This is a genomic window from Arthrobacter sp. BC5 (assembly GCF_056680255.1).
In genome coordinates this window covers 3,505,369-3,620,711 of the sequence record NZ_CM155273.1, presented here as the reverse complement: position 1 = coordinate 3,620,711, position 115,343 = coordinate 3,505,369, and the positions used below count along the sequence as shown (strand labels likewise).

The window sequence follows — 115,343 nt, the reverse complement described above, 5'->3', positions numbered from 1 at the left end:
TCGATTCCGAGGCGGACTTCGCGCAGTAGGTGCGGCGCGGTCCCGCCCTGTGACGCCGGCCTCCCGGACCACCCCTCGCACGCTCTCCGCCGAGCGGGACTGTTCGACCAGTCCCACGCGAGGAGGCCCGGAAGCGGGAGGGAGCGGTCGCGGGTGCGCGACCGGCGCCGGGGCGGCCTAGCCTCCGGCGAAGGGCGGCAGGATGTCCAGGACGTCGCCGTCGCGCAGGACGGTCGCCGGGTCGCGCAGCGCCACCTCGTTGAGCAGGAAGCTGCTGCGGTCCAGCACCTTCGCCAGCGACGGCGCGCCCGCGGCGCCAGGGCGTCCGCGCAGGTCGGCCAGCACGACCGACACCGCACGCCCGGCCGGCAGGCGTTCCTCGTCCACGCCGGATGCGGCCCTGGCCGCCCCGAAGTACCGCACCAGCACGTCAGCCACCGATGGCGCTCATCGACCGGTCGGGCTGGATGAAGTCCTCGGCGCCGAGGCCCGTGTGGTCCATGCCGTGTGCCCGGGGCTTCAGCCACATCGCCTCGCGCCAGCGCCGGGCGACGGCCTCGTCGTCCGCTTCCGAGCGCAGGAGGCCGCGCAGGTCCGTCTCCTCCCGCGAGAAGAGGCAGCTCATGACCTTGCCCTCGGCGGTGACGCGCGTGCGGCGGCAGTCGGCACAGAAGGGCTCCGTGACCGACGCGATGATCCCCACGATCCCGAGGACGACGTCGGGGGCGTCCTTCGCGCGGACCTCCCACCGTTCGGCCGGGGCGCCGTCGCGGTTGCGGGGGTCCGGGGTGAGGACGAAGCGGGTCTCGACGAGGGTGCGCATCTCGGCGGCCGTGACCATGCCCTCCTTCGTCCAGCCGTGGTCGGCGTCGAGGGGCATCTGCTCGATGAACCGCAGTTCGAAACCGCGGGCCACGGCCCATTCCACGAGGTCCGGCGCCTCGTGGTCGTTGATGCCCCGCATCAGCACCGCGTTGATCTTCACGAGTCCGAGCCCGGCGTCGGCCGCGGCCTCGATCCCTTTCAGGACACGGTCCAGGAACGGGCGCCGCGTGAGCTGGGCGAAGGTCTCGGGATGCAGCGAGTCCATGGAGACGTTGATCCGGGTGAGGCCCGCCTCCTTGAGCTGCGCGGCGCGGCGGTCGAGGCCCAGCGCGTTCGTCGTCATCGAGATGGGCAGCCCGGGGTGGTTCGTCCTGATGTCCCGGATGATGTCGAGGAGGTCGGCCCTGACGAGGGGTTCCCCACCCGTCAGCCGCAACTCCCGGATGCCGAGCCGATCGACCCCGATCCGGACCAGGCGCACGATCTCCCCGCGGGACAGCACCTGGTCCTTCTGCAGCCAGTTGAGGCCCTCTGCGGGCATGCAGTAGGTGCAGCGCAGGTTGCACTTGTCCGTGAGGGACAGGCGCATGTCCGTCGCCTGCCGGCCATGGATATCCATGAGACCGGAATCCGCGGCCCCGCGGGCAGCACTCGGCATTCCCAGTTGGATTCCCATGGAACGAGGGTACGCCCTCCGCGGTCCCGGACCCTACCCGGTGCCGGGGGCGGCCTCGGCCTTCCCAGCGGGGCTCCGGGCAGGTAGGGAGGCAGGGAGCGGGCATGCGGGAGGCAGCAGCAGGCCGTCGGGGAACGCGACGGCTGCCGCGGTCGTGTAACGGAGGATACCCCCGTCCGGCACCCGCCGTCGTCGTGGGACACGGAGGAGAGAGACCGATGGAGCGACAGCGGACGTGGGCGGCGGTCTCCGGGGTCCTCGCCGTGGGGCTCGGAGTGATCGGCGGTGAGCTCTCGGCCGCCGCCCTCAGCCCTTCGGTCACACCGGTGAGCGCGGTCGGTTCTTCGGTGGTCGACCTGCTGCCTCCCGGAGTGAAGGACTGGGCCATCGCCTGGTTCGGGACGGCGGACAAGGCCGTCCTCCTGGCGACGATCGCCGTCATCATCGCCGGTCTGGCCCTCGCAGCCGGTGTGCTCGAATACCGCCGGCCCTTCGCCGGACGGGTGGTCGTCGCGGGATTCGGCGTCGTCGGCACGTTCGCGGTCGCATCCCGCCCGCAGTCGTCCCTGGTGTCGTTCGTCGCGCCGGTCGTCGCCACAGTGGTGGCTGTCCTGGTCCTCGACGCCCTCGTGCGGGCGCTGCGGGCATGGTCCCGCAGCGCCGACGACGGCTACGCGGACCCGGCACCGGCGCGCCGCAGGTTCCTGCAGGGGGCCGGAGGCGCGGCCGTCGTCGCCGCAGCGACGGGAGCCGCCGCGACGGGCGTGCGCTCCTCCCAGTCCGCCGTGGCCGGCCGGCGGGCGTCCCTCACGCTTCCCCCGCCCGCCGAGGCCGTGCCCCCGGCCGAGGGGTCGTTCCTCCCCGGGGGAGCGGACCTGGGAATCGAGGGCATCAGCGACCTCGTGACGGCGACGCACGACTTCTACCGCATCGACACCGCCCTCGTGGTGCCCGTGGTCGACGCCGCCCGATGGTCCCTGAAGGTCACCGGACTGGTGGAGCGTGAGGTGGAGATCACCTTCGACGAACTCCTGGCCCTTCCGCTGATCGAGCGGTACGTCACGCTCGCCTGCGTCTCCAACACGGTGGGCGGGGACCTGACGGGGAACGCCCGCTGGCTCGGCTGGCCCGTCCGGGAGCTCCTCGCCCGCGCCGGTGTCCGTCCAGGAGCGGACATGGTCCTGTCGCGGAGCGTGGACGGCTTCACCGCCGGCACGCCGCTGGAGGCGCTGACGGACGGCCGGGACTCGCTGCTCGCGGTCGGCATGAACGGGCAGCCGCTGCCGGTCGAACACGGTTTCCCGGTCCGGCTCGTCGTCCCCGGTCTCTACGGATTCGTGTCGGCGACGAAATGGGTCACGGAACTCGAGGTGACCCGCTTCGCGGACGACAAGGCGTACTGGTCGACGCGCGGCTGGTCCGAGCGCGGGCCCGTCAAGACCTCCTCCCGCGTGGACGTCCCGCGATCGAATGCGACGGTCGCCGCCGGCGACGTCGTCATCGGGGGCGTGGCCTGGGCCCAGCACCGGGGGGTCGAGGCCGTCGAGGTGAGGGTCGACGGCGGCGCGTGGCAGCGTGCCGCCCTCGCCACGCCCATCTCCGCCGACACCTGGTGCCAGTACAGCGTGACGCTGCAGCTCGACGCCGGCACGCACAGCGTGCAGTCACGCGCGGTCGACCGCGACGGCGGGCTCCAGTCCGAGGCCTTCGCGGATCCCGCGCCCGACGGCGCGGAAGGACTGCACACGGTAACGTTCACCGTGTCCTAGACCACCTGCCGGTCCCCGCCCGACCGCGACGATCCCGTCCCGACGACGGCGCCGGTCGGCGCGGCCGAGACCTGCAGACGCGCGCGGAAGGCAGCCATGAGAAGAACAGTCGCCCAACACCAGGCCGCCGTCGCCGGTCTCCTGCGCTGGAGCAGCGGGTACGAGGCCGGCCCGCCCGACGTCCTCGGCCTTCCCGCGGCCCTGGGCCGGACGCTGGCGGAGGACGTCCACGCGCCGGTCAGCGTGCCGCCGTTCGACAACTCCCAGATGGACGGCTACGCGGTGCACGCTGCCGACCTCGCCGCGGCGTCCGCCCTCGTCGTCGCCGACGCCATCCCGGCAGGTTCCGTTCCGCCCGGACTGGAGGCCGGCACGGCCGCGCCGATCATGACGGGCGCCATGCTGCCCGCGGGCGCCGCCGCCGTCGTACCGATCGAACGGGCGGAACCGCCGCAGTTCTACTCCGCGGCGGACCGCCTCCACGGAGACGTGGCGGTACGGCTGCCAGGCGGCATCGAGGCGGGCCTGTTCGTCCGCCGTGCCGGCAGCGACATCGCCGCGGGCGACGTCGCGCTCGAGGCAGGGACCCTGCTCGGCCCCGCCCAGCTCGGGCTCCTCGCGGCCTGCGGGGTCGGCACGGTCCCCGTGCGTCCGCGGTTCCGCGTGCTGCTCCTGTCCACCGGGGACGAGGTCGCCGAGCCAGGCGCTCCGCTCGCTCCCGGAACGATCTACGACGCCAACACGACGCTCCTCGAGGCGGCCCTGAACGACGCCGGGGCCGAGGTCCTGCGCCACCGCCTCCTCGGCGACGATCCCGCCGTCCTCCGGGAGGCCTTCGGGGCGATCGCCGCAGGCAGCACCCACCTGATCCTCAGCACCGGAGGCATCAGCCAGGGCGCCTACGAGGTCGTGAAGCAGGCACTGGCCGACAGCAGCGTCGAGTTCTCCTCCGTCGCGATGCAGCCCGGTGGGCCGCAGGCCCACGGGACCATCTCGGGCATCCCGTTCCTCGGGTTCCCGGGCAACCCCGTGAGCGCCCTGGTCTCCTTCGAGATGTTCCTGCGCCCCGCCCTCCAGCAGCTCACCGGTTCGCCCGTGCCGCGCCTGGTGCTCGACGCCGTCCTGATGGACGCGGCACAGAGCCCCCCGGCCAAGCACCAGGTGCGTCGCGGTCTCTACCGCAACGGCAAGGTGGTGCTGGTGGGCGGGCCCGACTCGCACCTGCTGCACGCCCTGGCGTCGTCCAACTGCCTGGTGCACCTGCCCGAAGGGGTCGCATCGCTGCAGCAGGGGGACCACGTCGAGGTCACGCTCATCGGACCGGTGCCCGCGGATCCGTTCGCCGTCGAGGAACTGCTCGTCACGGAAGTGGCCGGCACTGATTGAATGGACTCCGCAGAAAGGACTCCATCATGAGCACACCACCACCCTCGGCGGAGGGGCTGTCCCACGTCCGTGCCGACGGCACCGCCCACATGGTCGACGTCTCCGGCAAGCAGGCGACCACGCGCCAGGCCGTCGCGGAATCGATCCTCGAGACCTCGCCCGACGTCGTCGCGCTCATCACCGAGGGGAACCTGCCCAAGGGCGACGCCCTGGCCGTCGCCCGTGTCGCGGGCATCATGGCGGCGAAGCAGACCTCCACGCTGATACCGCTGTGCCATCCGCTCCCGCTGTCCAAGGTCACCGTGGACTTCGAGCCCGACGGCGGCCGGGTCAGGATCACCGCGCTCGCGAAGACCACCGCGCTCACCGGCGTGGAGATGGAGGCACTGACGGCGGCATCCGTCGCGGCGCTGACCCTCTACGACATGATCAAGGCGGTGGACAAGCACGCGGTGATCAACGGCACGCGGGTGGTATCGAAGTCCGGCGGCAAGAGTGGAGACTGGAGCATATGACATCCCTCCGCACCGCAGCCGTCGTCATCGCCTCCACCCGTGCTGCGGCCGGCCGCTATGAGGACGAGTGCGGCCCCGCCATCGCCGACTGGCTCTACCGGCACGACTTCGCCGTGGCGGACGCGGTCGTCGTGCCCGACGGCGACGCCGTCGGCGCGGCCATCGGCGCCGCGCTCGAGGCCCGCCCCGCGGTGCTCATCACGAGCGGGGGGACCGGCCTGAGCCCTGACGACGCAACCCCTGAACAGACCGCCCCCTATCTCACACGCGCTCTTCCCGGGGTCATGGAGGCCATCCGCGCCGCCGGTGCCGGGAAGGTCCCCACCGCCGTGCTCAGCCGAGGCCTCGCCGGCACGGCGGGACCCACGTTCATCATCAACCTGCCGGGTTCGCCCGGAGGAGTGCGGGACGGGCTCGCCGTCCTCTCACCGCTCATCCACCACATCTGCTCCCAACTGGAGGGCCGCAATGACCACCGGTGACGTCGTCCACGCCGCTGTCGCAGACACCCCGATCACCCCCGAGCAGGCCCAGGCCGGTGTCGACTCCCCGCGCTGCGGAGCCATCGTGGGGTTCAGCGGCGTCGTGCGTAACCACGACGGCGGACGCGATGTCGTCTCCCTGAGCTACTCGGCGCATCCGAGTGCGGAGCGCATCATCCGCGAGGTGGCCGACGAGGTGGCCGCCCGGCACGACGGCGTGCGGATCTGGGTCGCGCACCGCATCGGGCCCCTGGCCATCGGCGACCAGGCGCTCGTCGCCGCCGTCGGGGCAGCGCATCGAGGGGAGGCCTTCACCGCCTGCTCGGAGCTCGTCGACCTCGTGAAGGAACGCGTACCCATCTGGAAGGAGCAGTTCTTCACCGACGGCAGCGTGGAATGGGTCGGCGCGGGGGCGTGACAGTAGGCTTGGCCCCATGACTGAACTCCTGCCCGTCGCCGTGCTGGGCGCCCGAGGCCGCATGGGCGCAGAGGCGGTCCGGGCCGTCGAGGCGGCTCCCGATCTGGACCTCGTCGCCGCACTGGGCAGCAGCGATCCACTCGAGTCCCTGGTGTCCGCCGGAGCCCGCGTCGTCGTGGACCTGACCGTGCCGGACGCCACGTTCGGGAACGTCCGGTTCGCCGTCGAGCACGGCATGCACGCCGTCGTCGGGACGACCGGCTGGACGGCCGAGCGCCTGGACCGGCTGCGGACGCTGCTCGCGGGCAGCCCCGGCACCGGAGTCCTGATCGCGCCGAACTTCGCGCTGGGCTCCGTGCTCGCCTCGGCCTTCGCTGCAGCGGCGGCCCGGTACTTCGAATCCGTCGAGATCGTGGAGCTGCACCACCCCGACAAGGTGGACGCCCCCTCGGGGACGGCGGTCAGGACCGCCCAGCTGGTGTCCGCCGCCCGGGCAGCGGCGGGAGTCCCCGCTGCGCCGGATGCGAGCCGCGACGTGCTCGACGGCGCGCGCGGGGCGAGCGTGGACGGTGTCCCCGTCCATTCGGTGCGGCTCCGGGGGCTCACGGCCCACCAGGAGGTGCTGTTCGGCAGCCCCGGCGAGCAACTCACCATCCGGCACGATTCCTTCGACCGGGCGTCGTTCATGCCCGGTGTGCTCCTCGGTGTCCGCTCGGTGGCGCAGCACCCCGGCCTGACCGTGGGCCTCGACGGTTACCTAGACCTGCAGACCGGCGGGAACCCACGATGAGGACCGCCGTGGGACTCTACCGGCAGCACAAGGTCAAGCTCGGTGTCCTGCTCGTCACGGCGCTCCTCGTGTTCTGGCTGGCCGTGGCCTTCCAGCGCAGTTTCCTGCTGCTCGGCGACCCGGACCCGGTGGCCAAGGCGATCGGCGCCGCGTACCTCCTCCTGCCGTGCATCGGTGCGTGGGCGCTGATCCGGGAGCTGCTCTTCGGAGCCCAGACCCAGCGCATGGCGCGGCAGCTGGAGGGCGAGGGCGGACTGCCCGTCGACGACCTGCCCAGGACGCCGGCCGGGCGCATCGTGCGCTCCGCCGCCGACGACGCCTTCCCGGCGTACCAGGCGGAGGTGGAGGCCGACCCGGAGAACTGGCGAAGCTGGTTCCGGCTCTCCTGCGCCTACGACGCCGCCGGCGACCGCAAGCGTGCCCGGAGCGCCATGCGCGACGCCGCGAAGCTGTACCGGCCGCACGGCACGTCGCGCTAACCGGACGAGCCGCGACACCGGTCGAGGTGTGGGGACGCGTCGTGGGGCCCGGACGCGGGCCTAGCGTCCGGCGTCGATCCGGCCCTCTCGTGCCGCATTCGCCGCGCCCGACGCGAGCAGTTCCAGCGGGCCACGGGACCGGACCCGGTGGAACAGGATGCCGATGCCGATCGCGATGACGACCTGCAGCCAGAAGAGCTGCAGCGGATCGGGCAGGGGAACCAGCTGGTCGGCCCAGCTCATGGCGCAGATGTGGAGGCTGTAGAGCGTCAGCGTCATGGCGCCGGGCGCCGAGAGGGGCAGCAGCGCGGAGGGGAACCGGCGTGTCAGCAGGAGGCAGGCCGCGACGGCGGCTGCCGCGCAGCCTGCGACGTGCACGAGGTCGAAGGTCGTGCCCGAGTGCGGCGCGCCGACCGCGAGCCACCACCAGGAGCCGGACTGGTCCACGCCGGTGAGCCCGACGTCGAGCATCGCCTCGAGCGGATAGCGGCTGCCGTCCGGTGTCTCGAGGAGTGCCGCGAGGCCTCCGCCCGGCCCGAGCAGCTGAGCGCTGACGAACTTCGCGGCGACCGCGGCGGTGATCCCGGCGCCGAGGAGTCCCAGCTGCACGCCGAGCCGCGAGAGGTCCAGCCGTCCGATCACCATGCCGACCAGGATGAAACCGAGCCACTGCACCACGGGGTAGTAGCCCGTCAGGAAGATGTCCGCCGCCAGCGTCCCCGGCACGAGGAAGTGCTCGAAGACGGGATTGCCGCCCAGTGACGGCGGGTCCACCGTCGCCGCGACCACCGGCCGGAGCAGGTACGCCGCGACGGGCGCGAGCAGCAGCCACCCCGCAGCCCAGGCGGCGAGCGCCCGGAGCCGGAGGCCGGTGAAGGGCAGTGCGAGGAGGAACAGCACGCCGTAGTGGAACAGGATGATCGCGATGTTCGTCTCGACGCCGCCGAGGACCAGCCCGATCAGTGCGATGATCACCGCGCGGACGGCGATGCCCCTGCGCTCCGCCGACAGCGTCCGGTCGCGGTGGGGTGACCGCCCCCCGGTGAGGAGCGCGAGGCCGATGCCGGCGACCACGGCGAACAGGCCCGATGCGCGGCCGGAGAAGAGCAGTGCGGTCCAGGTGGGATCGACGGTGCCCGGGGTGTACAGGGGCAGGATGTGCGTGCTCATCATGCCGAAGAGCGCCACTCCGCGGGCTGCGTCGATCCCGGTCAACCGCCGGGGGGCGGGCTTCGTGTGCATCCGGCCATCGTCCCACAGGCGCCCTCGCCCAGCCTGTGCACGGGACCGTCATCCACCGTGGAGTCCGGCTCCCGGGCCGGCCGGTCCCACCTGCCCCCGTGTGAACGGGTAACGTTTTACCCATGGTTGAAACCCCCTCGCGCAATCTCCCGTTCGGCTCGCTCGTCACCGCCATGGTCACGCCGTTCACCGCCGATGGCGGGGTGGATCTCGATGCGACGGCGGCCCTCGCCGCGAAGCTCGTCGACGACGGCTGCGACGGCCTGGTGGTGTCCGGCACGACGGGGGAGACCTCGACCCTCGAGGATTCGGAGAAGGAGGACCTCTTCCGCGTCGTCGCGGAGGCGGTGGGGAACCGGGCACGTGTCATCGCAGGCACGGGGACGAACCACACCTCCCACTCCGTGGAGATGGCACGGCGGGCGGAGCGGGCCGGTGCCCATGCGCAGCTCGTCGTGACGCCGTATTACAACAAGCCCACCCAGTCCGGTGTGCTCGCGCACTTCACCGCCGTCTCCGAGGCGAGCGACCTCCCGATCATGATCTACGACATCCCCGGCCGTTCCGGCATACCCATCACCACCGAGACCATGCTCCGTCTGGCCGAGAACCCGAAGATCGGTGCTTTGAAGGACGCGAAGGCGGACTTCGCCGCCATCACGCGTGTCCTCGCCGCCACCGACCTCGATGTCTACTCGGGCGACGACGGACTGACCCTGCCGTGGATGGCCGCCGGTGCCGTCGGCGTCGTGAGCGTCAGCGCGCACGTCGCGACCGCCGCGTTCCGCGCCCTCGTCGACGCCGCAGCCGCCGGGGACTTCGCCGAGGCACGCCGCATCCACTTCGAGCTCGACCCCGTGATCCGGGCCGTGATGACCCACCTCCCGGGAGCCATCTCCGCCAAGCACATCCTGCACCTGCAGGGCGTGCTCCCGCATGCCGTCGTGCGCCTGCCCCTGGTCGAGCCCGACGATCGCGAAGTGGCACCCGTCCTCGCCGACCTGGCGGAGGCGGGCTGGGACCTGGAGCCGGCCGGCGGCCGCGGGGAGATCCGGGCATGAGTGACGCGGCCGGCGTCGGACCAGCACTCCGGGCCCTTCCGCCGGCCCTCGAACCGGGAACGCTGCGGGTCGTGCCGCTCGGAGGACTCGGCGAGATCGGCCGCAACATGGCGGTCTTCGAGATCTCCGGAAAGCTCCTGATCGTGGACTGCGGGGTACTCTTCCCCGAGGAGACCCAGCCCGGGGTCGACCTCATCCTGCCCGACTTCTCGTACATCCAGGACAGGCTCGACGACGTCGTCGGGCTCGTCCTCACGCACGGCCACGAGGACCACATCGGCGCGGTACCGTACCTGCTGCGCCTCAAGGCCGACATCCCCGTCATCGGTTCGCAGCTCACCCTCGCGCTCATCGAGGCGAAGCTGCAGGAACACCGCATCCGTCCCTACACGCTCACGGTCTCGGAAGGGCAGATCGAGCAGTTCGGCCCCTTCGAGTGCGAGTTCGTCGCGGTCAACCACTCGATCCCGGACGCCCTCGCGGTCTTCATCCGCACCGAGGCCGGGAACGTCCTGCACACGGGCGACTTCAAGATGGACCAGCTGCCGCTCGACGGCCGCATCACCGACCTGCGGGCCTTCGCCCGCCTCGGCGAGGAGGGCGTCGATCTCTTCATGGTCGATTCGACCAACGCGGACGTCCCCGGCTTCACGACGGCGGAGCGCGAGATCGGCCCCGTCCTCGAGAACCTGTTCGGGCAGGTCCGCAAGCGGATCATCGTCGCGTCGTTCTCCTCGCACGTGCACCGCGTGCAGCAGGTGCTCGACGCCGCCCACGCCCACGGGCGCTTCGTGTGCTTCGCCGGACGATCCATGGTCAGGAACATGGCCATCGCCGCGAAGCTCGGGTACCTGAAGGTGCCGGACGGCATCCTCGTGGACATCAAGAACGTGGACGACCTGCCGGACGACCGCGTGGTCCTCATGTCCACCGGGTCGCAGGGCGAACCCATGGCCGCGCTGTCCCGCATGGCCAACGGCGACCACCGCATCACGGTGGGCAAGGGCGACACCGTGATCCTGGCATCCTCGCTCATCCCGGGCAACGAGAACGCGGTCTACCGCGTCATCAACGGGCTGCTGAAGCTCGGCGCCGACGTGATCCACAAGGGCAACGCCAAGGTGCACGTATCAGGACATGCGGCGGCAGGGGAGCTCCTCTACTGCTACAACATCCTGAAGCCCAGGAACGTCATGCCCGTCCACGGCGAGACGCGGCACCTCATCGCCAACGGCAAGCTCGCACAGCAGACCGGCGTCCCGGCGTCGAACGTCCTGCTCACCGACGACGGATCGGTCGTCGACCTCGTGGACGGCAGGGCGCGCGTGGTGGGAGCCGTCGAGTGCGGTTACGTGTACGTGGACGGCTCGAGCGTCGGGGAGATCACGGACGCCGATCTCAAGGACCGCCGGACCCTCGGCGAGGAGGGCTTCATCTCCATCATCACGGTCGTGAACCGCACCACCGGCAGGATCGTCTCCGGCCCGGACATCCACGCCCGGGGTTTCGCCGAGGACGATGCCGTCTTCGACGAGATCAGGCCGAGGATCAGCGAGGCCCTCGAGGAGGCGGTGATGACCAACGCGGACCACACGACCTACCAGTTGCAGCAGGTGGTGCGCCGGGTCGTGGGGACCTGGGTCAACCGGCGTCTCCGTCGGCGTCCCATGATCATCCCGGTGGTCCTCGAAGCCTGACGCAGCAGGCCCGCGCCGGCGGCGTCCTGACGGGCGTCGCCGGTGCGGCGGGCCCCCCGGCCATCGGAAATCCGACGATTCGGGGGAGCCTTCCGGTACCGTGAGGATCATGGCCACTCGAACGTCCCCTGCCCCGCGGGGCCAGCAACAGACCCGCAGCAAGGGAGCGTCCGCGGCTGCAGGACCGTCCCGGAGCAAGGCACCGGCGAAGGCGGCGGGCCGCGCCCCCGCGAAGACCCGGCAGGTCCCGGTACCCCCCGAACCGCAGCACGAGGACCACCTCGCGCTTCCGCTGAGGGCCGTCAGGGCCGTCTGGATGGGCATGGCGCGCGTCGTCGCCTCCGGCGTGCGAACCTTCGGACACGACGTCAATCCCGACCGCGACGTCCGTCGGGACGGCTCGGGCTTCTTCCTCCTCCTGCTCGCCCTGGCCGTCGCGACCGTCGAGTGGTGGGCCCTCACCGGTACCGCCGCCGATATCGTGCATGCCGCCGCGGGCGGCACCGTCGGCTGGATGGCCCTGCTCGTACCGTTCATGCTGGGCATCGGAGCGGTCCGCCTGTTCAGGTATCCCGAGCGGCACCGCGCCAACAACCGCATCGCCATCGGGCAGCTCGTCATCCTGTTCGGCGGTTCCGGCATCGCGCACCTCGTCGGCGGGCGGCCGGGCCTCGCGGACGGACTGGACGCGCTGTGGCGTGCCGGCGGCGTCGTGGGGTTCCTCGTCGCCGGGCCGCTCAGTGCCGTCCTCACGGCGTGGCCCGTCGGGATCCTGCTCGCCGTCGGGATCTTCCTGGGCCTCCTGATCGTCACGGCCACGCCCTTCCGCCACATCCCCTCGCGCCTGCGCACGCTGTACGAGCACCTCATGGGCCAGGACCCGAACGACGCCGGACACCGGCGCGACGACGGCCACGACCAGAGCTACCTCTACGAGACGCACGGTGCGGCGGCAGTGAAGCCCGAGCCCAAGCGGCGCAAGCGTCTGTTCGGCAAGGACAGGGCGGACGCGCCGTTCGACGCGGAGCAGGAGCCCGACTGGGACGGCTACGTCGGCGACGAGGCGTTCGAGCGCGCCGTGATCGAGGACGAGGAGCGCCGCGCACGCGAGGCCGAGGCAGCCGTGCCGCCGGGTGTCCGCCGTCCGACCAAGCAGGAACTCGCAGCCGAGGAGCTCAAGCGGTCGCAGGGCGCCCGGATGCCGGCGCCGGCGGAGCCCGAGCGGGTACCCGAGGGCGCCACCGAGGCGATCGACGTCGTCCCCGCCGCGAAGGCGCTGATCGTGCCCTCCACCCCGGTGCAGCCGCAGGTCCCGCCCACGCCCATCCCGCAGCGCACCGAGCAGCTCCAGCTCGCCGGCGATGTCGCCTACACCCTGCCGCCCTCGGACTACCTGCCGGCCGGCACGCCTCCGAAGGAGCGCTCGGAAGCCAACGACGCCGTCGTCGCCGCCCTGACCCACACCATGGACCAGTTCAACGTGGACGCGAAGGTCACCGGCTTCTCGCGCGGCCCGACGGTCACCCGCTACGAGATCGAACTCGCACCGGGCACCAAGGTGGAGCGGGTGACCGCCCTGTCGAAGAACATCTCCTACGCCGTCGCCAGCTCCGACGTACGCATCCTCTCGCCCATCCCCGGCAAGTCGGCCATCGGCATCGAGATCCCCAACACGGACCGCGAGACCGTCTCCCTCGGTGATGTCCTGCGCTCCGGGAACGCCCGCAAGACCGACCACCCGATGGTGATGGGCGTCGGCAAGGACGTCGAGGGCGGGTTCGTCGTCGCCAACCTCGCCAAGATGCCCCACCTCCTCGTGGCCGGTGCCACGGGCGCGGGCAAGTCGTCCTTCGTGAACTCGATGATCACGTCCATCCTGATGCGCTCGACGCCCGACGAGGTGCGCATGGTCATGGTGGACCCCAAGCGCGTGGAACTCACCGCCTACGAGGGCGTCCCGCACCTCATCACGCCCATCATCACCAACCCGAAGAAGGCCGCGGAGGCGCTGCAGTGGGTGGTCCGCGAGATGGACACGCGCTACGACGACCTCGCGAACTACGGCTACAAGCACATCGACGACTTCAACAAGGCGGTCCGGAACGGCAAGGTCGTCCCGCCCGAGGGATCCAAGCGCGTGGTGCGGCCCTACCCGTACCTCCTGGTGATCGTGGACGAGCTCGCTGACCTGATGATGGTGGCACCGCGCGACGTCGAGGACTCGATCGTGAGGATCACCCAGCTCGCGCGCGCCGCGGGCATCCACCTCGTCCTCGCGACCCAGCGGCCGTCGGTCGACGTCGTCACCGGCCTGATCAAGGCGAACGTCCCGTCCCGCATGGCATTCGCGACGTCATCGGTCACGGACTCTCGCGTGGTCCTGGACCAGCCGGGCGCCGAGAAGCTGATCGGCCAGGGCGATGCGCTGTTCCTGCCGATGGGCGCGTCCAAGCCGATGCGCGTGCAGGGCGCCTGGGTCACGGAGTCCGAGATCCATCGCGTCGTCGAGCACGTGAAGGGCCAGCTCCAGGCCGTGTACCGCGAGGACGTCGCCGTGGAGGCGCCGAAGAAGCAGATCGACGACGATATCGGGGACGACCTCGACGTGCTGCTGCAGGCCACCGAGCTCGTCGTCACGACGCAGTTCGGTTCCACCTCGATGCTGCAGCGCAAGCTGCGCGTCGGTTTCGCGAAGGCCGGGCGCCTCATGGACCTCCTCGAGTCACGCGGCGTCGTCGGCCCGTCCGAGGGATCCAAGGCCCGCGACGTCCTGGTCAAGCCCGACGACCTCGAGCCCGTCCTGGCCGCGATGCGGGGTGACGAGCCGCCCGCCCGTCCCCGTGCGGCTGCCGAGCCCATCGACCTCGTCGCCGACGACCTCGCGTCCCGGACGCAGGCCGTGGAGTACCACGACGGCGCGGACGGTTCCGGGGACGACGAGGACAACGATGCCTGGAACCTCACCGGCAGGTAGCCTGACATGGTGAGTAGCTCCCCGAGCCCGGCGGTGCCGGTCCTGAACATCGCGAACGTCCTCACGGTCGTGCGCATCCTGCTGGTGCCGTTCTTCATCTGGTTCCTCCTGCTCGACGACGGGCGTGCCGGGCTGTTCCGATGGCTCGCGGTCCTCACCTTCGTGGTCGCGATCTACACCGACAAGCTCGACGGCGACCTCGCCCGCAGCAGGGGCCTCATCACGGACTTCGGGAAGATCGCGGACCCCATCGCGGACAAGCTGCTCATCGGCTCCGCCCTGGTGCTCCTGTCCGTCCTCGGCGAGCTGTGGTGGTGGGTCACCCTCGTCATCCTGGTCCGGGAGCTGGGCATCACGCTGCTGCGCTTCGCCGTCATCCGGTACGGCGTCATGCCGGCCTCGAGGGGCGGCAAGCTGAAGACGGTCGTCCAGACCGTCGCGATCCTGCTGTTCCTCATCCCGCTGCAGTCCATCGCGGGGGAGTGGGCATGGTGGCCTGCCGCTGCCGTCATGGCGGCAGCGGTGATCATCACGGTGGTGACCGGCGTCGACTACGTCCTCCAGGCGATCCGCCTGCGGGCGGGCGCCCGCAGGTGACTGCCGCCGGTCCCGCGTCCGACGTCGTCGCACTGGCCACCCGGCTCGGCCTCACCGTGGCCACGGCCGAGTCCCTGACGGCGGGAATGGTGGCCTCCACGATCGCCGCCGTCCCCGGCGCCTCCGCCGTCCTCCAGGGCGGCATAGTCGCCTACCAGGTCCCGGTCAAGCAGAATCTCCTGAAGGTCGACGGAGATCTTCTCGCGACGGCCGGCGCCGTCGACGCGCGCGTCGCCGCGGCCATGGCGGACGGTGCCCGGTCGGCGCTGTCCGCCGACATCGGCATCTCGACCACGGGTGTGGCCGGCCCGACGTCCCATGAGGGCAAGCCCGTCGGTACCGTCTTCACGGCGATCTCGACGGCGTCCGGCACCCGGGCCTTCGAACACCACTTCACCGGCGGGCGGGAGGAGATCAGGTGCGCGTCCCGCGACGCGGTGCTCACCGAGCTCCTCGGTGAGTTGTCCAAGGGAACAAACAGCGACCGAGGGTAGTTATAAACTGTGCCGGCCGTTGATAGGGTGGGCGACTTAGGCTCAAGCAGGTCGGGCAGGTCATCATCACGTGGCGCAGCCCGATCCGGGCGGTGCCGCATACATGAGGGAGCAAGGCGATACAGATGGTAAAGCAACCCGTATCCGTAAACGGCGTGGTCCGTTGGCGTGATGTGGGGTTGGCAGAGGATGCACAACGCAAACCCAAGGAGCGCAAAATGGTAGTTCTCCGCCATGAGATCGGCGACGTCCTCCGTGACGTCCGCCAGCGCCAGGGCCGCACCCTGCGTGAGGTGTCGCACAGTGCGAGGGTTTCCCTCGGATACCTCAGCGAGGTCGAGCGCGGACAGAAGGAAGCATCCTCCGAACTCCTCTCATCAATCTGCAGTGCACTCGAGGTGCCGCTTTCCTCGATGCTGCGGGAAGTCAGCGACCGCCTCGCAGAAGCAGAGGGCGTGTCCATCCCGGACACCATCCCCCAGGACTTCTCCCGTGAATTCGGGGAAGGCCTCACCGACGAACTGAACGACGACTTCCGTCGGGGACTCGCGGCGACCAACCGCTAGGCCCCACGACAAGGAAGGCCCGTCCCCGAAGGGACGGGCCTTCCTGCTGTCTCCTACCAGTTGTCCTTGGTGTAGGTGTTGTTCAGCTGGGCGATGAGCGTGCCGAGCCGGGTCAGGTCCTCGACATCCCAGTCCTCCATGAGCTGATGGAATGCCTGTTTGCGCGCGGTCTGCGCAGCGACGAGCTGCCGTGTCCCTGCCTCCGTCAGCGAGATGGCCTGCGCCCGCCCGTCCAGGGGATCCGCTTCCTTCTGGACGAGTCCGAGCTGTTCGAGCATCGCGATCTGGCGGCTCACCGAGGGCTTTCCGACGCCCACGCTGGCGGCGATGTCCGTGAGGCGCATGGATCCCTCGCGCTGCAGGATCACGAGGAGGCCGTAGGCGGCCGGCTCCATGTCCGGGTGCACGCGGCGGGCCACCTTGTACGAGTTCGATCGGGCTCGGCGCCACAGCATGCTGAGCTGCTGCTCGAGGGCCTCGATGGCGGCGTCGGTGTCGGCATCTTCCCCGGGATAGGCTGCAAGGCCCGGGCCGGTGTCGGTTGTGCTCGGCTTCGCGTTCATGGGCCAATTGTAGGGTTCCGCAGGAGCGGTGACACCATGCAACACCGTCCGTTCCCGCGGATCGGGTTGCTTCGGGCAGGAGAGGCCGGTACAAGGCGTCCGGTACTGCGCACTCCGTCGTGCAGGACGCGGGACCGACGGCTGCGCCGGCTTCGGTACGCAGAATGGAGGGGGCGTGGCGGCACGGAAGGTGCACCGCGTCCCGATCGGACGATGAGAGCAGGGACAGGACATGCGGTTGAGCGACTTCTGGCGACTGATGGATGACGAGTTCGGCGAGGGGTACTCGCGAACCCTCGCCCGTGACCTCGTCGTGGACCAGCTGGGTGACAGGACCGCAGCCGAGGCGCTCGGTTCAGGCGTGGACCCGAAAGCCGTATGGGAAGCGGTGTGCCGCGCGCAGGACGTGCCGCGGGAGCGGTGGCTCGGTCGGGACGTGAAGCCCCGCTGAGCGGCATCCCGGGGACGTCCCGCCCGGCCGTGGGACGCGCCGGGCTCCCGAGGAATAATCGAATACCTGTTCGGATCGGGATATGATGATGGTGGAGGCGGCGCGCTCTTATGCACATAGCGGCGGACCCACCTCAAACTGTCGGCGCAGGCTACTACAGTCGAATTCGAACATACACACCGGCCCTTCGGGCCATGAACAACCGAGGTGAAGAATGGCCGCTCCAGACCGCGAGAAAGCTCTTGAAGCTGCTCTCGCCCAGATCGACAAGCAGTACGGCAAGGGTTCCATCATGCGTCTCGGTGACGAGACCCGGGCGCCGATCGAGACCATCTCCACGAGTTCCATCGCCCTGGATGCCGCTCTTGGCATCGGCGGTCTTCCGCGCGGCAGGATCGTCGAGATCTACGGACCGGAATCGTCCGGTAAGACCACCGTCGCCCTGCACGCTGTCGCCAGCGCACAGCGCAACGGAGGCATAGCAGCCTTCATCGACGCCGAGCACGCCCTCGATCCGGAGTACGCGAAGAAGCTCGGCGTGGACACGGATGCGCTCCTCGTGTCGCAGCCGGACACGGGCGAGCAGGCGCTCGAGATCATGGACATGCTGATCGGCTCCGGCTCGATCGACATCGTCGTCATCGACTCCGTCGCTGCGCTCGTACCCCGTGCCGAGATCGAGGGCGAGATGGGTGACAGCCATGTCGGCCTGCAGGCCCGCCTGATGAGCCAGGCCCTCAGGAAGATCACCGGCCGCCTGAGCCAGACCAAGACCACCGCCATCTTCATCAACCAGCTGCGCGAGAAGATCGGCGTGTTCTTCGGAAGCCCCGAGACCACCACGGGTGGCAAGGCGCTGAAGTTCTACGCGTCCGTCCGCATCGATGTGCGCCGTATCGAGACCCTGAAGGAAGGCGTGAACCCGGTCGGCAACCGGACCCGCGCCAAGATCGTCAAGAACAAGATGGCGCCGCCCTTCAAGCAGGCCGAATTCGACATCCTGTACGGCCACGGGATCTCGCGCGAAGGCGGCCTGATCGACGTCGGCGTCGAGAACGGCCTGGTCAAGAAGTCCGGTGCCTGGTTCACCTACGACGGGGACCAGCTGGGGCAGGGTAAGGAGAATGCCCGGAAGTTCCTCAAGGACAATCCTGATCTGGCCGACGAGCTGGAGCAGAAGATCAGGGTCAAGCTGGGCATCGGGGTGCAGGCTGAAGAGCCGGAAGCTCCCAAGCTCAAGGCCGTCAGCGGCGAGTAGCCCGCGTGTCATCGGATGCTGGGCCGGAGCCGGTCGAATGGGGAACCTCGTTCGGCCGGTTCGGCTCGGCCGGTTCGGCTGATGTCCCCGGCTCCGAGCAGGCTCCCCGCAGCCCTGCGACGAAGCGACAGGGGCTGACCCGGTCCGCTTCGTCATCGTTCGGCGATCCCCGGGCGGGCGGAGCAGGGTGGGGTTCTCCCCGCGCTCCTGGCCGTCGCCGGAGAACCTCGGGACGCCCCCCTGCAGATGATCCTTTCGGCCCGGTCGTCGGCTCGTCCGCCGAGGGCGCCGATGACACCGATGACGGCTCGGGCCATTCCCGCCGCCGGGCTTCCCGTCGGGAAACGACCTCGGGTGGCAGGTCCGGGGGCGGACGTTCCGCGCGCAGCAGGGCAGGTGAAGGTGCCGCGGGCGGGTCCCGCGCACGGCAGCGCAGCGTCGGGCGCAACGGGTCCGCCTCGGCGGAGTCCCCGTCCGAAGGTGCGGGGCCGGAGGCAGCGGAGCCGCACAGGAGCGATGAGGAATGGGCGTCCATGGCGCGCTCGATCCTGCTGCGGCAGCTGGCTCTCGGCGCACGGAGCAGGCATCAGCTCGACCGCAAGCTCGCCGAGCGGGATGTCCCGCCGGCGGTGGCCTCGGCATTGCTGGACCGCTTCGAGGAAGTGCAGCTGATCGACGACGCGGAGTTCGCCCGGATGTGGGTACGAACGCGCACCGCTGCGAAGTCCCTGTCGCGAACCTCCCTACGGCGCGAGCTCTCCGAGAAGGGCATCGACGCGGAGCTCGCGGAAAGCGCCCTCCTCCAGATCTCCGACGAGGACGAGCACGACCAGGCGCGCGAGGTCGTCCGCCGGAAACTCCGGAGCGGAGCCGACCTCTCGGACCGTGCAGCACGCGACAAGGAGATGCGCCGGCTCGTCGGCGTGCTCGCCCGCAAGGGATACAACCCCGGAGCCGCATTCTCCATCGTGAAGGACGTTCTCGCGGATGCCGGGAGGCCCGATGACTAGCGCCGGCGATTGTGGGCGTCCATGCCGCCGGCCGTAGGCTTGGACGCGTGAGCATGACACTTCCCGTCTCCCCGGATGAGACCACCGGCGCCGGTCCCGCCGGCCGGCGCACCTACGAGGTGCGTACCTTCGGCTGCCAGATGAACGTGCACGATTCCGAGCGCATCTCCGGACTGCTCGAGGGCGCCGGTCTCGCGCGCGTCGAGGGCGGCCAGGCGGACGTCGTCGTCTTCAACACCTGCGCGGTCCGCGAGAACGCGGACAACAAGCTGTACGGCAATCTCGGGATCCTCAAGGCGGTCAAGGAAGCACGTCCCGGGATGCAGATCGCGGTGGGCGGCTGCCTCGCGCAGAAGGACAGGGAGACCATTCTCAAGAAGGCGCCCTGGGTCGACGCCGTCTTCGGAACGCACAACATCGGCGCCCTGCCGGCCCTGCTGCAGCGGGCGCGGCACAACCAGGATGCGCAGCTCGAGATCCTCGAATCCCTCGACGTCTTCCCCTCGACCCTGCCGACCAGGCGCGAGTCCGTCTACGCCGGCTGGGTCTCCATCTCCGTCGGCTGCAACAACACCTGCACCTTCTGCATCGTGCCCTCGCTGCGCGGCAAGGAGCGGGATCGCAGGCCGGGGGAGATCCTCGCCGAGATCGAGGCACTCGTGGCCGACGGCGCCGTGGAGGTCACGCTCCTCGGACAGAATGTGAATTCGTACGGTGTGGAGTTCGGGGACCGGGGGGCCTTCGCCAAGTTGCTGCGTGCCTGCGGCTCCATCGAGGGCCTCGAACGGGTACGCTTCACGAGCCCCCACCCGGCAGCCTTCACCGATGACGTCATCGACGCGATGGCCGAGACGCCGAACGTGATGCCCCAGCTGCACATGCCCCTGCAGTCGGGTTCGGACCGTGTACTGAAGGCGATGCGCCGCTCGTACCGCTCCACCCGCTTCCTCGGGATCCTCGAGCGCGTGCGGGACCGCATGCCCCATGCGGCCATCTCGACCGACATCATCGTCGGGTTCCCCGGCGAGACCGAGGAGGACTTCCAGGCGACGCTCGACGTCGTCGCGGAGTCCCGATTCGCCACGGCCTTCACCTTCCAGTACTCCCGCCGTCCCGGAACGCCCGCTGCCGACCTGCCCGACCAGCTGCCCAAGGCCGTCGTGCAGGAGCGCTTCGAGCGGCTGACCTCCCTCCAGGACCGCATCGCACGCGAGGAGAACGCCCGCCAGGTCGGCAGGCTCGTCGAGGTCCTCGTGACCGACCAGCAGGGCCGCAAGGGCGGCGAGACCCACCGGCTGACGGGCCGCGCACGCGACCAGCGCCTCGTCCACTTCTCCGTCCCGGGCGGTGCCGATGTCCCGCGGCCGGGTGACTTCGTGTCCCTGCCCATCACGGAGGCGGCGTCGTTCCACCTCCTCTCCGATCCGGCTCCGCACGAGTACACGCTGCGTCGCTCGCGCGCGGGCGACGCCTGGGACAGGAGCCAGGCGGACTCCTGCGGCGTCCCTGCGGCGTCGGACGGTGGTCCCCGCGCCGTATCCCTCGGCATGCCGGCACTGCCCGTGCGGGGAAGCGCCCTTTGACCCTTCCTGTCGTCGCGGTCGTCGGGCCCACGGGTTCGGGCAAGTCCGAGCTCGGCATCGCGCTGGCGCATCGGCTGGACGGGGAGGTCGTCAACGCCGACGCCCTGCAGTTCTACCGGGGCATGGACATCGGCACGGCCAAGCTGTCCGTGGAGGAGCGGCAGGGCATCGAGCACCATCTCCTCGACATCCTCGACGTCACCGAGGAAGCCAGTGTCGCCGCCTACCAGGCGGAGGTCCGACGGATCATCGACGGTATCCGGGATCGAGGGCACGTCCCCATCCTGGTCGGCGGCTCCGGCCTCTACGTACGGGCGGCCCTCGACCGGCTGGAATTCCCGCCCACGGATCCGGACGTCCGGACCCGCCTCGAGTCCGAGCTCACGACCGAGGGACGCGCGGCGTTCCGGGAGCGCCTGCGCGCCGTCGATCCCGCATCGGCCGAGAGGATCGAGGACGACCGCCGGCTCGTCAGGGCGCGGGAGGTGTACGAGATCAGCGGGCGCCCCTTCAGTGCCTTCATGCCGCGCCGCGAGTACCAGCAGGCCACCGTGCAGATCGGTCTTGCCGTGGACCGCCAGATCCTGCGCGAGCGGCTCGCCGAGCGCGTGCACGCGATGGTGAGGGACGGCCTGGGGGCCGAGGTCGAGCGCCTTGCCGCCGTCGGGATCAGGGATGGCCGGACGGCGTCCCGGGCCCTCGGCTACGGGCAGTTCCTCCAGGTCCTCGACGGTTCCATGACGGAGGCGGAGGCCGTCGAGGACACGATCGCGGCGACGCGGCGCTTCGCCAAGCGCCAGCTGACCTGGTTCCGGGGCGATCCGCGCGTGGCCTGGACGGACTGGCGGGCGCCCGGGCTGGCGGATCAGGCGGTCGAGCTCGTCCGGCGGCACGGGGACATATCCTAGGACGGTGAGCGTCCTCCCAGCCGATACCGCCGTGCCCGCCGTCGAGCCCTCGGGCCTGACCTTCACGAAGGGTCACGGCACGGGCAACGACTTCGTCCTGACGCTCGATCCCGAGGGCACCGGCCCCACCGACGCCGGCTTCGTCGCCGCCCTGTGCGACCGCCACCGAGGCATCGGTGCCGACGGGTACATCCGCGCGGTGCGCTCATCGGCGCTTCCCGAGGGCCGCGCCCTCCTGCAGACCGAGCCGGCCGCCGAATGGTTCATGGACTACCGCAACGGCGACGGGTCGGTGTCGGAGATGTGCGGCAACGGCGTGCGCGTCTTCGCGCACTTCCTCCTCGCCCGGTCCGTCGCCGAGCTGCCCGACGGCGGCGAGCTGGCCATCGGTACGCGCGCAGGTGTGAAGCGCGTGACCCGGTCCGGTGACGGCTACGCCGTCGACATGGGGCCCTGGGAGTTCATCTTCCCGGAGGCCGCCGTAGCGCGTGGGATGGATTCCCTCGTCGCCATCGGGGGCCTCGACGTCGACCGCCCTGCGCTGTCCGTGAGCATGGGTAATCCGCACACCGTCGTCGCGCTTGCCGAGCACGCCGAACTCGAACGGACGGAGCTGCACCGCGCACCGGCCGTCCAGCCGGTGCCACCAGCGGGAACCAACGTCGAACTCGTGGTCCCGTCGGAACCGCTCGTGGGGGACGACGGCGTCGGGCGCCTCACGATGCGCGTGCACGAACGGGGAGTCGGGGAGACGCAGTCCTGCGGTACCGGGGCGTGTGCCGCGGCCGCGGCCACGAGATTCTGGGCGGGCCGGGACGCGCCCTCCCGGTGGCGCGTGACCGTTCCCGGTGGCGTGGTCGGAGTGACCTTCTTCGACGGACCCGAGGGCCGCGAGCACGTGCAGCTCAGCGGGCCCGCCGTCCTCGTGGCGGACGGCGTGCTGCTGCCCGCGGTCTGACGGGACGGCCCCGGCTCAGCCGGCCCGGTGCACCTCGAGGACGCGGAACGACTTGGAGGTCTCCGCCCGCCGGACGCCGAAGCCCTCCGGCAGTTCCTCCGCGAGCCAGCGCTGCAGCGAGTCGGCCCCCAGGTTCTTCTGCACCACGAGCCACGCGCGTCCACCCGGGGCGAGTCGTGGCAGCCAGCGGAGCAACAGGGCATGCAGTTCCTGCTTGCCGATGCGGATGGGCGGATTCGACCAGATGGTGTCGAACTCGAGGTCCTCGTCGACGGCGTCGGGGAGACCGGCGGTGACGTTGCCCAGCCCCAGCCGCGCCGCGTTCTCGGTCGTCAGCGCGATGCACCGCTCGTTCACGTCGACGGCGTACACCTCGGCACCGGGGGACCGCAGCGCCATCGTGAGGGCGATCGGCCCCCAGCCACAGCCGATGTCCAGCAGGCGCTGCCCCTCGGGAGGGGGGACGGTGTCGAGGAGGATCGCCGTACCCTTGTCGACGCCGTCGGGACTGAACAGTCCGGACGACGTCACGAGATCCCTGGATGCGCCGGCCAGGACGACGGAGAGTGGCCGGCGGGTGTCCGGTCCTGCCGGCTGGGCGCTGAAATAGTGCTGTGGATCCATGGAGGAAAGCCTAGTGGCACCTGCGAAGCACCCGGGCAAGGCGGTTTTCGCGCTGGGAGAATACGCCGCACCGCGTTCGTGGTCGGCCGTAGAATTGACCGACATCCACTGAGGGAGACTATGACCACGAACAACGGGCATTCCGCCGGAGCCGACATGGGCCCGGAGGAGATCCAAGCCGTCATCGACCGGATCCTCGCCAGCGACGAAGCTGCCGTGGCGAAGGCGAAGAACGGGACGAAGCCGGAGGAGACCTCCGCACCGATCGACAGGACCTGGCGGTCCCGGGCCCTCGCGCTGTCGCAGGACGAGGAGCCATCCGGGTCGGACGGCGACCAGCAGGACCTGTCCGAGCGCCGCGCGCTCCGCCGTGTCGCCGGACTGTCCACCGAGCTCGAGGACGTCACCGAGGTCGAATACCGGCAGCTGAGGCTGGAGCGGGTCGTCCTCGCCGGCCTGTGGAGCGAAGGAACCGCGCAGGACGCCGAGAACTCGCTCCAGGAACTGGCAGCCCTCGCTGAGACCGCCGGCTCCGAGGTGCTCGACGGTATCGTCCAGCGCCGACTCAAGCCGGACCCCGCGACGTTCCTCGGCTCGGGCAAGGCCCAGGAGCTCAAGGGGATCGTCCAGGCGACCGGCGCGGACACGGTGATCGTCGACAGCGAGCTGTCACCGTCCCAGCGCCGCGGGCTGGAGGACATCGTCAAGGTCAAGGTCATCGACCGCACGGCCCTGATCCTCGACATCTTCGCCCAGCATGCCAAGAGCCGTGAGGGCAAGGCCCAGGTCGAACTCGCACAGCTCGAGTACCTGCTCCCGCGCCTGAGGGGCTGGGGCGAGTCCATGTCACGCCAGGCCGGTGGCCAGGTCGGCAGCGCCGGAGCCGGTATGGGTTCCCGTGGTCCGGGTGAGACGAAGATCGAGCTCGACCGGCGCAAGATCCGTACCCGCATGGCCAAACTGCGCCGCGAGATCGCCGGCATGAAGCCCGCGCGTGAGACCAAGCGGTCCAACCGACGGCGTAACCAGGTGCCCTCGGTCGCCATCGCCGGCTACACGAACGCCGGCAAGTCCTCCCTGCTGAACCGGCTCACGGATGCCGGCGTGCTCGTCGAGAACGCCCTGTTCGCCACCCTCGATCCGACGGTCCGCAAGGCCGAGACACCGGACGGGATCGGCTACACGCTGGCGGACACGGTCGGATTCGTCCGCTCCCTGCCCACCCAGCTGGTCGAGGCGTTCCGGTCGACGCTGGAGGAAGTGGCCGACTCCGACCTGATCCTGCACGTCGTCGACGCGTCCCATCCGGATCCGGAGGGACAGATCGCGGCGGTACGCACGGTGCTTACCGAGGTGGACGCACGCAAGGTGCCCGAGATCATCGTGCTGAACAAGGCCGACGCCGCCGATCCTTTCGTCATCGAGCGCCTGAGGCAGCGCGAGCCCCGGTCGGTCGTCGTCTCCGCCCGCACGGGAGCGGGGCTGACCGAACTCCGCCAGCTGATCAGCACGAACATCCCGCGCCCCGGAGTGAAGCTGGACATCCTGGTGCCCTACGAGCGGGGCGAGGTCCTCAGCCGCCTCCATGAGGAGGACGTGGAGATTCTCGGCATGGAGCATGTCGACGACGGGACGCGCCTCGAAGTGATGGTCCGGGAGGGCCTGGCAGCCGAGCTGGAGCCGTACGTACGCAATGACTGACAGCCCGAGGTCCGGTGCCGCCGTCGCGGCGCCGGACGCGGCGCACCGCTCCGCAAAGGCCCGGCAGGCCCTCGACCTGCTCGACGCCGCCGTGGGGGCGATGGGTGGGGAGATGCGCGCCGGCCAGCACGAGATGGTGCGCCAGGTCAGCGAGGCCATCCGCTCGGGCGACCACCTCCTCGTCCAGGCCGGTACGGGAACCGGCAAGTCCCTCGCGTACCTGGTGCCCCTGATCGCCCACGCCATGGACAGCGACCGCCCGTCGGTCGTCTCGACCGCGACACTCGCGCTGCAGGCTCAGATCGTCGGCCGGGACCTGCCGCGCCTCCTCGATGCCGTCCGGCCCGCGCTGGCACGGCCTGTCGACGTCGCGCTCCTCAAGGGCCGCTCGAACTACGTCTGCCTCCACAAGACCGGAGGTGGCTTCCCCGAGGAGGACGCCCCCGACACCCTCTTCAGCCTCGGTGAGGACGCTGCACCGCATCCGGCACCCGCGTCGGGCGGTGCCCCCGCATCGGCGCTCGGCCGGGAGGTGGTGCGGCTCCGGGAGTGGGCGGAGGAGACGACGACAGGCGACCGGGACGACCTCGTCCCGGGCGTGAGCGACCGCGCGTGGCGCCAGGTGTCCGTGTCCAGCATGGAATGCCTCGGTGCTGCCCGCTGCCCCGTGGCCCAGGAGTGCTTCAGCGAGAGGGCGCGCGCCGCCGCCGCGGACGCGGACATCATCATCACCAACCACGCGATGCTCGCGATCAGTGCCTTCGAGGGCCTCGCCGTGCTGCCGGCGTACGACGTGGTCGTCATCGACGAGGCGCACGAACTCCACGACCGCGTCACGGGGGCCGTGTCGGGTCAGCTGTCGGCCTCGATGGTGAGCGCCGCGGCCACGGCGCTGCGGCGTCACGCCTCCATCGGCACCGCGGCCCTCGATACCGCCGCGGCGGCCTTCGAGTCGGCGTCCGAACTCCTGTCCTCCGGACTGCTGCCGGGCGGCCTGCCGGACGACGTCGAGCAGGCGCTGGCGCAGGTCCGTGACGCGGCGCGCGCTGCGCTCTCCGACACGAAGACGGAGGGCAAGTCCGAGGCCGACGTCGACGGCGGCCGGCAGGTCGCCCGGTCCCGCGTGGCCCTGGTCTTCGAGCTCGCGGAGCGGATCCTGGCAGCCACGGAGCTGAACGAGGTGGTCTGGGCCTCGCGCCCCAGTACCTTCACGCCCGGCGCGGGGTACGAACAGCCGGACGAGAGCTCGCCCGCGACGCTGAACGTGGCACCGCTCTCGGTCGCCGGGCGCCTGCGGGAAGGACTGTTCGAGGACCACACCGTGATCCTGACCTCGGCGACGCTCGCCATCGGCTCCGAGTTCGGACCGGTTGCGGGATCCCTGGGCCTCAGTGGTCCCGGCGCCCCCGCGTGGACCGGGGTCGACGTGGGAAGTCCGTTCGACTACCCCCGGCAGGGGGTCCTGTACGTGGCGAAGGACCTTCCGAAGCCCGAGCGGGGCACGTCCGACGCGCAGCTGGCGGAGCTCCTGACCCTGCTCACGGCCTCCCGCGGGGGAGCGCTCGGACTGTTCTCGTCGAAGCGGGCCGCCGAGGAGGCGGCGGAGGCGCTGCGCCCGAAGGTCGACTTCGAGATCCTGTGCCAGGGGGACTCGTCCCTCAGCGCGCTCGTGACCCGGTTCGCGGAGGAGCCGGACACGTGCCTGTTCGGCACCATGTCACTGTGGCAGGGGGTGGACGTGCCCGGCTCGTCCTGCCGGCTCGTGGTCATCGACCGCATCCCCTTCCCGCGGCCGGACGATCCACTGATGACGGCGCGGACCAGGGCTGTGGCCCGCAACGGCGGCAACGGATTCATGAGCGTCTCGGCGACGCATGCTGCGGTGAGACTGGCGCAGGGCGCTGGTCGCCTCATCCGCGCGGCGGGGGACAGGGGCGTGGTGGCCGTCCTGGACAGCCGGCTCGCCAACGCCCGGTACGGCGGGTTCCTCAGGGCCGCGCTCCCGCCCTTCTGGGCGACGACGGACCGCGCCACGGTCACGGGCATCCTCGAGCGGCTCTCGGGACGCTGACGCGTCCGCCCGGCGGGCAGGGAATCCGCCGGGCGCGTCGCGATCCCCGGGCGGCGCGGCCGAGAGGGCCGTCGCCCGGATCGGCTGCCAGGCCGTCGGACCGGTATGCGCTACAGGGCGCGCATCACCGAGACGACCTTGCCCATGATGCTGGCGTGGTCGCCGAGGATCGGCTCGTAGCGGGTGTTCTGCGGCAGGAGCCAGGTGTGGCCGTCGCGCTGCCGGAAGGTCTTGACGGTCGCCTCGTCATCGAGCAGCGCCGCCACGATGTCGCCGTTCTGCGCACTCTGCTGCTTGCGGACGACGACCCAGTCACCGTCGCAGATCGCGGCATCCACCATGGAATCCCCCGAGACCCTCAGCATGAACAGCTCACCGTGGCCCACGAGCTGCCGTGGCAGGGGCATGACGTCCTCGACGACCTGGTCCGCGAGGATGGGCCCGCCTGCGGCGATCCGTCCCACGAGCGGCACCAGGGCGGTGTCGACGGCGATCTGGTGCTCCGCCGGCTTCCGGGCCGGCGACGAACCGTGCGTATCCGCGGACTGCTCGGAGGCCAGTGTCAGCGGCAGCAGTACCTCCATGGCCCGGGGGCGCTTCGGATCGCGCCGAAGGTATCCGAGCCGCTCGAGCTGCGACAGCTGGTGGGTCACGCTCGACAGGCTCGCAAGCCCCACGGTGTCACCGATCTCACGCATGGAGGGCGGATACCCCTTGTCGGCGATCGAGCGCTGGATCGTCTCGAGGATCGTCAGCTGGCGGGCGGTCAGCCCTTTGGACACGGAACGGCCGCGCGGACGGCCGCGGCCCGTAGAGATGGGCACGGCATCGGCCGCAACGGCGGCGGTGTTCGATTCCTGCCGGATTGCCGGGGTTGGTTCCGCCACTGGTGTGCCTTTCGCCTGGGACGCTGATCCCGTCGTGTCCGCCGATCCGCTCCCGATGGGCCGGAAGCCGATATGTCAGTGGCGGGTGGTTGTCTGGGGTACATCGACGGTTCGCCCGCCGCTTGGGAGCAGGTTCCACCGGTGGTGCACTCTCCTGCTCACGCTAGGACAGTCCGGGGCAGTTATCAAACATATGTTCGACCGAGTCTCGACAACGGTCGTTCGTCAGTGCTAGAAATAGGCAGACACGAAATAGAACGTATGTTCGAAAAAGGCCCCGGGCCCGCATCGGATGTTCGAAGGGAAAGAGGATACGCAATGGCTGAAGCACTGCACGGCAGCACGGCGCTGCGGGCGTTCACGCCCGCCCGTTCCAGGGTGAACCTTCGGAGCGTCCGCGACCTCCCGCAGGCCGCCGTACCTTCGGACGACGGGCAGCGGGGCACCCAGCGCCCCCTGACCCTCACCCGGCGGGGCCGGCTGCTGCTGGTCGGTCTCCCGATCGCCCTGGGCGTGGCAGCACTGATCCTCCTCGGCGCATTCCTGACATCGCAGGCGCAGGCGGGCGAGTCCGCGCCGACGTCCTCGCAGACGCTGGAGGTGAACATCGCCGCGGGGGAGTCGCTGTGGGACCTCGCGGTCCAGTACGCCCCGGAGCGGGACCCGCGCGACGTCGTGGCGGAGATGGTCGAGCTCAACAACCTGGGCACCTCCGTCGTCCAGGCCGGCCAGCGTATCTCGGTGCCCTCCGAGGGCTAGGCGACAGGCGCGCCGGCCGCGGGGCCGATCCGCCGCTCGGCCCGTGATCCGCCAGGGGCCGGCGCCGGTATTAGCCGCTGAAGTCCGCATCCCTTAAACTGGAGGGGTGCCATCCTCCGTCGACGCCCTTGCGAACCTTCCCCTGCGTGATGACCTCGTCGGGCTCCACCCGTATGGTGCCCCGCAACTGGATGTGCCCATCCTGCTGAACGTGAACGAGAACACGCACGGCGTTCCTGCCGACGTGCACGCAGCCATCGTCGAGGCGGTTGCCGCTGCCACCCAGGGCCTGAACCGCTATCCGGACCGCGAGTTCACCGAGCTGCGGAAGAACCTCGCCGACTACCTCGGCCACGGCCTGACGGCGGATCAGCTGTGGGCCGCGAATGGCTCGAACGAAGTGTTGCAGCAGGTCCTGCAGGCCTTCGGCGGGCCGGGGCGCACGGCGATCGGCTTTCCGCCCACCTACTCCATGTACCCGCTGCTGGCCAGCGGAACAGGAACACGCTATGTCACGGCGGAGCGGGGAGCAGCCTATGCCATGACACCCGGGGCAACGGCCCGTGCGGTCCGCGAGTCCGCCGCGAACGTGGTGTTCCTCTGCTCGCCCAACAACCCGACCGGCACGGCGCTCGGCCTCGATGTCATCGAGGCCGCCTATGAGGCCGGAGAGGCCGCCCGCGCGATCATCATCGTCGACGAGGCCTACGGAGAGTTCGCGCAGAAGGACACGCCGAGTGCCCTGACGCTGCTGGCCGGCCGACCCCGCCTGCTGGTGTCCCGCACCATGAGCAAGGCCTTCGCCCTGGCCGGGGCGAGGATCGGCTACCTTGCGGCCGCACCGGAGGTCACGGACGCCCTCCGGCTGGTCCGCCTGCCGTATCACCTCTCCGCCATCACCCAGGCGGCGGCCAACGCAGCGCTGACCCACGCGGACACCCTGCTCTCGAACGTCGAGGCCATCAAGGTGCAGCGGGACCGCATCGTGCGGGAACTCGAGGTCCTCGGCCTCTCACCGGCGCCGTCGGACGCCAACTTCGTGTTCTTCTCGGGACTCGAGGATCCGCGCCGCGTGTGGGAGGGCCTGCTGGATGCGGGAGTACTCATCCGCGACGTCGGCATCCCGGGCTCCCTGCGGGTGACCGCGGGAACAGAGGAGGAGACGACGGCGTTCCTCTCCGCGTTGGAGAAGCTGCTCTAGCTCCCGCGGACGGTCCGCCCTCTGGAAACGTCTCCTAGAATTGAAGCGCACGACGCCTGAGGCGCCGCGCCGTGCACCACCTCCAGCCCGCCTGACACCACGTCGAACCGCGCCCGGATGACCGGCAGCGCACAGAAGGAATGCAATGACAGTTGATGCCGCCCGCGGCCGTACGGCCCGCATCGAGCGCGTCACGAGCGAGTCCAGTGTCCTCGTGGAACTCGACCTCGACGGAACCGGTGTGTCCTCGATCGACACCACGGTGCCGTTCTACGACCACATGCTCACCGCGCTGTCGAAGCACTCGCTGATCGACCTGACCATCCGGTCCTCGGGCGATACACACATCGATGTGCACCACACCGTCGAGGACACGGCCATCGCCATCGGCGAGGCGCTACGCCTCGCGCTGGGAACGAAGGCGGGCATCCGCCGTTTCGGCGAGGCGACGGTTCCCCTGGACGAGGCACTCGCGAACGCCGTCGTCGACATCTCCGGGCGCCCGTTCCTCGTGCACGGCGGCGAGCCCGCGGGGCAGGAGTACCACCTCATCGGGGGCCACTTCACGGGATCCCTCACCCGGCACGTGCTGGAGGCGCTGGCGCTGCACGCCCAGATCTGCCTGCACGTCACGGTCATCGCGGGCCGGGACCCGCACCACATCGTCGAAGCCCAGTTCAAGGCCCTTGCCCGGGCCCTGCGCGCCGCTGTCGAGCCTGATCCGCGGGTCGACGGCATTCCGTCCACCAAGGGAGCACTATGACACCGCGCACCGTCACGGTCCTGGACTACGGATCGGGCAACGTCCGTTCCGTGGTGAGAGCGCTCGAACACGTCGGCGCCGAGGTGGTGCTGAGCGCCAAGCCGGCTGACGTCCTGAACGCCGACGGCCTGCTCGTGCCCGGCGTCGGCGCCTTCGCCGCCGTGATGAAGGGGCTCAAGGATGTCGACGCCCTCCGCATGATCGGACGCCGCGTGGCCGGCGGTCGTCCCGTCCTGGGCATCTGCGTCGGACTGCAGGTCCTGTTCGACGAGGGCGTGGAGCACGGTGTGCGCACGCCGGGCATGGGCGAGTGGCCGGGGACGGTCGAACGGCTGAAGGCCGAGGTCGTGCCGCACATGGGCTGGAACAGCGTCCAGCCGCCCGAGGACACGGTGCTCTTCGACGGGATCCGCGACGAGCGCTTCTACTTCGTGCACTCGTACGGCGTCCAGGACTGGTCCTTCGATGTCACCCAACCGGCGATGAAGCCCCCGCAGGTCACCTGGTCCGATCACGGTGGTCCGTTCATCGCGGCGGTGGAGAACGGCCCCCTCAGCGCCACGCAGTTCCACCCCGAGAAGTCCGGCGATGCCGGAGCTCAGCTCCTGCGGAACTGGATCGAGGGCCTCCGGTGAGCCGATGCTGAGTGTCGTCCTCATGGGCGTCGCCGGCCTCCTGATCGGCGGGGCGTTCTCGCTCCGCAGCCAGAAGGTCCCGCGCTGGGTGTGGATCGCCTTCCTCGTGCTGGCCGGTCTGTCGCTCTTCGCCGCGTACCTGTTCACGTTCTCCGGCGGATAGCCGGACCACCCTCCCGACCGCCCCGCCATCCCGGCCTCCGCCGCCCGCAAGAAAGCAGACCATGAGTCCCTTCTCCGAATCACCCACCCTCCAGCTCCTTCCCGCCGTCGATGTCGCCGACGGACAGGCCGTCCGGCTCGTGCAGGGGGAAGCGGGCAGCGAGACCAGCTACGGCGATCCGCTCGACGCGGCCCTCGCCTGGCAGGAGGACGGCGCGGAGTGGGTGCACCTGGTGGATCTTGATGCAGCATTCGGCCGGGGCTCCAACAGGGACCTGCTCGAGCGCGTGGTCAAGCACCTCGACATCAAGGTCGAGCTCTCCGGGGGGATCCGCGACGACGCATCGCTGGACGCTGCCCTCGAACTCGGAGCAACCAGGGTGAACCTCGGCACGGCAGCGCTGGAGAATCCGGAATGGACCGAGCTGGCCATCGCCCGGTACGGCGACGCCGTCGCCGTCGGGCTCGACGTCCGCGGCACCACCCTCGCGGCACGGGGGTGGACGGAGGACGGCGGCGACCTGTGGGAAGTGCTGCAGCGCCTCGAGGACGCCGGCTGCGCGCGCTACGTCGTCACGGACGTGACGAAGGACGGCACGCTCAAGGGCCCGAACCTCGCGCTGCTCAGGGAGGTCCTGGCCAGGACCTCCCGTCCCGTCGTCGCCTCGGGCGGCATCTCCAGCCTCGACGACATCGCAGCCCTCCGCGAACTCGTGCCGAGCGGTCTCGAGGGCGCGATCGTCGGCAAGGCCCTGTATGCCGGAGCCTTCACCCTGCCCCAGGCGCTGGATGTGGCAGGACTTCCCGCCGCGGACGCGTGACCGCCAGGCAGCTGCCCGCGCACATCGCAGCGGCGCTGGCGGGCAACACCACCGACTCCGCCGGCCGGCCATGGGCGGGCCGGGACCTTACCGGTCCGGCCAACCCGCTGCACGCGTTCGACGACGACGACGGCTCGGCCGACGCGCGGCTCGCTGCGGCGGTGGCGGGGCTCCTCGGCGCGTCGGGCCAGCCGGGCCCGCACGAACGGGCCGTCTTCGCGGCGCTGACGACGGCACGGGTGTTCATCCCGATCGTCGCGCAGCTCAGCCAGGGCGGGGACGCGGCATCCGGCCTGCAGGCCGACAAGGAGGCCGACATGGCGCTCGTCACCCTCACGGCGCCGGACGGACGGAAGGCGCTGCCGGTGTTCTCGTCGACGCAGGCGCTGGCACACTGGCACCCGGACGCCCGGCCCGTCGCCGCCTACGCAGCACGGGCCGCCCTCGCCGCGGCGGCGGAGCAGGCAGAGCTCATGGTCCTCGACCCCGGTGCGGAGGTGACCTTCGTCCTCCGGCGTCCTGCCGTCTGGGCCCTCGCCCAACAGGCGAGCTGGACGCCGTCCTACGAGGACCAGGAACTGGCCGCGCTCATCGACGCGGTCGCACGCGGGCAGGAGGACATCCTGGGTGTGCTGCTGAGGCCCGGTGCGGGAGTCCTCACTCGGGCTGCCGACGGTAGCATTGCCTTCGGTGGGGGACCGGGCCCCGAGCTGCGCATGGATCTCCAGCTCCGCGGGGGACTTCCTCCGCAGGCCGTGCGGGACATCGTGTCCGCCTTGCGTGCCAGGCTCCTGGACCTCACTGAATTCGTGGAACGCGTCGATTCGCTCGACATCAAACTCACCCGCTGACGGAGCCGCCGGCGGAGAAGGACAGTCCGTGAACTTCGCCGTATACCGGGACCTCCTGCGCATCAGGTCCGTCCGGATGCTCCTGCTCGTCGGGATGATCGCCCGCTTCCCGCACTCCGCGGCAGGGGTCCTGCTGACCCTGCACGTGGTCCAGACGCTGGACCGCGGCTACGCCGAGGCCGGCGCCGTCGCCGCGGTCGTGACCATCGGGATCGCCGTCGGCGCGCCCTGGCGGGGGCGGCGGATCGACACCGCAGGACTGCGCCGTGCGCTCATCCCGTCCATCGTCGCGGAAGCGGCCATCTGGTCCGTGGCGCCGCACCTTCCGTATCAGTGGCTGCTGGTCGCCGCGCTGGTCGGTGGACTCTTCACGCTTCCGGCGTTCTCCGTCATCCGCCAGGCGCTCGGCGTCCTCGTCGAGGGCGACCGGCGGCGCACGGCCTTCACGCTCGATGCGATCTCCACGGAGGTCGTCTTCATGGCCGGGCCGGCTGTCGGCGTGGTCCTGGCGACGCAGGTCTCCACCGTGCTCGGACTGACGCTCGTGGGGCTCGCCACGGCCTCCGCCGGTCTCTTCCTGATGTGGTTCAACCCTCCGACGCGCTCGGAGCAACTGCCCGACGCCGGAACGGTCCCGGCCGCCGCGCCCGCCGGGATCGGCGAGGCCGCAGCGGACCTCATCGGGGCCCATGACGCAGGCCAGCAGGGGCGGCGGAGCAGCTCGCTGCTCCGACGGGGAGTGCGGCGCGCCTTCCCATGGCTGACGGTTCCGCTGGTGATCGTGATGATCATTGCGGCGGGAGCGGGGCTGGTGCTGTCGGGCTCGGAGGTCGGCATCGTCGCCGCGCTCGAGCACGCCGGCAACGAGGGACAGCTCGGCCTCGTGTTCGTGGCGTGGTGTGCGGCGTCCGTGGTGGGAGGCCTCCTCTACGGCGCGCTCCACCGGCCCGTCCCGCCGTCGCTCCTCCTGCTCGGCATGGCGCTGCTGACGTTGCCGATGGCCTTCGCCGACAGCACGCTCTCACTGGCACTCCTGTCGATTCCCGCGGGCCTGCTGTGCGCCCCCGTGCTCTCCGCGGCTTCCGAGAAGGTCGCCGACCTCGTCGCGGAGGATCGCCGGGGAGAGGCGATGGGCTGGTACGGATCCGCCCTGACCTCGGGTGTCGCGCTGGGGGCACCCCTTGCCGGCGTCCTCATCGACGCCACCGGTCCGTGGGGCGGCTTCACCGCGGTGGCCGTCGTCTCATCCGTCATCGGGGCGGCGGGCTTCGCCGCCCGGAACCTCGGCAGGCGCCCCGCGACGGCGGAGGCAGCCCGGGTGGCGAACCAGCCGTACTGACCGGCTGCCGGCGAACTGCCGCACCGACCCGGTGCCGTCGAGCCGCGCGGCGGCGATCGGGGACGGCGGGGCAACCGGCGAACACCCCGAAACGCGAACGAGCCGCACCGGCCGGTGCGGCTCGTCCCCGGCCCTTCGACCGAAGGGCCGGGTGTCGTCGGATCAGTTGACCGGGCCCGTGTACTTCTCGCCGGGACCCTTCCCCGGGGGGTCAGGGATGATCGAGGCTTCGCGGAACGCGAGCTGCAGGGAGCGGAGCCCGTCGCGCAGGGGCCCGGCGTGCTGCGAGCCGATCTCCGGTGCTGCTGCCGTGACGAAGCCGGCCAGGGCCGTGATCAGCTTGCGTGCCTCGTCGAGGTCCTTGAGCTGCTCGGCGTTCTCCTCGTGGCCCAGGCCGCACTTGACGGCGGCAGCACTCATGAGGTGCACCGCGGAGGTCACGATGACCTCCACGGCGGCCACCTCGGAGATATCGCGCATCTGCTGGCGGACGTCCTGCTCCGCCGTGTCGGAGGGCGCGGCGCCGTGTTCCTGCTCGTCGGCGAAGCTGCGTCGGGAGGCTGTCGTCGCTCCCTCGTCGGAGGCGTCCTGCGGATTGTCGTGTGGGGTGTTCATACTGGTAAGCTTGGCATAGACCAACCGGTCGGAGTTACTCGCTGTGCCCCTCCAGGGCAGTGCGGGAGCGATCGGTCTGCAAGCGGAGTCCTCTCCCACCCGCGTTTGCCTGGTGCGACCCACGGTCGCATTGCAGGTAGCCGGGTCACCTGGTCGGTCCTGCTGATGAGCGCGCAGGAAGCTCCCGCTTCCGCCGACCATCCGGAACCGGTTGACGAGGCCTTCGATTGCGCATGCAATGGGAGGCCTTCTTTCGTTCGCACGCGGTTCCGGTTTGAGAATCCACAGGAGTCACACATTAGCGAGCCAAGAATCAACGATCGTATCCGCGTTCCCGAGGTGCGGTTGGTCGGACCTGCCGGCGAACAGGTAGGAATCGTCCGTATCGAGGACGCGCTCCGACTTGCCGCCGAGTCCGACCTGGATCTTGTCGAGGTAGCACCGCAGGCCAAGCCTCCGGTCGCCAAGCTCATGGATTTTGGTAAGTACAAGTACGAAGCGGCCGTCAAGGCGCGCGAGGCGCGGAAGAACCAGACCAATACGGTCCTCAAGGAGATCCGGTTCCGCCTCAAGATCGACACGCACGACTACGAGACGAAGCGCGGACACGCGATGCGCTTCCTCGGTGCCGGCGACAAGGTCAAGGCCATGATCCAGTTCCGCGGCCGCGAGCAGCAGCGTCCCGAGATGGGCATCCGCCTGCTCCAGAAGTTCGCGGAGGACGTCGCCGAGGTCGGTATCGTCGAGTCCTCGCCGCGCATCGACGGCCGCAACATGGTCATGGTCATCGGTCCGACGAAGAACAAGGCCGAAGCCAAGGCTGAGGCGCGCCGGGAGACCCAGCGGGCCGAGGCGAAGGCCGCCAACGAAGCCGTGAAGGCCGGCGGTGAGGTCAAGCGTGTCGATACCTCCCGTGCGGGCACCGCGCCCCTGACGCAGTCCCTCGCGGACCTGCTGCCCGAGGGCTACTCGATCACGAGTGAGCCGGAGGCTCCCGTCGAGGCGGCACCCGCGACGGAGGCTCCGACGCAGGAGCCCCCGGCAACGGAGGCGCCTGCTGTGGAGACCGCAGCGGCTCAGGCTCCGGCCGCCCAGGCCGAGCCGAAGGCCGCGCCGGCCCGCACGTCATCGGCCCCGCGGTCGACGTCGTCGCGACCCGCCACGGAGCGCCCAGCGGCTTCCCGCCAGGCTCCGGCTGCTTCGGCACCGAGGCCTGCGACGGCAGCCCAGCCGCCACGACCGGCAGCTGCACAGGCACCGCGGCCCGCAGCGGCACCGGCTCCCCGTCCGGCAGCAGCGGCACCGGCCCCGAAGCCGGCCGTCGCCGCCAAGCCTTCGGCCATGCCGAAGCCCGGAGCGCCGAAGCCGTCGGCGACCCCCAAGCCTGCCGGCAGGACGGCGCCCAAGAGCCCGACCAGCCGTCCCCAGCCCGGAAGCACGGACTAGGGCTCCGGCCCTGTCCTTCCCGGGCACGTTCGAACACCAGCAGGCACCCTCGGGTGCCGACCTCCGGGTGCAACCGCCCCGGCTATCAAAAGGAGATCGGTTCCCATGCCGAAGATGAAGACCCACAGCGGAGCCAAGAAGCGCTTCAAGCTGACCGGTAGCGGCAAGCTCAAGCGCCAGCAGGCCAACCGCCGCCACTACCTCGAGCACAAGTCCTCGACCGTGACGCGCCGTCTCGCAAGCGACCAGATCGTCTCGAAGGCCGACACCAAGGCCATCAAGAAGATGCTGGGCATCTAACCACCAATCCACCCCTCGGGAAAGCGCGCACGTATCGTGCGGCGCTGCGGCTGCGGCCGTGACCGAAGAAGAACAAAAGGAGTACGCACGTGGCACGTGTGAAGCGGGCAGTCAATGCCCACAAGAAGCGTCGGGTCATCCTCGAGCGAGCCAAGGGCTACCGCGGCCAGCGTTCGCGCCTGTACCGCAAGGCGAAGGAGCAGCTGCTCCACTCGTTCGTCTACAGCTACGGCGACCGCCGCAAGCGCAAGGGTGACTTCCGTCGCCTGTGGATCCAGCGCATCAACGCTGCGTCCCGCGCCAATGGCCTGACCTACAACCGCCTGATCCAGGGCCTCAAGGCCGCCGAGATCCAGGTCGACCGCCGTATGCTCGCCGACCTTGCCGTGACCGACGGCGCAGCCTTCGCAGCGCTCGTCCAGATCGCCAAGAACGCCCTGCCGGCCGACACCTCGGCTCCGCTCAAGGCTTCGGCCTAGGCCCATCGGCTGCTGCGGACCTGCTGGTCCGCGCACCGGTACACGATGACTGTGAACGGACGCCCCCAGGCGCCACTGATGACCAACACCCAGGCAGACCGGGTGAAGGAGGTGGCCCGCCTGGCCGGGCGTCCTTCGCGTTTGAGGCGCCGCGAGTTCCTGGCGGAGGGCCCCCAAGCAGTGCGGGAGGCGCTGCGCCTCCATCTCGACCGACGCGGTGCCGGCAGGGACGGGGTCGTCGTCGATGTCTACGCGACAGCGGACGCGCTCGAACGGCACTCCGACGTCGCCGATCTCCTCGATCGGCCCGGGGCTCCGGGCGTTCGGGAGGTGACCCCCGAGGTACTCGCGGTTATGTCGTCGACGGTCACGCCGCAGGGCTTCGTGGCCGTCTGCGCCTTCGTCGACACGTCGCTGGAGGACGTGCTCGCTGCGCGGCCGCGACTCGTCGCCGTCCTGGTCGAGGTGCGGGACCCGGGCAATGCGGGAACGATCATCCGGGCCGCGGATTCTGCCGGAGCCGATGCCGTCATCCTGACCGGCGCCAGCGTCGATCCCTACAACCCGAAGACCGTCCGCTCGACGGTGGGCTCGTTGTTCCACCTTCCGCTCGTGATCGGAGCCGAGCTCGACGAACTGCCGGGCCGCCTGCGGGACGCGGGCATGACGGTCCTCGGGGCCGACGGCTACGGCACCACGAACCTCGACGATCTCCAGGACGCCAGCGCGGCACGGAGGTTCGGTGCGGTGCCTTCCACGGGGCGGACCGGGCAGGGAAGCGGGGACGCGCCCGCGGGGGATCCTCTCGCGGAGTCCGCCGCGCGCCCTGCTGCGCACGGGGATGCCGAGGCGACGGACGGCATCCGGCTGGAGGACGCCAGCGCCTGGCTGTTCGGCAACGAGGCACAGGGGCTTTCCGAGGACGTCACGAACGCCGCTGACGCCCGTGTCGCCGTCCCCATCTATGGCAGCGCCGAGTCACTCAACGTGGGAACCGCCGCGACGGTGTGTCTCTACGCGTCAGCCCGCGCGCAGCGCCGCCGCTGACTCCGCGCCGGCCGGTGCGGGATCCTGGCCGGCCCCGGCGCGGCGCTCCATCCGGCCGCTGACGACGGCGACACCGAGTCCGAGCACGGCGAGCCCGGCTCCGACGAGGGCGGGGGCCGTGAAGCCCCAACCCGCGGTGATCACGGCGCCTCCCACGGCCGCGCCGAGCGCATTGGCGGTGTTCAGGGCCGAGTGGTTCATCGAGGAGGCCAGGGACGGTGCGCCGGGTGAGACGTCCAGGAGCCGCGCCTGCAGGGGCGGAATGAGGGACGACCCGCTCGCGCCGACCAGGAACACGAAGAGGCATGCGGTCCATGGAACCGTCGCTGCCAGGGGGAACAGCAGGAGGACGGCCGTGATCGTCGCCATGACGCCGTAGATGCTGCCCATGACGGATGTGTCGGCCAGCCGGCCGCCCAGGATATTCCCCACCACCATGCCCACCCCGTACAGCGCGACGACCAGGGGTAGCAACGATGCTTCCAGGCCCGCGACCTCGGTCATGACGGGCGAGATGTACGAGTAGACGGCGAAGAATCCACCGAACCCCACGATCCCGATCAGCAGCGTCATCCACAGCTGCGGACGGCGCAGCGCGCCGAGCTCGCCCCGGACGCTCGCGTCGGCCCGCACCGGAACCGACGGGACGAACACCCTGATCAGCACCAGCGCCCCCGCCCCGATGAGCCCCACGAGCAGGAACATGGATCGCCAACCTAGCTGCTGGCCCAGCCACGTGGCGAAGGGAACCCCGACCACGTTGGCGATGCTGAGCCCGAGCATCACCATCGAGATGGCGCGGCCCCGCTTCGCGGGATCCGCCAGGGATGCGGCGAGAACGGCGGCGACGCCGAAGTAGGCGCCGTGCGGCACTCCGGACAGGAACCGCGAGGCCAGCATCCAGCCGAAACCCGACGCGAAGAAGGAGGAGAGGTTGGCCAGCGTGATGACCAGCATGAGGGCGAGGGCCATCGTGCGCTGGGGCTTCCTCGCTCCGATCGTCGCGAGGACCGGGGCCCCGACCACGACGCCGAGGGCATAGGCGGCGATGACGTGTCCGCCCTGCTCGTAGTCCACTCCGAGGTCGGCCCGCATCTCCTCCAGGAGCCCCATGATGGTGAACTCCGTGGTCCCGATGGCGAAGCCACCGACCGCGAGGGCGCCGATGGCCAGCGTGAGGCGGCGGCCGGCGAGGCGGAGCGGGGGTGCTGACGGGGGAGCGGAAGCGGTCATGGAGGTCCTTGCGGCGGATCATCGAAGGTGTGGGGCGATTGCTGCCGCCTCGTTCACACCGGGCGGAGGACCGCCCTGACGGCGGATGGGGACGCCGTCGTCGGGTTCAAGCCTAGGTGATCGGCAGCTCCTCGCCCGAAATGCAAGCGCGAATGGCGGTGGGGCGGATTTGCAGCGGGATCATCAGCAGACTTACCTTTGGTGGACGACATCTTGGTTGAGCAGTGGCCTGTCGATCTTTCTGCTCAGGAGATCCACCATGGAAGCTACTGTCCGGCCCGCAACGCTGCGGGCGACGACAACAACCGCCCCCGGCTCGGGGGTGACATCGTGAGGACCTTCGGCGTGGAGGAGGAGTTCCTCCTGGTCGATCCGAGCACGGGGTTTCCCGTGCCGCGGGGCCAGGAGGCTTTCGGCGAATGCCACGACGACCGGCTGACCTGTGAGATCAAGCAGGAGCAGATCGAGACCGGGACCCGCCCGCACCGCGACGTGAACGATCTCGCACTGGACATCGCCCGGTGCCGCGCCCTCGCCGATGAGACCGCCCTTCGCGTGGGAGCACGAGCGGCGGCCCTCGCGACGTCGCCGCAGCCCGCGCGTCCGCTGGCGACACCCGGCACCAGGTACGAGGAGATGCAGGACAGGTTCGCGGTGACGGCGAGTGAGCAACTGACGTGCGGGTGCCATGTCCACGTCGGCGTCGAGGACCACGACGAAGGAGTGGCGGTTCTGGACCGCATCCGTGCATGGCTTCCGGTCCTGCTGGCGCTGTCGGGCAATTCACCGTTCTGGAACGGTGCCGACACCGGCTACGCCAGCTACCGGTCACAGGCTTGGAGCCGCTGGCCCATGACGGGCCCGTGCGACCTGTTCGGCAGCGCCGAGCGCTACCATGCCACCGTCACCGGGCTGCTCGACACGGCCGTGCCGGTGGATCTCGGCCAGATCTACTTCGACGCGCGCCTCAGCCATCACCATCCCACCGTGGAGGTGCGGGTCAGCGACGTCTGCCTGTACTCGGACGATGCCGTCCTGATAGCCCTCCTGACGAGGGGACTCGTGGAGACGGCAGCGCGTGAGTGGCGCGCGGGCACCGCTCCGCTCGCGGTGCCGACCGCGACGCTGAGGATGGCTTCGTGGCGCGCCGGGAGGTTCGGTATGGACGGCAAGCTGCTGCATCCCACCGAAGCCAGGCCGCAGGACGCAGGGGCCGTGGCGTTCGCGCTGCTGCAGTACATCCGGCCGGCACTGCGGGACCAGGGCGATGCGGAGATCGCCGAGTCGCTCCTGCGCCAACTCCTCGCCCGAGGTACCGGAGCGAGGAGGCAGCGAGCCGCCCTGCTGCGCAAGGGAGAGCTCGGCGACGTCGTCTCGGAGGCCGTGCGCGTGACCAACCTCGCCCGGGGCGGGATCACCGACCACCACGAGGTGGCACCCCGTCCTGTGCGCCGCACCATCGCGGGCATCGCGGGTCGGGGCCGGGCGGCGACGCCGTGAGCGGCGACCGGGTGTGTCCGTCACGCGGCGCCGGTAGTGCACCGATCACGATCGATTGAAGGGACCGAACCATGGGCTGGACACCGCACTCGTACGAACTGCCGCAGAGCGAGCACCTGAGGGAGGACATCAACCTGCCCCAGGAGCCGGAAGCCGAGAGTGCCGCGGAGTTCTCGGAGGACACCTATACCTCCACCGAGCTCAACGCGGGGCAGCAGGTCCCCGGGCTGAGCCCCCACGGAGAGTACCGCCGGGGAGACAACCCGGAGCACCAGACGGCGCCGACGGGTGACCAGCTCGCCTCGCCCGAGGAGAGCTGACCTGCGGGAGGATCCGCCGGAGCGGCCGGGCGGTCGTGCGCGGCCCGCGGTCGATAGACTCGGGCGCGTGACACCACCAGATTCCTCCGCGCTCCGCCAGATCGTCGGCGCGGCCGTCGTCGACTCCCTCGAGCACCCGACCCGGCTCCTCGTTGCCCGACGGACGGCTCCGCCCCAGTTCGCGGGCATGTGGGAGTTCCCCGGCGGGAAGGTCGAGGAGGGGGAGACGTGCGAGTCGGCGCTGCGGCGTGAGCTCGAGGAGGAACTGGGGATCCAGGCACGCCTGGGTGCCGAGATCCCCGGGCCCGGCCCGCAGGGATGGCCGCTCACTGCGGCCGCCGCGATGCGCGTCTGGCTGGTCGAGGCGGCGGCGGGCGAGGCGGCACCGCTGCAGGACCACGACGAGCTGCGCTGGGTGCCCCTGCATCCCGCCCGGGACATCGATGCCCTGCCGTGGATCCCCGCCGATCGGCCCATCGTCGTAGCACTGCGCGCCGCAACGGTCGCGAGCCCCGCAGGCTAGAAGAGCGACACCTGGACCGGGCCCGGCGAAGGGGTGCTGCCCGCGACGGGAGGCGCATCCGGCTCCGTGCCCGGAGTCAGGTTGCGGAGGAAGCCGGCACCCGCCGTGAGGCCGTGTTTCCTGCGGAAGATGCGGATCCGCCCCGTGAGCCACTCCCTGTACTCCTTCGACGCGTAGCTGCCGCCGCGATAGAGCGCCTCGTACCGCGGCACGAGGCGGGGATGGTGGGTCGCGAGCCACTGCATGAACCACTCCCGCGAGCCGGGCCTCAGGTGGAGGGGGCCGGCGGTCACACCGGTGGCGCCTGCTGCAGCCAGCTCACCGAACAGCTGGTCGAGCGATTCGTCGCCGTCCGTGAGCCAGGGAAGGATCGGCATGGCCATCACCCCGCAGGGCAACCCTGCCTCGCGCAGCCGGGAGATGAGTGCCAGGCGAGCCTTCGGTGCGGGGGTGCCGGGCTCGATCGCCTCGGCCAGGACCGGATCCACCAGCGCGAGCGAGATGCCCATCCCGACGGTGACCGACTGAGCGGCCGCCTGCAGGAGGGGGATGTCACGGGCGAGGAGCGTGCCCTTGGTGAGGATGGAGAAGGGCGTACCCGAGTCCGCAAGGGCCGAGATGATGCCCGGCATCAGCCTGTACCGACCCTCCGCACGCTGGTACGGATCGGTATTCGTGCCCAGGGCCACGTGCTCGCGCTGCCAGGACGGGCGGGCGAGTTCGCGGGTGAGCACCTCGGCGGCGTTGATCTTGACGACGAGCTGAGCGTCGAAATCAAGTCCGGTGTCGAGGTCGAGGTAGCTGTGCGTCTTGCGGGCGAAGCAGTACACACAGGCGTGGGAGCAGCCACGGAACGGGTTGATGGTCCAGGAGAAAGGCATCGACGAGGTGGGTGGGACCTTGTTGAGGACCGACTTCGCCGTGACCTCATGGAAGGTGATCCCCGCGAAATCGGGAGTCCGCACACTCCGGACGAGGCCGGCAAGGGGCACCAGCGCCGGCTCCGTGAGCACGCTGTCGTTCGTGATCTTCTGACCTTCCCACCGCATCGGACAATTAGAACACGTGTACTAATGGATTGTCGCTGCATTCCGTCGGCGGCGTCTAGGCTGGTGGGATGATCCTGCTGACAGGCTTCGAACCCTTCGGGGGAGAGTCGACCAACCCGTCCTGGCAGGCCGCGCAGCGCGCCGCCGAGCTGCTCACCGGACAGGGCCGGGAGGCCGTCGCCGTCGAGGTGCCCTGCGTGTTCGGGCGGAGCCTCGACGTGCTCGGGGCCGCCCTCGAGCGCTTCCGGCCGCAGATCGTCCTGTGCGTCGGGCAGGCGGGCGGGCGCGAGAGCATCTCCGTGGAACGCGTGGCCATCAACGTCGACGACGCACGCATCCCCGACAATGCTGGACGCCGGCCCATCGACGAGCCCGTGGTGGCGGGCGGCCCGGCGGCGTACTTCTCCACCCTGCCGATCAAGGCCTGCCGCGAGGCCGTGGCGCGACTCGACATCCCCGTCGAGGTCTCGCAGACGGCCGGTACCTACGTGTGCAACCACATCTTCTACGGCCTCATGGACCTCCTCGCAGCCCGTCAGGGCGTGCGCGGCGGCTTCGTCCACGTCCCCTACTCCGCCGAACAGGGCCAGGCGCACGGGCAGCCAGGGGTGCCCGTCGAGGCGATGGCGGCAGCCCTCGTCGCCATCGCGACGACGACGGCGGGCACCACGACCGACGCGCGGGTCACCGCGGGAGCGGAGCACTGACGCACCCTGCCGGAGTCGGGTCGACGAGGGGCGACGGCGGGGAGTACCCACGACGGCGACCCGCCCGGCGACGGGCCGCACGGGAGACCGTGCCTACCGCGGACCCCGTGTGGCGCGGGCCGCCCTGACCGCCACCGCGATGGGCCGCAGCGGCTTCTCTGTGTAGCCGCCGTCGGACAGTCCGGCCCCGCGCTCGAACACGTTGCGGGACGCCGGATCGCCGGTCCTCAGGAGCGAATAGCCCGCGGCCAGCAGGTACGCCGGAAGGAAGGGCAGCCCCAGGCATGCTGCGTACTGCCGGGAATGGCGCGCCTCGTGCTCGAGGAGCCGGGCGAAGCCCGCAGGGGCGCCGTCGGGGATGCGGCCGCGGAGCAGCACCACGCTGCCGACCGTGAAGGCCCGGGCCTTCGGCAGGCGACGGCCGTAGCCCTCCGCGAGCAGCACCCCGGAGGGTCCGGCGGAGACGCGGCACCCGGACAGTGCGGCCACGGCCAGGCCGCACGGCGTCGACAGGTTGATCCAGTTGAGGAAGGGCACGAGCCGCGGATGCATGGGGACATGGTACCGGCGCGGCCCATCGGCAGCGGCCCCTGCCGCCAGGGGCGGATCCCGGGTGCGGCCGTCCACCCGGGTTGTCGCGCCGCTGAACGGGTCGCCTAGACTTGACACGCCGGTGCGCCTTTTGCTGCGACCCGGCGTTTTCCTGTCCACGGCGCGGCTTGCCCGCAAGCCGCCGCCGCACACCGAGACTGCAAGGTAAGCAACCCCCATGTCCGAAACACCAGAGCACGCCGGGCACGACACCCCCGACGCCCAGGTCCCCGATCCGCTGGACGCCGCCTCCGTCGCCGCCGCCGTCGACGCCGCGCTCGCGGACATCGCGGCCGCCACCGACCTCGACGGCCTGAAGACCGTCCGGATCGCGCACACCGGCGAGAAGTCACCGCTGAGCCTCGCCAACCGGGGTATCGGTGCACTGCCGAAGGATCAGAAGTCCGCAGCCGGGAAGAACATCGGCCCGGCCCGCGGCCGGATCAACCAGGCGCTCGCCGCCCGGGCAGCCGAGCTCGAGGCCGAGCGCGACGCCCGGATCCTCGTCGAGGAGGCCGTCGACGTCACGGCCGCTCCACGCCGCCGCAGGACCGGCGCCCGGCATCCGCTCTCCACCCTGCAGGAGCGCGTCAGCGATGTGTTCGTCGGCATGGGCTGGGAGATCGCGGAAGGCCCGGAGCTCGAGTCCGAGTGGTTCAACTTCGACGCCCTGAACTTCAAGCCGGACCACCCGGCCCGCGAGATGCAGGACACGTTCTTCGTCGAGCCCCCCGAGGCGCACCTCGTGCTGCGCACGCACACCTCGCCGGTCCAGGTCCGCTCCATGCTCGAACGCGACCTGCCGATCTACGTTCTGTGCCCCGGCAAGGTCTTCCGCACGGACGAGCTCGACGCGACCCACACCCCGGTGTTCCACCAGTTCGAGGGACTCGCCATCGACAAGGGCCTCACCATGGCCGACCTCGTGGGCACCCTCGAGCACTTCACGCAGCAGCTCTTCGGCGATGACGCGAAGGTCCGGCTGCGCCCCAACTACTTCCCGTTCACGGAGCCGAGCGCCGAGCTCGACATCTGGCACCCGGGCGCCAAGGGCGGGCCGCGGTGGATCGAGTGGGGTGGCTGCGGCATGGTCAACCCCAACGTGCTGCGTGCCACGGGGATCGATCCGGAGGTCTACTCCGGGTTCGCCTTCGGCATGGGGATCGAGCGGGCGCTCATGTTCCGCAACGAGGTCGTCGACATGCGGGACATGATCGAGGGCGATGTACGTTTCAGCGAACACTTCGGGATGGAGATCTAGGTGAGAGTCCCACTGTCCTGGCTGCGCGAGTACGCAGCCGTACCCGCGGATGCGACCGCGGAAGACGTGATGGCCGAGCTCGTGAAGGTGGGCCTGGAGGAGGAGGACGTGCATCGTCCCACCGACGAGCTGACCGGTCCGATCGTGGTCGGCCAGGTCCTCAGCCTGGTGAAGGAGCCGCAGTCCAACGGCAAGACCATCAACTGGTGCGAGGTCCGCGTGGTGCCCGAGGGTGCCGCGCAGACCCTCACCGGCGACGGGATCGACCCCTCGGGCGTGCAGGGCATCGTGTGCGGGGCCCACAACTTCGTCGAGGGTGACAAGGTGGTGGTCACCCTGCCCGGCGCCGTGCTGCCCGGAGACTTCCGCATCAGCCCGCGCAAGACCTACGGCCACGTGTCCGCCGGCATGATCGCCTCGGTCCGGGAACTCGGCATCGGGGACGACCACGACGGCATCCTCGTGCTCTCGACCCTCGGCCTCGACCCGGAGATCGGCACCGACGCCATGGAGCTCCTCGGCCTGTACGACGAGGCCGCGGAGATCAACGTGACACCCGACCGCGGCTACTGCTTCTCCATCCGCGGCGTGGCACGCGAGTACGCGCACGCCACGGGGACCGCCTTCACCGACCCGGCCGGCGCCGTCGTCGTCGCGGAGGCGAAGGGCGCCGGGTACCCGGTGCGCCTCGAGGACGCCGCCCCCATCTACGGCGCGCAGGGCTGCGACAGGTTCGTGGCGCGCACGGTGCGTGGCGTCGATCCGTCGCGCCCCACGCCGCCGTGGATGTCCGCGCGGCTTCGCCTCGCCGGCATCCGCTCCATCTCCCTCGTGGTCGACATCTCGAACTACGTGATGCTCGAACTGGGCCAGCCGCTGCACTTCTACGACCTCGACAAGCTCTCGGGCGACATCGTGGTGCGCCGTGCCGTGCAGGGCGAGAAGCTGCGGACCCTCGACGACAAGGAGCGCACGCTCGACGCCGAGGACCTCCTGATCACCGACGCCTCGGGCCCGATCGGCATCGCCGGTGTCATGGGCGGTGCCGCCACCGAGGTCTCCGGCGGCACACGCAACGTGCTGATCGAGTCGGCGCACTTCGACGACGTCAGCATCGGCCGGTCCCGCCGTCGCCATCGGCTGCCCTCGGAGGCCTCCAAGCGCTTCGAGCGCGGCGTGGACTGGCGGGTGGCGGACATCGCCGCGCAGCGTGCCGTCGGACTCCTCCTCGAGCTCGCCGGCGGGACCGCGGACGACACCGTCACCGACGTCGGGCAGGCGCCGGCTCCGCGCGTCATCGACCTCGCCGCGGACTTCCCCGCACGCCTGATCGGACGCGACTTCACGGACGCCCAGATCAGGGGCACGCTGACCGACCTCGGGGCCACGGTGGACACCGTCGAGGGCGGCTACCGCGTCACCGCTCCGAGCTGGCGCAGCGACCTCGAGACACGCGAGGACCTGACCGAGGAGATCATCCGCCTGCTCGGGTACGACACGATCCCCTCGTCATTGCCGGTCGCACCTCCCGGGCGCGGCCTGACGCGCGTCCAGCAGCAGCGCCGGAGGCTCCTCAACGCGCTCGCGGCCGCAGGGCTCACGGAGGTACTGTCCTACCCGTTCGTCAGCGAACGCGCCAACGCCGTCTTCGGCACGCCGGAGGAGGGAGCAGCCGCCGCGTCGGTGAAGCTCGCGAACCCGCTCAGCGCCGAGCTCGGCCACCTCCGCCGGTCGGTCCTGCCGGGCCTCGTGGAGCTGGCGAAGCGGAACTCCTCGCGGGGCTTCCGCGACCTGGCGCTGTTCGAGGCCGGTGCGGTCTTCCTGCCCGAGGGTCCCCTCGGCACGGAGTCCATCCCACCGCTGGGCATCAAGCCCGACGACGACGTCCTGGACGCGCTGTACGCCGGCATCCCGGACCAGCCGCAGGTCGTCGCCGCACTGTTCACGGGTCACGAGGTCCCACCCTCCGCCGGCGTCGTGCCGCGCGCGTGGGACTGGGCAGACGCCGTGGACACCGTGCAGCTCATGGCGCAGGTCACCGGCGTCGACGTCGTCGTGCGGCAGGGCAGCCACCAGGCGTTCCACCCCGGGCGCACCGCGGAGTTCTCGCTGCGCAGCGGCGAGGTGCTGGGTTTCGCGGGTGAGCTGCACCCGAAGCTGATCGCCGCACAGGACCTCCCCGCGCGCACGGTGGCCCTCGAGATCAACGCCGACCTCCTGTTCGAGGCCGCCGCGGACGTCATCGTCGCGCGGCCGCTGTCCACGTACCCGCCGGCTACGCAGGATGTCGCCCTCGTCGTGGAGTCCTCCGTGGTGGCGGGCGACGTGCTCGAGGCACTGCGCGAGGGGGCCGGCGAACTCCTCGAGGACGTCAGCCTGTTCGACGTCTATACGGGGCCCGGCATCGGCGAGGGGAAGAAGTCCCTGGCCTTCGCCCTGCGCTTCCGCGCACCGGACCGGACCCTGACGGCCGAGGAGGCGAGCGCGGCGCGTGATGCCGCGGTGTCCCTCGCCGCCGGACGGTTCGGCGCCGTGCAGCGCTGACCGCAGCGACCGAACGAGAAGGCCCGCCCACGCCGAGAGCGTGGGCGGGCCTTCTCGGCATGGGACATGCTCAGGGGATCAGGAGGACCTTGCCGGTGGTGCGCCGCGCCTGGAGGTCCTCGTGGGCGCGGGCCGCATCGGCGAGCGCGTACCGGGCGCCGATCCGCACGGCGAGCTGTCCCGCGACGACGGCGCCGAAGAGCTCCTCCGACCGCCAGCGCCGTTCCTCGGGGGAGAGCAGGTGGTGCGCGAGCGTGGGCCGCGTGACGAAGAGCGATCCGCTGCCGTTGAGCCGCTGCAGGTCGAAGGGCGGCACGGGGCCGGACGCCGCGCCGTAGAGCACGAGGGTGCCGCGGATCCTCAGCGAGCGCAGTGAGCCCTCGAAGGTCTCGCGGCCGACGCCGTCGAACACGGCGTCCACCCCGGTCCCCCCGGTGAGGGCGCGGACGGCGTCGGCGAAGTCCTCGTAGCGCAGCACCTCGTCGGCTCCCGCGCCGCGCGCCAGTTCCTCCTTCTCGGGCGTCGAGACCGTCGTGATCACCCGGGCGCCCTTCGCCTTGAGCAGCTGGATGAGCAGCAGTCCGACGCCGCCGGCTCCGGCGTGCACGAGGACGGCGTGTCCGGACTGCACGGGGAAGGTCGAGTTGATGAGGTAGTGGGCGGTCATGCCCTGCAGGGGGAGCGCGGCGGCGGTCTCGAGGTCCACCCCGTCGGGTACCGGGAGCGCCCTGTCCGCGTCGACGAGAGCGAACTCGCCGTAGGTGGCCGTGCCCTCCGCGAACGCCACGCGGTCCCCGGGCGCGAAGTCGGCGACGCCCTCGCCGAAGGCCTCCACCGTCCCGGCCGCTTCGGCTCCCGGCGTGAACGGGAGCCCGACGGCATATGCACCGCTGCGCTGGTAGGTCTCGATGAAGTTGACGCCGGTAGCCGCGACCTTCACCAGCAGCTGGCCCGGCCCGGGTTCGGGGCGGTCGACGTCCGCAAGGGTGAGGACGTCCGGGCCGCCCGGTTTCCTGATCACGATGGCTGAGGGCACGGTGCCGATCCTTTCGATGGGGTGTCCTCATGCTATTCCGGCCAGGACGGGCACGGCCATGCATAACTATGTGTTGCTCTGCATACCTTTGCTGTAGGCTTCCTGTATGACGTTCACCGCAGCAGTATCCGGCGCCAGCGGCTATGCCGGAGGAGAGCTCCTGCGCCTCCTCGCCAACCATCCCGACATCGAGGTCGGTGCGATCACGGCCCACAGCAATGCGGGTGCGCGGCTCGGTGAGCTGCAGCCGCACCTCCACTCGCTGGCAGACCGGGTGCTGCAGCAGACATCGCCCGAGGTGCTCGCCGGACACGACGTCGTCTTCCTCGCCCTGCCGCACGGCGCCAGTGCGGAGATCGCCGCGCAGTTGTCGCCGGACACGCTCGTGATCGACGCCGGCGCCGACCACCGCCTGCAGGACCCCGCGGCGTGGGAGAAGTTCTACGGCTCGGCCCACGCGGGCACCTGGCCCTACGGCCTGCCGGAACTGCCGGGTGCCCGAGCGGGCCTGGCAGGGGCGCGGCGCATCGCCGTCCCCGGCTGCTATCCCACCAGCGTGCTGCTGGCACTCACCCCGGGCTTCGCCGCAGGACTCCTCGAGCCCGACGACGTCGTCATCGTCTCCGCGTCCGGTACGTCCGGCGCGGGCAAGGCCGCCAGGACCAACCTCATCGGCTCCGAGGTCATGGGCGGCATGAGCCCCTACGGCGTCGGAGGCGGACACCGCCACACGCCCGAGATGGAGCAGGGCCTGAGCCTCGCCGCCGGCGAGCGCGTCTCCCTCTCCTTCACCCCGACCCTCGCTCCGATGGCGCGCGGCATCCTGACGACCGCGACCGCGAAGGTGCGGCCCGGTGTCGGCCACGCCCGGCTGCGGGAGGCCTGGGAGACGGCCTACGCACAGGAGCCCTTCGTCCGCGTGCTGCCCGAGGGCCAGTGGCCCACCACGAAATCCGTCCTCGGCTCCAACTACGCGAACCTCCAGCTCGCCTTCGACGACCACGCGGGCCGCGTGATCGTCAGCAGCGTGATCGACAACCTCACCAAGGGGACCGCCGGCGGAGCCGTGCAGTCCATGAACATCGCCCTCGGACTCGACGAGACCGCGGGCCTGACCATCCAGGGGATCGCACCGTGAGTATCACCTATCCGGGCGGGTTCCGTGCCGCGGGCGTCGCCGCCGGCCTCAAGAGCACGGGGAAGCCCGACGTCGCGCTCGTCGCCAATGACGGCCCGCTGCACAACGCTGCCGCCGTCTTCACCTCCAACCGGGTGGCCGCCGCCCCCGTGCTCTGGTCCCGCCAGGTCGTCTCGGACGGACGGGTCGACGCCGTCGTCCTGAACTCGGGCGGCGCCAATGCCTGCACCGGTCCCCAGGGATTCCAGAACACGCACCGTACCGCCGAGGTCACCGCCGGCCTCCTCGGCGTCTCCGCCACCGACGTCTTCGTCTGTTCCACGGGCCTGATCGGCGAGCAGCTTCCCATGGACGAGCTCATCGCGGGGGTGACCGACGCGGCCGGGTCCCTCGGCAGGGGAGGCGGCCCCACCGCGGCCGAGGCGATCATGACCACGGACACCGTGCCGAAGGAGGCCCGCTACCCGGCGACCGCCGACTCGGCGAGCGAAGGCTACGCGATCGGCGGCATGGCCAAGGGTGCAGGCATGCTGGCACCGGGACTCGCCACGATGCTCGTGGTCCTGACCACGGACGCCGCGCTGGATCCGGCGGCGCTCGATGCCGCCCTGCGTGAAGCGACCCGCGTCAGCTTCGACCGCACCGACGCGGACGGCTGCATGTCGACCAACGACACCGTGGTGCTGCTCGCCTCCGGCGCGGCGGGCATGGCTCCCGACCAGGTGCAGTTCACCGAGGCCCTGACGAACGTCTGCCTCGACCTCGCGGCGCAGCTCATCTCCGACGCCGAGGGCGCCAGTCACACCATCGCGGTCCGGACCGTCAACGCGGCATCCGAGCGCGACGCCGAGGTGGTCAGCCGCGCCGTCGCCCGGTCCAACCTCTTCAAGACCGCCATCTTCGGTAACGACCCGAACTGGGGCCGGGTGCTCGCCGCCGTCGGGACCACGGACGCCGTGTTCGAGCCCGATGAGCTGAACGTCTCGATGAACGGCGTGCAGATCTGCCGGAACGGGGGCATCGGGGAGCCCCGCGACCTCGTGGACCTGACGGGTCGCGACGTCACGGTGGAGATCGACCTCGCCGCCGGTTCGGCCGCCGCCACCATCTGGACCAACGACCTCACGCACGAATACGTGCACGAGAACTCCGCCTACTCGAGCTGACGGGGACGCCATGGCTGATACGACACCGAACAGGACCGGCGCGGCGACGCCGTCGGCCTCCACCCTGCGGGCCCAGGACAAGGCCGCCACCCTCATGGAGGCCCTGCCCTGGATCCAGCGGTTCGCGGGCACCACGATGGTCATCAAGTACGGCGGCAACGCCATGGTGGACGAGGACATGCGCCGGGCCTTCGCGGAGGACATCGTCTTCCTGCACCACGTCGGCATCCGCCCGGTGGTGGTGCACGGCGGCGGCCCGCAGATCAACGCGATGCTGGAGAAGCTGGGCATCGAGTCCGAGTTCAAGGGCGGCCTGCGCGTCACGACCCCCGAGGCGATGGACGTGGTCCGGATGGTCCTCACCGGGCAGGTGGGCCGGGAACTCGTGGGCCTCATCAACTCGCACGGCCCCTACGCCGTGGGACTCTCGGGAGAGGACGGCGGCCTCCTCCGCGCCGTCCGCACCGGCACCGTGGTGGACGGCGAGCAGGTGGACCTCGGCCTCGTCGGCGAGGTGACAGCGGTGCATCCGGGAGCCATCCTGGACATCCTGCAGGCGGGGCGCATCCCCGTGATCTCCACCGTGGCCCCGGAGTACGACGCCGACGGCGAGGCGACGCAGCAGGTGCTCAACGTCAACGCCGATTCCGCGGCCGCCGCGCTGGCGGCCGCCCTCGGTGCGTCGAAGCTCGTGATCCTCACCGACGTCGAGGGCCTGTACGCCTCGTGGCCGGACCGCTCGTCCCTGATCTCCTCCCTCTCGGTGGCGCAGCTCCGCGAGCTGCTGCCCAGCCTCGAGTCCGGCATGATCCCCAAGATGGCGGCGTGCCTGCAGGCCGTCGAGGCCGGCGTCGAACGCGCGCACATCGTCGACGGGCGCCTGGCCCACTCGATGCTGCTGGAGACCTTCACCACCGCGGGCATCGGCACGCAGGTGGTGCCGGATGACGCCGCAGCAGCCCCATCGACGGCAACAGCAACAACCACGGCGACAACCACGGCAACGGACACCGACACGTCAGGAGTACGGGCATGAACGAGACCGGTACGGCCACCACGGGCCGGCATGCGGGCGAGCCCAGCGGACCCGCGACGGGGGATGGTGCGGTGGAGCTCCTGACGGGCGGGGATTCCGGCGCGGCCTGGCTCGCGCGCTACAGCGGGGCGCTGATGGGTGTGTTCGGGACGCCGCAGCGCGTGCTCGTCCGCGGCTCCGGCTGCTACGTGTGGGACGCGGACGGCACGCAGTACCTCGATCTCCTCGGTGGGATCGCCGTCAACGCCCTCGGCCACGCGCACCCGTTCGTCACCTCCGTCATCACGAGCCAGCTCGCCACACTCGGCCACATCTCCAACTTCTTCACGAGCCCCACGCAGGTGGCGCTCGCGGAGAAGCTGCTCGCCCTCGCGCAGGCCCCCACCGGGTCCCGCGTGTTCTTCACCAACTCCGGCACCGAGGCCCTCGAGGCCGCCGTCAAGCTCGCGCGCCGCAACAGCTCGCCGGAGCGGCAGCGCATCCTCGCCCTCGACGGCGCCTTCCACGGACGCACCATGGGCGCGCTCGCCCTCACCGCGAAGAAGGCCTACCGGGAGCCCTTCGAACCGCTCCCGGCCGGCGTCGAGCACGTGCCCTTCGACGACATCGAGGCGCTCCGCAGCGCCATGGACGACTCCGTGGCCGCCCTGGTCCTCGAGCCGATCCAGGGAGAGGCGGGGGTGAGGCCGCTCTCGCCAGAGTACCTGCGGGCGGCGCGGGAGCTGACGCGCCGGCACGGTGCCCTGCTCATCCTCGACGAGGTCCAGTCGGGCATCGCGCGGACGGGCCGCTGGTTCGCCCACCAGGCGGTCGACGGCGTGGTCCCGGACGCCATGACACTCGCCAAGGGCCTCGGTGGAGGCTTCCCCATCGGCGCGCTCATCACCTTCGGGGAGGACGTGTCCACCCTCATCGGCGCGGGCCAGCACGGCACCACCTTCGGCGGGAACCCGGTGGCGACGGCAGCCGGGCTCGCGACGCTGCACACACTGGAAGCATCCGGCGCCCTGCAGCATGTGAGCGGGGTCGGTGCCTTTCTGCGGTCGGGGCTCGCAGCCGTCGAGGGCGTCGCCACGGTGCGCGGCGAGGGCCTGCTGATCGGCTTCGACCTCGACGGCGAGTACGCGCCGGCGGCGGTGCAGGCGGCCCTCGCGGCAGGCTTCATCATCAATGCGACCGGACCGGCGACCGTCCGGCTGGCACCACCGCTCATCCTCACCCTCGAGCAGGCCGCGACCTTCCTCGACGCCCTGCCCGCCATCCTCAGCACCGCCCTCACCACCGCCCGGGAGGCAACAGCATGACGCGCCACTTCCTCGTCGACACCGACCTCTCGCCCGCCGAGCAGGCCGAGGTGCTCGACCTCGCCGCCGAACTCAAGGCCAAGCCCTACTCCCACGCCCCCTTCGCCGGTGACGGCGCGGGCCGCAGGACGGTCGCCGTGATCTTCGACAAGACCTCGACCCGCACCAGGGTGTCCTTCGCCGCCGGCATCGCAGACCTCGGCGGCGTGCCGCTGATCATCGGCGCGGGGGATTCCCAGCTCGGACACAAGGAGTCCATCACCGACACCGCCAAGGTCCTCGAGCGCATGGTCGCGACCATCGTCTGGCGCACCTACGACCAGGCGGGCCTCGAGGAGATGGCCGCGGCGTCCGGCGTCCCCGTCATCAACGCCCTCTCCGACGACTACCACCCGTGCCAGCTGCTGGCGGACCTGCTCACCATCCGCGAGCACAAGGGCAGGCTCGCCGGTCTGACGATGACCTATCTCGGGGACAGCGCCAACAACATGGCCAACTCCTACCTCCTCGCCGGCGTGACGGCGGGGATGCACGTGCGGATCGCCGGGCCGGAGGGCTACCTCCCTGATCCGGCCGTCGTAGCGGCCGCCGAGGCGCGTGCGGCCGAGACCGGCGGGTCCGTCCTCGTGACCACGGACGCCGCCGCCGCCCTGGCCGGCGCCGACGTCGTCGCCACCGACACCTGGGTGTCGATGGGCCAGGAGGACGAGAAGGCCGCACGGCAGGACCTCTTCCGCCCGTACGCCGTCGACGCCGCCGCGATGGCGCAGGCCGCTCCCGACGCCGTCGTCCTCCACTGCCTGCCCGCCTACCGCGGCTACGAGATCGCCGCCGAGGTCATCGACGGGCCGCAGTCCCTCGTCTGGGACGAGGCGGAGAACCGGCTGCACGCGCAGAAGGCGCTGATGACGTGGCTCGTCGCACAGTCGGCGTCCGCGGCCGGACCAGGCCGCACGGAGCGCGGCTCATGACCGTGCAGCGGGATCCCGTCCGGCCCACCACGAAGACCGCGCGGCACGCCCGCATCACGGACCTGCTGACCGCGCAGTCCGTGCGCTCGCAGGGTGAACTCGCGGCACTCCTCGCCGCGGACGGCGTCCAGGTGAATCAGGGCACGCTGTCCCGGGACCTCGTGGAACTCGGCGTCGTCCGCGTCCGCGGAGCCGACGGCGCCCTGATCTACGCCGTCCCCGTGGAGGGCGGCGGCCGCCACGCGAGGAGCGGCGTCTCGCAGGAGATCCTCGACGCACGGCTCGCCAAGCTCTGCAACGAGCTGTTGGTGACCGCGGAATCCTCGGGCAACATCGTGATCCTGCGGACACCGCCCGGAGCGGCGAACTTCCTGGCCCTGGCCATCGACCACTCGGTGATTCCGTCCATCCTCGGCACCATCGCGGGGGACGACACCGTGATGCTCGTCAGCCGCGAGCCCGACGGCGGCGCCGCCGTCGCCGAACGGTTCCTCGGCCTCGCGCAGGAACCACAGGGGCCCGCCGAGCAGTCCTGACCGCCGCGCCGCTACGCTGGCATGGGTGCGGACCGACGACGCACCTTCCGGCCGGACACACAGGCTTCACCTCCCGGACTCCACGTCCGGACCACACGAACAGATGACACCACGGGCGCCCCGCCCGGACAATCGAAGGAGCAATTCCCGTGACCGAACGCATCGTCCTCGCCTACTCCGGCGGACTCGACACCTCCGTCGCCATCGGCTGGATCGCCGAAGCCACCGGGGCCGAGGTGATCGCCGTGGCCGTCGACGTCGGACAGGGCGGCGAATCGCTCGAGACCATCCGCCAGCGTGCCCTCGGCTGCGGTGCCGTGGAGGCCTACGTCGCCGACGCCCGCGAGGAGTTCGCCACCGAGTACTGCATGCCCGCCCTCAAGGCGAACGCCCTGTACATGGATGCCTACCCGCTGGTCTCGGCGCTGTCGCGTCCCGTCATCGTCAAGCACCTCGTCGCCGCGGCGCGGGAATTCGGCGCCACCACCGTCTCGCACGGCTGCACCGGCAAGGGCAACGACCAGGTGCGCTTCGAGGTCGGCATCCAGACCCTCGGCCCGGACCTGAAGTGCATCGCGCCCGTTCGCGACCTCGCGCTCACGCGTGACAAGGCCATCGCCTTCGCGGAGGAGAAGGGCCTGCCGATCGAGACCACGAAGAAGAACCCGTTCTCCATCGACCAGAACGTCTGGGGCCGCGCCGTCGAGACAGGCTTCCTCGAGGACATCTGGAACGGACCGACCAAGGACGTCTACGATTACACGGCCTCTCCCGAGTTCCCCCCGGCTTCGGACGAGGTCACCATCTCCTTCAGGGAAGGCATCCCCGTGGCGATCGACGGCAACGCCGTCACCCCGCTGCAGGCCATCGAGGAGCTCAACCGCCGCGCCGGCGCCCAGGGCATCGGCCGCATCGACATCGTCGAGGACCGCCTCGTCGGCATCAAGAGCCGCGAGATCTACGAGGCGCCCGGTGCGATGGCCCTCATCGCCGCGCACCGCGAACTGGAGAACGTCACCATCGAGCGCGAGCAGGCCCGCTTCAAGAAGACCGTGGACCAGCGCTGGACCGAGCTGGTGTACGACGGCCAGTGGTTCTCCCCGTTGAAGCGCTCGCTCGACACCTTCGTGGACGACACGCAGAAGTACGTCACCGGCGACATCCGCATGGACCTCCACGGCGGGCGTGCGACCGTGACGGGGCGCCGCTCCGACGTCGCGCTCTACGACTTCAACCTCGCGACCTACGATTCCGGGGACACCTTCGACCAGTCGATGGCCCGCGGCTTCATCGAGATCTTCGGCCTGTCCTCCAAGGTGGCATCGAGCCGGGACCAGCGGGCAGGCGCCTGATGGTGCCACAGCACGACGGCGGCCCGCGGGCGCAGGGGACGAACGAGGGATCGCTGTGGGGCGGCCGGTTCGCCGGCGGTCCCGCCGATGCCCTCGCCGCACTGAGCAAGTCGACGCACTTCGACTGGCGGCTCGCGACGTACGACATCGAGGGATCCCGTGCCCATGCGCGCGTGCTCAACCGGGCGGGACTGCTCGACGACGCCGAGCTGGCCGGCATGATCGACGCGCTGGACCGCCTCGACGCCGATGTGCGGTCGGGTGCGTACGCGCCGGCGGAGAGCGATGAGGACGTGCACGGCTCCCTGGAGCGCGGCCTGATCGAGCGCGCGGGCCCGGCCCTCGGCGGCAAGCTGCGTGCCGGCCGGTCCCGCAATGACCAGGTCGCCACGCTCGGCCGCATGTACCTGCGGGACCATGCCCGGATCATCGCGCGGGGCGTCCTCGCGACCATCGGGGCGCTCGTCGACCAGGCGGAGGCGAACCTCGAGGTGCCGATGCCCGGGCGCACGCACCTGCAGCACGCCCAGCCGGTCCTGCTGAGCCACCACCTGCTGGCCCACGCCTGGGCGCTGCTGCGCGATGTGCAGCGGCTGCAGGACTGGGACCGGCGCGCAGGCGTCTCACCCTACGGGTCCGGTGCACTCGCGGGATCGTCGCTGGGCCTCGATCCCGAGGCTGTCGCGGCGGACCTCGGGTTCTTCTCCGCGACGCACAACTCCATCGACGGCACCGCCTCACGGGACGTCTACGCGGAGTTCGCGTGGGTCGCGGCGATGATCGGCGTGGACCTCTCCCGCGTGAGCGAGGAGGTCATCATCTGGGCCACGAAGGAGTTCTCCTTCGTGACGCTCGACGATGCCTTCTCCACCGGATCCTCGATCATGCCGCAGAAGAAGAACCCGGACGTGGCGGAACTCGCGCGCGGCAAGGCCGGCCGGCTGATCGGCGACCTGACGGGCCTGCTGGCGACTCTCAAGGGGCTGCCACTGGCGTACAACCGGGACCTGCAGGAGGACAAGGAACCCGTGTTCGACGCCGTCGACACCCTCGAGGTCCTGCTGCCCGCGGTCTCCGGCATGATCGCCACACTCGTCTTCAACACCGAGCGCATGGCGGCCCTGGCTCCGCTCGGATTCGCGCTGGCGACCGACATCGCCGAATGGCTCGTCCGGCAGGGCGTGCCCTTCCGGGAGGCCCATGAGCTCTCCGGCGCCGCCGTCCGCGTCGCCGAGCAGCGCGGCGTGGAGCTGTGGGACCTGACGGACGAGGAGTTCGCGGGGATCTCCGTGCACCTGACTCCCGCGGTCCGCGAGGTCCTCACGGTCGAAGGCTCCCTGGCCAGCAGGGACGCACAGGGAGGCACGGCTCCGGCCGCCGTCCGGCGGCAGCTCGCCGCCCTGCGTGCCGAGCTCGACGGCGTCAGGGCGGACGGCGCCGCCTGACACGTCATCCAGGGACCCCGTCCTCCTTGGACAGCGTGAAGATCCCGTAGCGCATCGCGCCGGTGCGGTAGGCCAGGATCAGGCGGGGAATGCTCAGGAGGAAGCTGCGATTGCGTCCGTCGGTCGCGAGGCGACGTGTCTCGCGATCGACGAGCAGGGCCGTCACGACCCGGCGGGCGCAGATCGTCCAGGTGCGCGCGACGCGGCGGCTGACATCCTCGTAGCCGGTGACCGCAAAGCCCGCCGCTCGTGCCATCGCCTCGTACTCCTCGCGCGTGCCCATCGAGGGCAGGCGACCTTCACGGCAGATCGGCTCGAGCAGGTGGCGCACCTTCCACCTGCCGGCACCCGTCCCGGCGAGCCACGCACAGACCACCAGGCGGCCGCCGGGTGCCAGCACGCGGTGCGCCTCGGCGAAGAACCTGGACTTGTCGACCATGTGCTCGCTGGACTCGATCGCCCACGCGGCAGTGGCCGAGGCGTCGGACAATCCGTTGTCGAGCCAGTCCCGGAGCCGGACGTCCACGTCGGGCGAGGGGTGAGCGGCGGCGTAGCCGGCCTGCTGGGCGGACAGCGTGACGCCGGTGACACGGACGCCGCGGAACTCGGCGAGCCGCCGTGCGGTGGAGCCGTAGCCGCATCCGATGTCGATGCACGTCTCGCCGGGCATGAGGCGCAGCCGGTCACCGACGGTGTCGACGAGCGCCTCGACGGCTTCGGCCGGGGTCTCGCGACCCGTGGCCCACAGCCCGTGATGCACATGCTCGCCCCACACCCGGCGATAGACCGGATCGAGCTCGTCGTAGTGGTCGGCGACCGCCGCCTCGTTCTGGGAGATGTCCGGCACGATCACGCGGTCACCCTACAGCGCCGGTCCCTCCGGATACACCCCCTGCCGACGAAGGGCGCGCTCCCGGTCCGGGCCGCGACGACCCCGCTACGCCCGCCGCGAAGTGCTTTGACAGGCTGCGGAGCCCGGCGCAGTGTGTGAGCATGCAGCCCACCGTGCAGCGCGCCTCGCTCCGGGAATTCTTCCCCTACCTCAGGGGGCACGTGCGCGTCCTCCTCCTCGTCGCCGTCGTGTCCCTCGTGTCGACCGGCCTGTCGATCGCCCAGCCGCTCCTGGTCCAGCAACTCGTCAACGCCGTGTCGGCGAGCGAACCCGCAGCGCTCTTCGTCTGGTTCCTCGTGGCGATCACCCTGGGCGGCGCCGTCTTCGGGGCGGCCCAGTCCTACCTCCTGCAACGGACGGCGGAGTCGGTGGTCCTCGGCGTCCGCCGCTCGCTGGTGGGGCAACTGCTCGCGCTGCCCATCCGCGAGTTCGACCGGCGGCGCGTCGGGGACCTCATGTCCCGCGTCGGGTCCGATACGACCCTGATGCGCAGCGTGATCACCTCGGGACTCTTCGAGATCGTGTCGTCCATCCTGATGTTCTGCGCCGCCGTCGTCCTGATGGTCCTGATCGATCCGCTGCTGTTCGCCATCACGCTGTCCGCCGTCCTCCTGGGTGCGGGCGGGGTCCTGTTCCTGGGACGACTCATCCGCAGGCGCAGCCGCGACGTGCAGGACGCCGTCGGGTCGATGACCGCGGCCGTGGAACGCGGGCTCTCGGGCATCCGCACCATCAAGGCGTCCGTCGCGGAGGAGCGCGAAGCGGCGGTCATCGACGTCGAGGCGGCGAAGGCCTTCCGCGCCGGCATCGCCATGGCCAGGCTGCAGGCCGCGGTCCAGCCCATCATGTCCATCTGCGTCCAGGGCGCGTTCATCGTGGTCCTGGCCGTCGGCGGCATCCGCGTCGCAGCGGGGGAGCTCCGGCTCGGCGACCTCATCGCCTTCATCCTCTACCTCTTCCTGCTCGTGATGCCGATCGGATCCGCGATGAGCGCTTTCGTGCAGATCCAGTCGGGACTCGCCGCGCTGGACCGCATCCAGGAGATCGCCCGGCTCGAGCCGGAGCGGCGTGATGAAGGGGGCCTCGCCGGACCCCGCGCCGAACCTCCCGCCGCCCTCGGGAGCAGCACGATCGAGGTGCGCGACGTGAGTTTCCGGTACGCCGTCGCGGAGGCAGCGGCATCACCCACCGGAGGGGCCGAGGCATCGCGTGGTCCGCGGGACCAGCAGGATCCGCGGCGGCCGCCGGAATCATCGGGTTCGCCGGAGTCCCCGCGGTCGCCGGAGTCCCCGCGGGAGGCGGCAGTGCCCGACGACGACGGCCGGCTCGTCCTCGACGGTGTCAGCTTCACGGTCCCCGCGGGCAGCAGGACGGCGCTCGTCGGCCCGTCGGGCGCCGGGAAATCGACCCTGCTGGCCCTGCTCGAGCGATTCTACGAGCCGACCGGCGGCAGCATCAGCCTCGACGGCGTCCCGCTGCCCCGCATGCCGCGGTCCGTCCTCCGGTCCCGCATCGGTCTCGTGGAGCAGGAGGCGCCGGTCCTCAGCGGCACCCTTGCCGACAACCTGAGGCTGGCTGCTCCCGGCGCGACGGACGACCAGCTCCGGAGCGTCCTGGCCGCCGTCGGCCTCGACGCCCTCGGTGACAGATCCGACGACGGCCTGGACCTCGACCTCGGGGAGGACGGCATCCGCCTCTCCGGCGGCCAGAGGCAGCGCCTGGCCTGGGCGCGCGTCATCCTCGCCGACCGTCCCGTGCTGCTGATGGACGAGCCGACCTCCGCCGTGGACTCCCGGACGGAGCAGCTCCTGCAGCAGACCCTGGCGGAGGCAGCCCGCGACCGCACCGTCGTCGTCGTCGCCCACCGCCTCTCGACGGTGGCGGACTTCGACCAGATCGTCGTGCTCGACCAGGGGAGGGTCGCCGCTGTCGGGACGCACGAGGAACTCCTGGAGAGCAGCGAGCTCTACCGGGACATGGCAGCCCGCCAGCGCCTGGTGGCCCACGCCTGACGCGGTCCTCGCCCGCGTCAGGCGGGAACGGGCAGCCCGGCCTCCCGGTCGAGCAGTCGCTGCTTCACCGGCAGGCCCCAGCGGAAGCCGCCCAGCGAGCCGTCGGTCCTGATGATCCTGTGGCACGGGACGAAGAGGGCGGCGGCGTTCTTCGCGCATGCTCCGGCGGCGGCGCGGACGGCGGTGGGGTTGCCTGCCCGCTCCGCGTACTGCAGGTAGGTGACCGGCGCCCCCGGCTCCACCGTGCGCAGGACATCCCACGCGTGGGCGCGGAAGGGGCCGGATGCCTGGCGCACCGTCACGGTCCGGACGGCGCCGAAGTCGCCGTCGTAGTAGCGGGCCACGGCGTCGAGGATGGGCTGCACGGAGGAGGCCGCCGGGTCGAAGGCCGATGTCCTGATGCTCGGATGGATCTGCCCGGTCAGTTCGGAGGCGAAGGCGGTCCATCCGGACGAGAGCACGGCGCCCTCCGCCTCGATGACGGTGAAGGGACCGTCCGGAGTGTCGACGGTGGTGGTGGTAGCGCCCCGCAGGGCCGGGGAATGGGTGGGCGCCGTGGTCATGGGGATTCCGTTCGGTGAGTGGGAACAGGGTACGTGGCTGCTGCGTCACGGGAGGACATCGAGGTGCCTCCTGCCTCTCTGCGCGGTCGGTGCGCTCGCAGTCCTCCAGAGGTGCATCGTCGCGTAGGAGCGCCAGGGGCTGACGCCGGCCATCGCGGCCTCGAGCGGCCTGTCCCGATTGCGGAGGGGCGCGCCGGCGAGCAGGGACCAGCCGGTGCGGACGGCGGCATCGGAGGGGAGATGGATGTCGGGGTGGCCGAGAACGCGCATGAGCACATAGTCCGCCGCCCACGGTCCGACGCCGTCGAGTCGGAGCAGTTCCGACCGGAGCGTACCCGCGTCCGAACCGACGTCGATCCTCAGGGCGCCGGACGCGAGCGCCCTCACGACAGCGCGCAGCGCATCGTTGCGTGGGCGCGGTCCGCGGAGCAGGAGATCGGGCGCCTCCGAGAGCTCCTGCGCCGTGGGGAACAGCCGGGTCAGGGCGCTGCCGGGAGCGTCCACCGTGCTGCCCGCCCCGGCGAGGTGGTCCAGCGAACGGGTCGCCGCAGCGGCCGGTACGTGCTGACCGACGATCGCGCGGACGAGGGTCTCATGGGGATCCACCGAACCGGGCAGACGCATGCCGGGCGAGGACGCCACGAGGGCGGCGAAGGACGGATCGCGTGACAGGGCCGCATCGATGGCGACGGGATCGGCGTCGAGGTCGAACAGGCGGCGGATGCGGCCGAGGAGTGCGGGGAGGTCGCCCAGCCCGGACACGGACACCGAGACCGGCAGGGCGGCCTGTCCGACGCCGCGCGGCTCGACGGCGGCGGCTTCGAACCAGGCGGGCCCGGCCGGCAGGTCGACGAGCCGCTCGTAGCCGGCAGCGGTCCCTCGTTCGATACCGTCCACGGATCGCGCAGCAAGGAAGCCGAAGATCCCGTTGTCGTAGGGAGCACGCACGGGCAGGGCCAGTGAGATCCTGACGGTGCCACCGACGATCGCACCGGTAGCGACGGCGCCGCCGACGGCATCACGCGGCTGCCGGGCGGCCTCGCGAACCTGCCGGGGGGTGAGGTCGAAGACCTGCCGGACGGTGTCGTTGAACTGCCGGATGCTGCCGAAACCCGCCGCGAACGCCACATCGGCGAGTCGAAGCGACGAGGCGGTCAGCAGGGTCCGGGCGGTCTGGGCGCGGTGGGCGCGTGCGAGCGCGAGTGCGCCGGCACCCAGCTCCTCCCGGAGTATCCGGTTGAGGTGCCGGGGTGAGTACCCCAGGCGTGCGGCGAGACCCGCGACGCCGGCGCGGTCCACCTCGCCATCGGCGATGAGCCGCATCGCCCGGGCGGCGGCATCGCTGCGCAGGTTCCATCCCGGGTCCCCCGGGACGGCCTCCGGCAGGCACCTCCGGCAGGCACGGTAGCCTGCCTCGTGTGCGGCGGCGGACGTGCGGTAAAAGGTGACGTTGGACGCCTTGGGTGTGCGGGCCGGGCAGGACGGCCGGCAGTAGATTCCCGTGCTGGACACGGCAGTCACGAACTGCCCGTCGAAACGCACGTCGCGGGCATCGATCGCCCGGTACTGCTGCCAGAAGTCCATGCCGCAATCCTGCCACCCCGCCGCTCGAGGAACTGGCGGGTTTCGGACACGGCTGTGGGACGGAGTGGCTGCGGCGTTTGCTACGGTCGACGGGTGGACGAGCAGCCCGGGATCGACGAGGACCTTCGCACGAGGCTGGGTGGGAGCGCCCTCGACGTCGCGCCCCTGCTCCTCGGCGCGCACCTGACGCACCGCCACGGCGACGGGGACGTCACGGTGCGGATCTCGGAGGTCGAGGCCTACCTCGGCCCGGACGATCCCGGGTCCCACGCGTTCCGCGGGAAGACCGCCCGCAATGCCACGATGTTCGGTCCCCCCGGGCACCTTTACGTCTACTTCACCTACGGGATGCACTACTGCGCCAATATCGTCTGCGGCACGGACGGGTGGGCCACCGGCCTGCTCCTGCGGGCGGGCGAGATCGTCGAGGGCGTCGAGGGTGCACGGGAGCGGCGCTCCCGCCCGGCCTCCGATCTCGACCTGGCCCGGGGCCCGGCCCGGCTGGCCCAGGCCCTCGGCCTGGACCGCCGGTTCGACGGCGCCGATGCGCTCGCGGACCCGTTCCGGCTGGCCCTCCCGGACAGCCCGCCGGAGGTCATCGCGCGGGGGCCCAGGGTCGGCGTGAGCGGTGTCGCGGGGAGCGAGGAATACCCGTGGCGATTCTGGCTCCCGCAGGACCCCACGGTGTCCCGCTACCGTCCGGGGAAGCCGCGCCGAGCCCGTAAGGTTGATCCGTGAGAATCAGCGGAATGAACACCGGCAATCCAGCGGGCGCAGGAGCAGGACCATCCGGGATGTCGGCCCGGGCGGCTGAAGCGATCGACCGCCTGTGCGCCGTCGTCCCCGACTTCCCGTCACCCGGCATCATGTTCCGTGACCTCACACCGGTCTTCTCCGACGCCTCCGCCTTCCGCGCCGTGGTCGACGCCGTCGCGGAGCCCTTCGCGGGATCCTTCGACGTCGTGGCCGGGGTCGAGGCCCGTGGCTTCGTCCTCGCCGCTGCCGTCGCCTACGCGACGGGCACCGGCGTCGTGACCGTGCGGAAGGCGGGCAAGCTGCCCCGCGCCGTGTACCGGGAGTCGTACGACCTGGAGTACGGCCAGGCGGCGCTCGAGATCCACCAGTCCGATCTCCCCGCCGGAGCCCGCGTGCTGGTGCTCGACGACGTCCTCGCCACCGGCGGAACACTCGTCGCCGCATGCGCGTTGCTCGAAAGGGCAGGAGCGGCTGTCGCCGGTTGCGGAGTGGTCCTCGAGCTCGGTGCCCTCGGCGGACGCGACCGGCTGACCGGCCGGCCGGTCCACGCGCTGCAGATCGTATAGCGTCCCGCCGCGCTAGACTTGACGGTCCGCCTTTGATGGAAGGAACTCTCCGATGCACGAGACGTCGCAGGCCAACGCCGAGCTGGAACACGAGCGCGACTACGTCGACGGCCTGTACTCCCGCCTCGATGAGCTCCGCGCCGAGAAGGCCCAGCAGCTCGCAGAGGTACGGCGTACCCAGGCGGCCGGATCGCACCAGAACAGGTCGGAGCGGGATGCCTTCGCCACCATGTACGAGGACCGCCTGGCCCAGCTGAACGCCGTCGACGACCGCCTCGTGTTCGGGCGGCTCGACCTGGACGACGGCGACAAGCGGTACATCGGCCGGATCGGCCTCTCGGACGAGGAGCTCCGGCAGCTCATGGTCGACTGGCGGGCACCCGAGGCGGGCACGTTCTACCAGGCCACGGCCTTCGAGCGCATGGGCGTCCGCCGCCGCCGCCACCTGATCCTCTCCCGGCGCGACGTCGTCGCGATCGAGGACGACGTCCTCGACGCGGACCTGCTCGGCGACGACGACTCCCTGCAGGGCGAGGGCGCGCTGCTCGCAGCCCTCAACACCCGGCGCACCGGCCAGATGTCCGACATCGTGGGGACCATCCAGGCCGAGCAGGACCGCATCATCCGGGCACCGCTGCCCGGGGTGACCGTCGTCCAGGGCGGCCCCGGTACCGGCAAGACAGCGGTGGCGCTCCACCGGGCCGCCTACCTGCTCTACACGTACCGCGACCGACTGAAGTCCGCGGGTGTGCTGCTGGTCGGGCCCACGGATGCCTTCATGAAGTACATCGAGCGCGTCCTGCCGTCCCTCGGCGAGACCGGTGTCGTCATGGCGGGTATCGGCACACTGATGCCCGGCATCCACACCGTCCAGGAGGGGGACGAGAAGGCCGCCGCGGTCAAGGGCTCGCTCGACATGGTGCAGATCCTGAGGACTGCGGTTGCGAACCGTGAGCGGGTCCCGGCGGAGAACAAGCGCCTCAACGTCGAGGGGACGATGCTCACCCTGACGCCCCGGCAGGTCGCCCGCGCCCGCGACCGCGCCCGCGCCACCGGCAAGCCCCACAACGAGGCCCGCGTCACCTTCGTCAAGATCCTGCTCCGCGAGCTCACCGAGCAACTGCTGGACAAGCTCGAGGAGTCCTCCGGCGGCGGGAACAACGCCGACCGGTCGTACCTCGCCGAGGACGTCCGCAGTGCGCGCGACGTACGCATCGCCCTCAACCTCGCCTGGATGCCCCTCACGCCGCAGAAGCTGGTGTCGGAGCTGTTCGCGCGTCCCGAACTGCTGCGTGCCGCTGCTCCCGCCCTGGCCGACGACGAACTGGCCGCGCTCGCCAGGCCGGCCGACGCCCCGTGGACCGAGGCCGACGTGCCCCTGCTCGACGAGGCCGCCGAACTGCTCGGGGAGCTCGATCCATCCGCCGGCCGTGACAGTGCAGCACGTGACCAGGAACAGAAACGCGATCTCGCCAATGCCGAGCGTGCCCTGGAGAACGTCAACGCCTCGCTCGAGGACGCCGGGGTGGACGGCGTGCTCACGGCGGAGGACCTCGCGCAGCACAACGCCGTCTCCGCGACCCGCCTGACCGCCGCCGAGCGTGCGTCCGGCGACCGCACCTGGGCCTACGGGCACGTGGTGGTGGACGAGGCCCAGGAGCTGTCCCCGATGCAGTGGCGCCTGCTGATGCGCCGCTGCCCGGTGAAGTCCTTCACCATCGTCGGTGATATCGCCCAGACGAGCTCGGCGGCGGGGTCCCGGTCCTGGCAGCAGGCGCTCGAGCCGTTCGTGGGGGAGCGCTGGCAGCTGGAGGAACTGACCGTGAACTATCGCACGCCGTCCCAGATCGCCGAAGCCGCAGTACGGATGGCCAACGCCGCGGGGCTCGTGGTCTCCGCGCCCAAGGCCGTGCGGGAGGGTCGTTTCCCGCCGATCCTGGACACCGTGCAGGAGCTGGTGCCGGCGCTGGTGGACGCCCTGCCCGAGGAACTGTCGGCGATCGACGGCGGACTGCTCGCCGTCATCGCCCCCGAAGACCTCCTCCCGGCGGTCCGCGCGGCGTTGGTGCCCGTCTACGGTGACCGCATCGGCACGGGCGCCGGCGGCCCCGCCCAGGACATCGTGGTGATCAGTCCGCGTGAGTCCAAGGGACTGGAGTTCGACGGCGTCGTCATCCTCGAACCGCAGGAGATGCTCGATTCCGCGACGGCCAGGGTGGGTGACCTGTACGTCGCGATGACGCGTCCCACACAGCGCCTCCGCGTCATCTCGACCGGCAGAATTCCGGCTGGTATCGCCGACTGATAATTTGGAGGGGTGTCCCAGCAAACAGATACCCCCGTCAGTGGCCTCGCGGGCCAGCGCAACGATCCTTCGTTCTCGAACATCTACGACGAGCTGGTGTGGCGCGGGCTGGTCTATGTCTCCACGGACGAGGGTGAGCTGCGGGAACTGCTGGCCGGTCCGGCCATCACGTTCTACTGCGGGTTCGATCCGACGGCGCCGAGCCTGCACCTGGGCAACCTCGTCCAGCTCCTGACCATGCGCCGGCTCCAGCTCGCCGGGCACCGGCCGCTCGGCCTCGTCGGAGGGTCCACGGGCCTCGTGGGAGATCCGCGCCCGACGGCGGAACGGACCATGAACACCAAGGAGACCGTCGCCGAGTGGGTCGGGTACCTCCAGGGCCAGGTCCAGAGATTCCTCGACTTCGAGGGCGGCAACGCCGCCCGCATGGTGAACAATCTGGACTGGACCGGTCCGATGAGCGTCATCGACTTCCTGCGCGATGTCGGCAAGTACTTCCGCGTGGGCACGATGATCAAGAAGGAGACGGTCGCCAAACGGTTGAACTCCGACGAGGGCATCAGCTACACGGAGTTCAGCTACCAGATCCTGCAGGGCATGGATTACCTGCAGCTGTACCGCGAGTACGCGTGCGTCCTGCAGACCGGAGGTTCCGACCAGTGGGGGAACCTCACGAGCGGCACCGATCTTGTGCGCAAGGTCGAGGGCAAGGGTGTCCACGCCATCGGCACACCGCTGATCACCAACTCGGACGGCACGAAGTTCGGCAAGAGCGAGGGCAACGCCATCTGGCTGGACGCCGCGATGACGAGCCCGTACGCGATGTTCCAGTTCTGGCTCAACACCTCCGACGCCGACGTCGCCGAGCGCCTGCGGATCTTCACATTCAGAACCAGGGAAGAGATCGAGGAGCTCGAGAGGGCGACGGCGGAGCGCCCGCACGAGCGGGCGGCGCAGCGTGCGCTGGCCTTCGACGTGACCTCGCTCGTGCACGGGGTGGACGCGACGGAGAAGGTGATCGCCGCGTCTGCCGCCCTGTTCGGGCAGGGCGACCTGGAGACGCTGGAACTGACCACGCTGCAGGCCGCCACAGCGGAGCTCGAGTCGGTCTCCGTTCCGAGGGACCGGCGGGGCATCGTCGAACTCCTCGTCGCGTCGGGTCTCGCGGCGAGCAACTCCGCGGCACGCCGCACCGTCGCCGAGGGCGGAGCGTACGTGAACAACACGAAGATCACGGACCCCGACCATGCCGTCGGGGACGAGGACCTGCTGCACGGCCGCTACCTGCTCGTCCGCCGCGGCAAGCGCAACCTCGCGATGGTCGACGTCGCCTGACCGTCCGCTTTCGCTTCCGCCTCGAAACCGGCACTCTCCTCGTGGGGGTGCCGGTTTTCGCTGTCCGTGTGGGGGTCGGTCTCGTCGTGGGGTCGGTGTGGTTGTGGTTGGGGTGTGGGTGGATTTGGTGGTGGGGGTGGGGTGGTCGTATAGTTATGGAGTTGCCCCGGTGAGGGTGACGAACCCCCCTTGATGAAGTTGAAGTTGTTCCGGCGTGTGCTGTGCACGGTGCTGGGGTCGGCTTCTGGTTTGTTGTCGGTTGTGTGGGTCTGCTGGTTGGTTGTGGTGCTGGTTTTCGGACTGGTGGTGCGGCTGGGGGCGGATTTGCAAGGCCGGGTTGGAGCGGGTAAGCTTGTAAAGTTGCTTCGGAGCGAGGACACAGCGGTTTGGTTGTGTTTGGTGCCGGTAGCTCCTGTTGTTTGAGAACTCAATAGTGTGCCAAGTTTGTTGATACCGATTGTTTTTTGATTGGTTGAATTTGCTGGTTGCCGCACCCCGTGTGGTGGCTGGTTTTTTTGGCTGGTTTCGAATTTTGTGCAATGGTGTCACCCGTTTTCCCGGGTGATGTTGTTGTGTCTGTAATGCATTTACGGAGAGTTTGATCCTGGCTCAGGATGAACGCTGGCGGCGTGCTTAACACATGCAAGTCGAACGATGAACCTCACTTGTGGGGGGATTAGTGGCGAACGGGTGAGTAACACGTGAGTAACCTGCCCTTGACTCTGGGATAAGCCTGGGAAACCGGGTCTAATACTGGATACGACCTTCTGGCGCATGCCATGTTGGTGGAAAGCTTTTGTGGTTTTGGATGGACTCGCGGCCTATCAGCTTGTTGGTGGGGTAATGGCCTACCAAGGCGACGACGGGTAGCCGGCCTGAGAGGGTGACCGGCCACACTGGGACTGAGACACGGCCCAGACTCCTACGGGAGGCAGCAGTGGGGAATATTGCACAATGGGCGCAAGCCTGATGCAGCGACGCCGCGTGAGGGATGAAGGCCTTCGGGTTGTAAACCTCTTTCAGTAGGGAAGAAGCCGGCTCTTTGGGTTGGTGACGGTACCTGCAGAAGAAGCGCCGGCTAACTACGTGCCAGCAGCCGCGGTAATACGTAGGGCGCAAGCGTTATCCGGAATTATTGGGCGTAAAGAGCTCGTAGGCGGTTTGTCGCGTCTGCCGTGAAAGTCCGGGGCTTAACCCCGGATCTGCGGTGGGTACGGGCAGACTAGAGTGCAGTAGGGGAGACTGGAATTCCTGGTGTAGCGGTGAAATGCGCAGATATCAGGAGGAACACCGATGGCGAAGGCAGGTCTCTGGGCTGTAACTGACGCTGAGGAGCGAAAGCATGGGGAGCGAACAGGATTAGATACCCTGGTAGTCCATGCCGTAAACGTTGGGCACTAGGTGTGGGGGACATTCCACGTTTTCCGCGCCGTAGCTAACGCATTAAGTGCCCCGCCTGGGGAGTACGGCCGCAAGGCTAAAACTCAAAGGAATTGACGGGGGCCCGCACAAGCGGCGGAGCATGCGGATTAATTCGATGCAACGCGAAGAACCTTACCAAGGCTTGACATGAACCGGAATGATGCAGAGATGTGTCAGCCACTTGTGGCCGGTTTACAGGTGGTGCATGGTTGTCGTCAGCTCGTGTCGTGAGATGTTGGGTTAAGTCCCGCAACGAGCGCAACCCTCGTTCCATGTTGCCAGCGGGTTATGCCGGGGACTCATGGGAGACTGCCGGGGTCAACTCGGAGGAAGGTGGGGACGACGTCAAATCATCATGCCCCTTATGTCTTGGGCTTCACGCATGCTACAATGGCCGGTACAAAGGGTTGCGATACTGTGAGGTGGAGCTAATCCCAAAAAGCCGGTCTCAGTTCGGATTGAGGTCTGCAACTCGACCTCATGAAGTTGGAGTCGCTAGTAATCGCAGATCAGCAACGCTGCGGTGAATACGTTCCCGGGCCTTGTACACACCGCCCGTCAAGTCACGAAAGTTGGTAACACCCGAAGCCGGTGGCCTAACCCCTTGTGGGAGGGAGCCGTCGAAGGTGGGACCGGCGATTGGGACTAAGTCGTAACAAGGTAGCCGTACCGGAAGGTGCGGCTGGATCACCTCCTTTCTAAGGAGCGCCTCATGTTCATGTGCCCGTCCAGTGTGTCGGGTGTGTGGCGTGCAGGAGTTAGCCCATAGCGCGGGCGTTTGTTCCGCGGTGGGTGCTCATGGGTGGAATATCAATGAATAGGTGCCTGGTGGCTCCTGGCGGTTCGTGAGTACGTCTCATCGTCTGTGTCCGTGTTCCTTCCTTTCGGGGTGGGGTGCGGTTCGGTGGTGGTTCTGGAAAGCGGGTTGCCGGTGTGGTTGCCGGGTGGTGTTTGGCACACTGTTGGGTCCTGAGATAACAGGGCCTTCCTGCGTGGTTCGTGGTGGTGCGGGTGTCCGGTGTTTGCCGGGTGTCTGTGTCGGTGCGAGGTGGTGGGGGGGTTGGGTTGTTTCTGGTTTTCCTGCGCATGCTGGTCGCCGGTCCCCTTGGTTGGGGTGGTGTCCGGGTGTGTTGGGGTTGTTGGTTGAGAACTGCATAGTGGACGCGAGCATCTTAAAAAGAAGCAATTTCTAAGATAAATCTGGTTTCGGACGTATGTCCGGGCCTGGTTTTCTCGATATGTTTTTGATCTTAGTGGTCAAGTTTTTAAGGGCACACGGTGGATGCCTTGGCATCAGGAGCCGAAGAAGGACGTGGGAATCTGCGATAAGCCTGGGGGAGTTGATAACCGAACTTTGATCCCAGGATGTCCGAATGGGGAAACCCCGCCCGGCGCGCGAGTGACCGGGTGACCCGTATCTGAACACATAGGGTACGTGGAGGGAACGTGGGGAAGTGAAACATCTCAGTACCCACAGGAAGAGAAAACAATAGTGATTCCGTTAGTAGTGGCGAGCGAACGCGGAACAGGCTAAACCAGTGGTGTGTGATAGCCGGCGGGCGTTGCATCACTGGGGTTGTGGGACTTTCCGTTCCAGTTCTGCCGGACTGGTGAAATGAGTGCGTGCGTATAGGTGAACGGGTTTGAAAGCCCGGCCGGAGAGGGTGTTAGTCCCGTAACCGTAATGCGTGACGCCGTTTGGAGAGGATCCCAAGTAGCACGGGGCCCGAGAAATCCCGTGCGAATCTGCCAGGACCACCTGGTAAGCCTAAATACTCCCTGATGACCGATAGCGGACCAGTACCGTGAGGGAAAGGTGAAAAGTACCCCGGGAGGGGAGTGAAATAGTACCTGAAACCGTGTGCCTACAAACCGTCGGAGCAACCTTAGTAGTTGTGACGGCGTGCCTTTTGAAGAATGAGCCTGCGAGTTAGTGTTACGTCGCGAGGTTAACCCGTGTGGGGAAGCCGTAGCGAAAGCGAGTCTGAATAGGGCGACCAGAGTGGCGTGATCTAGACCCGAAGCGAAGTGATCTACCCATGGCCAGGTTGAAGCGACGGTAAGACGTCGTGGAGGACCGAACCCACTTCAGTTGAAAATGGAGGGGATGAGCTGTGGGTAGGGGTGAAAGGCCAATCAAACTTCGTGATAGCTGGTTCTCCCCGAAATGCATTTAGGTGCAGCGTTGCGTGTTTCTTATCGGAGGTAGAGCTACTGGATGGCTAATGGGCCCTACAAGGTTACTGACGTCAGCCAAACTCCGAATGCCGGTAAGTGAGAGCGCAGCAGTGAGACTGTGGGGGATAAGCTTCATAGTCGAGAGGGAAACAGCCCAGACCACCAACTAAGGCCCCTAAGCGTGTGCTAAGTGGGAAAGGATGTGGAGTTGCCCAGACAACCAGGAGGTTGGCTTAGAAGCAGCCACCCTTGAAAGAGTGCGTAATAGCTCACTGGTCAAGTGATTCCGCGCCGACAATGTAGCGGGGCTCAAGTACACCGCCGAAGTTGTGGCATTCACATATATCCCAAGCCGGAGACTTGTTCTCCTGGTTCAAGGGTGTGGATGGGTAGGGGAGCGTCGTGTGGGCAGTGAAGTCGCGGTGTAAACCAGCGGTGGAGCCTACACGAGTGAGAATGCAGGCATGAGTAGCGAAAGACGGGTGAGAAACCCGTCCGCCGAATGATCAAGGGTTCCAGGGTCAAGCTAATCTGCCCTGGGTAAGTCGGGACCTAAGGCGAGGCCGACAGGCGTAGTCGATGGACAACGGGTTGATATTCCCGTACCGGCGAAAAACCGCCAATACTGATCGAGGGATACTAACCGCCAGAAGCATGACCGCCCACCCTTGTGGTGACGTGGTTTTTTGTGGATCGCGGGACCTGATCTCGGGAGGTAAGCGTATTAACAGGTGTGACGCAGGAAGGTAGCCGAGCCGGGCGATGGTTGTCCCGGTCTAAGGATGTAGGGCAGAACGTAGGCAAATCCGCGTTCTTGTGTTCGATCACGAGCCTGAGATCTGATGGGACCCCCGTATGGGGGAATTCGGTGATCCTATGCTGCCGAGAAAAGCATCGGCGCGAGGTTTTAGCCGCCCGTACCCCAAACCGACACAGGTGATCAGGTAGAGAATACTAAGGCGATCGAGAGAATTATGGTTAAGGAACTCGGCAAAATGCCCCCGTAACTTCGGGAGAAGGGGGGCCCCAACTGTGATGGTGACTTGCTCACCGGAGCGGATCAGGGCCGCAGAGACCAGGGGGAAGCGACTGTTTACTAAAAACACAGGTCCGTGCGAAGTCGCAAGACGATGTATACGGACTGACTCCTGCCCGGTGCTGGAAGGTTAAGAGGACCGGTTAGTTTCACGCTTGCGTGGGACGAAGCTGGGAATTTAAGCCCCAGTAAACGGCGGTGGTAACTATAACCATCCTAAGGTAGCGAAATTCCTTGTCGGGTAAGTTCCGACCTGCACGAATGGAGTAACGACTTCCCCGCTGTCTCAACCATAAACTCGGCGAAATTGCAGTACGAGTAAAGATGCTCGTTACGCGCAGCAGGACGGAAAGACCCCGAGACCTTCACTATAGTTTGGTATTGGTGTTCGGTGTGGCTTGTGTAGGATAGGTGGGAGACTGTGAAGCGTGGACGCCAGTTCATGTGGAGTCATCGTTGAAATACCACTCTGGTCACTCTGGATATCTAACTTCGGCCCGTAATCCGGGTCAGGGACAGTGCCTGATGGGTAGTTTAACTGGGGCGGTTGCCTCCTAAAAAGTAACGGAGGCGCCCAAAGGTTCCCTCAGCCTGGTTGGCAATCAGGTGGCGAGTGTAAGTGCACAAGGGAGCTTGACTGTGAGAGAGACATCTCAAGCAGGGACGAAAGTCGGGACTAGTGATCCGGCGGCACATTGTGGAATGGCCGTCGCTCAACGGATAAAAGGTACCTCGGGGATAACAGGCTGATCTTGCCCAAGAGTCCATATCGACGGCATGGTTTGGCACCTCGATGTCGGCTCGTCGCATCCTGGGGCTGGAGTAGGTCCCAAGGGTTGGGCTGTTCGCCCATTAAAGCGGTACGCGAGCTGGGTTTAGAACGTCGTGAGACAGTTCGGTCCCTATCCGCTGCGCGCGCAGGAAATTTGAGAAGGGCTGTCCTTAGTACGAGAGGACCGGGACGGACGAACCTCTGGTGTGTCAGTTGTACTGCCAAGTGCACCGCTGATTAGCTACGTTCGGATGGGATAACCGCTGAAAGCATCTAAGCGGGAAGCCTGCTTCAAGATGAGATTTCCATACACCTCGAGTGTGAGAGGCCCCCAGCCAGACCACTGGGTTGATAGGCCGGATGTGGAAGCAGGGACGAAAGACCTGTGAAGCTGACCGGTACTAATAAGCCGATAACTTACACCACACACCACCCCCCACCGGGACCCCTGGGCAACCAGGACACCAGTGACCACGGGGGACGGTGAAGATCACATGCTACGCGTCCACTATGCGGTTCCCAACCAACAACCGGAGAACCACAACTGAATATGAGTACATCCAGCACGACGGATGTAACCCCACAGATTTACCGGCACCCCACACCCCGCACCACCAGGTACGGGACGAAACGGTGCGTCAGGTAGCAAGGGTTACGGCGGTCATAGCGTGGGGGAAACGCCCGGTCCCATTCCGAACCCGGAAGCTAAGACCCACAGCGCCGATGGTACTGCACCCGAGAGAGTGTGGGAGAGTAGGACACCGCCGGACAACACTTAACACAGGGAAGGCCCCACACCACCAGGTGCGGGGCCTTCCCCCCTTTAACGGCTCTTCACGAACGAGGGTGGGGACTGTCCGATAAACGGTGTGTGGGGTCCGGCGGTTTTCATCAGTAAGTGGTCTTCTCGAACCGGCCCGCGAAGGTAATCGCGAACGCGTTGAGCGCCGGCTTCCACCTGATCACCCAGCGTGCTTTGCCGCCGCCAGTGGGGTCAAGGGACCGGGTCACGAGATACAGGCATTTCAGCGCCGCGGCCTCGTTCGGGAAGTGGCCCCTGGCGCGCACCGCTCGGCGGTAGCGGGCGTTGATCGACTCGATCGCATTCGTCGTGCAGATGACCCGTCGGATCTCCACGTCGTATTCGAGGAACGGCACGAATTCCGCCCAGGAGGATTCCCAGAGGTTTACGATCGCCGGATACCGCTGGCCCCACTCGGCTGCGAACTCCGCGAACCGGTCCTTCGCCGCCGCTTCGGACGGCGCGGTGTAGACGGGTTTGAGGGCTTTCACGATTCCGTCCCGGTGTTGCCGGCCGGCGTAGCGGAAGCTGTTGCGGATCAGGTGCACGACGCATTGCTGCACGACGGTCCGCTCCCAGGTCGTGTTGATCGCCTCGGGCAGGCCTTTGAGCCCGTCGCAGACGGCGATGAGCACGTCCTCGACGCCTCGGTTTTTCAGCTCGGAAAGGACCTGCAGCCAGAACCTCGCTCCTTCACCTCCGTCGCCGGCCCAGATGCCCAGGATGTCGCGTTCCCCGTTCGTGGTGACGCCCATGACGACGTAGAACGGGGTGTTGCGGACCTGCCCGTCCCGGACCTTGACCACGATCGCATCAACGAAGAGGACCGGGTAGAGCGGGTCCAGCGGACGGGAAGCCCACTCGCCCAACTCGCCGGCGACCTTCTCCGTGATCCTCGAGATCGTGTCTTTGGAGACCTTGGCCCCGTAGACCTCCTCGAAATGCGCGGCTATTTCACCCGTGGTCAGTCCGCGGGCGGAGAGGGAGAGGACGATCTCGTCGATGCCGTCCAGGCGTCGTTTCCGTTTGGGTACGATCACCGGCTCGAACGAACCGTCCCGGTCCCTTGGCACTTCGATTTCGACCGGGCCGATCTCGGTCAACACCGTCTTCGGCCTCGTACCGTTGCGCATGTTCTCTGCGATCGGTGTCTGCCCGTGCTCGTGCCCGAGGTGCTCGGTCAGCTCCGCTTCCAGAGCGGTTTCCAGCACGTTCTTCGTGAGCTGGCTCAACAAGCCACCAGGGCCAACCAGGCTCACGCCCTGCTCCTTCGCCTGGGCGAGCAGGCGTTCAGCAAGGTCCTTCTGATCGATGGTTTCTCCCGTCACAGGATCGATCATCGCCTCTGATACTTCGGTCGTGAAGTCGTTCACGGCCATCTCCTCTCGGATCAGGCCGAACCCTCACACACCGTTTTTCTGACAGTCCCCGAGGGTGTAGCGCGGGTCTGAGATGTGGTGTCTTGAGAGCTCCCAGCGCTGTGGGCAGTTGCTTGATAGTGGGGTCAGTGGCGAAAGCACGTCCATCTCATGGATGGTGGATGAACGCTTGGGCGGTGTACGAGCGAGGCCGATCAGGAGAACCTAGTCAACCCTTGTGACTCTGGTCCTGGTCGTGGAGAGACAGCGTATCGGTGGGGGTTGCTGATTGTCCTTTTGCGGTCACGTCCTTGGGTCGTCCTTGGGTCGTCCGTGCGTCGGTCGAGTAGTTCGAGGGATGTATTCCAGAGCCGGGTGGCGTTGGAGGGGTCCAGGGCGTAGGCGCGGACACCATGGGTTCCGTTGATGATCTCCGGTACGACGGCGGCTTCGGTGCAGTCCTCGAGGTATCTACCTCCGATTCCGTCGAGAAGGGGGGAGATGGCGGCGAATACTGACGTCGCTGCTCCCTGTTCCGGTGTTTTCGTCGTGAAGCCGGCGGCAGCGACGTGCTTCTTCGTTGCGGCGAGGGTGTCCGGGTTCCAGTGGCGTTGCAGGTTGGTCCAGATCCCGCCGGGCATGACGGCGTTCGCGATGATTCCATCGGTAGCCCACCGTCGGGTGGCTTCGACGGCGAAGAGGACATTCGCTGTCTTTGACTGCCCGTAAGCGTGCCCTGCATCGTAGGGCCTTTGATCGAAGAACAGGTCGTCATACACGATGTCGGACATACCGTGCCCGCTGGAACTCAACGACACGATCCTGGCTCCCCCTGCTGCTGCCAGTGCACTGTGTAGTCGGTGTGCGAGAGCGAAGTGCCCGAGGTGGTTGGTGGCGAATTGCAACTCCCAACCACGAGGTGTCCGTAGCTCCGGGGTCATCATGATGCCTGCGTTGTTGATCAACAGGTGCAATGGGCCCGACCAGATATCCGCGAACCGGTTGACCGAGTCGATGTCGGCGAGATCGAGCAATGAGGCGTGGACGATCACGCCGGGCCGGGTGCCAGTGATGTCCTCGGCGACGCGGCGTCCGGCGTCGATGTCGCGGACGGCGAGCGTCACTTCGGCGCCGGCATGTGCGAGGGCGCGGGCGGTCTCGATGCCGATGCCGGAGGAAGCGCCGGTGACGATCGCGGTCCTGCCCGTAAGGTCGATGCCCTCGATGACCTCACTGGCGGTACTCGTGGCAGTGAACGGTGAGTCGATGGTGGTCATGGGTAGGTGCCCTGTCTTAGGAGTAGTCGGGTAAGTTGTCGCTGTTCGCTCAGGGCAGGGCCGGCGTCATGCCGGGACGGGTCGAAGAGATGCCATCCACGAACCGCCATTGATCACGACACCGCCACCGGTATCTGCCATGGTGGGAAGGATGGAAGCGGCCAGGACGTGTGGAGCCCGGATGTTGACCGCGAGCATTGCGTGGAGGTCGTCGTCGGTGAGGTCAGCGGTCGATGTCGCAGGGTGGATTCCCGCGTTGTTGACGAGGATGTCGATGTGTCCTCCCAGCATCGCTGTCGCCTCCGTAGCGAAGTGCCGGATCTCTGCATAAGAACCCGACAGGTCGACAGCGAGGAAGTCCGCGCGGCCACCATTTCCCTTGATGCGAGCCGTGACTTCCGCTCCTCGGGTTCGGTCGCGTCCGCTCACCACGACGTGGGCACCGGCTGCGGCCAGAGTGTCGGCGATGGCAACTCCGATGCCGCTGGTGGAACCAGTGACAAGAGCAGTTCGCCCGTCGAGGGGAGTCGCTGTGGTGGGTGTGGTGTGTGTTGTCATACCTTCAGTTGTAGATCGCGCGGATCGCCCGGACCAGACCCCGCTCAACCTGGGCATGGCAGGACCACGTTCTGACGGTCCAGGAGATCTACAGTGAGGAAATGATCGCCGATCGGACACAGCTCGGAGCATTCCTGCGCTCTCGTCGAGACGCCCTCACCCCAGCTGCGGCCGGTATCGAGGCCTTTCCCGGACCACGCCGGGTACCGGGCCTGCGCAAAGAGGAACTCGCGGTGCTGGCAGGCATGAGTTCGGACTACTGAGATTGATGACGACGCTGGACCATGCGCCGGCCCTCGTCCTGGGACGCCGCGGAGAGGTACTGGCAACCAATGCGCTTCTCACCGCAGTCCTGGAAGGCCTCCAACCGTCGACATCCCTGGCAAGGTTCATGTTCTTCCACCCGCTTGCCCGGGAACGTATCGTGAACTGGGCGCAATACGCTGCGACGTCGATCGCCGCTCTCCGTGGAGAACTAGGCCGCCATCCTGCCGACGAACGACTGACCGCCTTGATCGATGAGTTGACGTCGCGGGACGCGGATGCAGCGCGGTGGTGGAATGACCACAGCGTGCAGGACTACACCTCGGCAGCAAAACGAATCCTGCACCCCGTGGTCGGGGAACTGTCCTTCGACATCGAAACAGTCACATCACCACGAGCCGTCGATCAGGTCCTTGTGGTCTACACGGCACAACCTGACTCCCAGACAGTCCGAAAGCTACCGTTCCTCGCCAGTTGGGGGGGCAGAACAAGCAGCCTCCCATTGACACTGCACCCCACTCCTCACAAATCGACCTATCAATGATCGGGGTCGAAGGGGTTCTTCACGAACGAGGGTTTAGTGGTCGACGTGTGGTGCGCGGTCGGTAGGTGAGAAGTCGAGGTCGCCCGGAAGATGGAAGTTCTCACACTGACCATCCCGGCCGGAAGACCTCGACATGCCCCACCCAACTTTCGCGACCCCTGACCTGACCACGTTCTGCCGGCTCGACGAGCTCGGCCTCGAAGCCGTTGGCCAGCATCTCGATGCGAAGCGTGCGGTGCTGGAATGTCGTGTGATCGCGCCGGACGCGTGGTGCCGGTCCTGCGGTGCCGAAGGGGTGCCCAGAGACACGGTGGTTCGCCAGTTGGCGCATGAGCCGCTCGGGCACCGGCCCACCACGCTGCTGGTGCGGGTCCGTCGGTATCAGTGCACCGGGTGCCGACGAGTATGGCGGCAGGACACAGACCTTGCCGCCCAGCGAAGGGCGAAGATTTCCCGCCGCGGACTCCAGTGGGCATTGAAGAGTGTTGTCGTTGATCACCTCACAGTGTCCCGGGTCGCAGCCGGGCTCGGCGTGTCGTGGAGTGCCGCAAACGATGCTGTCCTCGCGGAAGGCCGACGCCGGCTCACCGATGACCCTCACCGATTCGATCGGGTCACTACGATCGGCGTGGATGAGCACGTCTGGCGGCATACCCGGCGCGGTGACCGGTTCGTCACGGTCATCATCGATCTGACACCGATCCGCGAGAAGACGGGCTCGGCACGCTTGTTGGACATGGTCGACGGACGTTCCAAGCAGGTGTTCAAGACCTGGCTCACGAACCGGCCCCAGGCATGGCGGGATGGGGTGGAAGTGGTGGCGATGGATGGGTTCACCGGATTCACAACCGCTACCACCGAGGAGCTCCCCGACGCGGTTCCGGTGATGGACCCGCTCCACGTTGTCCGTCTCGCAGGTGACGGATTGGACCGTTGCCGGCAACGCCTCCAGCAAGCCACGACCGGGCATCGAGGTCGCTCCGGGGATCCTCTCTACCGGGCCCGGCGGACGTAGCATACCGGAGCAGGTTTGCTCACCGACAAGCAGCGCACCCGCCTACATGCGGTCTTCGCATCCGAGGAGCACCTCGAGGTCGAAGCGACCTGGGGCATCTATCAGCGCATCGTCGCCGCGTACCGAGAACCCGATAAGAAGAAGGGTAAGGCGATGATGCGGGCCGTCATCGACGCGGTCACCACCAGAGTTCCGGCGGCCCCGGTCGAGGTCCGGCGGCTCGGACGGACGTTGAAACAACGTGCTGCTGAGGTTCTTGCGTTCTTCGATCGCCCCGGCACTAGCAACGGGCCCACGGAAGCGATAAACGGACGGCTCGAGCACCGTCGTGGTTCAGCTCTCGGCTTCAGGAACCTCACCAACTACATCGCCCGATCGTTGCTCGAATCAGGCGGCTTCACACCCGTTCTGCACTCTCGTTCGTGAAGACCCCCTTCAACCCACACCCCACCGCCCAACCCGATCAAGACCGAACGGCCGGATCTGATCGCTCAAAGCCAGTCGCGGCGCCGCAGGGGAGGTTCCTCTCCACCCGGGCGTTGCACCAGCACCTGATTCACGCCGTTCAGCCCCCGCTCGAACCCGAGCGCGCTCGAGGCCATGTACAACCGCCACACCCGAGCGCGTCCCTCGCTCGTCAGGCCTACCGCCTCGTCCCAGTTCTCCTCGAGGTTGTGCACCCACGCCCGCAGCGTCAGGCCGTAGTGTCGGCGCAGCGCCTCGACGTCGAGCACTTCCAGACCTGCCGATTCGAGCGCGCCGATCATGACGGTGAGGCTGAGCATCTCTCCGTCGGGAAAGACGTAGCGGGGGATGAAGGAGTCCGGGTCCGCCGGCATCTCACCTGCGTTCCAGGAGATCGCATGGTTGAGGAGGCGCCCGCCAGGACGCAGCAGGCCGCGCAGATGCGACGCGTAGGAGCCGATCTGGCACCCACCGACGTGTTCCGCCATGCCGATCGAACTGATCGCGTCGAACGCGCCGTCGTGGACATCCCGATAGTCCTGGACGCGGATCTCGATACGGTCGGCGAGGCCATCGTCGGCCACGCGCTCCCGCCCGAGGGCTGCCTGCTCCTTCGAGAGGGTGACACCCACGACGTCGACCCCATAGTTCCGTGCCGCATGCAGGGCGAAGCTGCCCCAGCCGCAGCCGACATCCAGCACCCGCATGCCCGGGCGCAGGCCCAATTTGCGGCAGACCAGGTCGAGCTTGGCTTCCTGAGCCGCATCCAGGCTCACGGTCTCCTCGTCCCAGACGGCACAGGAATAGACCATGGACGGGCCGAGCACGAGGGCATAGAACGCGTTGCCGACGTCGTAGTGATGCGAGATCGCTGCAGCGTCGCGTCTCCTGGAATGCTTCCGTCCCGATCGGCTGAGGTTCATCTCCTCGGGCGGGGGCGCCGGCGGGAGCCCGAGCGCCCCGACCCGGACGGCCGTCCGGACCAGCCGTAGCCGCTCGCCGGCCGTGGGTGGGCTGAACGCCTTCAACTCCGCGAACTTGCCCACTGAACTGAGCGCCGAGAAGCTCTCGAACAGATCTCCGGGCCCGTCGATGTCGCCGGCGACATACGCGCGGCTCAGTCCGAGCTGGTTCGGGGACCACAGCATCCGCCGCAGGCCCCGCCGGGATCGGAACTCGAGCACCGGGGCCCCGGCCGGCCCCGCTTCCGACCCGTCCCACGCCCGTAGCCTCAGCGGGATCTCCTTCGTGCCCAGGACGATCCCCAAGGCATCGGCCAGCCGTGGTGCCACTCCCTCGTTCTTCTTCATGCCGCCCTGTCTACTACGACTCGGCCCGCGGGACCAGAGGACCGAGACGATGGTCATCTCCTGTGGCCTGCCGCTCACCAGCCGGGACATATCGGAGAGGCCCTGTTCGCCGTGCTGCCGACGACCGGATATGCCTGGTCCGGGACGGACCGTGCGACCATTCCTCCACGGACGCCTGCACCGGAGCATCCTGCGACGGCAGGATCCTCCGGTTGGGCGACTGTCGTTCGGCTGCGCACGGACGGGGCCTCCGATAGCTCCGTGTGGGGTCGGTGTGGTCGTGGTGGGTGGTTGTGGTTGGGGTGTGGGTGGATTTGGTGGTGGGGGTGGGGTGGTCGTATAGTTATGGAGTTGCCCCGGTGAGGGTGACGAACCCCCCTTGATGAAGTTGAAGTTGTTCCGGCGTGTGCTGTGCACGGTGCTGGGGTTGGCTTCTGGTTTGTTGTCGGTTGTGTGGGTCTGCTGGTTGGTTGTGGTGCTGGTTTTCGGACTGGTGGTGCGGCTGGGGGCGGATTTGCAAGGCCGGGTTGGAGCGGGTAAGCTTGTAAAGTTGCTTCGGAGCGAGGACACAGCGGTTTGGTTGTGTTTGGTGCCGGTAGCTCCTGTTGTTTGAGAACTCAATAGTGTGCCAAGTTTGTTGATACCGATTGTTTTTTGATTGGTTGAATTTGCTGGTTGCCGCACCCCGTGTGGTGGCTGGTTTTTTTGGCTGGTTTCGAATTTTGTGCAATGGTGTCACCCGTTTTCCCGGGTGATGTTGTTGTGTCTGTAATGCATTTACGGAGAGTTTGATCCTGGCTCAGGATGAACGCTGGCGGCGTGCTTAACACATGCAAGTCGAACGATGAACCTCACTTGTGGGGGGATTAGTGGCGAACGGGTGAGTAACACGTGAGTAACCTGCCCTTGACTCTGGGATAAGCCTGGGAAACCGGGTCTAATACTGGATACGACCTTCTGGCGCATGCCATGTTGGTGGAAAGCTTTTGTGGTTTTGGATGGACTCGCGGCCTATCAGCTTGTTGGTGGGGTAATGGCCTACCAAGGCGACGACGGGTAGCCGGCCTGAGAGGGTGACCGGCCACACTGGGACTGAGACACGGCCCAGACTCCTACGGGAGGCAGCAGTGGGGAATATTGCACAATGGGCGCAAGCCTGATGCAGCGACGCCGCGTGAGGGATGAAGGCCTTCGGGTTGTAAACCTCTTTCAGTAGGGAAGAAGCCGGCTCTTTGGGTTGGTGACGGTACCTGCAGAAGAAGCGCCGGCTAACTACGTGCCAGCAGCCGCGGTAATACGTAGGGCGCAAGCGTTATCCGGAATTATTGGGCGTAAAGAGCTCGTAGGCGGTTTGTCGCGTCTGCCGTGAAAGTCCGGGGCTTAACCCCGGATCTGCGGTGGGTACGGGCAGACTAGAGTGCAGTAGGGGAGACTGGAATTCCTGGTGTAGCGGTGAAATGCGCAGATATCAGGAGGAACACCGATGGCGAAGGCAGGTCTCTGGGCTGTAACTGACGCTGAGGAGCGAAAGCATGGGGAGCGAACAGGATTAGATACCCTGGTAGTCCATGCCGTAAACGTTGGGCACTAGGTGTGGGGGACATTCCACGTTTTCCGCGCCGTAGCTAACGCATTAAGTGCCCCGCCTGGGGAGTACGGCCGCAAGGCTAAAACTCAAAGGAATTGACGGGGGCCCGCACAAGCGGCGGAGCATGCGGATTAATTCGATGCAACGCGAAGAACCTTACCAAGGCTTGACATGAACCGGAATGATGCAGAGATGTGTCAGCCACTTGTGGCCGGTTTACAGGTGGTGCATGGTTGTCGTCAGCTCGTGTCGTGAGATGTTGGGTTAAGTCCCGCAACGAGCGCAACCCTCGTTCCATGTTGCCAGCGGGTTATGCCGGGGACTCATGGGAGACTGCCGGGGTCAACTCGGAGGAAGGTGGGGACGACGTCAAATCATCATGCCCCTTATGTCTTGGGCTTCACGCATGCTACAATGGCCGGTACAAAGGGTTGCGATACTGTGAGGTGGAGCTAATCCCAAAAAGCCGGTCTCAGTTCGGATTGAGGTCTGCAACTCGACCTCATGAAGTTGGAGTCGCTAGTAATCGCAGATCAGCAACGCTGCGGTGAATACGTTCCCGGGCCTTGTACACACCGCCCGTCAAGTCACGAAAGTTGGTAACACCCGAAGCCGGTGGCCTAACCCCTTGTGGGAGGGAGCCGTCGAAGGTGGGACCGGCGATTGGGACTAAGTCGTAACAAGGTAGCCGTACCGGAAGGTGCGGCTGGATCACCTCCTTTCTAAGGAGCGCCTCATGTTCATGTGCCCGTCCAGTGTGTCGGGTGTGTGGCGTGCAGGAGTTAGCCCATAGCGCGGGCGTTTGTTCCGCGGTGGGTGCTCATGGGTGGAATATCAATGAATAGGTGCCTGGTGGCTCCTGGCGGTTCGTGAGTACGTCTCATCGTCTGTGTCCGTGTTCCTTCCTTTCGGGGTGGGGTGCGGTTCGGTGGTGGTTCTGGAAAGCGGGTTGCCGGTGTGGTTGCCGGGTGGTGTTTGGCACACTGTTGGGTCCTGAGATAACAGGGCCTTCCTGCGTGGTTCGTGGTGGTGCGGGTGTCCGGTGTTTGCCGGGTGTCTGTGTCGGTGCGAGGTGGTGGGGGGGGTTGGGTTGTTTCTGGTTTTCCTGCGCATGCTGGTCGCCGGTCCCCTTGGTTGGGGTGGTGTCCGGGTGTGTTGGGGTTGTTGGTTGAGAACTGCATAGTGGACGCGAGCATCTTAAAAAGAAGCAATTTCTAAGATAAATCTGGTTTCGGACGTATGTCCGGGCCTGGTTTTCTCGATATGTTTTTGATCTTAGTGGTCAAGTTTTTAAGGGCACACGGTGGATGCCTTGGCATCAGGAGCCGAAGAAGGACGTGGGAATCTGCGATAAGCCTGGGGGAGTTGATAACCGAACTTTGATCCCAGGATGTCCGAATGGGGAAACCCCGCCCGGCGCGCGAGTGACCGGGTGACCCGTATCTGAACACATAGGGTACGTGGAGGGAACGTGGGGAAGTGAAACATCTCAGTACCCACAGGAAGAGAAAACAATAGTGATTCCGTTAGTAGTGGCGAGCGAACGCGGAACAGGCTAAACCAGTGGTGTGTGATAGCCGGCGGGCGTTGCATCACTGGGGTTGTGGGACTTTCCGTTCCAGTTCTGCCGGACTGGTGAAATGAGTGCGTGCGTATAGGTGAACGGGTTTGAAAGCCCGGCCGGAGAGGGTGTTAGTCCCGTAACCGTAATGCGTGACGCCGTTTGGAGAGGATCCCAAGTAGCACGGGGCCCGAGAAATCCCGTGCGAATCTGCCAGGACCACCTGGTAAGCCTAAATACTCCCTGATGACCGATAGCGGACCAGTACCGTGAGGGAAAGGTGAAAAGTACCCCGGGAGGGGAGTGAAATAGTACCTGAAACCGTGTGCCTACAAACCGTCGGAGCAACCTTAGTAGTTGTGACGGCGTGCCTTTTGAAGAATGAGCCTGCGAGTTAGTGTTACGTCGCGAGGTTAACCCGTGTGGGGAAGCCGTAGCGAAAGCGAGTCTGAATAGGGCGACCAGAGTGGCGTGATCTAGACCCGAAGCGAAGTGATCTACCCATGGCCAGGTTGAAGCGACGGTAAGACGTCGTGGAGGACCGAACCCACTTCAGTTGAAAATGGAGGGGATGAGCTGTGGGTAGGGGTGAAAGGCCAATCAAACTTCGTGATAGCTGGTTCTCCCCGAAATGCATTTAGGTGCAGCGTTGCGTGTTTCTTATCGGAGGTAGAGCTACTGGATGGCTAATGGGCCCTACAAGGTTACTGACGTCAGCCAAACTCCGAATGCCGGTAAGTGAGAGCGCAGCAGTGAGACTGTGGGGGATAAGCTTCATAGTCGAGAGGGAAACAGCCCAGACCACCAACTAAGGCCCCTAAGCGTGTGCTAAGTGGGAAAGGATGTGGAGTTGCCCAGACAACCAGGAGGTTGGCTTAGAAGCAGCCACCCTTGAAAGAGTGCGTAATAGCTCACTGGTCAAGTGATTCCGCGCCGACAATGTAGCGGGGCTCAAGTACACCGCCGAAGTTGTGGCATTCACATATATCCCAAGCCGGAGACTTGTTCTCCTGGTTCAAGGGTGTGGATGGGTAGGGGAGCGTCGTGTGGGCAGTGAAGTCGCGGTGTAAACCAGCGGTGGAGCCTACACGAGTGAGAATGCAGGCATGAGTAGCGAAAGACGGGTGAGAAACCCGTCCGCCGAATGATCAAGGGTTCCAGGGTCAAGCTAATCTGCCCTGGGTAAGTCGGGACCTAAGGCGAGGCCGACAGGCGTAGTCGATGGACAACGGGTTGATATTCCCGTACCGGCGAAAAACCGCCAATACTGATCGAGGGATACTAACCGCCAGAAGCATGACCGCCCACCCTTGTGGTGACGTGGTTTTTTGTGGATCGCGGGACCTGATCTCGGGAGGTAAGCGTATTAACAGGTGTGACGCAGGAAGGTAGCCGAGCCGGGCGATGGTTGTCCCGGTCTAAGGATGTAGGGCAGAACGTAGGCAAATCCGCGTTCTTGTGTTCGATCACGAGCCTGAGATCTGATGGGACCCCCGTATGGGGGAATTCGGTGATCCTATGCTGCCGAGAAAAGCATCGGCGCGAGGTTTTAGCCGCCCGTACCCCAAACCGACACAGGTGATCAGGTAGAGAATACTAAGGCGATCGAGAGAATTATGGTTAAGGAACTCGGCAAAATGCCCCCGTAACTTCGGGAGAAGGGGGGCCCCAACTGTGATGGTGACTTGCTCACCGGAGCGGATCAGGGCCGCAGAGACCAGGGGGAAGCGACTGTTTACTAAAAACACAGGTCCGTGCGAAGTCGCAAGACGATGTATACGGACTGACTCCTGCCCGGTGCTGGAAGGTTAAGAGGACCGGTTAGTTTCACGCTTGCGTGGGACGAAGCTGGGAATTTAAGCCCCAGTAAACGGCGGTGGTAACTATAACCATCCTAAGGTAGCGAAATTCCTTGTCGGGTAAGTTCCGACCTGCACGAATGGAGTAACGACTTCCCCGCTGTCTCAACCATAAACTCGGCGAAATTGCAGTACGAGTAAAGATGCTCGTTACGCGCAGCAGGACGGAAAGACCCCGAGACCTTCACTATAGTTTGGTATTGGTGTTCGGTGTGGCTTGTGTAGGATAGGTGGGAGACTGTGAAGCGTGGACGCCAGTTCATGTGGAGTCATCGTTGAAATACCACTCTGGTCACTCTGGATATCTAACTTCGGCCCGTAATCCGGGTCAGGGACAGTGCCTGATGGGTAGTTTAACTGGGGCGGTTGCCTCCTAAAAAGTAACGGAGGCGCCCAAAGGTTCCCTCAGCCTGGTTGGCAATCAGGTGGCGAGTGTAAGTGCACAAGGGAGCTTGACTGTGAGAGAGACATCTCAAGCAGGGACGAAAGTCGGGACTAGTGATCCGGCGGCACATTGTGGAATGGCCGTCGCTCAACGGATAAAAGGTACCTCGGGGATAACAGGCTGATCTTGCCCAAGAGTCCATATCGACGGCATGGTTTGGCACCTCGATGTCGGCTCGTCGCATCCTGGGGCTGGAGTAGGTCCCAAGGGTTGGGCTGTTCGCCCATTAAAGCGGTACGCGAGCTGGGTTTAGAACGTCGTGAGACAGTTCGGTCCCTATCCGCTGCGCGCGCAGGAAATTTGAGAAGGGCTGTCCTTAGTACGAGAGGACCGGGACGGACGAACCTCTGGTGTGTCAGTTGTACTGCCAAGTGCACCGCTGATTAGCTACGTTCGGATGGGATAACCGCTGAAAGCATCTAAGCGGGAAGCCTGCTTCAAGATGAGATTTCCATACACCTCGAGTGTGAGAGGCCCCCAGCCAGACCACTGGGTTGATAGGCCGGATGTGGAAGCAGGGACGAAAGACCTGTGAAGCTGACCGGTACTAATAAGCCGATAACTTACACCACACACCACCCCCCACCGGGACCCCTGGGCAACCAGGACACCAGTGACCACGGGGGACGGTGAAGATCACATGCTACGCGTCCACTATGCGGTTCCCAACCAACAACCGGAGAACCACAACTGAATATGAGTACATCCAGCACGACGGATGTAACCCCACAGATTTACCGGCACCCCACACCCCGCACCACCAGGTACGGGACGAGACGGTGCGTCAGGTAGCAAGGGTTACGGCGGTCATAGCGTGGGGGAAACGCCCGGTCCCATTCCGAACCCGGAAGCTAAGACCCACAGCGCCGATGGTACTGCACCCGAGAGAGTGTGGGAGAGTAGGACACCGCCGGACAACACTTAACACAGGGAAGGCCCCACACCACCAGGTGCGGGGCCTTCCCCCCTTTAACCCACACCCCGACCACCACCCGGGGATGGTGCCCGTAAGGCCGGGACGAGAGGCATCCATCACATCCGCTCGAGGAGCCGGCACCGGTGACAACCCGGGCAGCGCTTCGTGGTTCCATAGATATGTAGTACCCACAGCAAAATAGAGACCCGCCGGTGGAATTTCTCCGGCACCTGATGAGAGGACCCCGCTGCCATGGCTGAGCAGGAGCACACCGCCGGACGAGACGGGAAGCCCGAGCACTCGAGCGCCGCGGACGGCAGTCAGGGAGCGTCCGGACAGGGGGGCCGTCGTCATTCCTGGGGTTCCAAGTCCGGCGGACAGGGCGCGCGGTCAGAGGCGCCGCGCGCCGGCGGTGACGATCGCTCCCAGGCTCGTGACGGGTCGATCCCGGAGCGGCCACAGCGCCGCGGTTCGGCGAGTGACCGCGGGGAGTCCAGCGATGACCGTCGTGGTGCTCGTCCGGAAGGTGGGTCCAGGGGCTCGAGCAGCGGTGGACGGCCTACGGGCGGTCGGCCCGCGTGGAAGGGTCAGTCCGAGGCGCGAGGCGCGGACCGCGCCGGCGGCCGTCAGGGCAGGGACGACCAGAACGGGCAGCGCGCCCGCCCGGCCCACGCACGTGATGCACGGCCGAGTCAGGAGCGTGGGGGCTCCGCGGGCCAGCGGCGCGACGATCGGGCGGGCCAGAACCAGGGCAGGCCGGACCGGCGATCCTCGGAGCGGCCCCAGAGGGGGGCGGATGACAGCCGTGGAGCGCAGCTGCGTGGCTCGGCGTCCCGAGGTGGCGCGGCATCCGGTTCGGCCAGCGACAAGCAGGCCCGATTCAGCGGACGGGGCGAGGCGCCGACGGGCCGTACCGGCGAGGGCCGGGACCGTCCCTGGCAGACGCGCACCGCGGGTGAGGGACAGGGACCTGGCGGGAGGCGTGCACCTGAGCGCAGCAGTTCCTTCCGCCGACCCGGCGACCGCCAGGAGCGGGGTAACGGCGTGGAGCGCGGGAACGACGATCGACGGTACGGCAACCGGTCGGAGGACACGGCCTCGTCGGCAGCGCGGCCTCACAATGCGCGTGATCTCCGCAGCGCCAACCGACCGGATCGTGAGCGGTCCCCCGAGATCGACGAGGATGTCAAGGGTGACGAGCTCGATCGGGTGACCCGGGCCCAGGTCCGCAACCTGGAGGAGCGCAGCGCACTCTGGGTAGCGAAGCACCTGGTGATGGCAGGCCGACTCATCGACCTCGACCCGGAGCTCGCATTCCAGCACGCGCTGGCTGCAAGCCGTCGCGGCGGGCGCCTCGCAGCAGTACGCGAAGCCGTGGGCCTCACTGCCTACGCGGCCGGCCACTACGGCGAAGCGCTTCGGGAGTTCCGTACGTTCCGGCGGATCAGTGGCTCGAACGTCCATCTGCCGGTCATGGCCGATTGCGAGCGGGGACTCGGCCGACCCGACAGGGCGCTCGATCTCGCGCGGAGCGAGGAAGCGGAGACCCTGGACGCAGCCGGGAAGGCGGAACTGGCCATGGTGATCTCCGGTGCCCGCGCCGACCTCGGACAACTCGAGGCAGCCGTCTCGGCCCTGGAGATCCCGCAGCTGGACCTGCACCGGGCTTTCTCCTTCAGCCCTCGGCTGTTCCGTGCCTACGCGGATGCACTCGATGCTGTGGGCCGCTCCAACGAGTCGGGCGCGTGGCGGCGTCAGGCAGGCGTCGCGGAGAAGGCCCTCGGACTCGACGACGACCTCGAGCCGGACATCATCGACCTCGGCGAGGACGACGACGACGCTCCCGCGCCGGTCCGCGTGCCCAGGGTGGCGGATGTATTGGGCGGTGCTGCTGCCGCTCCGGTGACGGATCCGGCCGATCCGGCCGATGATGCCGCGGAGGAGAGCGGTGCCGGTGTTGCGGACGCCGGTTCCGGCGATGCCGGTATCAGGGACGAGGAGACGGAGGCCGGCACACGTGCCGATGCCAGCGATGCTGCTGGCGCATCCGCTCCCGACATGGTGCCGGCTACCGGCTCCCTCGAGGGTGATCCTGCGACGGAAGGCGAGCGGACCACGAGCAGCACGGACGAAACGGGCACGGATCTGCCCGACGTTCCGGTGGACGCGCCCACGGAGGCAGCGGAAGCCCCGGTTGACGCAGCCGACGCACGTTCCGCTGGCGACGACACAGGCGAAGCAGGGGCAGCAGAAGGGGCAGTGGCTGCTGACGCGGTACCGGCGGGCGAGACCTCGCACCCGGTACAGGCACTCCAGACCGAGATGCTCTTCAGCATGGATGATGCGGGTTATGCGGACATCCCTGGCACCCAGGAGGAGGAAGCAGTGCAGGCGCAGGCTACCCGGAGCACCACCGTCGAGTTCTCGGAAGCCTCATCGGCCCCGCGGGCAGGAGACGTGGTGACCGACGGGCAGGATGTCGGCCCGTCCCCCACCGATGCGGGCCAGGACGGTGCCGATGCCGCGCCCCAGCGCCGGCGGGCCGTCACGTCCGCGTCGGATCAGCCGGACGCCGTCGATGACTGACCGTCTGATCGACGCATACGACGGCGTGCTCTCGGACCTGGACGGCGTCGTGTACGCCGGACCACGCGCCATCGACGGCGCGACGGAGGCTCTGGAACAGCTGGCGGGTGAGGGCAAGAGCCTGGCCTACGTCACCAACAACGCGTCGCGCTCCTCCGAGCAGGTGGCCGCCCATCTCCGGGAGCTCGGCGCGCCGGCCGGCGCCGAGCAGGTCTTCGGTTCCGCACAGGCAGGCGCCGAACTGCTGGCGGGGCAGGTAGCTGCCGGGTCGGCAGTCCTCGTGATCGGGAGCCAGACCCTCGAGGCCGCTGTGCGGGAACAGGGCTTCACGGTCGTCGGCTCGGCCGACGACGGGCCGGACGCCGTCATCCAGGGTTTCTCGCCCGCACTCGGCTGGAAGGACCTGGCGGAGGCCGCCTATGCGGTATCCGCCGGTGCCGTCTGGGTCGCCACGAACACCGACATGTCCATTCCGCAGGAGCGGGGGATCGCTCCCGGTAACGGCACCCTCGTCGCCGCCGTCACCGCTGCAACGGGGCGATCACCGATGGTCGCAGGAAAGCCGGGAGCGGCCCTCTTCGAGACTGCAGCGCGGCACTCCGGTGTCGAGCGCGCCCTGGTCATCGGCGATCGGCTCGATACGGATATCCTCGGCGGGAATCGCGCCGGGATGTCGACGGCTCTCGTCCTCACCGGGGTGGATTCGGTCCGGACGGCCCTGGCCGCGCGTGTCGACGAGCGCCCGGACTATCTCATCAGCTCGCTGGCCGAGTTGTACGAGGAGTACCCGGCGGTCACGCTCGAGGACGGCTCCTACGCCTGCGGGGACGCGTCAGCACGCGTTGCGGGGCGGACGGTGGAGGTCACCGGCCGCGAGGACGACGTCGACAGTTGGCGTGCGGCATGCGCCGCCTGGTGGGCAGCGAACCCCGATACGGCTCCTGACGGGGCGCCCGACGTCGCGTTCACGACGGCTGGTTAGTCTGGAGAACCGGAGCGACAGCCGATGGGACCTGGAAGGGAGGCGACCGTGAACGACACGACAGACAGCGGGAGCGGCGGAGGAAGCGACGTGCAGGTGGAGAGGATCCTGGCCGTCCTCGACACCTTGGGTGACGTGCCCGTCGGTGAGCACGCCGCCATCTACCTCGACGTCCACGACCGCCTGGCCGGTGCCCTGAATCCGGAGCAGAAGCTCCGCCAGGCGGGAGCCCATGGCTCGCCTTGACCAGGAACTCGTGGCACGGGGCCTCGCCCGGTCCCGCTCCCATGCGGCGCAACTGATCGCAGCAGGCAGGGTCCGCCGGGAGGGCATCGTAGCGAGCAAGGCGTCGGCATCGATCCTGCCCGCGGACGTCTTGATCGTCGACGACCACGGTGAGGATTACGTGAGCCGCGCCGGCAACAAGCTCGACGGCGCCCTCCGGGCCTTCCCCGCGGTGGTGCCGGACGGCAAGCGGTGCCTCGACGCCGGCGCCTCCACGGGAGGGTTCACGGATGTCCTGCTCAGGCGGGGTGCGCGCGAGGTCGCCGCCGTCGATGTGGGCCACGGCCAACTCGTGCAGCAGCTACGTGACGATCCGCGCGTGCTCGTCTTCGAGGGGATGAACGTGCGTCACCTCGCACCGGCCGCCATCGGCGGACAGGTCCAGCTGACCGTGGCGGATCTCTCCTTCATCTCGCTCCGCCTGGTCATCGCCGCGCTGGCGGCCGCCACGCAGGCCGGGGGCGAGATGCTCCTGATGGTGAAGCCGCAGTTCGAGGTGGGACGCAGCGGGCTCAACAGGCTGGGTGTCGTCACCTCGGCCGAGGCACGCCGCCGGGCCGTCGCCGGCGTGCTGCGCAGTGCGCTCGGGTGCGGGCTCGATATCGGCGGGATCGCGCAGAGCGAAGTGCCGGGCCAGGACGGCAACCTGGAGTACTTCGTGTGGATAAAGGTGCCGAGCAGCGGATTGATGCCTAGGATCGAGGGGGAGCTGGACCGGCTGACGGAACAGGCACTCACCCAGGGCGCACTGTTCCCGCCCCCGCCCCACCGATCAGACGGAGCTTGATGAGTAGACGAATTCTGGTGCTCGCGCACACCGGCCGCAGGAACGCGATGATCGCGGCACAGGAAGCGTGCACGCGCCTCCACGACCTCGGACTCCAGCCGGTCATGCGACCGGAGGAGCTGGCCGACATCCAGGGGGAGTACGGAGAACTCGCGGCTCCTGCCGAAGCGCTCGGTGACGGCGTGGACTTCGGCGACGTCGAACTCGTCATGGTCCTCGGCGGTGACGGAACGATCCTGCGGGCTGCCGAGCTCGTGCGGGAAGCGGACATCCCCCTCCTCGGCGTCAACCTCGGACACGTGGGTTTCCTCGCGGAAAGCGAACGCGCCGACCTCGAGGAGACCGTGCGCTGGGTCGCTGATCGTAGCTACACGGTGGAGGAGCGCACCACGATCGAGGTCCTCGTCTGGCACGGGGATGCCCTGCTCGGCAGGAGCTGGGCCCTCAACGAGGCCGCGATCGAGAAGGCCAACCGGGAGCGCATGATCGAGGTGGTCATGGAGGTCGACGGGCGCCCCGTGAGTTCCTTCGGCTGCGACGGCGTGGTCCTTGCCACGCCCACCGGCTCGACCGCCTACGCGTTCTCCGCCAGCGGCCCCATCGTCTGGCCGGAGGTGGAGGCGCTGCTCATGGTTCCGATCAGCGCTCACGCCCTGTTCGCGAAGCCGCTCGTGGTGGCGCCCACCTCGGTGCTCGCCGTCGAGCTCCTCACCCGCACCGAGGCCTCAGGCGTCCTCTGGTGCGACGGTCGGCGGAGCATCGACCTGCCGCCGGGTGCCCGCGTCGAAGTGAGGCGCTCGGAGCATCCGGTACGTCTCGCCCGGACCCGGCAGACACCGTTCTCCGAGCGGCTGGTCCGCAAGTTCGAGCTACCCATCCAGGGCTGGCGCGGCCCGGTCAAGCACCAGGACGGACCGGTTCGATGATCGAGGAGATGCGCATCCGCGACCTCGGCGTCATCACCGACGCCACGCTCGAGCTCGGTCCGGGACTGACCGTCGTCACCGGTGAGACCGGTGCGGGCAAGACCATGGTCATCACGGCCCTCGGCCTCCTCCGCGGCGCCCGCTCGGACGCCGGCGCGGTCCGGCTCGGTGCCAAGTCCGCGTCCGCGGAGGCCGTGCTGCGCCTGGACCCTGTCAGCCCGGCTGCCCTCAGGGCGGCGGAGGCGGGCGCCGCGCTCGAGGAGGACGACGGCGTCGCCGAACTCATCCTCGCGCGCACCGTGACGAGCGAGGGGCGCAGCCGTGCCTACGTCGGCGGCCGTGCAGCTCCCGTCGGTGTGCTCGCCGAACTGGGAGAGGAACTCGTCGTCGTCCACGGGCAGTCCGACCAGCTGCGGCTGAAAGGCGCCCCCGCGCAGCGGCAGGCACTGGACAAGTTCGGCGGCAGGCCCGTCGAGGAAGCGCTGCAGGCCTACGGGGATGCTTTCCGCCGATGGCGCGATGCCCTTGCCGAACGCGACCGCCTCCGGAGCGAGGCACGGGAGCGCCTGCGCGAGGCGGAGGGACTGGAAGCGGCCCTCGCCGAGATCGGGGACGTCGACCCGCAGCCGGGGGAGGACGCCGCGCTCAAGGCCGAATCGATGCGTCTCGGCAATCTCGAGGAGCTCCGGACCGCGGCCCTCGTGGCCCATCAGGCACTCGTGTCCGAGGACATCGGGGCCAGTGCCGACGCCGTGTCCCTGGTCGACGAGGCGAAGCGCCAGCTCGAGGCGGTCGCCGAGCACGACGCCGATCTCGGCAAGCTGGCCGAACGGCTCGCCGAGGTGGGGTACCTGCTGGCGGACGTGTCCGCGGAGCTGGCGGGCTACGGGGCGGCGCTCGACGGGGAGGGTGCGGGCCGGCTCGAGGAAGTCGAATCCCGCCGGGCGGCGCTCTCCGTGCTCGTGCGGAAGTATGCGCCGACGATCGACGAGGTGCTGGCCTGGCAGGAGGACGCCGTGAAGCGCCTGCTCGAACTCAGCAGCGATTCCTCGCGCGTGGAGGAGCTCGACGACGTCATCGCCGAGCTGGACCGCCGGGTGCACGCACTCGCCGAGGACCTGTCCTCGCTGCGCCGGGCCGCAGCGGGAAGCCTCGCGGCGAAGGTCAGCGACGAACTGACGGCCCTCGCGATGCCCGATGCGCAGCTGCTGATCGAGGTCACCCCGGCCGACGCACTGACGATCCACGGGGCCGACGACATCGCCTTCAACCTGCAGCCGCACCCCGGCTCGGCGCCGCGCGCCCTGGGCAAGGGTGCGTCGGGCGGTGAACTCTCGCGCGTGATGCTGGCCATCGAGGTGGTCCTCGCCGCCGTCGATCCCGTGCCCACCTTCGTGTTCGACGAGGTGGACGCGGGCGTCGGTGGCAAGGCCGCCGTCGAGATCGGGCGCCGGCTCGCCATGCTGGCCGAGCACGTCCAGGTCATCGTGGTGACCCACCTGCCGCAGGTCGCGGCCTTCGCCGCCCGGCATATCCGCGTGACGAAGAACGTCTCGCGCGACGGCGACGGTGGCGGCGTGACCGCCAGCGACGTCGAGGTCCTGCCCGAGGACGAACGCGTGCGGGAGCTCGCGAGGATGCTCGCGGGGCAGGAGGACTCGGCCTCGGCCCGCGCCCACGCCGAGGAACTCCTCGCTGATGCCGCCCGCTCCACCGCTCGGTGATAAGATTGAACTCCGTGGCGCAGCAAACAAACTCCCGGTTCCTTAAATCCGCAACGACCAAGCACATCTTCGTGACTGGCGGCGTGGCCTCCTCACTCGGCAAGGGACTGACGGCATCCAGCCTGGGTCACCTCCTGAGGGCGCGCGGTCTCTCCGTGACGATGCAGAAGCTTGATCCCTACCTGAACGTCGATCCCGGCACGATGAACCCGTTCCAGCACGGCGAGGTGTTCGTCACCGACGACGGCGCCGAGACCGACCTGGACATCGGGCACTACGAGCGGTTCCTCGACGAGAACCTCGACGGGTCGGCGAACGTCACGACGGGCCAGGTCTACTCGACCGTCATCGCGAAGGAACGCCGCGGCGAGTACCTCGGCGACACGGTCCAGGTCATCCCGCACATCACCGACGAGATCAAGCGCCGCATGCGGCTGCCGGCCGAGGCCGCTCCGGGCAAGAAGGCCCCCGACGTCATCATCACCGAGATCGGCGGCACGGTGGGCGACATCGAGTCGCAGCCCTTCCTCGAATCGGCCCGCCAGGTCCGCCAGGACATCGGCAGGAACAACGTCTTCTTCCTGCACGTCTCCCTGGTCCCCTACATCGGTCCGTCGCAGGAACTCAAGACCAAGCCCACGCAGCACTCCGTCGCGATGCTGCGCTCCATCGGTATCCAGCCGGATGCCATCGTGATCCGCTCCGACCGCGAAGTGCCGACGGCCATGAGGGAGAAGATCGGCCGGATGTGCGACGTCGACATCGACGCCGTGGTGAACGCCGCCGATGCCCCGAGCATCTACGACATCCCGAAGACGCTCCACGCCCAGGGCCTCGACGCCTACATCGTCCAGGCGCTCGACCTGCGGTTCAAGGACGTCAACTGGACCAAGTGGAACAAGCTGCTGGACGTCGTCCACAACCCGAAGCACCAGGTCGAGGTGGCCCTGGTCGGCAAGTACATCGACCTCCCGGACGCCTACCTCTCGGTCACCGAGGCGCTGCGCGCGGGCGGCTTCGCGAACAAGGCGAAGGTCACGATCAAGTGGGTGCCGTCCGACGAGTGCCAGACGCCTGAAGGCGCCAAGAAGGCGCTCGACGGAGTGGACGCCGTCTGCATCCCCGGCGGCTTCGGTATCCGCGGCCTCGAGGGGAAGCTCGGCGCCCTGACCTACGCCCGTGAGAACGGCATTCCCACCCTCGGCCTCTGCCTCGGACTGCAGTGCATGGTCATCGAGTACGCACGGAACGTCGTCGGCCTCGAGGGCGCCTCCTCCAGCGAGTTCGAGCCGGACACGGAGTACCCGGTCATCGCGACCATGGCCGAGCAGCTGCACATCGTCAGCGGCGACGGCGACATGGGCGGCACCATGCGCCTCGGCCGCTGGGAGGCCAAGCTCCAGGAAGGGTCCGTGATCGCCGGGACCTACGGCAAGACCACGGTCTTCGAACGGCACCGCCACCGCTACGAGGTCAACAACGAGTACCGCGAGCAGATCGCGGAGGCCGGCCTGGTGTTCTCGGGTACGACCACGGACGGCAAGCTCGTCGAGTTCGCCGAACTGCCGAAGGACGTGCACCCGTACTACGTCTCCACGCAGGCGCACCCCGAACTGAGCTCGCGCCCCACGCGGCCGCACCCGCTGTTCGCAGGCCTCGTCAAGGCGGCCCTCGAACGACGCGGCGCGAAGGTCTGACGGGGTGTCCGGGGACAGCACCGCCTTCAGCGACGAGCAGAGCCCGCGCCGGCTCCTGGGTGCCACCACGGTCTACGAGGGCCGCGTGTGGGACGTCGTGAGCGAGGAGTTCACCCTGACGGACGACGGTGAGAGCATCACCCGCGACTTCATCCAGCATCCCGGTGCCGTCGCCGTCCTCGTCCTGAACGACGAGGGGCAGGTGCTCCTGCTGCGCCAGTACCGCCATCCGGTACGCATGGCGCTGTGGGAGATCCCCGCCGGCCTCCTCGACGAGGAGGGCGAGGACTTCGTCGATGCGGCCGCGCGGGAACTCGCGGAGGAAGCGGACCTCACGGCGCAGCAGTGGCACGTCCTCGTCGATCTCTTCCTGTCTCCCGGTTCGTCCTCGGAGGCGCTGCGCGTGTACCTGGCGCGCGGTGTCGGCGACGTGCCCGAGGCCGATCGCCACACGCGCACGCACGAGGAAGCGGAGATCGAACTGCAGTGGGTGGACCTCGACGAGGCGGTGGCCGCGGTGCTCGGGGGCAGGATCCACAGTCCGTCGGCTGCCGCGGCCATTCTCGCGGCCCGCGTGGCCCGCGAGAACGGGTTCGTCGACCTGCGCCCCGCGACGTCGCTCTGGCCCGAGCATCCGAGCCAGCACCCGACCTGGCCGCGCGGCGCCGTACTCGAGGGCTGACCGCCGTGTCGGGCCCGGTGACCGCGGACGAGGAAGGACCCCTGGCCGTCCTCGTGCGCGACTACCTGCGGCACATGTCCGTCGAGCGGGGGCTCTCGGTCAACACACTCGCCGCCTACAGGCGCGACCTGCGGCGGTACGAGGCGTTCCTCGATTCCCGCGGGGTTCGGGATGCCGCACGGGTCTCCCGGCACGACGTCTCCGCGTTCGCTCAGGCCGTCGTCTCGGGGGACGACGGCCTGTCGCCCCTCAGCCCGCGGTCGGCGGCCCGCACCGTGGTCGCGGTGCGGGGCCTGCACCGTTTCTGGGCACTGGAGGGCATCACCGAGGGAGATCCGGCCCGTGACGTGCATCCGCCGATGATCGGGCAGCGACTGCCGAAGGCCATCCCGGTGGCCGAGGTGGTCCGCATCCTGGAAGCGGTCGACACCTCTACCCCTTCCGGTCAGCGCGACCGCGCGCTCCTCGAGTTCCTGTACTCCACCGGCGCCAGGATCAGCGAAGCGGTTGGCCTCGACGTCGACGACGTCTCCGTGGACGATGCGCTCGACGGCCCCGCCGTCGTCCGCCTGAGGGGTAAGGGGTCGAAGGAACGGCTCGTCCCCGTCGGGTCCTACGCCGCGCGGGCGGTCGACGCCTACCTGGTCCAGGGCAGGCCGGGTCTCGCCTCGAAGGGCACGGGCAGCCCAGCGCTGTTCCTCAACATGCGGGGAGGGCGCCTGAGCCGCCAGAGCGCCTGGAGCATCCTGAAGACGGCGACCGAGCGGGCCGCCGTGAAGCGGGAGGTCTCGCCCCACACGCTGCGGCACTCCTTCGCCACCCACCTGCTCGAGGGCGGTGCGGACGTACGTGTCGTGCAGGAACTACTCGGCCACGCATCGGTCACCACGACCCAGGTCTACACGCTCGTCACGGCCGAGACGCTGCGGGAGGTGTACGCGGCCGCCCATCCCCGCGCCCGTGCCTGAGCCGGCGTCCGCCCCCGGGCTGCCCGCCGGCGCGGTGCAGCCCGGTGAGTGGATGACCATCGACGGCGCGGTCTACCGCTGCGTGGTCCTGTGCTTCCTCTTCAGGGGCAGCGGCCCGAGCCGGGACGTGCTCCTCGGCCTCAAGCGCACCGGATTCGGCACCGGGAGGGTCGTGGCCCTCGGCGGGAAGATCGACGGACGGGAGTCGGCGGGGGAGGCCGCCATCCGCGAGGTGGCGGAGGAGGGCGGGATCGTCCTCGCACCGGATGACCTGCGCGAGGCCGGCCGCATCTCGTGGTCCTTTCCCGCCCGGCCGGAGTGGAACATGGTGGCCTTCTTGTTCACCGCCGATGCCGGCACCACGGCCGCCGTGGCCAGCGAGGAGATCGAGCCGCGCTGGTACGCCGTCGGCTCCATCCCCTGGCACGAGATGTGGCAGGACGCCCCCTACTGGCTCCCGTCGCTGCTGGCCGGGCACCGCATCGACGCCCACATCCTGATGGACCGGGACGGCGAGGGGGTCGCGAGCGCCGTCGTGCACTGACCCTGCCGCCAACGGCACGGCAGGACCACGCCGCCGTCGACCCCGGACGACAGGTGCCCGCCCGTCAGCTCTCCAGGGCGTGCCGCTCGTCGGGACCGTTGTAGAGGCTCAGCGGCCGAATGAGCGAGTTCGAGGCGACCTGCTCCATGATGTGGGCCGTCCATCCGGTGATACGCGCGGCGATGAACAGCGGCGTGAACATCTCGGTGTCGAAGCCCATGAGGTGGTAGGTGGGCCCGGCGGGGTAGTCGAGGTTCGGCTTGATGCCCTTGGCCTCCTCCATCGCGGTCTCCAGGCCCGTGTACAGCCCCAGGATCTCTCCGCGGCCGTAGTAGCCGATCATGGCGTCGAGCGCCGACTTCATGGTCGGGACGCGGGAGTCGCCGTTCTTGTAGACCCGGTGGCCGAATCCCATGACCTTCTTCTTCGATGCCAGCGCGTCCTCCATCCACGCCTTCGCGCGGGCGGCGGCCTCCTCGGACGTCTCGTCCTCGCGGATGCCGATCTCCTCGAAGGTGTGCATGACGGCCTCGTTCGCCCCTCCGTGCAGTGCACCCTTGAGCGCCCCGATCGCGCCGGTGACGGCCGAGTGCAGGTCGGACAGCGTCGACGTGATGACCCGCGCGGTGAAGGTCGACGCGTTGAAGGAGTGCTCGGCGTACAGGACCATCGAGACATCGAACGCGTGGACCACCTCGGCGGGGGCTTCCTCGCCGAAGGTCATCCAGAGGAAGTTGGCCGAATAGCCGAGGTCCTCCCGCGGCTCCACGAGGGCCTGGCCCCGGCGGCGTCGCTGGTCGTAGGCCACGACGGCCGGGAACACGGCGAACAGCGCCGCGGCCTTCTCCATATTCGCCTCGACCGCGTTGTCGCCCGCCTTCGGGTGGATCGCGCCCAGGACGGACACGGCCGTGCGCGCGACGTCCATGGGGTGCGCCGTCAGGGGCAGCAGGTCGATGGCCGCGACCACTTCCTCCGGCAGGGCCCGGTGCGCGCGCTCGAAGGCATCGAACCGCCGTCGTTCGGACGTGTCCGGCAGCTCGCCGTTCCACAGCAGGCAGGCCACGTCCTCCATGTCGCGGTGCCCGGCCAGCTCCTGCACGGGGTAGCCCCGGTACAGCAGGGAGTTGGTCTCGGGATTGACCTTCGAGATGGCTGTGGTGTCCACCACCACCCCGGCGAGCCCCTTGTGGATCTCTGGTTCTGTCACGGCTGGTCCTCCTGTGCGTCCGGTCCTGCTGATGTGCCCCTGCCCGTCCGGTGACCGCCCGGGACCTCGAAGTCGAAGACGGAGGAGTCGAAGCGGTTGTACCCCTCGTAGTCCACCAGCTCGTACAGCCGGCTGCGCGTCTGCATGTCCGGTACCGCCGGCTCCTGGGTCCCGTGGGCCCTGATCGAGTCCAGCGTACGCTCGGCTGCCCCCATCGCACTGCGCAGCAGCGTGACCGGGTAGATCACCATGGTGACGCCGACCTCCTGCAACTGCCCGACGGTGAAGAGCTCGCTCTTGCCGAACTCGGTCATATTGGCGAGGATCGGCACGTCCACGGCGTCCCGGATGGCCCGGAACTCGTCCAGGCTCCTCATCGCCTCCGGGAAGATGGCATCCGCGCCGGCCTCGACGAGCGCCCGGGACCGTTCCTGGGCTGCTTCCAGGGAGTCCGTGCCCCGGATGTCGGTCCGCGCCATGATGAGGAAGTCCGGGTCGCGGCGGGCGTCGGCCGCGGCGCGGATGCGCTTCACGGCCGTGTCGAGGTCGACGACGTTCTTGCCGTCGAGGTGCCCGCACCGCTTCGGGTTGAACTGGTCCTCGATGTGGCAGCCGGCAAGCCCGGCATTCTCGAGTTCCTGCACGCTGCGGGCCACGTTCATCGGCTCACCGAAGCCGGTGTCGGCGTCGACGATGCACGGCAGGTCGGTCATGCGGGCGATCTGCCCGGCCCGGTGCGCGACCTCCGTCAGGGTGGTGAGGCCGATGTCCGGCAGTCCGAGATCGGCGGCGATCACCGCGCCGGAGATGTAGACGCCATCGAAGCCCTTGTCGCCGATGAGGCGGGCCGACAGCGGGTTGAAGGCGCCGGGGAACTGCTGGATGCGCCCCGAGGACAGCCCCGCGCGGAGTGCGCGGCGCTTCTCTTCGGCGGGAACGTTCGAATACAGCATGGCGGCCCTCCTACAGGAGTCCCTGCGGCCCGGCCGCTTCGAGACCGTCGGGCGCCGCCACGATGTTGAGCCGGCCGAGTGCGCCGGCCGGGAGGTCCGGCAACTGCTCTACGGCGGCCAGGAAGCGGTCGATCTCGGTGTCGTCGACGATGCCGTCGGCCAGCATGCGCAGTTTTGCGATGTAGTCCTCGCGGACGAACGGCCGCGCCCCGAGGGGGTGGGCGTCCGCGACGGCGATCTCCTCCGTGATGACCGTCCCGTCCGTCAGGGTGATCTCCACCCGGCCGCCGAAGGCCTTCTCCGCGATGTCCAGGGAGTGGTAGCGGCGCGTCCACTCGGGGTCCTCCAGGGTGGTGACCTTGTGCCAGAGCGCGACGGTGTCCGGCCGGGCGGCGCGCGCCGGCGCGTAGGAGTCCTCGTGGTGCCACCGGCCGTCCTGCAGGGCCACGGTGAAGATGTAGGGGATCGAGTGGTCCAGGGTCTCGCGTGAGGCCGTCGGATCGTACTTCTGCGGATCGTTGGCTCCCGAGCCGATCACGTAGTGGGTGTGGTGGGAGGTGTGGATCACGACGGAGACGACGTTCTCCGGGGACGTGGCCTCGGGGTGCGATCCATGGAGGCGTCGGGCGAGGTCGATCCAGGCCTGGGCCTGGTACTCGGCGGAGTGCTCCTTGGTGTAGGTGTCGAGGATGGCGCGCTTGGGCTCGCCGGGCGCCGGCAGCGGCACCTCGTAGGCTGCCTCGGGACCGTCGAGGAGCCAGGCGATCACGCCGTCCTCGCCCTCGTAGATGGGCGTGGGGGAGGTCTGCCCCCGCATCGCCCGGTCCACCGCCTCGACGGCCATCTTGCCCGCGAACGCCGGCGCATGCGCCTTCCACGTCGAGATCTCGCCCTTGCGGGACTGGCGGGTCGCCGTCGTCGTGTGCAGTGCCTGCCCGACGGCGTGGAAGACGACGTCCGGATCCAGTCCGAGGAGGGTGCCGATGCCCGCGGCGGCGGAGGGACCGAGGTGTGCGACGTGGTCGATCTTGTGCTTGTGCAGGCAGATCGCCTTCACGAGATCGACCTGGATCTCGTAACCCGTCGCGATCGCCCGCACCAGGTCGCTGCCGGACGCCCCGGTGTGCTGCGCCGCGGCAAGGATCGGCGGGATGTTGTCGCCCGGGTGGGAGTAGTCGGCGGCGAGGAAGGTGTCGTGGTAGTCGAGCTCACGCACGGCGACACCGTTGGCCCAGGCCGCCCACTCCGCCGAGACGGGGGAGTCGACGCCGAACACCGCGGCGCCGTGTCCGTTCGAGGAGACGGGATGGCTCAGCGCCTGGGCGCGGGCAGCCACGACGGGCGCCCTGTTCAGGGAGGCGACGGCCACCGAGGCGTTGTCGATGATGCGGTTGATCACCATGTCGGTGACGTCGGCGGTGACCTCGACGGGGTCGGCGGCCACCTCGGCGATCTTCCAGGCGAGCTGCCTAGTTCGGGGGAGGTTCTCCTCGCTGCGGTGGACGCGGACGGGATGGAGCTCGACCATGGTGTTCCTCTCGGTGGTTCAGTGCTTCAGCGGTTCGCAGGTTCAGTGGTGCATCGGTGTGCCGGAGTGTGGGGCGAGCAGGTGCTGCAGGCTCAGGTGCAGGTGCACCCGCATCGATGCCTCGGCGAGGTCGGCGTTCCCCGTGCTCAGGGCACGGGCGATCTGCTCGTGCTCCCTGGCCGAGGCGAGGAGCCGGTGCGGATTGTCCCGGGCGAGCCTGCGCACCCTGGCGAGGTGCGTCCGGATCGGCTTCTGCGCCTGCAGCAGGTAGGGGTTCCGGGCCGCGTCGTCGATGTGCTGGTCCAGCCGGGCGACGAGCGCGTAGTACGCGTCCTGCCCGCCGCCGTCGTCCTCGATGAGCCGCCCCGCCGCGGCGAACTCGGCGGCGAGGGCCGCGAAGACGCCGCCGTCCCCCCGGGCGGCAGCGAGCCGGACGGCGGCGCATTCCAGGGGCAGCCGGACCTCGAACAGATCGGCGACCACCTCGAGGGAGATGGCGGAGACGACGACCCCGCGTCCGGCATGGGAGACGGCGAGACCCTCGGCGACGAGCCGCGAGAGGGCTTCGCGCAGCGGAGTCCTCGAGACGCCGAGCCTGGCGGACTGCTCGACTTCCGCCAGCACCGCGCCGGGAGCGAGCCGCCATTCGACGATGTCGGAGCGGAGGAGGGAGTAGGCGCGATCGCTGGCCCGCACACGCGCCTCCTCCCGATCATCGACGTCGGCCCTCCTGACGGGCGGACATCGGACCTCAATGTATACAGAGAACCCAGAACTTACAACAGGAAGAGGGCTCGGATGGAGTCCGAGGAACTTCCTGTATACAGCGCACTGCGCCTCCTCATGCTGCCGTAGTACCGTTCCTGACCAGCCGCGCGACGAGGGGCGATCATGGCTGCACGCGGCCCGCGCCATCGACTGGATCACACCGCCCACCACCGCCGTGCGGCAGATGGCGGCCGGTGAGGCCTGTGCGGCGCCGTCCACCATCGAGGACCCGGCGGTCCTCGAGGCCCTGGCGCCGCTGCTCCGGCCGTTGTCCGCGCCGTGACCGCCTCCGCCGTGGGGGCTTCCGCCCCGGGTGGTTCCGCACGCTAGCGGTCTGCGCTCCTCCGCGCCCAGCTGTACTCGAACTCCGGCCGCCCCCGCGTGCCGTAGCGCGGCGTGCGCAGGACGGACTGCTGGTCGGCGAGGTGCTCGAGGTAGCGTCGGGCGGTGACCCTGGACATCGACAGGGCCTCCGAGACCTCGATGGCCGAGGTGGGCGCCTGCAGCTCCTTGAGGAGCCGGGAGACCGCCCGGAGCGTCTCCGCCGAGAGACCCTTCGGGAGCGCGGCCGCGGTGACGGGCCGCAGCGAGGCGAAGGCCTGGTCCACTTCCGCCTGCGTGGTGGCGGACGCCTGCTCCACCAGGTTCCGGCGGAAGTCCTGGTAGGCCCCGAGCTTCTCGCTGAACGCCGAGTAGGTGAAGGGCTTGATCAGGTACTGCACGATGCCGGACGAGATGGCGGAGCGCACCACCTGCAGATCGCGGACCGCGGTGATGGCGATGATGTCCAGCGGCAGGCCGAGCCCCCGGACGCGACGGATGATGTCCAGTCCGTGGGCGTCCGGCAGATTCATGTCCAGCAGCATGAGGTCGGCGGCGGCCTCGGGACGGCCGGCTCCCTCTCCGGCGAGATGGAGGAAAGTGGCGAGCTCCGCACCGCTCCGGACCACCCCGGCGAGTTCGAACCCCTCGAGCCGCCGGACGTACTCCGCGTGCGCGGCGGCAGCCACGGGATCGTCCTCCACGACGAGGACGCGGATGGCGCTCACGCCCGGCCTCCGTCGTCGGCGCCCTGGTGCAGGGCCGGGCGTCCGGACATCTCCGGGCCGACCCCCGGGTTCGGGGGGAGGGGGAGGCGGACGGCGAAGCGGGCACCGCCGTCGTCCGCGTCGGTCACCTCGATGGATCCGGCGAAGCGCTGGACGGCCTGGCGGACGAGGGCGAGCCCGAAGCCGCGCCCGCCACTGTTCGGCCCGTCCGACTCCTTCGTGCTGTAGCCGAAGTCGAAGATCCTCGCCTTCTCCGAGTCGGGCAGCCCGTTCCCGCTGTCCTCCACCACGATCTCGAGTTCGGGTGCGCCGTCCTCGTCCGCCACGCGCCGTACGGTGAGCAGCACGCGGGGTTCCTCGGACGTGGCTGCCTCGTCGAACGCGTTGTCGAGGAGGTTGCCGATGACCGTCACGAGGTCCACAGGATTCAGGGCGCCCGCCTGCGCGTCGTGTGCGATGTCCGAGGTCAGCTCGATCCCTCGCTCGTTCGCCTGCGCCGCCTTCCCCACCAGGAGGGCCGCGATGAACGGTTCGTCGATGGCCTCGACCACCTCGTCCGTGAGCCGCTGCGACTGCTGCAGGTCGCGGGTCGCGAAGTCGAGGGCGTCGGCACTCCTGCCGAGTTCCACCAGCGAGACGATGGTGTGCAGGCGGTTGGCGTGCTCGTGCGTCTGCGAGCGCAATGCGTCCGTCAGGGTGCGCATCGTCTCCACCTGCCCCGTCAGGGCCTCGATCTCGGTGTGGTCGCGGAGCGTGGTGACGGTGCCGAGTGGGGCCTGGGCATGGCCTCCGCGGCGCGCGGGGGAGGGCGGGACGGCCGGCTCCTGGTTGACGACCAGCACCCGGTTCTCGGTCAGGTGCACCTCGTCGCGCGCCCGTCGGCCCGAGGCGAGAAGGTCCCGCAGCGACGGCGCGACGGCCAGACGGGACGCCTGGACCGGTTCCGGCGTCCCGTCGAGTCCCAGGAGCCGGGCCGCCTGGTCGTTGTAGAGCACGAGCCGACCGCTGGCGTCGGTCAGCAGCAACCCCTCCCGCACGGAGTGGAGGACCGAATCGTAGAACACGAAGGTACGCGAGAGCTCGGCCGGACCCATGCCCAGCGTGGCGTCCCGCAGGCGGCGGCTGAGCAGGAACGAGACCAGGGCACCCAGCGCCAGCGCGCCCAGGGCGATGAAGGCGATGAGGGGGAGCTGCGCGTTCCGGGCGATCGCGGCACGGTCGACCGTGATGCCCGCAGCGACCATCGCCCACACCGTACCGTCGTCGTCGAGCACCGGGACGATCGAGCGGATCGACGGGCCCAGGGTGCCCGCGTAGGTCTCAGTGTGCGTCTTCCCCGCCAGGGCCTCGTCGACGGACCCGATGTACGGCTTGCCGATCTCCTCGGGGTTGCGGTGCGTGAAGCGCGTGCGGTCGGTGCCCAGGATCGTGATGAAGTCGACGCCCAGCCGGTCCATCACCTCGACGGCGTAGGGCTGGAGCGTAGCGGAGGGATCCGGCCCCTGGACGGCTTCCAGGACGGCCGGTTCGAGGGCGATCGAGGTGGAGACGGCGACCATGCGCTCCGCGGTGGCCTCGTTCACGCCCTGCTCCGCGTCCGCATACAGGATCACGGACAGTGAGGCCGACAGGACGAGGATGAAGACGAGCTGGGCCAGGAAGAACTGCCGGGCGAGGCTCCCTCGACTCACGCGGTGATCCTGCTCCTTTCGGGTCCTGCCGGCCTCGGTCGTGGCCGGCACGCCCCGTCGCAACCGGCCACGACCAGTATGAACTCAATCGTGAGCCCGGTCACTCCCGGTGCCAGTATGAAGGGGAACACTCAACAGTACGCTTCCTGGTCAGACCCCCGCGGACGAAGAACGACCTTCGCCGCCGGCTCCGCCGGGCGGCTGACACCAAGGGAGAACACCATGGCTATGGCGCCATCGCGGTCCGAGAGCGGACCGGCACAACCGCGCAAGCGGGTCGACAAGACCCATTTCCTCTACATCGCGGTCATCGCGGCCGTGATCCTCGGCGCGGTCCTCGGACTCATGGCCCCCGAGTTCGCCAAATCGCTCAAGCCACTCGGCACGGGATTCATCAACCTCATCAAGATGATGATCGCGCCGATCATCTTCTGCACCATCGTGCTGGGCGTCGGCTCCATCGCCAAGGCGGCGACCGTCGGCAAGGTGGGCGGCCTCGCGCTCGGCTACTTCATGCTCATGTCGACCTTCGCGCTCGCGATCGGCCTCGTCGTCGGCAACCTCATCCAGCCGGGTGAGGGCCTCGACATCTCATCGTCGACCTACGAGGTGCCCGCCACCGCCGAGGGTGCTCCCGAGGGCACCGTCGGCTTCCTGCTCAGCATCATCCCGACGACGCTCCTGTCTGCGCTGACCGGCCCGAGCATCCTGCAGACGCTGTTCGTGGCGCTCCTCGTCGGCTTCGCGCTGCAGAAGATGGGCTCGGCCGGCAAGCCCATCCTGCGGGGCATCGGGCACATCCAGGCGCTCGTCTTCCGCATCCTGGTCATGATCATGTGGCTCGCGCCGATCGGTGCCTTCGGCGCCATCGCCGCCGTCGTGGGCGAGACGGGCGTGCAGGCGATCATCAGCATGGCCACCCTCATGGTCGCGTTCTACATCACCTGCATCCTGTTCATCGTGGTCATCCTGGGCGGCCTGCTGAAGCTCGTCACCGGCGTCAGCATCTTCAAGCTGATGAAGTACCTCGGCCGCGAGTACCTGCTGATCTTCAGCACCTCCTCCTCCGAGGCGGCCCTTCCCCGCCTCATCGCGAAGATGGAGCACCTCGGCGTCTCCAAGCCCGTGGTCGGCGTCACCGTCCCGACCGGCTACTCGTTCAACCTCGACGGCACCGCCATCTACCTCACGATGGCCGCCCTGTTCGTCGCCGAAGCCCTCGGCAAGCCCCTGGCCCTCGGTGAGCAGATCTCCCTGCTCGTCTTCATGATCATCGCCTCCAAGGGTGCAGCGGGCGTCACCGGCGCCGGCCTGGCCACCCTCGCCGGCGGCCTGCAGTCGCACCGCCCGGACCTGGTGGACGGCGTGGGCCTGATCGTCGGCATCGACCGGTTCATGTCCGAGGCGCGCGCCCTGACGAACTTCACGGGCAACGCCGTCGCCACCGTCCTCATCGGCACCTGGACGAGGGAGATCGACCGCGGCCGCGTCGACGAGGTCCTGGAGGGCCGCCAGCCCTTCGACGAGTCGACCATGAGTACCGACCACCGCTTCGAGAACGACGACGACGACGTGGAGGATGGTGCCGCGGCCCGGACCGAGGCCGCGGTACGCGGGACGTCCCGCCACTGAGTGCGGCGGAACGCCGGGCGACGGCCCGGTAGCGGAGGACGGCGATGGCCCGGAGCGGATCCGGGCCGTCGCCGTCGTCGTTCCCGGCCCGCGGGGAGCCGGCGGTCCGCACCCGGAACCCGGTTCCGGAAGCGACGTTCGACCTCAGGTCGAGCATCAAGGCTCGCTGTCGATCGGCACGGGCCGCCACGGGCGCCGCCGCAGGCGTTGTACCGTGGACTATGAGAAAAGCCCGCCCGGGTCCGACGACCGGCCGGCCTGCACCGATTCTGATGGAAGCGTGGAGAAATACGTGAGTAGTGAACAGGGTTCCACAACTCTGCCCAGCGCAGCGGACGCGGAGTTCGGCCCGACCGGCCGTCCCGTGACGGAATTCCCTGAGCCCAGGGTCCTGGAATCGCACGGCCCTGCGCGGGTCATCGCGATGGTGAACCAGAAGGGCGGGGTCGGCAAGACGACCTCCACCATCAACCTCGGCGCCGCGCTCGCGGAAGCCGGGCGCAAGGTGCTGCTGGTCGACTTCGATCCGCAGGGCGCGCTCTCCGCCGGGCTCGGCACCAACCCGCACGAGCTCGACGTGACGGTCTACAACGTGCTGATGGACCGCAAGGTGTCCATCCAGGACGCGATCCAGCACACGGCTATCGAGAACATCGACCTGTTGCCGGCGAACATCGACCTGTCCGCGGCCGAGGTCCAGCTGGTCAACGAGGTGGCACGCGAGCAGGTGCTCGACCGCGCCCTGCGCAAGGTGTCGGACGACTACGACGTCATCCTCATCGACTGCCAGCCATCCCTCGGACTGCTCACGGTCAACGCACTCACCGCCGCCCACGGCGTCATCATCCCGCTGATCTGCGAATTCTTCGCCCTGCGCGCCGTGGCACTGCTGGTGGAGACCATCGAGAAGGTGCAGGACCGTCTGAACCCGCGGCTGCAGATCGACGGCGTCCTCGCCACCATGTACGACGCGCGGACCCTGCACAGCCGCGAGGTCATCGCGCGCCTCGTCGAGGCCTTCGGCGACAAGGTCTTCGAGACCGTCATCAAGCGCACCATCAAGTTCGCCGATGCGACCGTCGCCGCCGAACCGATCACGTCCTACGCGGCGAACCACTCAGGAGCGGACGCCTACCGCAGGCTGGCCAAGGAGCTCATCAGCAGGGGCGGAGCGCCGTAGTGCCTCGGATCATCGGGTCCGCCCGGATGCACTAGGTGGTGGCCGCCCCGGTCTTCGAGGTCCAGCTGACCAACTTCACCGGTCCCTTCGACCTGCTGCTGAATCTCATCTCGCGTCGCGAACTCGACATCACGGAGGTCGCCCTCGCGCAGGTCACGGACGAGTTCATCGCCCACATCCGCCGGATCCAGGCCGCCGATGGTGAGTGGAAGCTCGACGAGGCGAGCGAGTTCCTCGTCGTCGCCGCCACGCTCCTCGACCTGAAAGCGGCCCGTCTCCTGCCCGCCGGTGCCGTCGAGGACGAGGAGGACATCGCGCTCCTCGAGGCCCGCGACCTCCTCTTCGCTCGGCTCCTGCAGTACAGGGCGTTCAAGGAGATGGCGCGCCAGCTGGCTGGCCGGCTGGAGGAGGAGGATTCCCGGCACCCGCGCAACGCGCCCCTCGAGCCGGAGTTCACCCGTCTCCTGCCCGAACTGATCTGGAAGCATTCACCGGAGGAGTTCGCCGCGCTGGCCGCGAAGGTGCTCGCCCCCCGCCGGGAGCAGCGGGCCGAAGTCAGCATCGAGCACCTGCACGCACCGCCGGTCAGCGTCCGGGACCAGGTGGTGGTGGTGGTGGACCTGCTGCGCACGGGCGGCCCGATGTCCTTCCGCCGGCTGACGGAGGACGCCGGATCTCGATTGGTGATCGTGGTGCGCTTCCTCGCCCTGCTCGAGCTGTTCCGGGACGGAGCAGTCTCCTTCGAACAGGCGGCGCCGCTGGCCGAACTGCAGGTGAGGTGGAGCGCGGAGGACGACCGGTGGACGGTGGAAGCGCCGGCGAAGAACGCCGGAGCCGGTGCGGGACCGGGGATTGTGGAAGGAGTCCAGTATGGATGAGTCGTCGGACGCCGCCCCTGGCGGGCAGGAGGTCCCCATCGAGGAGCTCCCCGGCGGGCTGCGCGCGGCGGTCGAGGCGATCCTGATGGTCGCCGAGAGGCCGGTGACGGACGAGCAGGTCGCGTCGGTCCTTGCGCGCCCGCCAGCGCAGGTGCGCGCCGTGCTCGTGGACCTGCAGCGCGAGTACGACGGCTATACTGGGTCAGGCTCCGAGAGCACCGAACCACCAGTGCCACGCGGGTTCGAACTCAGGAACATCGCCGGCGGGTGGCGCATCTTCTCCCGGAAGCACTTCGCATCCGTTGTCGCCGACTTCGTGCTCGATGGGCAGACTGCCCGGCTTTCACAGGCAGCACTCGAGACCCTGGCGGTCGTCGCCTATCGCCAGCCCGTGTCCCGTGCCCGGGTTTCCGCTATTCGGGGTGTCAACGTCGATTCCGTGGTCCGCACGCTGCTGCAACGCGGGCTGGTTATCGAGATGGAGGCCGATCCGGAGACCGGAGCAGTCCTATATGGGACCACCCCGCTGTTTCTGGAAAGATTGGGACTGGGCAGCGTCGAGGAATTGCCCCGGATCGCTCCCCATCTGCCGGGCATCGAGAGCCTCGGGGAGTATGACGAAACAACGTATTGAGCACGACCTACGACAAGGACTTTCTACATGACACAGCAGCCAGGATCCGGTTCCGGACGCAATACGCCGCGCCGCGGCGGGTCGGCCGGACGCCCATCCGATGCTGCCCGTGGCCGTGGGAAGTCCTCACCGCGCAACGGTTCGGCGCAGGGCGGCGCCGGCCGTAACAGCGAGGGCCGCAATGAGCGTACCGACGGCCGTCCGTTCCAGGGCCGCGGTGAGCGCACCGACGGCCGCTCGGGCGAGGGCCGGGCGCCCGGTGCCGGCGGCGACCGCCGTGAATCCGCCGAGGGCCGAGCCCGTTCGGCTGCCGGTCGTCCCTCCGCAGGGACTCCTGCGGGCAGGTTCGGTGCCGGGGGGCGTGCGGGCGGCAAGCCCGGCCGACCGGGCGCAGGTTCCACCCCGGGCGGACGCTCGGGCGGTCAGGGCGGCGCGGGTCGCCCGAAGCCGGCCGGTGGCAAGGCGTTCGGTAGCGAGAGGTTCGGGCAGAACCTCGGGCCCGTGCGGGTCTCGAAGCCCAAGCGTGCCAGCCGGCCCGCCGACGAGATCGACGTCCACAACCCGGAGGGTGTGCGACTGCAGAAGGTCATGGCGCTCGCCGGCGTCGCATCGCGCCGTGTCTGCGAGGAGATGATCCTGGACGGACGCGTGGAGGTCGACGGCACGATCGTGACCGAGCTCGGCGTGCGCGTCGACCCGGAGCAGGTGGCCATCCATGTGGACGGCATCCGGCTGCAGCTCAACGAGAACCTCAAGTACTACGTCTTCAACAAGCCTCGCGGTGTCGTCTCCACCATGGAGGACCCCGAGGGCCGTCGCTGCATCAGCGACTTCCTGAAGAACAAGGACAAGAACGAGAGGCTCTTCCATGTCGGCCGGCTCGACGCCGAGACCGAGGGACTGCTCCTGCTCACCAATGACGGCGAACTGACCAACCGCCTGACCCACCCGTCCTACGAGGTCCCCAAGACCTACCTCGTCCAGGTCCGCGGGCCCATGGCACAGGGCATCGGAGCCCAGATGAAGGAGGGCATCGAGCTCGAGGACGGGCTGGCGCAGGTGGATTCCTTCAAGCTCGTCGATTCGACGCCCGGGCACATCCTCGTGGAGGTGGTCCTGCACTCGGGCCGCAACCGCGTGGTCCGCCGGTTGTTCGACGCCGTCGGCCACCCCGTAGAACGCCTCGTCCGCACCCAGGTCGGTCCCATCCGCATCGGCGATCAGCGCCAGGGCAGCATCCGCGTGCTCGGGCGCCAGGAGGTCGGGCACCTGCTGGCATCGGTGGGCCTCTAGCCGATGACCATGCGCACGGAGCAGGGGACACACCTCGCCGGGCCGGTCCTGATCATCGGGGCGGGCCTGCTGGGGGCCAGCATCGGGCTGGGCCTGCGTGCCCGCGGGCTCGACGTCGTCCTGTCCGACAGTTCGCCCTCGACCGAAGCGGTTGCACGCGACATCGGCGCCGGGCGGCTCCTCGCCGAGGACCGGCACGCGGAGGAGCAGTTCGCGCCCGAGGTCGTCGTCGTGGCGACGCCGCCCGATGTCACCGCGCGCGTCGTCGCGGACGCTCTGAGGGCCTATCCGGGCGCGGTCGTCGTCGACATCTGCAGCGTGAAGGAAGCGATCCTGCTCGAACTCGCCGCCACGCCAGGTACCGCAGGGCACCTGTCCCGCTACGTCGGTACCCATCCGATGGCCGGCCGTGAGAAGTCCGGTCCCGTCGCTGCACGTGCCGAGCTGTTCTCGGGTGCGCCCTGGGTCCTCTGCGCCCACGCCGGGAGCGCGCCTGAGGCCGTCCTCCGGGCGGAGTCGCTCGCCGTCGATCTCGGTGCCGTGCCGGCGCGTATGTCCGCCGCGGAGCACGACGAGGCCGTCGCGCTGATCTCGCACCTGCCGCAGGTCGTGTCGTCGCTCGTCGCGAGCAGGTTGCAGGACTCGCCGGTGCAGGCGCTCGCGCTGGCCGGTAACGGACTGCGGGACGTCACGCGCATCGCCGCCAGCGATCCGCGCCTCTGGGTGCAGATCCTGTCGGCCAACGCCGGTCGGCTCGTCGACATCCTCTACGGCGTGCGGGAGGACCTGAACCGCCTGATCGGCACGCTCGAGGACCCGACGGCGGGCGGAGCGCGCCTCGACATGGCGCAGCTGATGTCCGAGGGGAACGCCGGCCAGGCACGCGTGCCCGGCAAGCACGGCACGCCGCCGAACTCGTTCGCGCGCCTGACCGTGCTCGTCGACGACGTACCGGGCCAGATCGCCAAGCTCCTGACGGAGATCGGGCACACCGGCATCAATGTCGAGGACTTCCGCCTCGAGCACTCACCGGGACGACAGGTGGGCCTCGCGGAGCTCTCGGTCCTGCCGGGCAAGCGACACGAATTGACGGAGTCCCTGACACAGCGGGGCTGGAAGGTAGTGCAGTGACCCAGGCATCAGCAGAGACCACGCAGGCCGCCGGCGCTCCGGGCGCGACAGGGCAGGGCAGCCCCTACTCGGGGTTCCGCCTCGGCAAATCCCTCGTCGTCGCCATCGACGGTCCCTCCGGGTCCGGCAAGTCGAGCGTCAGCCGGGAAGTGGCACGCCGTCTTCGCGCGGCGTACCTGGACACCGGTGCCATGTACCGCGCGGTGACGCTCCACTGCATCGCCGGCGGGATCGACCTGCAGGACGGAGCGGCGGTGGAGGCAGCAGCGCGCGACGTCGAGCTCTTCATCAGCACCAGCCCGGACCGTGAGTCCGTGACCCTCTCGGGCGACGACGTCACCGCCGCCATCCGCGAGCCGGAGGTATCCTCCGCCGTGAGCGCCGTCGCGACCACGATGGGCGCCCGCGCGGAGCTGATCCGCCGCCAGCGGGCGCTGATCGCGGGGGCGGGCCACCGGATCGTGGCCGAGGGGCGGGACATCACCACCGTCGTCGCCCCCGACGCCGAGGTGCGCATCCTCCTCACTGCGAGCGAGGAGGCCAGGCTCCGCCGCCGCGGGGACCAGCTCGGCGGGACGCAGTCGGAGGAGCAGCTGAAGCAGCAGGTCACCGAGCGCGACGCGAAGGATTCCGCCGTGGTCAATTTCCAGCAGGCGGCGGACGGGGTCGTCACCCTGGATTCGTCGGACCTCGATTTCGAACAGACCGTGGCAGCCGTCCTCGGCATCGTGCGCACCGTGGCGCACTAGCGGAAGACCACCGAGAAGTTTCGGGCGCGAGCCCACCAGGATCGCCGTCGGGAGACGGTGAACACCAACCGAAGGATGCAACCATGAGCGAGAACCTTTCGCCGAACGCGACGGACCAGGGTTCCGGAGCCGACGAGGACTACGAGCCGAGCGGCGAGGACCAGGTCAGCGAGCTGCTCGAGACCCTCGACGACGCCGAGGCCGAGCAGCGCGCCGCCTCGCTGCGCGCCGGCCTCGAGGACTACGAGCTCGACGACGAGGACGCCGCGCTCCTGGCCCGGCAGGACGAGGACTTCGACGACGAGTCCGAGGGCCGGCTCAATCCCGTCCTCGCGATCGTCGGGCGACCCAACGTCGGCAAGTCCACCCTGGTGAACCGGATCCTCGGCCGCCGCGAGGCCGTCGTCGAGGACACCCCCGGCGTCACCCGTGACCGCGTGTCCTACCCGGCCCAGTGGTCGGGCCGGAACTTCACCCTGGTGGACACCGGTGGCTGGGAGCAGGACGCCAAGGGCATCGCCGCGCGCGTCGCCGACCAGGCGGAGATCGCGGTCGACATGGCCGACGCCGTCCTCTTCGTCGTCGACGCGACCGTCGGTGCCACCGCGACCGACGAGGCCGTGGTGCGCATGCTGCGCCGCAAGAAGAAGCCCGTGATCCTCGTGGCCAACAAGGTCGACGACATCCAGAACGAGGCCGACGCCTCAGTGCTCTGGGGGCTCGGCTTCGGCCAGCCCTGGCCGGTCTCCGCGCTGCACGGCCGTGGCACGGCGGACATGCTCGACCAGGTCAACAAGACCCTGCCGGAGTTCTCCGAGCACGGCGGTATCGAACGGTCCGGTGGTCCGCGGCGCATCGCCCTGATCGGGCGGCCGAACGTCGGCAAGTCCTCGCTGCTCAACAAGCTCGCCGGCTCCGAGCGCGTGGTCGTCGACCCGCTGGCAGGGACCACGCGGGATCCCGTGGACGAGATGATCGAACTCGGCGGGCGCACGTGGCGCTTCGTCGACACGGCAGGCATCCGCCGCCGCGTGCACATGCAGCAGGGCGCGGACTTCTACGCCTCGCTGCGCACGCAGTCCGCGCTGGAGAAGGCGGAGGTCGCCGTCGTGCTCCTCGCCGTCGACGAGGTGCTCAGTGAGCAGGACATCCGTATCCTCAACATGGCCATCGAGTCGGGCCGCGCGATCGTGCTGGCCTTCAACAAGTGGGACCTGCTCGACGACGAACGCCGCCGCTACCTCGAACGTGAGATCGAGCAGGACCTGGCCCACGTGGACTGGGCTCCCCGCGTGAACATCTCGGCCCTGACCGGATGGCACAGGGATCGCCTGGTTCCCGCGCTCGACGTCGCGCTGGAGTCCTGGGACCGCCGAATCCCCACGGGCCGCCTGAACGCGTTCCTCGGTGAACTCGTCGCCGCCCACCCGCACCCCGTGCGCGGGGGCAAGCAGCCGCGCATCCTCTTCGGCACCCAGGCCTCGAGCCGTCCGCCGAAGTTCGTGCTGTTCACCACGGGCTTCCTGGACCCGGGCTACCGGCGCTTCATCACGCGCCGGCTGCGTGAGACCTTCGGCTTCGAGGGCACACCGATCGAGGTCAGCATGCGCGTCCGCGAGAAGCGCAGCCGCAAGCGCTGACACCTCCCGGGTGTGCGGATCCACTCGGAGAATGCTGTATTGTTATCCGAGTGGTTTGGCCTGCTGAGCAGGCTGATCGGGATGTGGCGCAGCTTGGTAGCGCACTTGACTGGGGGTCAAGGGGTCGCAGGTTCAAATCCTGTCATCCCGACACTGCAGGGCCCGTTCCCACCGGCATTTCGCCGGAGGGGACGGGCCTTCTGCATGTCCGGAGGGTACTCCACCGGGCCGCCGGCGGCCGGGGTGAGAGGCGCGTCACGCTCGCGCCCGTTATGCCTATACTCGACCAGTACCCGTACCGGGCGGCGGTCCTGGCCGCCGCTGCACC

The 115,343-nt window shown here is 68.6% G+C and carries 97 protein-coding genes, 1 tRNA gene, 6 rRNA genes and 1 pseudogene (1 of these 105 running past the window's edge); 81 read left to right on the top strand and 24 right to left on the bottom strand.

Going from position 1 to position 115,343, the window contains the following annotated elements; translation table 11 throughout:
* On the top strand, window positions 1–29 hold the 3' end of the coding sequence (locus AC1MFI_RS16940; RefSeq protein ID WP_479818396.1) for a M16 family metallopeptidase. It extends 1,342 nt beyond the left edge of the window; only the last 29 of its 1,371 coding nucleotides appear in the window; the start codon falls outside the window, past its left edge; it ends in the stop codon at window positions 27–29.
* A 148-nt stretch (window positions 30–177) separates the two neighbouring features.
* Here AC1MFI_RS16940 and AC1MFI_RS16935 read toward each other — a convergent pair whose 3' ends face one another.
* The gene (locus AC1MFI_RS16935; protein WP_479820935.1) at window positions 178–429 is read right to left on the bottom strand and encodes a MoaD/ThiS family protein; all 252 of its coding nucleotides are present in this window, start codon (window positions 427–429) and stop codon (window positions 178–180) included.
* Between the two features lies 1 nt (window position 430).
* Entirely contained in the window at window positions 431–1,501 is a 1,071-nt protein-coding gene (gene moaA / locus AC1MFI_RS16930) for a GTP 3',8-cyclase MoaA (RefSeq protein ID WP_479818394.1), read from the bottom strand.
* 218 nt (window positions 1,502–1,719) lie between these two features.
* On the opposite strand from moaA, the gene AC1MFI_RS16925 reads away from it, so the two are divergent.
* The 7 genes from AC1MFI_RS16925 (at window position 1,720) to AC1MFI_RS16895 (ending at window position 7,340) form a co-directional block, all read left to right on the top strand.
* On the top strand, window positions 1,720–3,270 hold the full coding sequence (locus AC1MFI_RS16925; protein WP_479818392.1) for a molybdopterin-dependent oxidoreductase: 1,551 nt from the start codon (window positions 1,720–1,722) through the stop codon (window positions 3,268–3,270).
* Between the two features lie 96 nt (window positions 3,271–3,366).
* Window positions 3,367–4,656: a molybdopterin molybdotransferase MoeA gene (locus AC1MFI_RS16920; RefSeq protein ID WP_479818390.1), complete on the top strand. Its 1,290-nt coding sequence runs from the start codon at window positions 3,367–3,369 to the stop codon at window positions 4,654–4,656.
* Window positions 4,657–4,682: 26 nt separating this feature from the next.
* Window positions 4,683–5,171: a cyclic pyranopterin monophosphate synthase MoaC gene (moaC, locus tag AC1MFI_RS16915; RefSeq protein ID WP_479818389.1), complete on the top strand. Its 489-nt coding sequence runs from the start codon at window positions 4,683–4,685 to the stop codon at window positions 5,169–5,171.
* Complete coding sequence (locus AC1MFI_RS16910) at window positions 5,168–5,653, top strand: MogA/MoaB family molybdenum cofactor biosynthesis protein (RefSeq protein ID WP_479818387.1); 486 nt, start codon at window positions 5,168–5,170, stop codon at window positions 5,651–5,653. The genes moaC and AC1MFI_RS16910 overlap by 4 nt, the downstream gene beginning before the upstream one ends.
* Complete coding sequence (locus AC1MFI_RS16905; protein WP_479818385.1) at window positions 5,640–6,071, top strand: molybdenum cofactor biosynthesis protein MoaE; 432 nt, start codon at window positions 5,640–5,642, stop codon at window positions 6,069–6,071. The genes AC1MFI_RS16910 and AC1MFI_RS16905 overlap by 14 nt, the downstream gene beginning before the upstream one ends.
* Window positions 6,072–6,087: 16 nt before the next feature.
* A complete protein-coding gene (gene dapB / locus AC1MFI_RS16900) occupies window positions 6,088–6,861 on the top strand; it encodes a 4-hydroxy-tetrahydrodipicolinate reductase (protein WP_479818383.1) in 774 nt (257 codons plus the stop codon).
* Window positions 6,858–7,340: a hypothetical protein gene (locus AC1MFI_RS16895; protein WP_479818381.1), complete on the top strand. Its 483-nt coding sequence runs from the start codon at window positions 6,858–6,860 to the stop codon at window positions 7,338–7,340. The genes dapB and AC1MFI_RS16895 overlap by 4 nt, the downstream gene beginning before the upstream one ends.
* Before the next feature lie 60 nt (window positions 7,341–7,400).
* Here AC1MFI_RS16895 and AC1MFI_RS16890 read toward each other — a convergent pair whose 3' ends face one another.
* Window positions 7,401–8,582, bottom strand: coding sequence for a heparan-alpha-glucosaminide N-acetyltransferase domain-containing protein (locus tag AC1MFI_RS16890; protein ID WP_479818379.1), 1,182 nt, complete (start codon window positions 8,580–8,582; stop codon window positions 7,401–7,403).
* 122 nt (window positions 8,583–8,704) lie between these two features.
* Here AC1MFI_RS16890 and dapA point away from each other — a divergent pair, with 122 nt between their 5' ends.
* From dapA to AC1MFI_RS16860, 6 genes are all read left to right on the top strand, one after another.
* Complete coding sequence (gene dapA / locus AC1MFI_RS16885; protein WP_479818377.1) at window positions 8,705–9,643, top strand: 4-hydroxy-tetrahydrodipicolinate synthase; 939 nt, start codon at window positions 8,705–8,707, stop codon at window positions 9,641–9,643.
* Window positions 9,640–11,340, top strand: coding sequence for a ribonuclease J (locus AC1MFI_RS16880; protein WP_479818375.1), 1,701 nt, complete (start codon window positions 9,640–9,642; stop codon window positions 11,338–11,340). The genes dapA and AC1MFI_RS16880 overlap by 4 nt, the downstream gene beginning before the upstream one ends.
* Window positions 11,341–11,449: 109 nt before the next feature.
* Entirely contained in the window at window positions 11,450–14,314 is a 2,865-nt protein-coding gene (locus tag AC1MFI_RS16875; RefSeq protein WP_479818373.1) for an FtsK/SpoIIIE family DNA translocase, read from the top strand.
* A 6-nt stretch (window positions 14,315–14,320) separates the two neighbouring features.
* Entirely contained in the window at window positions 14,321–14,911 is a 591-nt protein-coding gene (pgsA, locus tag AC1MFI_RS16870; protein ID WP_479818371.1) for a CDP-diacylglycerol--glycerol-3-phosphate 3-phosphatidyltransferase, read from the top strand.
* The gene (locus AC1MFI_RS16865; RefSeq protein WP_479818369.1) at window positions 14,908–15,405 is read left to right on the top strand and encodes a CinA family protein; all 498 of its coding nucleotides are present in this window, start codon (window positions 14,908–14,910) and stop codon (window positions 15,403–15,405) included. The genes pgsA and AC1MFI_RS16865 overlap by 4 nt, the downstream gene beginning before the upstream one ends.
* Before the next feature lie 125 nt (window positions 15,406–15,530).
* The gene (locus AC1MFI_RS16860) at window positions 15,531–15,971 is read left to right on the top strand and encodes a helix-turn-helix domain-containing protein (protein ID WP_479818367.1); all 441 of its coding nucleotides are present in this window, start codon (window positions 15,531–15,533) and stop codon (window positions 15,969–15,971) included.
* A 53-nt stretch (window positions 15,972–16,024) separates the two neighbouring features.
* On the opposite strand, the gene AC1MFI_RS16855 is transcribed toward AC1MFI_RS16860, so the two are convergent.
* Window positions 16,025–16,534, bottom strand: coding sequence for a MarR family winged helix-turn-helix transcriptional regulator (locus AC1MFI_RS16855; protein ID WP_479818365.1), 510 nt, complete (start codon window positions 16,532–16,534; stop codon window positions 16,025–16,027).
* A 232-nt stretch (window positions 16,535–16,766) separates the two neighbouring features.
* Between AC1MFI_RS16855 and AC1MFI_RS16850 the strand changes: the two genes are divergently transcribed.
* The 6 genes from AC1MFI_RS16850 to dapF all read left to right on the top strand — a co-directional run bounded on the left by AC1MFI_RS16850 (window position 16,767) and on the right by dapF (window position 22,702).
* On the top strand, window positions 16,767–16,985 hold the full coding sequence (locus AC1MFI_RS16850) for a DUF3046 domain-containing protein (protein ID WP_400483255.1): 219 nt from the start codon (window positions 16,767–16,769) through the stop codon (window positions 16,983–16,985).
* A 214-nt stretch (window positions 16,986–17,199) separates the two neighbouring features.
* Window positions 17,200–18,243, top strand: a complete 1,044-nt coding sequence (gene recA / locus AC1MFI_RS16845) for a recombinase RecA (RefSeq protein ID WP_400483256.1) — start codon at window positions 17,200–17,202, stop codon at window positions 18,241–18,243.
* Between the two features lie 533 nt (window positions 18,244–18,776).
* The gene (locus AC1MFI_RS16840) at window positions 18,777–19,253 is read left to right on the top strand and encodes a regulatory protein RecX (protein ID WP_479818363.1); all 477 of its coding nucleotides are present in this window, start codon (window positions 18,777–18,779) and stop codon (window positions 19,251–19,253) included.
* A gap of 53 nt (window positions 19,254–19,306) precedes the next feature.
* Window positions 19,307–20,836: a tRNA (N6-isopentenyl adenosine(37)-C2)-methylthiotransferase MiaB gene (gene miaB / locus AC1MFI_RS16835; RefSeq protein WP_479820934.1), complete on the top strand. Its 1,530-nt coding sequence runs from the start codon at window positions 19,307–19,309 to the stop codon at window positions 20,834–20,836.
* Window positions 20,833–21,744, top strand: a complete 912-nt coding sequence (miaA, locus tag AC1MFI_RS16830) for a tRNA (adenosine(37)-N6)-dimethylallyltransferase MiaA (RefSeq protein ID WP_479818361.1) — start codon at window positions 20,833–20,835, stop codon at window positions 21,742–21,744. Before miaB ends, miaA begins: the two co-directional genes overlap by 4 nt.
* Window positions 21,745–21,748: 4 nt before the next feature.
* Window positions 21,749–22,702, top strand: a complete 954-nt coding sequence (gene dapF, locus AC1MFI_RS16825; RefSeq protein WP_479818359.1) for a diaminopimelate epimerase — start codon at window positions 21,749–21,751, stop codon at window positions 22,700–22,702.
* Window positions 22,703–22,717: 15 nt separating this feature from the next.
* Here the strand turns inward: dapF and AC1MFI_RS16820 are convergent, their stop codons facing one another.
* Window positions 22,718–23,326: a class I SAM-dependent methyltransferase gene (locus AC1MFI_RS16820; RefSeq protein WP_479818357.1), complete on the bottom strand. Its 609-nt coding sequence runs from the start codon at window positions 23,324–23,326 to the stop codon at window positions 22,718–22,720.
* A 120-nt stretch (window positions 23,327–23,446) separates the two neighbouring features.
* On the opposite strand from AC1MFI_RS16820, the gene hflX reads away from it, so the two are divergent.
* Window positions 23,447–25,027, top strand: a complete 1,581-nt coding sequence (gene hflX / locus AC1MFI_RS16815; RefSeq protein WP_479818355.1) for a GTPase HflX — start codon at window positions 23,447–23,449, stop codon at window positions 25,025–25,027.
* A complete protein-coding gene (locus AC1MFI_RS16810) occupies window positions 25,020–27,098 on the top strand; it encodes an ATP-dependent DNA helicase (RefSeq protein WP_479818353.1) in 2,079 nt (692 codons plus the stop codon). Before hflX ends, AC1MFI_RS16810 begins: the two co-directional genes overlap by 8 nt.
* Window positions 27,099–27,208: 110 nt before the next feature.
* Here AC1MFI_RS16810 and lexA read toward each other — a convergent pair whose 3' ends face one another.
* Window positions 27,209–27,922 carry a transcriptional repressor LexA gene (lexA, locus tag AC1MFI_RS16805; protein WP_479820932.1) on the bottom strand — a complete coding sequence of 238 codons (714 nt, stop codon included), beginning with the start codon at window positions 27,920–27,922 and terminating at the stop codon, window positions 27,209–27,211.
* A gap of 381 nt (window positions 27,923–28,303) precedes the next feature.
* Between lexA and AC1MFI_RS16800 the strand changes: the two genes are divergently transcribed.
* The 8 genes from AC1MFI_RS16800 (at window position 28,304) to AC1MFI_RS16765 (ending at window position 34,516) form a co-directional block, all read left to right on the top strand.
* On the top strand, window positions 28,304–28,744 hold the full coding sequence (locus tag AC1MFI_RS16800) for a LysM peptidoglycan-binding domain-containing protein (protein ID WP_479818352.1): 441 nt from the start codon (window positions 28,304–28,306) through the stop codon (window positions 28,742–28,744).
* A 106-nt stretch (window positions 28,745–28,850) separates the two neighbouring features.
* Window positions 28,851–29,945, top strand: coding sequence for a histidinol-phosphate transaminase (locus AC1MFI_RS16795; protein ID WP_479818350.1), 1,095 nt, complete (start codon window positions 28,851–28,853; stop codon window positions 29,943–29,945).
* Between the two features lie 145 nt (window positions 29,946–30,090).
* Window positions 30,091–30,708, top strand: a complete 618-nt coding sequence (gene hisB, locus AC1MFI_RS16790) for an imidazoleglycerol-phosphate dehydratase HisB (RefSeq protein ID WP_479818349.1) — start codon at window positions 30,091–30,093, stop codon at window positions 30,706–30,708.
* Window positions 30,705–31,343 carry an imidazole glycerol phosphate synthase subunit HisH gene (hisH, locus tag AC1MFI_RS16785; RefSeq protein WP_479818347.1) on the top strand — a complete coding sequence of 213 codons (639 nt, stop codon included), beginning with the start codon at window positions 30,705–30,707 and terminating at the stop codon, window positions 31,341–31,343. The genes hisB and hisH overlap by 4 nt, the downstream gene beginning before the upstream one ends.
* 4 nt (window positions 31,344–31,347) lie before the next feature.
* A complete protein-coding gene (locus tag AC1MFI_RS16780) occupies window positions 31,348–31,506 on the top strand; it encodes a hypothetical protein (protein ID WP_479818346.1) in 159 nt (52 codons plus the stop codon).
* 61 nt (window positions 31,507–31,567) lie between these two features.
* On the top strand, window positions 31,568–32,326 hold the full coding sequence (priA, locus tag AC1MFI_RS16775; protein ID WP_479818344.1) for a bifunctional 1-(5-phosphoribosyl)-5-((5-phosphoribosylamino)methylideneamino)imidazole-4-carboxamide isomerase/phosphoribosylanthranilate isomerase PriA: 759 nt from the start codon (window positions 31,568–31,570) through the stop codon (window positions 32,324–32,326).
* Complete coding sequence (locus tag AC1MFI_RS16770; RefSeq protein WP_479818342.1) at window positions 32,323–33,177, top strand: SseB family protein; 855 nt, start codon at window positions 32,323–32,325, stop codon at window positions 33,175–33,177. The genes priA and AC1MFI_RS16770 overlap by 4 nt, the downstream gene beginning before the upstream one ends.
* 28 nt (window positions 33,178–33,205) lie before the next feature.
* Window positions 33,206–34,516 (top strand): MFS transporter, encoded by a 1,311-nt coding sequence (locus tag AC1MFI_RS16765; protein ID WP_479818340.1) that lies wholly within the window; start codon window positions 33,206–33,208, stop codon window positions 34,514–34,516.
* 162 nt (window positions 34,517–34,678) lie between these two features.
* On the opposite strand, the gene AC1MFI_RS16760 is transcribed toward AC1MFI_RS16765, so the two are convergent.
* A complete protein-coding gene (locus AC1MFI_RS16760; protein WP_479818338.1) occupies window positions 34,679–35,131 on the bottom strand; it encodes a DUF1844 domain-containing protein in 453 nt (150 codons plus the stop codon).
* Window positions 35,132–35,470: 339 nt separating this feature from the next.
* Here AC1MFI_RS16760 and infC point away from each other — a divergent pair, with 339 nt between their 5' ends.
* From infC to AC1MFI_RS16740, 4 genes are all read left to right on the top strand, one after another.
* The gene (infC, locus tag AC1MFI_RS16755) at window positions 35,471–36,577 is read left to right on the top strand and encodes a translation initiation factor IF-3 (RefSeq protein WP_479818337.1); all 1,107 of its coding nucleotides are present in this window, start codon (window positions 35,471–35,473) and stop codon (window positions 36,575–36,577) included.
* Between the two features lie 105 nt (window positions 36,578–36,682).
* On the top strand, window positions 36,683–36,877 hold the full coding sequence (gene rpmI / locus AC1MFI_RS16750; protein ID WP_087030491.1) for a 50S ribosomal protein L35: 195 nt from the start codon (window positions 36,683–36,685) through the stop codon (window positions 36,875–36,877).
* Between the two features lie 89 nt (window positions 36,878–36,966).
* The gene (gene rplT / locus AC1MFI_RS16745) at window positions 36,967–37,356 is read left to right on the top strand and encodes a 50S ribosomal protein L20 (RefSeq protein WP_055772447.1); all 390 of its coding nucleotides are present in this window, start codon (window positions 36,967–36,969) and stop codon (window positions 37,354–37,356) included.
* Between the two features lie 45 nt (window positions 37,357–37,401).
* Window positions 37,402–38,403 carry a TrmH family RNA methyltransferase gene (locus tag AC1MFI_RS16740; protein ID WP_479818335.1) on the top strand — a complete coding sequence of 334 codons (1,002 nt, stop codon included), beginning with the start codon at window positions 37,402–37,404 and terminating at the stop codon, window positions 38,401–38,403.
* Here AC1MFI_RS16740 and AC1MFI_RS16735 read toward each other — a convergent pair.
* The gene (locus AC1MFI_RS16735; RefSeq protein WP_479818333.1) at window positions 38,377–39,636 is read right to left on the bottom strand and encodes an MFS transporter; all 1,260 of its coding nucleotides are present in this window, start codon (window positions 39,634–39,636) and stop codon (window positions 38,377–38,379) included. The genes AC1MFI_RS16740 and AC1MFI_RS16735 overlap by 27 nt on opposite strands.
* 201 nt (window positions 39,637–39,837) lie before the next feature.
* Here AC1MFI_RS16735 and AC1MFI_RS16730 point away from each other — a divergent pair, with 201 nt between their 5' ends.
* From AC1MFI_RS16730 to AC1MFI_RS16720, 3 genes are all read left to right on the top strand, one after another.
* Complete coding sequence (locus AC1MFI_RS16730) at window positions 39,838–41,136, top strand: glutamate--cysteine ligase (RefSeq protein ID WP_479818332.1); 1,299 nt, start codon at window positions 39,838–39,840, stop codon at window positions 41,134–41,136.
* A 71-nt stretch (window positions 41,137–41,207) separates the two neighbouring features.
* Window positions 41,208–41,456 (top strand): hypothetical protein, encoded by a 249-nt coding sequence (locus tag AC1MFI_RS16725; protein ID WP_479818330.1) that lies wholly within the window; start codon window positions 41,208–41,210, stop codon window positions 41,454–41,456.
* A gap of 67 nt (window positions 41,457–41,523) precedes the next feature.
* Complete coding sequence (locus AC1MFI_RS16720; RefSeq protein ID WP_479818328.1) at window positions 41,524–41,979, top strand: (deoxy)nucleoside triphosphate pyrophosphohydrolase; 456 nt, start codon at window positions 41,524–41,526, stop codon at window positions 41,977–41,979.
* Here the strand turns inward: AC1MFI_RS16720 and AC1MFI_RS16715 are convergent.
* Window positions 41,976–43,028, bottom strand: a complete 1,053-nt coding sequence (locus AC1MFI_RS16715; RefSeq protein ID WP_479818326.1) for an Rv2578c family radical SAM protein — start codon at window positions 43,026–43,028, stop codon at window positions 41,976–41,978. The genes AC1MFI_RS16720 and AC1MFI_RS16715 overlap by 4 nt on opposite strands.
* A 68-nt stretch (window positions 43,029–43,096) precedes the next feature.
* Here AC1MFI_RS16715 and pcp point away from each other — a divergent pair, with 68 nt between their 5' ends.
* The gene (gene pcp / locus AC1MFI_RS16710; RefSeq protein ID WP_479818324.1) at window positions 43,097–43,735 is read left to right on the top strand and encodes a pyroglutamyl-peptidase I; all 639 of its coding nucleotides are present in this window, start codon (window positions 43,097–43,099) and stop codon (window positions 43,733–43,735) included.
* Window positions 43,736–43,828: 93 nt separating this feature from the next.
* Here the strand turns inward: pcp and AC1MFI_RS16705 are convergent, their stop codons facing one another.
* Entirely contained in the window at window positions 43,829–44,404 is a 576-nt protein-coding gene (locus AC1MFI_RS16705; RefSeq protein WP_479818323.1) for an eCIS core domain-containing protein, read from the bottom strand.
* Window positions 44,405–44,504: 100 nt separating this feature from the next.
* On the opposite strand from AC1MFI_RS16705, the gene pheS reads away from it, so the two are divergent.
* Complete coding sequence (gene pheS / locus AC1MFI_RS16700) at window positions 44,505–45,587, top strand: phenylalanine--tRNA ligase subunit alpha (protein ID WP_479818321.1); 1,083 nt, start codon at window positions 44,505–44,507, stop codon at window positions 45,585–45,587.
* Window positions 45,588–48,131, top strand: a complete 2,544-nt coding sequence (gene pheT, locus AC1MFI_RS16695; protein ID WP_479818319.1) for a phenylalanine--tRNA ligase subunit beta — start codon at window positions 45,588–45,590, stop codon at window positions 48,129–48,131. It abuts the gene before it with no gap.
* Window positions 48,132–48,201: 70 nt separating this feature from the next.
* Here the strand turns inward: pheT and AC1MFI_RS16690 are convergent, their stop codons facing one another.
* Window positions 48,202–49,167, bottom strand: a complete 966-nt coding sequence (locus AC1MFI_RS16690) for a quinone oxidoreductase family protein (RefSeq protein ID WP_479818317.1) — start codon at window positions 49,165–49,167, stop codon at window positions 48,202–48,204.
* A gap of 106 nt (window positions 49,168–49,273) precedes the next feature.
* On the opposite strand from AC1MFI_RS16690, the gene argC reads away from it, so the two are divergent.
* The 8 genes from argC to argH all read left to right on the top strand — a co-directional run bounded on the left by argC (window position 49,274) and on the right by argH (window position 58,115).
* Entirely contained in the window at window positions 49,274–50,305 is a 1,032-nt protein-coding gene (gene argC / locus AC1MFI_RS16685; RefSeq protein WP_479818315.1) for an N-acetyl-gamma-glutamyl-phosphate reductase, read from the top strand.
* Window positions 50,302–51,471 (top strand): bifunctional glutamate N-acetyltransferase/amino-acid acetyltransferase ArgJ, encoded by a 1,170-nt coding sequence (argJ, locus tag AC1MFI_RS16680; protein WP_479818313.1) that lies wholly within the window; start codon window positions 50,302–50,304, stop codon window positions 51,469–51,471. The genes argC and argJ overlap by 4 nt, the downstream gene beginning before the upstream one ends.
* A gap of 10 nt (window positions 51,472–51,481) precedes the next feature.
* Window positions 51,482–52,507 carry an acetylglutamate kinase gene (argB, locus tag AC1MFI_RS16675; RefSeq protein ID WP_479818311.1) on the top strand — a complete coding sequence of 342 codons (1,026 nt, stop codon included), beginning with the start codon at window positions 51,482–51,484 and terminating at the stop codon, window positions 52,505–52,507.
* Window positions 52,504–53,811, top strand: a complete 1,308-nt coding sequence (locus AC1MFI_RS16670) for an acetylornithine transaminase (protein WP_479818309.1) — start codon at window positions 52,504–52,506, stop codon at window positions 53,809–53,811. The genes argB and AC1MFI_RS16670 overlap by 4 nt, the downstream gene beginning before the upstream one ends.
* Window positions 53,808–54,782 carry an ornithine carbamoyltransferase gene (argF, locus tag AC1MFI_RS16665; protein ID WP_479818307.1) on the top strand — a complete coding sequence of 325 codons (975 nt, stop codon included), beginning with the start codon at window positions 53,808–53,810 and terminating at the stop codon, window positions 54,780–54,782. The genes AC1MFI_RS16670 and argF overlap by 4 nt, the downstream gene beginning before the upstream one ends.
* Window positions 54,779–55,318, top strand: a complete 540-nt coding sequence (locus tag AC1MFI_RS16660; protein ID WP_479818305.1) for an arginine repressor — start codon at window positions 54,779–54,781, stop codon at window positions 55,316–55,318. The genes argF and AC1MFI_RS16660 overlap by 4 nt, the downstream gene beginning before the upstream one ends.
* A 149-nt stretch (window positions 55,319–55,467) precedes the next feature.
* Window positions 55,468–56,670, top strand: a complete 1,203-nt coding sequence (locus AC1MFI_RS16655; RefSeq protein ID WP_400483293.1) for an argininosuccinate synthase — start codon at window positions 55,468–55,470, stop codon at window positions 56,668–56,670.
* Window positions 56,670–58,115, top strand: a complete 1,446-nt coding sequence (gene argH, locus AC1MFI_RS16650) for an argininosuccinate lyase (protein WP_479818303.1) — start codon at window positions 56,670–56,672, stop codon at window positions 58,113–58,115. Before AC1MFI_RS16655 ends, argH begins: the two co-directional genes overlap by 1 nt.
* Before the next feature lie 4 nt (window positions 58,116–58,119).
* Here the strand turns inward: argH and AC1MFI_RS16645 are convergent, their stop codons facing one another.
* The gene (locus AC1MFI_RS16645; protein ID WP_479818301.1) at window positions 58,120–58,968 is read right to left on the bottom strand and encodes a class I SAM-dependent methyltransferase; all 849 of its coding nucleotides are present in this window, start codon (window positions 58,966–58,968) and stop codon (window positions 58,120–58,122) included.
* 140 nt (window positions 58,969–59,108) lie between these two features.
* Here AC1MFI_RS16645 and AC1MFI_RS16640 point away from each other — a divergent pair, with 140 nt between their 5' ends.
* Window positions 59,109–61,019, top strand: a complete 1,911-nt coding sequence (locus AC1MFI_RS16640; protein WP_479818299.1) for an ABC transporter ATP-binding protein — start codon at window positions 59,109–59,111, stop codon at window positions 61,017–61,019.
* A 17-nt stretch (window positions 61,020–61,036) separates the two neighbouring features.
* Here the strand turns inward: AC1MFI_RS16640 and AC1MFI_RS16635 are convergent, their stop codons facing one another.
* Both AC1MFI_RS16635 and AC1MFI_RS16630 read right to left on the bottom strand, forming a co-directional pair.
* Entirely contained in the window at window positions 61,037–61,582 is a 546-nt protein-coding gene (locus AC1MFI_RS16635) for a methylated-DNA--[protein]-cysteine S-methyltransferase (RefSeq protein ID WP_479818297.1), read from the bottom strand.
* A 45-nt stretch (window positions 61,583–61,627) separates the two neighbouring features.
* Complete coding sequence (locus tag AC1MFI_RS16630) at window positions 61,628–63,166, bottom strand: DNA-3-methyladenine glycosylase 2 family protein (RefSeq protein WP_479818296.1); 1,539 nt, start codon at window positions 63,164–63,166, stop codon at window positions 61,628–61,630.
* A gap of 93 nt (window positions 63,167–63,259) precedes the next feature.
* Here AC1MFI_RS16630 and AC1MFI_RS16625 point away from each other — a divergent pair, with 93 nt between their 5' ends.
* From AC1MFI_RS16625 to rrf (AC1MFI_RS16595), 7 genes are all read left to right on the top strand, one after another.
* Window positions 63,260–63,904, top strand: a complete 645-nt coding sequence (locus AC1MFI_RS16625; RefSeq protein WP_479818294.1) for a DNA-3-methyladenine glycosylase — start codon at window positions 63,260–63,262, stop codon at window positions 63,902–63,904.
* Window positions 63,905–63,960: 56 nt separating this feature from the next.
* Window positions 63,961–64,488: an adenine phosphoribosyltransferase gene (locus tag AC1MFI_RS16620; protein WP_479820931.1), complete on the top strand. Its 528-nt coding sequence runs from the start codon at window positions 63,961–63,963 to the stop codon at window positions 64,486–64,488.
* A gap of 52 nt (window positions 64,489–64,540) precedes the next feature.
* Complete coding sequence (locus tag AC1MFI_RS16615) at window positions 64,541–66,793, top strand: HelD family protein (protein ID WP_479818292.1); 2,253 nt, start codon at window positions 64,541–64,543, stop codon at window positions 66,791–66,793.
* A gap of 12 nt (window positions 66,794–66,805) precedes the next feature.
* A complete protein-coding gene (gene tyrS, locus AC1MFI_RS16610) occupies window positions 66,806–68,128 on the top strand; it encodes a tyrosine--tRNA ligase (protein ID WP_479818291.1) in 1,323 nt (440 codons plus the stop codon).
* Window positions 68,129–68,714: 586 nt separating this feature from the next.
* A 16S ribosomal RNA gene (locus AC1MFI_RS16605) occupies window positions 68,715–70,248 on the top strand.
* A 557-nt stretch (window positions 70,249–70,805) separates the two neighbouring features.
* Window positions 70,806–73,962 (top strand): 23S ribosomal RNA (locus AC1MFI_RS16600).
* A gap of 227 nt (window positions 73,963–74,189) precedes the next feature.
* Window positions 74,190–74,306 (top strand): 5S ribosomal RNA (gene rrf, locus AC1MFI_RS16595).
* The 16S, 23S and 5S rRNA genes sit together here, the layout of an rRNA operon.
* 121 nt (window positions 74,307–74,427) lie before the next feature.
* Here rrf (AC1MFI_RS16595) and AC1MFI_RS16590 read toward each other — a convergent pair.
* From AC1MFI_RS16590 to AC1MFI_RS16580, 3 genes are all read right to left on the bottom strand, one after another.
* Entirely contained in the window at window positions 74,428–75,678 is a 1,251-nt protein-coding gene (locus AC1MFI_RS16590) for an IS256 family transposase (RefSeq protein WP_479820930.1), read from the bottom strand.
* Between the two features lie 233 nt (window positions 75,679–75,911).
* The gene (locus AC1MFI_RS16585) at window positions 75,912–76,973 is read right to left on the bottom strand and encodes an SDR family NAD(P)-dependent oxidoreductase (protein WP_479818289.1); all 1,062 of its coding nucleotides are present in this window, start codon (window positions 76,971–76,973) and stop codon (window positions 75,912–75,914) included.
* A 66-nt stretch (window positions 76,974–77,039) separates the two neighbouring features.
* Window positions 77,040–77,531 carry an SDR family NAD(P)-dependent oxidoreductase gene (locus AC1MFI_RS16580; protein WP_479818288.1) on the bottom strand — a complete coding sequence of 164 codons (492 nt, stop codon included), beginning with the start codon at window positions 77,529–77,531 and terminating at the stop codon, window positions 77,040–77,042.
* Window positions 77,532–77,632: 101 nt separating this feature from the next.
* Here AC1MFI_RS16580 and AC1MFI_RS16575 point away from each other — a divergent pair, with 101 nt between their 5' ends.
* The 3 genes and pseudogenes from AC1MFI_RS16575 to AC1MFI_RS16565 all read left to right on the top strand — a co-directional run bounded on the left by AC1MFI_RS16575 (window position 77,633) and on the right by AC1MFI_RS16565 (window position 79,780).
* Window positions 77,633–77,794, top strand: coding sequence for a hypothetical protein (locus tag AC1MFI_RS16575; RefSeq protein WP_479818286.1), 162 nt, complete (start codon window positions 77,633–77,635; stop codon window positions 77,792–77,794).
* 5 nt (window positions 77,795–77,799) lie between these two features.
* A complete protein-coding gene (locus tag AC1MFI_RS16570; RefSeq protein ID WP_479818284.1) occupies window positions 77,800–78,339 on the top strand; it encodes an MmyB family transcriptional regulator in 540 nt (179 codons plus the stop codon).
* Window positions 78,340–78,472: 133 nt separating this feature from the next.
* A pseudogene (locus tag AC1MFI_RS16565) lies at window positions 78,473–79,780 on the top strand (ISL3 family transposase).
* A 65-nt stretch (window positions 79,781–79,845) separates the two neighbouring features.
* Here AC1MFI_RS16565 and AC1MFI_RS16560 read toward each other — a convergent pair.
* Window positions 79,846–81,129 (bottom strand): class I SAM-dependent methyltransferase, encoded by a 1,284-nt coding sequence (locus AC1MFI_RS16560; protein ID WP_479818283.1) that lies wholly within the window; start codon window positions 81,127–81,129, stop codon window positions 79,846–79,848.
* A 776-nt stretch (window positions 81,130–81,905) separates the two neighbouring features.
* Between AC1MFI_RS16560 and AC1MFI_RS16555 the strand changes: the two genes are divergently transcribed.
* From AC1MFI_RS16555 to AC1MFI_RS16495, 13 genes are all read left to right on the top strand, one after another.
* Window positions 81,906–83,439 (top strand): 16S ribosomal RNA (locus AC1MFI_RS16555).
* Window positions 83,440–83,997: 558 nt separating this feature from the next.
* Window positions 83,998–87,154 (top strand): 23S ribosomal RNA (locus AC1MFI_RS16550).
* A 227-nt stretch (window positions 87,155–87,381) separates the two neighbouring features.
* A 5S ribosomal RNA gene (rrf, locus tag AC1MFI_RS16545) occupies window positions 87,382–87,498 on the top strand.
* Window positions 87,499–88,542: 1,044 nt separating this feature from the next.
* Window positions 88,543–90,084: a hypothetical protein gene (locus tag AC1MFI_RS16540; protein ID WP_479818281.1), complete on the top strand. Its 1,542-nt coding sequence runs from the start codon at window positions 88,543–88,545 to the stop codon at window positions 90,082–90,084.
* Window positions 90,077–91,066, top strand: a complete 990-nt coding sequence (locus tag AC1MFI_RS16535; RefSeq protein WP_479818279.1) for an HAD-IIA family hydrolase — start codon at window positions 90,077–90,079, stop codon at window positions 91,064–91,066. The genes AC1MFI_RS16540 and AC1MFI_RS16535 overlap by 8 nt, the downstream gene beginning before the upstream one ends.
* A gap of 48 nt (window positions 91,067–91,114) precedes the next feature.
* Entirely contained in the window at window positions 91,115–91,312 is a 198-nt protein-coding gene (locus AC1MFI_RS16530) for a hypothetical protein (RefSeq protein WP_479818278.1), read from the top strand.
* Window positions 91,299–92,138 carry a TlyA family RNA methyltransferase gene (locus tag AC1MFI_RS16525; protein WP_479818276.1) on the top strand — a complete coding sequence of 280 codons (840 nt, stop codon included), beginning with the start codon at window positions 91,299–91,301 and terminating at the stop codon, window positions 92,136–92,138. Before AC1MFI_RS16530 ends, AC1MFI_RS16525 begins: the two co-directional genes overlap by 14 nt.
* Window positions 92,138–93,064, top strand: a complete 927-nt coding sequence (locus AC1MFI_RS16520; RefSeq protein WP_479818274.1) for an NAD kinase — start codon at window positions 92,138–92,140, stop codon at window positions 93,062–93,064. Before AC1MFI_RS16525 ends, AC1MFI_RS16520 begins: the two co-directional genes overlap by 1 nt.
* Window positions 93,061–94,788 carry a DNA repair protein RecN gene (gene recN, locus AC1MFI_RS16515; RefSeq protein WP_479818272.1) on the top strand — a complete coding sequence of 576 codons (1,728 nt, stop codon included), beginning with the start codon at window positions 93,061–93,063 and terminating at the stop codon, window positions 94,786–94,788. Before AC1MFI_RS16520 ends, recN begins: the two co-directional genes overlap by 4 nt.
* On the top strand, window positions 94,785–96,485 hold the full coding sequence (locus AC1MFI_RS16510; RefSeq protein WP_479818271.1) for a CTP synthase: 1,701 nt from the start codon (window positions 94,785–94,787) through the stop codon (window positions 96,483–96,485). Before recN ends, AC1MFI_RS16510 begins: the two co-directional genes overlap by 4 nt.
* A gap of 4 nt (window positions 96,486–96,489) precedes the next feature.
* A complete protein-coding gene (locus AC1MFI_RS16505; RefSeq protein ID WP_479818269.1) occupies window positions 96,490–97,167 on the top strand; it encodes an NUDIX domain-containing protein in 678 nt (225 codons plus the stop codon).
* Between the two features lie 5 nt (window positions 97,168–97,172).
* A complete protein-coding gene (gene xerD, locus AC1MFI_RS16500; RefSeq protein WP_479818267.1) occupies window positions 97,173–98,135 on the top strand; it encodes a site-specific tyrosine recombinase XerD in 963 nt (320 codons plus the stop codon).
* Window positions 98,128–98,679 (top strand): 8-oxo-dGTP diphosphatase, encoded by a 552-nt coding sequence (locus tag AC1MFI_RS16495; RefSeq protein WP_479818265.1) that lies wholly within the window; start codon window positions 98,128–98,130, stop codon window positions 98,677–98,679. Before xerD ends, AC1MFI_RS16495 begins: the two co-directional genes overlap by 8 nt.
* A gap of 64 nt (window positions 98,680–98,743) precedes the next feature.
* Here the strand turns inward: AC1MFI_RS16495 and AC1MFI_RS16490 are convergent, their stop codons facing one another.
* From AC1MFI_RS16490 to AC1MFI_RS16465, 6 genes are all read right to left on the bottom strand, one after another.
* Window positions 98,744–99,889 carry a bifunctional 2-methylcitrate synthase/citrate synthase gene (locus AC1MFI_RS16490; RefSeq protein ID WP_479818263.1) on the bottom strand — a complete coding sequence of 382 codons (1,146 nt, stop codon included), beginning with the start codon at window positions 99,887–99,889 and terminating at the stop codon, window positions 98,744–98,746.
* Window positions 99,886–100,842: a methylisocitrate lyase gene (gene prpB / locus AC1MFI_RS16485; protein WP_479818261.1), complete on the bottom strand. Its 957-nt coding sequence runs from the start codon at window positions 100,840–100,842 to the stop codon at window positions 99,886–99,888. The genes AC1MFI_RS16490 and prpB overlap by 4 nt, the downstream gene beginning before the upstream one ends.
* Before the next feature lie 10 nt (window positions 100,843–100,852).
* Window positions 100,853–102,370 (bottom strand): MmgE/PrpD family protein, encoded by a 1,518-nt coding sequence (locus AC1MFI_RS16480; RefSeq protein ID WP_479818259.1) that lies wholly within the window; start codon window positions 102,368–102,370, stop codon window positions 100,853–100,855.
* A gap of 42 nt (window positions 102,371–102,412) precedes the next feature.
* Window positions 102,413–103,066 (bottom strand): GntR family transcriptional regulator, encoded by a 654-nt coding sequence (locus AC1MFI_RS16475; protein WP_479818257.1) that lies wholly within the window; start codon window positions 103,064–103,066, stop codon window positions 102,413–102,415.
* A 398-nt stretch (window positions 103,067–103,464) separates the two neighbouring features.
* Entirely contained in the window at window positions 103,465–104,187 is a 723-nt protein-coding gene (locus AC1MFI_RS16470) for a response regulator (RefSeq protein WP_479818255.1), read from the bottom strand.
* Window positions 104,184–105,878 (bottom strand): sensor histidine kinase, encoded by a 1,695-nt coding sequence (locus AC1MFI_RS16465; RefSeq protein ID WP_479818253.1) that lies wholly within the window; start codon window positions 105,876–105,878, stop codon window positions 104,184–104,186. Before AC1MFI_RS16465 ends, AC1MFI_RS16470 begins: the two co-directional genes overlap by 4 nt.
* Before the next feature lie 228 nt (window positions 105,879–106,106).
* Here AC1MFI_RS16465 and AC1MFI_RS16460 point away from each other — a divergent pair, with 228 nt between their 5' ends.
* The 9 genes from AC1MFI_RS16460 (at window position 106,107) to AC1MFI_RS16420 (ending at window position 115,166) form a co-directional block, all read left to right on the top strand.
* Complete coding sequence (locus AC1MFI_RS16460; RefSeq protein WP_479820929.1) at window positions 106,107–107,510, top strand: cation:dicarboxylate symporter family transporter; 1,404 nt, start codon at window positions 106,107–106,109, stop codon at window positions 107,508–107,510.
* Between the two features lie 292 nt (window positions 107,511–107,802).
* Window positions 107,803–108,690 carry a ParA family protein gene (locus AC1MFI_RS16455; RefSeq protein ID WP_479818251.1) on the top strand — a complete coding sequence of 296 codons (888 nt, stop codon included), beginning with the start codon at window positions 107,803–107,805 and terminating at the stop codon, window positions 108,688–108,690.
* A gap of 35 nt (window positions 108,691–108,725) precedes the next feature.
* Window positions 108,726–109,568, top strand: coding sequence for a segregation and condensation protein A (locus AC1MFI_RS16450; protein WP_479818250.1), 843 nt, complete (start codon window positions 108,726–108,728; stop codon window positions 109,566–109,568).
* Window positions 109,561–110,202 carry an SMC-Scp complex subunit ScpB gene (scpB, locus tag AC1MFI_RS16445; protein WP_479818248.1) on the top strand — a complete coding sequence of 214 codons (642 nt, stop codon included), beginning with the start codon at window positions 109,561–109,563 and terminating at the stop codon, window positions 110,200–110,202. Before AC1MFI_RS16450 ends, scpB begins: the two co-directional genes overlap by 8 nt.
* Before the next feature lie 27 nt (window positions 110,203–110,229).
* Window positions 110,230–111,495 (top strand): pseudouridine synthase, encoded by a 1,266-nt coding sequence (locus AC1MFI_RS16440; RefSeq protein WP_479818246.1) that lies wholly within the window; start codon window positions 110,230–110,232, stop codon window positions 111,493–111,495.
* Between the two features lie 3 nt (window positions 111,496–111,498).
* A complete protein-coding gene (locus AC1MFI_RS16435) occupies window positions 111,499–112,626 on the top strand; it encodes a prephenate dehydrogenase (RefSeq protein ID WP_479818244.1) in 1,128 nt (375 codons plus the stop codon).
* Window positions 112,627–112,730: 104 nt separating this feature from the next.
* A complete protein-coding gene (gene cmk, locus AC1MFI_RS16430; protein ID WP_479820928.1) occupies window positions 112,731–113,375 on the top strand; it encodes a (d)CMP kinase in 645 nt (214 codons plus the stop codon).
* Between the two features lie 83 nt (window positions 113,376–113,458).
* Window positions 113,459–115,015, top strand: coding sequence for a ribosome biogenesis GTPase Der (gene der / locus AC1MFI_RS16425; RefSeq protein WP_479818242.1), 1,557 nt, complete (start codon window positions 113,459–113,461; stop codon window positions 115,013–115,015).
* Window positions 115,016–115,092: 77 nt separating this feature from the next.
* Window positions 115,093–115,166 (top strand) — tRNA-Pro (locus tag AC1MFI_RS16420).
* The last annotated feature ends 177 nt before the right edge of the window (window positions 115,167–115,343 follow it).

Excerpts from the sequence above, each read along its gene's own strand:
- moaA (WP_479818394.1), bottom strand. The coding sequence starts at position 1,501 with ATGGGAATCCAACTGGGAATGCCGAGTGCTGCCCGCGGGGCCGCGGAT.
- AC1MFI_RS16925 (WP_479818392.1), top strand. The coding sequence starts at position 1,720 with ATGGAGCGACAGCGGACGTGGGCGGCGGTCTCCGGGGTCCTCGCCGTG.
- AC1MFI_RS16920 (WP_479818390.1), top strand. The coding sequence starts at position 3,367 with ATGAGAAGAACAGTCGCCCAACACCAGGCCGCCGTCGCCGGTCTCCTG.
- moaC (WP_479818389.1), top strand. The coding sequence starts at position 4,683 with ATGAGCACACCACCACCCTCGGCGGAGGGGCTGTCCCACGTCCGTGCC.
- AC1MFI_RS16910 (WP_479818387.1), top strand. The coding sequence starts at position 5,168 with ATGACATCCCTCCGCACCGCAGCCGTCGTCATCGCCTCCACCCGTGCT.
- AC1MFI_RS16905 (WP_479818385.1), top strand. The coding sequence starts at position 5,640 with ATGACCACCGGTGACGTCGTCCACGCCGCTGTCGCAGACACCCCGATC.
- dapB (WP_479818383.1), top strand. The coding sequence starts at position 6,088 with ATGACTGAACTCCTGCCCGTCGCCGTGCTGGGCGCCCGAGGCCGCATG.
- AC1MFI_RS16895 (WP_479818381.1), top strand. The coding sequence starts at position 6,858 with ATGAGGACCGCCGTGGGACTCTACCGGCAGCACAAGGTCAAGCTCGGT.
- AC1MFI_RS16890 (WP_479818379.1), bottom strand. The coding sequence starts at position 8,582 with ATGCACACGAAGCCCGCCCCCCGGCGGTTGACCGGGATCGACGCAGCC.
- dapA (WP_479818377.1), top strand. The coding sequence starts at position 8,705 with ATGGTTGAAACCCCCTCGCGCAATCTCCCGTTCGGCTCGCTCGTCACC.
- AC1MFI_RS16880 (WP_479818375.1), top strand. The coding sequence starts at position 9,640 with ATGAGTGACGCGGCCGGCGTCGGACCAGCACTCCGGGCCCTTCCGCCG.
- AC1MFI_RS16875 (WP_479818373.1), top strand. The coding sequence starts at position 11,450 with ATGGCCACTCGAACGTCCCCTGCCCCGCGGGGCCAGCAACAGACCCGC.
- pgsA (WP_479818371.1), top strand. The coding sequence starts at position 14,321 with ATGGTGAGTAGCTCCCCGAGCCCGGCGGTGCCGGTCCTGAACATCGCG.
- AC1MFI_RS16860 (WP_479818367.1), top strand. The coding sequence starts at position 15,531 with ATGGTAAAGCAACCCGTATCCGTAAACGGCGTGGTCCGTTGGCGTGAT.
- AC1MFI_RS16855 (WP_479818365.1), bottom strand. The coding sequence starts at position 16,534 with ATGAACGCGAAGCCGAGCACAACCGACACCGGCCCGGGCCTTGCAGCC.
- AC1MFI_RS16850 (WP_400483255.1), top strand. The coding sequence starts at position 16,767 with ATGCGGTTGAGCGACTTCTGGCGACTGATGGATGACGAGTTCGGCGAG.
- recA (WP_400483256.1), top strand. The coding sequence starts at position 17,200 with ATGGCCGCTCCAGACCGCGAGAAAGCTCTTGAAGCTGCTCTCGCCCAG.
- AC1MFI_RS16840 (WP_479818363.1), top strand. The coding sequence starts at position 18,777 with ATGGCGCGCTCGATCCTGCTGCGGCAGCTGGCTCTCGGCGCACGGAGC.
- miaB (WP_479820934.1), top strand. The coding sequence starts at position 19,307 with ATGACACTTCCCGTCTCCCCGGATGAGACCACCGGCGCCGGTCCCGCC.
- AC1MFI_RS16820 (WP_479818357.1), bottom strand. The coding sequence starts at position 23,326 with ATGGATCCACAGCACTATTTCAGCGCCCAGCCGGCAGGACCGGACACC.
- hflX (WP_479818355.1), top strand. The coding sequence starts at position 23,447 with ATGACCACGAACAACGGGCATTCCGCCGGAGCCGACATGGGCCCGGAG.
- AC1MFI_RS16810 (WP_479818353.1), top strand. The coding sequence starts at position 25,020 with ATGACTGACAGCCCGAGGTCCGGTGCCGCCGTCGCGGCGCCGGACGCG.
- AC1MFI_RS16800 (WP_479818352.1), top strand. The coding sequence starts at position 28,304 with ATGGCTGAAGCACTGCACGGCAGCACGGCGCTGCGGGCGTTCACGCCC.
- hisB (WP_479818349.1), top strand. The coding sequence starts at position 30,091 with ATGACAGTTGATGCCGCCCGCGGCCGTACGGCCCGCATCGAGCGCGTC.
- hisH (WP_479818347.1), top strand. The coding sequence starts at position 30,705 with ATGACACCGCGCACCGTCACGGTCCTGGACTACGGATCGGGCAACGTC.
- AC1MFI_RS16780 (WP_479818346.1), top strand. The coding sequence starts at position 31,348 with ATGCTGAGTGTCGTCCTCATGGGCGTCGCCGGCCTCCTGATCGGCGGG.
- priA (WP_479818344.1), top strand. The coding sequence starts at position 31,568 with ATGAGTCCCTTCTCCGAATCACCCACCCTCCAGCTCCTTCCCGCCGTC.
- AC1MFI_RS16760 (WP_479818338.1), bottom strand. The coding sequence starts at position 35,131 with ATGAACACCCCACACGACAATCCGCAGGACGCCTCCGACGAGGGAGCG.
- rpmI (WP_087030491.1), top strand. The coding sequence starts at position 36,683 with ATGCCGAAGATGAAGACCCACAGCGGAGCCAAGAAGCGCTTCAAGCTG.
- AC1MFI_RS16740 (WP_479818335.1), top strand. The coding sequence starts at position 37,402 with ATGACTGTGAACGGACGCCCCCAGGCGCCACTGATGACCAACACCCAG.
- AC1MFI_RS16735 (WP_479818333.1), bottom strand. The coding sequence starts at position 39,636 with ATGACCGCTTCCGCTCCCCCGTCAGCACCCCCGCTCCGCCTCGCCGGC.
- AC1MFI_RS16725 (WP_479818330.1), top strand. The coding sequence starts at position 41,208 with ATGGGCTGGACACCGCACTCGTACGAACTGCCGCAGAGCGAGCACCTG.
- AC1MFI_RS16715 (WP_479818326.1), bottom strand. The coding sequence starts at position 43,028 with ATGCGGTGGGAAGGTCAGAAGATCACGAACGACAGCGTGCTCACGGAG.
- pcp (WP_479818324.1), top strand. The coding sequence starts at position 43,097 with ATGATCCTGCTGACAGGCTTCGAACCCTTCGGGGGAGAGTCGACCAAC.
- pheS (WP_479818321.1), top strand. The coding sequence starts at position 44,505 with ATGTCCGAAACACCAGAGCACGCCGGGCACGACACCCCCGACGCCCAG.
- argC (WP_479818315.1), top strand. The coding sequence starts at position 49,274 with ATGACGTTCACCGCAGCAGTATCCGGCGCCAGCGGCTATGCCGGAGGA.
- argB (WP_479818311.1), top strand. The coding sequence starts at position 51,482 with ATGGCTGATACGACACCGAACAGGACCGGCGCGGCGACGCCGTCGGCC.
- AC1MFI_RS16670 (WP_479818309.1), top strand. The coding sequence starts at position 52,504 with ATGAACGAGACCGGTACGGCCACCACGGGCCGGCATGCGGGCGAGCCC.
- argF (WP_479818307.1), top strand. The coding sequence starts at position 53,808 with ATGACGCGCCACTTCCTCGTCGACACCGACCTCTCGCCCGCCGAGCAG.
- AC1MFI_RS16660 (WP_479818305.1), top strand. The coding sequence starts at position 54,779 with ATGACCGTGCAGCGGGATCCCGTCCGGCCCACCACGAAGACCGCGCGG.
- argH (WP_479818303.1), top strand. The coding sequence starts at position 56,670 with ATGGTGCCACAGCACGACGGCGGCCCGCGGGCGCAGGGGACGAACGAG.
- AC1MFI_RS16640 (WP_479818299.1), top strand. The coding sequence starts at position 59,109 with ATGCAGCCCACCGTGCAGCGCGCCTCGCTCCGGGAATTCTTCCCCTAC.
- AC1MFI_RS16635 (WP_479818297.1), bottom strand. The coding sequence starts at position 61,582 with ATGACCACGGCGCCCACCCATTCCCCGGCCCTGCGGGGCGCTACCACC.
- AC1MFI_RS16630 (WP_479818296.1), bottom strand. The coding sequence starts at position 63,166 with ATGGACTTCTGGCAGCAGTACCGGGCGATCGATGCCCGCGACGTGCGT.
- AC1MFI_RS16620 (WP_479820931.1), top strand. The coding sequence starts at position 63,961 with ATGTCGGCCCGGGCGGCTGAAGCGATCGACCGCCTGTGCGCCGTCGTC.
- AC1MFI_RS16615 (WP_479818292.1), top strand. The coding sequence starts at position 64,541 with ATGCACGAGACGTCGCAGGCCAACGCCGAGCTGGAACACGAGCGCGAC.
- AC1MFI_RS16590 (WP_479820930.1), bottom strand. The coding sequence starts at position 75,678 with ATGATCGATCCTGTGACGGGAGAAACCATCGATCAGAAGGACCTTGCT.
- AC1MFI_RS16585 (WP_479818289.1), bottom strand. The coding sequence starts at position 76,973 with ATGACCACCATCGACTCACCGTTCACTGCCACGAGTACCGCCAGTGAG.
- AC1MFI_RS16580 (WP_479818288.1), bottom strand. The coding sequence starts at position 77,531 with ATGACAACACACACCACACCCACCACAGCGACTCCCCTCGACGGGCGA.
- AC1MFI_RS16575 (WP_479818286.1), top strand. The coding sequence starts at position 77,633 with ATGATCGCCGATCGGACACAGCTCGGAGCATTCCTGCGCTCTCGTCGA.
- AC1MFI_RS16570 (WP_479818284.1), top strand. The coding sequence starts at position 77,800 with ATGACGACGCTGGACCATGCGCCGGCCCTCGTCCTGGGACGCCGCGGA.
- AC1MFI_RS16560 (WP_479818283.1), bottom strand. The coding sequence starts at position 81,129 with ATGAAGAAGAACGAGGGAGTGGCACCACGGCTGGCCGATGCCTTGGGG.
- AC1MFI_RS16535 (WP_479818279.1), top strand. The coding sequence starts at position 90,077 with ATGACTGACCGTCTGATCGACGCATACGACGGCGTGCTCTCGGACCTG.
- AC1MFI_RS16525 (WP_479818276.1), top strand. The coding sequence starts at position 91,299 with ATGGCTCGCCTTGACCAGGAACTCGTGGCACGGGGCCTCGCCCGGTCC.
- AC1MFI_RS16520 (WP_479818274.1), top strand. The coding sequence starts at position 92,138 with ATGAGTAGACGAATTCTGGTGCTCGCGCACACCGGCCGCAGGAACGCG.
- recN (WP_479818272.1), top strand. The coding sequence starts at position 93,061 with ATGATCGAGGAGATGCGCATCCGCGACCTCGGCGTCATCACCGACGCC.
- prpB (WP_479818261.1), bottom strand. The coding sequence starts at position 100,842 with ATGCTGTATTCGAACGTTCCCGCCGAAGAGAAGCGCCGCGCACTCCGC.
- AC1MFI_RS16480 (WP_479818259.1), bottom strand. The coding sequence starts at position 102,370 with ATGGTCGAGCTCCATCCCGTCCGCGTCCACCGCAGCGAGGAGAACCTC.
- AC1MFI_RS16460 (WP_479820929.1), top strand. The coding sequence starts at position 106,107 with ATGGCGCCATCGCGGTCCGAGAGCGGACCGGCACAACCGCGCAAGCGG.
- scpB (WP_479818248.1), top strand. The coding sequence starts at position 109,561 with ATGGATGAGTCGTCGGACGCCGCCCCTGGCGGGCAGGAGGTCCCCATC.
- AC1MFI_RS16440 (WP_479818246.1), top strand. The coding sequence starts at position 110,230 with ATGACACAGCAGCCAGGATCCGGTTCCGGACGCAATACGCCGCGCCGC.
- AC1MFI_RS16435 (WP_479818244.1), top strand. The coding sequence starts at position 111,499 with ATGACCATGCGCACGGAGCAGGGGACACACCTCGCCGGGCCGGTCCTG.
- der (WP_479818242.1), top strand. The coding sequence starts at position 113,459 with ATGAGCGAGAACCTTTCGCCGAACGCGACGGACCAGGGTTCCGGAGCC.